The organism is Nitrospirillum guanabarense, assembly GCF_034653355.1.
Classification (GTDB): Bacteria; Pseudomonadota; Alphaproteobacteria; order Azospirillales; family Azospirillaceae; genus Nitrospirillum.
The window spans coordinates 1174065-1289134 of sequence record NZ_JAYEER010000001.1; the positions used below are offsets into that span (position 1 = coordinate 1174065).

At 64.2% G+C, this 115070-nt stretch carries 102 protein-coding genes and 9 pseudogenes (2 of these 111 cut by a window edge); 63 read left to right on the forward strand and 48 right to left on the reverse strand.

Going from position 1 to position 115070, the window contains the following annotated elements; all coding sequences use genetic code 11:
- Positions 1 to 65: the 3' portion of a TetR/AcrR family transcriptional regulator gene (locus UAA55_RS04825; RefSeq protein WP_322951522.1), read on the forward strand. It extends 607 nt beyond the left edge of the window; only the last 65 of its 672 coding nucleotides appear in the window; its start codon lies beyond the left edge, outside the window; it ends in the stop codon at positions 63 to 65.
- A gap of 83 nt (positions 66 to 148) precedes the next feature.
- Here UAA55_RS04825 and UAA55_RS04830 read toward each other — a convergent pair whose 3' ends face one another.
- The gene (locus tag UAA55_RS04830; protein WP_322951523.1) at positions 149 to 2095 is read right to left on the reverse strand and encodes a serine hydrolase domain-containing protein; all 1947 of its coding nucleotides are present in this window, start codon (positions 2093 to 2095) and stop codon (positions 149 to 151) included.
- 482 nt (positions 2096 to 2577) lie between these two features.
- Here UAA55_RS04830 and UAA55_RS04835 point away from each other — a divergent pair, with 482 nt between their 5' ends.
- From UAA55_RS04835 to UAA55_RS04875, 9 genes are all read left to right on the forward strand, one after another.
- The gene (locus tag UAA55_RS04835) at positions 2578 to 3357 is read left to right on the forward strand and encodes a hypothetical protein (protein ID WP_322951524.1); all 780 of its coding nucleotides are present in this window, start codon (positions 2578 to 2580) and stop codon (positions 3355 to 3357) included.
- Positions 3350 to 4522 (forward strand): ATP-grasp domain-containing protein, encoded by a 1173-nt coding sequence (locus UAA55_RS04840; RefSeq protein WP_322951525.1) that lies wholly within the window; start codon positions 3350 to 3352, stop codon positions 4520 to 4522. The genes UAA55_RS04835 and UAA55_RS04840 overlap by 8 nt, the downstream gene beginning before the upstream one ends.
- The gene (locus UAA55_RS04845; protein ID WP_322951526.1) at positions 4519 to 5448 is read left to right on the forward strand and encodes a glycosyltransferase family 2 protein; all 930 of its coding nucleotides are present in this window, start codon (positions 4519 to 4521) and stop codon (positions 5446 to 5448) included. The genes UAA55_RS04840 and UAA55_RS04845 overlap by 4 nt, the downstream gene beginning before the upstream one ends.
- Positions 5445 to 6653 (forward strand): phenylacetate--CoA ligase family protein, encoded by a 1209-nt coding sequence (locus UAA55_RS04850; RefSeq protein WP_322951527.1) that lies wholly within the window; start codon positions 5445 to 5447, stop codon positions 6651 to 6653. The genes UAA55_RS04845 and UAA55_RS04850 overlap by 4 nt, the downstream gene beginning before the upstream one ends.
- 19 nt (positions 6654 to 6672) lie before the next feature.
- Positions 6673 to 7596, forward strand: a complete 924-nt coding sequence (locus UAA55_RS04855; protein ID WP_322951528.1) for an ATP-grasp domain-containing protein — start codon at positions 6673 to 6675, stop codon at positions 7594 to 7596.
- On the forward strand, positions 7596 to 8402 hold the full coding sequence (locus tag UAA55_RS04860) for a glycosyltransferase family 2 protein (protein ID WP_322951529.1): 807 nt from the start codon (positions 7596 to 7598) through the stop codon (positions 8400 to 8402). Before UAA55_RS04855 ends, UAA55_RS04860 begins: the two co-directional genes overlap by 1 nt.
- A gap of 194 nt (positions 8403 to 8596) precedes the next feature.
- A complete protein-coding gene (locus UAA55_RS04865) occupies positions 8597 to 11851 on the forward strand; it encodes an nSTAND1 domain-containing NTPase (RefSeq protein ID WP_322951530.1) in 3255 nt (1084 codons plus the stop codon).
- A 15-nt stretch (positions 11852 to 11866) separates the two neighbouring features.
- Positions 11867 to 12307: a hypothetical protein gene (locus UAA55_RS04870; protein ID WP_322951531.1), complete on the forward strand. Its 441-nt coding sequence runs from the start codon at positions 11867 to 11869 to the stop codon at positions 12305 to 12307.
- A 206-nt stretch (positions 12308 to 12513) separates the two neighbouring features.
- On the forward strand, positions 12514 to 12984 hold the full coding sequence (locus tag UAA55_RS04875; protein ID WP_322951532.1) for a response regulator transcription factor: 471 nt from the start codon (positions 12514 to 12516) through the stop codon (positions 12982 to 12984).
- 99 nt (positions 12985 to 13083) lie between these two features.
- Here UAA55_RS04875 and UAA55_RS04880 read toward each other — a convergent pair whose 3' ends face one another.
- Positions 13084 to 14508 (reverse strand): amidase, encoded by a 1425-nt coding sequence (locus tag UAA55_RS04880; protein WP_322951533.1) that lies wholly within the window; start codon positions 14506 to 14508, stop codon positions 13084 to 13086.
- A 196-nt stretch (positions 14509 to 14704) separates the two neighbouring features.
- Between UAA55_RS04880 and UAA55_RS31170 the strand changes: the two are divergent.
- Positions 14705 to 14881 (forward strand): annotated as a pseudogene (locus UAA55_RS31170) (helix-turn-helix domain-containing protein); the annotation flags it as partial.
- 98 nt (positions 14882 to 14979) lie between these two features.
- Positions 14980 to 15585, forward strand: a complete 606-nt coding sequence (locus UAA55_RS04885; protein WP_322951534.1) for a LysR substrate-binding domain-containing protein — start codon at positions 14980 to 14982, stop codon at positions 15583 to 15585.
- Positions 15586 to 15654: 69 nt separating this feature from the next.
- Here UAA55_RS04885 and aptA read toward each other — a convergent pair whose 3' ends face one another.
- Genes aptA through UAA55_RS04900 form a run of 3 tightly spaced genes read right to left on the reverse strand, consistent with a single transcriptional unit; the run spans position 15655 to position 18711 of the window.
- The gene (gene aptA, locus UAA55_RS04890; protein ID WP_322951536.1) at positions 15655 to 16998 is read right to left on the reverse strand and encodes an omega-aminotransferase AptA; all 1344 of its coding nucleotides are present in this window, start codon (positions 16996 to 16998) and stop codon (positions 15655 to 15657) included.
- A 10-nt stretch (positions 16999 to 17008) separates the two neighbouring features.
- On the reverse strand, positions 17009 to 18457 hold the full coding sequence (locus UAA55_RS04895; RefSeq protein WP_322951538.1) for a sodium:solute symporter family protein: 1449 nt from the start codon (positions 18455 to 18457) through the stop codon (positions 17009 to 17011).
- Entirely contained in the window at positions 18454 to 18711 is a 258-nt protein-coding gene (locus UAA55_RS04900; RefSeq protein ID WP_322951539.1) for a hypothetical protein, read from the reverse strand. The genes UAA55_RS04895 and UAA55_RS04900 overlap by 4 nt, the downstream gene beginning before the upstream one ends.
- Before the next feature lie 345 nt (positions 18712 to 19056).
- Here UAA55_RS04900 and UAA55_RS04905 point away from each other — a divergent pair, with 345 nt between their 5' ends.
- Entirely contained in the window at positions 19057 to 21420 is a 2364-nt protein-coding gene (locus UAA55_RS04905) for a TonB-dependent receptor (RefSeq protein ID WP_322951540.1), read from the forward strand.
- Between the two features lie 61 nt (positions 21421 to 21481).
- Here the strand turns inward: UAA55_RS04905 and UAA55_RS04910 are convergent, their stop codons facing one another.
- Positions 21482 to 22375: a LysR family transcriptional regulator gene (locus UAA55_RS04910; RefSeq protein WP_322951541.1), complete on the reverse strand. Its 894-nt coding sequence runs from the start codon at positions 22373 to 22375 to the stop codon at positions 21482 to 21484.
- A gap of 329 nt (positions 22376 to 22704) precedes the next feature.
- Positions 22705 to 23430: an SDR family oxidoreductase gene (locus tag UAA55_RS04915; RefSeq protein WP_322951542.1), complete on the reverse strand. Its 726-nt coding sequence runs from the start codon at positions 23428 to 23430 to the stop codon at positions 22705 to 22707.
- Positions 23431 to 23493: 63 nt separating this feature from the next.
- On the opposite strand from UAA55_RS04915, the gene UAA55_RS04920 reads away from it, so the two are divergent.
- On the forward strand, positions 23494 to 24009 hold the full coding sequence (locus UAA55_RS04920) for a YkgJ family cysteine cluster protein (protein ID WP_322951543.1): 516 nt from the start codon (positions 23494 to 23496) through the stop codon (positions 24007 to 24009).
- On the opposite strand, the gene UAA55_RS31175 is transcribed toward UAA55_RS04920, so the two are convergent.
- From UAA55_RS31175 to UAA55_RS04945, 6 genes and pseudogenes are all read right to left on the reverse strand, one after another.
- The gene (locus tag UAA55_RS31175; protein ID WP_416235166.1) at positions 24006 to 24377 is read right to left on the reverse strand and encodes an aldehyde dehydrogenase family protein; all 372 of its coding nucleotides are present in this window, start codon (positions 24375 to 24377) and stop codon (positions 24006 to 24008) included. The two genes, UAA55_RS04920 and UAA55_RS31175, sit on opposite strands and share 4 nt — an antisense overlap.
- Before the next feature lie 14 nt (positions 24378 to 24391).
- Positions 24392 to 25420, reverse strand: a pseudogene (locus tag UAA55_RS04925) (aldehyde dehydrogenase family protein); the annotation flags it as partial.
- A complete protein-coding gene (locus UAA55_RS04930; RefSeq protein WP_088875393.1) occupies positions 25417 to 25755 on the reverse strand; it encodes a carboxymuconolactone decarboxylase family protein in 339 nt (112 codons plus the stop codon). The gene UAA55_RS04930 and the pseudogene UAA55_RS04925, both read right to left, overlap by 4 nt.
- Positions 25756 to 25820: 65 nt before the next feature.
- On the reverse strand, positions 25821 to 26681 hold the full coding sequence (locus UAA55_RS04935) for a p-hydroxycinnamoyl CoA hydratase/lyase (RefSeq protein WP_322951544.1): 861 nt from the start codon (positions 26679 to 26681) through the stop codon (positions 25821 to 25823).
- A gap of 32 nt (positions 26682 to 26713) precedes the next feature.
- Positions 26714 to 28816, reverse strand: coding sequence for an acetate--CoA ligase family protein (locus UAA55_RS04940; RefSeq protein ID WP_322951545.1), 2103 nt, complete (start codon positions 28814 to 28816; stop codon positions 26714 to 26716).
- Positions 28817 to 29605, reverse strand: a complete 789-nt coding sequence (locus UAA55_RS04945; protein ID WP_322951546.1) for an HpcH/HpaI aldolase family protein — start codon at positions 29603 to 29605, stop codon at positions 28817 to 28819.
- 361 nt (positions 29606 to 29966) lie between these two features.
- Between UAA55_RS04945 and UAA55_RS04950 the strand changes: the two genes are divergently transcribed.
- The 6 genes from UAA55_RS04950 to UAA55_RS04975 all read left to right on the forward strand — a co-directional run bounded on the left by UAA55_RS04950 (position 29967) and on the right by UAA55_RS04975 (position 38071).
- Positions 29967 to 30818: a hypothetical protein gene (locus UAA55_RS04950; protein ID WP_322951547.1), complete on the forward strand. Its 852-nt coding sequence runs from the start codon at positions 29967 to 29969 to the stop codon at positions 30816 to 30818.
- Between the two features lie 61 nt (positions 30819 to 30879).
- Entirely contained in the window at positions 30880 to 31791 is a 912-nt protein-coding gene (locus UAA55_RS04955; protein ID WP_322951548.1) for a DUF6282 family protein, read from the forward strand.
- A gap of 65 nt (positions 31792 to 31856) precedes the next feature.
- Positions 31857 to 33188: an MFS transporter gene (locus tag UAA55_RS04960; RefSeq protein WP_322951549.1), complete on the forward strand. Its 1332-nt coding sequence runs from the start codon at positions 31857 to 31859 to the stop codon at positions 33186 to 33188.
- A 40-nt stretch (positions 33189 to 33228) separates the two neighbouring features.
- Positions 33229 to 34128 carry an amidohydrolase family protein gene (locus UAA55_RS04965; RefSeq protein ID WP_322951550.1) on the forward strand — a complete coding sequence of 300 codons (900 nt, stop codon included), beginning with the start codon at positions 33229 to 33231 and terminating at the stop codon, positions 34126 to 34128.
- 5 nt (positions 34129 to 34133) lie between these two features.
- Positions 34134 to 34946, forward strand: coding sequence for an amidohydrolase family protein (locus UAA55_RS04970; protein ID WP_322951551.1), 813 nt, complete (start codon positions 34134 to 34136; stop codon positions 34944 to 34946).
- A 227-nt stretch (positions 34947 to 35173) separates the two neighbouring features.
- Positions 35174 to 38071: a TonB-dependent receptor domain-containing protein gene (locus UAA55_RS04975; RefSeq protein WP_322951552.1), complete on the forward strand. Its 2898-nt coding sequence runs from the start codon at positions 35174 to 35176 to the stop codon at positions 38069 to 38071.
- A 126-nt stretch (positions 38072 to 38197) separates the two neighbouring features.
- On the opposite strand, the gene UAA55_RS04980 is transcribed toward UAA55_RS04975, so the two are convergent.
- Positions 38198 to 39802 carry a GMC family oxidoreductase gene (locus UAA55_RS04980; RefSeq protein WP_322951553.1) on the reverse strand — a complete coding sequence of 535 codons (1605 nt, stop codon included), beginning with the start codon at positions 39800 to 39802 and terminating at the stop codon, positions 38198 to 38200.
- A 183-nt stretch (positions 39803 to 39985) separates the two neighbouring features.
- On the opposite strand from UAA55_RS04980, the gene UAA55_RS04985 reads away from it, so the two are divergent.
- Positions 39986 to 41467 (forward strand): aldehyde dehydrogenase family protein, encoded by a 1482-nt coding sequence (locus UAA55_RS04985; protein WP_246138714.1) that lies wholly within the window; start codon positions 39986 to 39988, stop codon positions 41465 to 41467.
- A gap of 95 nt (positions 41468 to 41562) precedes the next feature.
- On the opposite strand, the gene UAA55_RS04990 is transcribed toward UAA55_RS04985, so the two are convergent.
- Complete coding sequence (locus tag UAA55_RS04990) at positions 41563 to 42363, reverse strand: IclR family transcriptional regulator (RefSeq protein WP_088875404.1); 801 nt, start codon at positions 42361 to 42363, stop codon at positions 41563 to 41565.
- 149 nt (positions 42364 to 42512) lie between these two features.
- Here UAA55_RS04990 and UAA55_RS04995 point away from each other — a divergent pair, with 149 nt between their 5' ends.
- Both UAA55_RS04995 and UAA55_RS05000 read left to right on the forward strand, forming a co-directional pair.
- Positions 42513 to 43700: an FAD-dependent monooxygenase gene (locus tag UAA55_RS04995; RefSeq protein WP_322951554.1), complete on the forward strand. Its 1188-nt coding sequence runs from the start codon at positions 42513 to 42515 to the stop codon at positions 43698 to 43700.
- A gap of 32 nt (positions 43701 to 43732) precedes the next feature.
- On the forward strand, positions 43733 to 44914 hold the full coding sequence (locus tag UAA55_RS05000; RefSeq protein ID WP_322951555.1) for a hypothetical protein: 1182 nt from the start codon (positions 43733 to 43735) through the stop codon (positions 44912 to 44914).
- Positions 44915 to 44951: 37 nt separating this feature from the next.
- Here UAA55_RS05000 and UAA55_RS05005 read toward each other — a convergent pair whose 3' ends face one another.
- Positions 44952 to 45482 carry a VOC family protein gene (locus UAA55_RS05005; RefSeq protein ID WP_322951556.1) on the reverse strand — a complete coding sequence of 177 codons (531 nt, stop codon included), beginning with the start codon at positions 45480 to 45482 and terminating at the stop codon, positions 44952 to 44954.
- Between the two features lie 107 nt (positions 45483 to 45589).
- Here UAA55_RS05005 and UAA55_RS05010 point away from each other — a divergent pair, with 107 nt between their 5' ends.
- Positions 45590 to 46369, forward strand: coding sequence for a helix-turn-helix transcriptional regulator (locus UAA55_RS05010; RefSeq protein ID WP_322951558.1), 780 nt, complete (start codon positions 45590 to 45592; stop codon positions 46367 to 46369).
- A gap of 19 nt (positions 46370 to 46388) precedes the next feature.
- Here the strand turns inward: UAA55_RS05010 and UAA55_RS05015 are convergent, their stop codons facing one another.
- The gene (locus UAA55_RS05015; RefSeq protein ID WP_322951559.1) at positions 46389 to 47267 is read right to left on the reverse strand and encodes a LysR family transcriptional regulator; all 879 of its coding nucleotides are present in this window, start codon (positions 47265 to 47267) and stop codon (positions 46389 to 46391) included.
- Positions 47268 to 47453: 186 nt separating this feature from the next.
- On the opposite strand from UAA55_RS05015, the gene UAA55_RS05020 reads away from it, so the two are divergent.
- The 5 genes from UAA55_RS05020 to UAA55_RS05040 all read left to right on the forward strand — a co-directional run bounded on the left by UAA55_RS05020 (position 47454) and on the right by UAA55_RS05040 (position 51276).
- Entirely contained in the window at positions 47454 to 48212 is a 759-nt protein-coding gene (locus UAA55_RS05020; protein ID WP_322951560.1) for an alpha/beta fold hydrolase, read from the forward strand.
- A gap of 12 nt (positions 48213 to 48224) precedes the next feature.
- A complete protein-coding gene (locus UAA55_RS05025) occupies positions 48225 to 49415 on the forward strand; it encodes an LLM class flavin-dependent oxidoreductase (protein WP_322951561.1) in 1191 nt (396 codons plus the stop codon).
- Positions 49416 to 49518: 103 nt separating this feature from the next.
- Positions 49519 to 50367: an alpha/beta hydrolase gene (locus UAA55_RS05030; protein WP_322951562.1), complete on the forward strand. Its 849-nt coding sequence runs from the start codon at positions 49519 to 49521 to the stop codon at positions 50365 to 50367.
- Positions 50364 to 50753 (forward strand): carboxymuconolactone decarboxylase family protein, encoded by a 390-nt coding sequence (locus tag UAA55_RS05035; protein WP_322951563.1) that lies wholly within the window; start codon positions 50364 to 50366, stop codon positions 50751 to 50753. Before UAA55_RS05030 ends, UAA55_RS05035 begins: the two co-directional genes overlap by 4 nt.
- Positions 50743 to 51276: a flavin reductase family protein gene (locus UAA55_RS05040; protein ID WP_322951564.1), complete on the forward strand. Its 534-nt coding sequence runs from the start codon at positions 50743 to 50745 to the stop codon at positions 51274 to 51276. The genes UAA55_RS05035 and UAA55_RS05040 overlap by 11 nt, the downstream gene beginning before the upstream one ends.
- A gap of 665 nt (positions 51277 to 51941) precedes the next feature.
- Here the strand turns inward: UAA55_RS05040 and arsB are convergent.
- From arsB to UAA55_RS05080, 7 genes are all read right to left on the reverse strand, one after another.
- On the reverse strand, positions 51942 to 52967 hold the full coding sequence (gene arsB, locus UAA55_RS05045; protein WP_322951565.1) for an ACR3 family arsenite efflux transporter: 1026 nt from the start codon (positions 52965 to 52967) through the stop codon (positions 51942 to 51944).
- Positions 52968 to 52977: 10 nt separating this feature from the next.
- Positions 52978 to 53808: an arsenate reductase (glutaredoxin) gene (gene arsC, locus UAA55_RS31455; protein WP_463667840.1), complete on the reverse strand. Its 831-nt coding sequence runs from the start codon at positions 53806 to 53808 to the stop codon at positions 52978 to 52980.
- Positions 53805 to 54143: an ArsR/SmtB family transcription factor gene (locus UAA55_RS05060; RefSeq protein ID WP_322951566.1), complete on the reverse strand. Its 339-nt coding sequence runs from the start codon at positions 54141 to 54143 to the stop codon at positions 53805 to 53807. Before UAA55_RS05060 ends, arsC begins: the two co-directional genes overlap by 4 nt.
- Positions 54144 to 54147: 4 nt before the next feature.
- Positions 54148 to 54897: an arsenical resistance protein ArsH gene (gene arsH, locus UAA55_RS05065; RefSeq protein ID WP_322951567.1), complete on the reverse strand. Its 750-nt coding sequence runs from the start codon at positions 54895 to 54897 to the stop codon at positions 54148 to 54150.
- Between the two features lie 402 nt (positions 54898 to 55299).
- The gene (locus UAA55_RS05070; RefSeq protein WP_322951568.1) at positions 55300 to 56256 is read right to left on the reverse strand and encodes a helix-turn-helix transcriptional regulator; all 957 of its coding nucleotides are present in this window, start codon (positions 56254 to 56256) and stop codon (positions 55300 to 55302) included.
- 626 nt (positions 56257 to 56882) lie between these two features.
- Positions 56883 to 58280 (reverse strand): aldehyde dehydrogenase family protein, encoded by a 1398-nt coding sequence (locus UAA55_RS05075; RefSeq protein WP_322951569.1) that lies wholly within the window; start codon positions 58278 to 58280, stop codon positions 56883 to 56885.
- 241 nt (positions 58281 to 58521) lie between these two features.
- Positions 58522 to 60918, reverse strand: a complete 2397-nt coding sequence (locus tag UAA55_RS05080; protein ID WP_322951570.1) for a TonB-dependent receptor — start codon at positions 60916 to 60918, stop codon at positions 58522 to 58524.
- 289 nt (positions 60919 to 61207) lie between these two features.
- Here UAA55_RS05080 and UAA55_RS05085 point away from each other — a divergent pair, with 289 nt between their 5' ends.
- The 11 genes from UAA55_RS05085 to UAA55_RS05135 all read left to right on the forward strand — a co-directional run bounded on the left by UAA55_RS05085 (position 61208) and on the right by UAA55_RS05135 (position 74177).
- Positions 61208 to 62956, forward strand: a complete 1749-nt coding sequence (locus tag UAA55_RS05085) for a thiamine pyrophosphate-binding protein (RefSeq protein ID WP_322951571.1) — start codon at positions 61208 to 61210, stop codon at positions 62954 to 62956.
- A gap of 147 nt (positions 62957 to 63103) precedes the next feature.
- Positions 63104 to 64567, forward strand: coding sequence for a carotenoid oxygenase family protein (locus UAA55_RS05090; protein ID WP_322951572.1), 1464 nt, complete (start codon positions 63104 to 63106; stop codon positions 64565 to 64567).
- A gap of 10 nt (positions 64568 to 64577) precedes the next feature.
- The gene (locus UAA55_RS05095) at positions 64578 to 65981 is read left to right on the forward strand and encodes an aldehyde dehydrogenase (RefSeq protein WP_322951573.1); all 1404 of its coding nucleotides are present in this window, start codon (positions 64578 to 64580) and stop codon (positions 65979 to 65981) included.
- A 16-nt stretch (positions 65982 to 65997) separates the two neighbouring features.
- Positions 65998 to 66267, forward strand: coding sequence for a hypothetical protein (locus UAA55_RS05100; protein WP_322951574.1), 270 nt, complete (start codon positions 65998 to 66000; stop codon positions 66265 to 66267).
- Between the two features lie 215 nt (positions 66268 to 66482).
- The gene (locus UAA55_RS05105) at positions 66483 to 67388 is read left to right on the forward strand and encodes an SDR family oxidoreductase (RefSeq protein ID WP_322951575.1); all 906 of its coding nucleotides are present in this window, start codon (positions 66483 to 66485) and stop codon (positions 67386 to 67388) included.
- Positions 67389 to 67549: 161 nt separating this feature from the next.
- Positions 67550 to 68383 (forward strand): SDR family NAD(P)-dependent oxidoreductase, encoded by an 834-nt coding sequence (locus UAA55_RS05110; protein WP_322951576.1) that lies wholly within the window; start codon positions 67550 to 67552, stop codon positions 68381 to 68383.
- A gap of 198 nt (positions 68384 to 68581) precedes the next feature.
- A complete protein-coding gene (locus tag UAA55_RS05115; RefSeq protein WP_322951577.1) occupies positions 68582 to 69814 on the forward strand; it encodes an MFS transporter in 1233 nt (410 codons plus the stop codon).
- A 243-nt stretch (positions 69815 to 70057) separates the two neighbouring features.
- A complete protein-coding gene (locus UAA55_RS05120; protein WP_322951578.1) occupies positions 70058 to 70543 on the forward strand; it encodes a DODA-type extradiol aromatic ring-opening family dioxygenase in 486 nt (161 codons plus the stop codon).
- The gene (locus UAA55_RS05125) at positions 70524 to 71105 is read left to right on the forward strand and encodes a MarR family winged helix-turn-helix transcriptional regulator (RefSeq protein ID WP_322951579.1); all 582 of its coding nucleotides are present in this window, start codon (positions 70524 to 70526) and stop codon (positions 71103 to 71105) included. The genes UAA55_RS05120 and UAA55_RS05125 overlap by 20 nt, the downstream gene beginning before the upstream one ends.
- Positions 71106 to 71187: 82 nt before the next feature.
- Positions 71188 to 72726 carry a 5-carboxymethyl-2-hydroxymuconate semialdehyde dehydrogenase gene (gene hpaE / locus UAA55_RS05130; protein ID WP_322951580.1) on the forward strand — a complete coding sequence of 513 codons (1539 nt, stop codon included), beginning with the start codon at positions 71188 to 71190 and terminating at the stop codon, positions 72724 to 72726.
- Positions 72723 to 74177: an NAD-dependent succinate-semialdehyde dehydrogenase gene (locus tag UAA55_RS05135; RefSeq protein WP_322951581.1), complete on the forward strand. Its 1455-nt coding sequence runs from the start codon at positions 72723 to 72725 to the stop codon at positions 74175 to 74177. The genes hpaE and UAA55_RS05135 overlap by 4 nt, the downstream gene beginning before the upstream one ends.
- A gap of 26 nt (positions 74178 to 74203) precedes the next feature.
- Here the strand turns inward: UAA55_RS05135 and hpaI are convergent, their stop codons facing one another.
- The 7 genes from hpaI to UAA55_RS05170 are packed head-to-tail and all read right to left on the reverse strand — an operon-like array spanning position 74204 to position 78764.
- Positions 74204 to 74995: a 4-hydroxy-2-oxoheptanedioate aldolase gene (hpaI, locus tag UAA55_RS05140; RefSeq protein ID WP_322951582.1), complete on the reverse strand. Its 792-nt coding sequence runs from the start codon at positions 74993 to 74995 to the stop codon at positions 74204 to 74206.
- Positions 74992 to 75810 (reverse strand): 2-oxo-hept-4-ene-1,7-dioate hydratase, encoded by an 819-nt coding sequence (hpaH, locus tag UAA55_RS05145; RefSeq protein ID WP_322951583.1) that lies wholly within the window; start codon positions 75808 to 75810, stop codon positions 74992 to 74994. Before hpaH ends, hpaI begins: the two co-directional genes overlap by 4 nt.
- Entirely contained in the window at positions 75807 to 76193 is a 387-nt protein-coding gene (locus UAA55_RS05150) for a 5-carboxymethyl-2-hydroxymuconate Delta-isomerase (protein WP_322951584.1), read from the reverse strand. Before UAA55_RS05150 ends, hpaH begins: the two co-directional genes overlap by 4 nt.
- Positions 76194 to 76205: 12 nt before the next feature.
- Entirely contained in the window at positions 76206 to 77024 is an 819-nt protein-coding gene (locus UAA55_RS05155; protein WP_322951585.1) for a DODA-type extradiol aromatic ring-opening family dioxygenase, read from the reverse strand.
- Positions 77021 to 77347 carry a hypothetical protein gene (locus tag UAA55_RS05160; protein WP_322951586.1) on the reverse strand — a complete coding sequence of 109 codons (327 nt, stop codon included), beginning with the start codon at positions 77345 to 77347 and terminating at the stop codon, positions 77021 to 77023. The genes UAA55_RS05155 and UAA55_RS05160 overlap by 4 nt, the downstream gene beginning before the upstream one ends.
- Positions 77344 to 78090, reverse strand: coding sequence for a fumarylacetoacetate hydrolase family protein (locus UAA55_RS05165; RefSeq protein WP_322951587.1), 747 nt, complete (start codon positions 78088 to 78090; stop codon positions 77344 to 77346). The genes UAA55_RS05160 and UAA55_RS05165 overlap by 4 nt, the downstream gene beginning before the upstream one ends.
- The gene (locus tag UAA55_RS05170) at positions 78087 to 78764 is read right to left on the reverse strand and encodes a fumarylacetoacetate hydrolase family protein (protein ID WP_322951588.1); all 678 of its coding nucleotides are present in this window, start codon (positions 78762 to 78764) and stop codon (positions 78087 to 78089) included. The genes UAA55_RS05165 and UAA55_RS05170 overlap by 4 nt, the downstream gene beginning before the upstream one ends.
- Before the next feature lie 87 nt (positions 78765 to 78851).
- Between UAA55_RS05170 and UAA55_RS31180 the strand changes: the two are divergent.
- From UAA55_RS31180 to UAA55_RS05190, 5 genes and pseudogenes are all read left to right on the forward strand, one after another.
- Positions 78852 to 79304, forward strand: a pseudogene (locus UAA55_RS31180) (MFS transporter); the annotation flags it as partial.
- Positions 79303 to 79755: pseudogene (locus UAA55_RS05175) on the forward strand (MFS transporter); the annotation flags it as partial. The pseudogenes UAA55_RS31180 and UAA55_RS05175, both read left to right, overlap by 2 nt.
- Positions 79756 to 79833: 78 nt before the next feature.
- The gene (locus tag UAA55_RS05180; RefSeq protein ID WP_322951589.1) at positions 79834 to 80727 is read left to right on the forward strand and encodes a helix-turn-helix domain-containing protein; all 894 of its coding nucleotides are present in this window, start codon (positions 79834 to 79836) and stop codon (positions 80725 to 80727) included.
- Positions 80728 to 80856: 129 nt separating this feature from the next.
- A complete protein-coding gene (locus tag UAA55_RS05185; RefSeq protein WP_322951590.1) occupies positions 80857 to 82302 on the forward strand; it encodes a 4-hydroxyphenylacetate 3-hydroxylase N-terminal domain-containing protein in 1446 nt (481 codons plus the stop codon).
- Positions 82299 to 82790, forward strand: coding sequence for a flavin reductase family protein (locus UAA55_RS05190; protein ID WP_322951591.1), 492 nt, complete (start codon positions 82299 to 82301; stop codon positions 82788 to 82790). The genes UAA55_RS05185 and UAA55_RS05190 overlap by 4 nt, the downstream gene beginning before the upstream one ends.
- Positions 82791 to 83558: 768 nt before the next feature.
- Here the strand turns inward: UAA55_RS05190 and UAA55_RS05195 are convergent.
- Positions 83559 to 84578 carry a LysR family transcriptional regulator gene (locus tag UAA55_RS05195; RefSeq protein ID WP_322951592.1) on the reverse strand — a complete coding sequence of 340 codons (1020 nt, stop codon included), beginning with the start codon at positions 84576 to 84578 and terminating at the stop codon, positions 83559 to 83561.
- A gap of 179 nt (positions 84579 to 84757) precedes the next feature.
- Between UAA55_RS05195 and UAA55_RS05200 the strand changes: the two genes are divergently transcribed.
- From UAA55_RS05200 to UAA55_RS05225, 6 genes and pseudogenes are all read left to right on the forward strand, one after another.
- The gene (locus tag UAA55_RS05200; RefSeq protein ID WP_322951593.1) at positions 84758 to 86269 is read left to right on the forward strand and encodes an aldehyde dehydrogenase family protein; all 1512 of its coding nucleotides are present in this window, start codon (positions 84758 to 84760) and stop codon (positions 86267 to 86269) included.
- 60 nt (positions 86270 to 86329) lie between these two features.
- Positions 86330 to 87679: an FAD-binding protein gene (locus UAA55_RS05205; RefSeq protein WP_322951594.1), complete on the forward strand. Its 1350-nt coding sequence runs from the start codon at positions 86330 to 86332 to the stop codon at positions 87677 to 87679.
- Positions 87679 to 89070, forward strand: coding sequence for a carotenoid oxygenase family protein (locus UAA55_RS05210; protein ID WP_322951595.1), 1392 nt, complete (start codon positions 87679 to 87681; stop codon positions 89068 to 89070). Before UAA55_RS05205 ends, UAA55_RS05210 begins: the two co-directional genes overlap by 1 nt.
- Before the next feature lie 75 nt (positions 89071 to 89145).
- Positions 89146 to 89490: pseudogene (locus UAA55_RS05215) on the forward strand (nuclear transport factor 2 family protein); the annotation flags it as partial.
- A gap of 62 nt (positions 89491 to 89552) precedes the next feature.
- Positions 89553 to 90314 (forward strand): SDR family oxidoreductase, encoded by a 762-nt coding sequence (locus UAA55_RS05220; RefSeq protein ID WP_322951596.1) that lies wholly within the window; start codon positions 89553 to 89555, stop codon positions 90312 to 90314.
- Positions 90315 to 90614: 300 nt separating this feature from the next.
- On the forward strand, positions 90615 to 91007 hold the full coding sequence (locus tag UAA55_RS05225; protein WP_322951597.1) for a nuclear transport factor 2 family protein: 393 nt from the start codon (positions 90615 to 90617) through the stop codon (positions 91005 to 91007).
- A 73-nt stretch (positions 91008 to 91080) separates the two neighbouring features.
- On the opposite strand, the gene UAA55_RS31185 is transcribed toward UAA55_RS05225, so the two are convergent.
- The 4 genes and pseudogenes from UAA55_RS31185 to UAA55_RS05240 form a co-directional block, all read right to left on the reverse strand.
- The gene (locus UAA55_RS31185; protein WP_416235167.1) at positions 91081 to 91236 is read right to left on the reverse strand and encodes a zinc-binding dehydrogenase; all 156 of its coding nucleotides are present in this window, start codon (positions 91234 to 91236) and stop codon (positions 91081 to 91083) included.
- A 72-nt stretch (positions 91237 to 91308) separates the two neighbouring features.
- Positions 91309 to 91569: pseudogene (locus UAA55_RS05230) on the reverse strand (transposase); the annotation flags it as partial.
- The gene (locus UAA55_RS05235; protein WP_322951598.1) at positions 91560 to 91769 is read right to left on the reverse strand and encodes a hypothetical protein; all 210 of its coding nucleotides are present in this window, start codon (positions 91767 to 91769) and stop codon (positions 91560 to 91562) included. The pseudogene UAA55_RS05230 and the gene UAA55_RS05235, both read right to left, overlap by 10 nt.
- 91 nt (positions 91770 to 91860) lie before the next feature.
- The gene (locus UAA55_RS05240; protein ID WP_322951599.1) at positions 91861 to 92742 is read right to left on the reverse strand and encodes an SDR family oxidoreductase; all 882 of its coding nucleotides are present in this window, start codon (positions 92740 to 92742) and stop codon (positions 91861 to 91863) included.
- A gap of 145 nt (positions 92743 to 92887) precedes the next feature.
- Here UAA55_RS05240 and UAA55_RS05245 point away from each other — a divergent pair, with 145 nt between their 5' ends.
- Positions 92888 to 93298, forward strand: coding sequence for a winged helix-turn-helix transcriptional regulator (locus UAA55_RS05245; protein ID WP_322951600.1), 411 nt, complete (start codon positions 92888 to 92890; stop codon positions 93296 to 93298).
- Positions 93299 to 93717: 419 nt separating this feature from the next.
- Here UAA55_RS05245 and UAA55_RS05250 read toward each other — a convergent pair whose 3' ends face one another.
- Positions 93718 to 94053 carry an IS66 family transposase gene (locus UAA55_RS05250; protein WP_322951933.1) on the reverse strand — a complete coding sequence of 112 codons (336 nt, stop codon included), beginning with the start codon at positions 94051 to 94053 and terminating at the stop codon, positions 93718 to 93720.
- Positions 94019 to 94572, reverse strand: a pseudogene (locus tag UAA55_RS05255) (IS21 family transposase); the annotation flags it as partial. The pseudogene UAA55_RS05255 and the gene UAA55_RS05250, both read right to left, overlap by 35 nt.
- Positions 94573 to 94826: 254 nt before the next feature.
- On the opposite strand from UAA55_RS05255, the gene UAA55_RS05260 reads away from it, so the two are divergent.
- The 3 genes and pseudogenes from UAA55_RS05260 to UAA55_RS05275 all read left to right on the forward strand — a co-directional run.
- On the forward strand, positions 94827 to 95252 hold the full coding sequence (locus UAA55_RS05260) for a hypothetical protein (RefSeq protein WP_322951601.1): 426 nt from the start codon (positions 94827 to 94829) through the stop codon (positions 95250 to 95252).
- A gap of 29 nt (positions 95253 to 95281) precedes the next feature.
- On the forward strand, positions 95282 to 96232 hold the full coding sequence (locus UAA55_RS05265) for a SphA family protein (RefSeq protein WP_322951602.1): 951 nt from the start codon (positions 95282 to 95284) through the stop codon (positions 96230 to 96232).
- Between the two features lie 200 nt (positions 96233 to 96432).
- Positions 96433 to 96513: pseudogene (locus UAA55_RS05275) on the forward strand (transposase); the annotation flags it as partial.
- Between the two features lie 152 nt (positions 96514 to 96665).
- Here UAA55_RS05275 and UAA55_RS05280 read toward each other — a convergent pair.
- The 4 genes from UAA55_RS05280 to UAA55_RS05295 form a co-directional block, all read right to left on the reverse strand.
- Entirely contained in the window at positions 96666 to 98192 is a 1527-nt protein-coding gene (locus UAA55_RS05280; protein WP_322951603.1) for a GMC family oxidoreductase, read from the reverse strand.
- Positions 98193 to 98236: 44 nt separating this feature from the next.
- Positions 98237 to 99181 (reverse strand): alpha/beta hydrolase, encoded by a 945-nt coding sequence (locus UAA55_RS05285; protein WP_322951604.1) that lies wholly within the window; start codon positions 99179 to 99181, stop codon positions 98237 to 98239.
- Between the two features lie 31 nt (positions 99182 to 99212).
- Complete coding sequence (locus tag UAA55_RS05290; protein WP_322951605.1) at positions 99213 to 100091, reverse strand: pirin family protein; 879 nt, start codon at positions 100089 to 100091, stop codon at positions 99213 to 99215.
- 161 nt (positions 100092 to 100252) lie between these two features.
- Positions 100253 to 101164 carry a LysR substrate-binding domain-containing protein gene (locus tag UAA55_RS05295; RefSeq protein ID WP_322951606.1) on the reverse strand — a complete coding sequence of 304 codons (912 nt, stop codon included), beginning with the start codon at positions 101162 to 101164 and terminating at the stop codon, positions 100253 to 100255.
- 137 nt (positions 101165 to 101301) lie between these two features.
- Between UAA55_RS05295 and UAA55_RS05300 the strand changes: the two genes are divergently transcribed.
- Together UAA55_RS05300 and UAA55_RS05305 are read left to right on the forward strand one after the other, a co-directional pair.
- Positions 101302 to 101919: an isochorismatase family protein gene (locus UAA55_RS05300; RefSeq protein WP_322951607.1), complete on the forward strand. Its 618-nt coding sequence runs from the start codon at positions 101302 to 101304 to the stop codon at positions 101917 to 101919.
- 111 nt (positions 101920 to 102030) lie between these two features.
- The gene (locus tag UAA55_RS05305) at positions 102031 to 102771 is read left to right on the forward strand and encodes an SDR family NAD(P)-dependent oxidoreductase (protein WP_322951608.1); all 741 of its coding nucleotides are present in this window, start codon (positions 102031 to 102033) and stop codon (positions 102769 to 102771) included.
- 217 nt (positions 102772 to 102988) lie between these two features.
- Here the strand turns inward: UAA55_RS05305 and UAA55_RS05310 are convergent.
- The 4 genes and pseudogenes from UAA55_RS05310 to UAA55_RS31195 all read right to left on the reverse strand — a co-directional run.
- Positions 102989 to 103147: pseudogene (locus UAA55_RS05310) on the reverse strand (transposase); the annotation flags it as partial.
- A 62-nt stretch (positions 103148 to 103209) separates the two neighbouring features.
- Positions 103210 to 103935: a TetR/AcrR family transcriptional regulator gene (locus tag UAA55_RS05315; RefSeq protein ID WP_322951609.1), complete on the reverse strand. Its 726-nt coding sequence runs from the start codon at positions 103933 to 103935 to the stop codon at positions 103210 to 103212.
- A 99-nt stretch (positions 103936 to 104034) separates the two neighbouring features.
- On the reverse strand, positions 104035 to 104337 hold the full coding sequence (locus tag UAA55_RS31190; RefSeq protein ID WP_416235156.1) for a flavin reductase family protein: 303 nt from the start codon (positions 104335 to 104337) through the stop codon (positions 104035 to 104037).
- A complete protein-coding gene (locus UAA55_RS31195; RefSeq protein ID WP_416235157.1) occupies positions 104315 to 104551 on the reverse strand; it encodes a flavin reductase family protein in 237 nt (78 codons plus the stop codon). Before UAA55_RS31195 ends, UAA55_RS31190 begins: the two co-directional genes overlap by 23 nt.
- Before the next feature lie 178 nt (positions 104552 to 104729).
- Here UAA55_RS31195 and UAA55_RS05325 point away from each other — a divergent pair, with 178 nt between their 5' ends.
- The 6 genes from UAA55_RS05325 (at position 104730) to UAA55_RS05350 (ending at position 113748) form a co-directional block, all read left to right on the forward strand.
- A complete protein-coding gene (locus UAA55_RS05325; protein WP_322951611.1) occupies positions 104730 to 106322 on the forward strand; it encodes a bifunctional 3-(3-hydroxy-phenyl)propionate/3-hydroxycinnamic acid hydroxylase in 1593 nt (530 codons plus the stop codon).
- On the forward strand, positions 106319 to 107179 hold the full coding sequence (locus UAA55_RS05330; RefSeq protein WP_322951612.1) for a fumarylacetoacetate hydrolase family protein: 861 nt from the start codon (positions 106319 to 106321) through the stop codon (positions 107177 to 107179). The genes UAA55_RS05325 and UAA55_RS05330 overlap by 4 nt, the downstream gene beginning before the upstream one ends.
- A gap of 14 nt (positions 107180 to 107193) precedes the next feature.
- Positions 107194 to 108156, forward strand: coding sequence for a VOC family protein (locus UAA55_RS05335; protein WP_322951613.1), 963 nt, complete (start codon positions 107194 to 107196; stop codon positions 108154 to 108156).
- 646 nt (positions 108157 to 108802) lie between these two features.
- On the forward strand, positions 108803 to 111100 hold the full coding sequence (locus tag UAA55_RS05340; protein ID WP_322951614.1) for a TonB-dependent receptor: 2298 nt from the start codon (positions 108803 to 108805) through the stop codon (positions 111098 to 111100).
- A 38-nt stretch (positions 111101 to 111138) separates the two neighbouring features.
- Positions 111139 to 112341, forward strand: coding sequence for an amidohydrolase family protein (locus tag UAA55_RS05345; RefSeq protein ID WP_322951615.1), 1203 nt, complete (start codon positions 111139 to 111141; stop codon positions 112339 to 112341).
- A gap of 207 nt (positions 112342 to 112548) precedes the next feature.
- Positions 112549 to 113748, forward strand: coding sequence for an acyl-CoA dehydrogenase family protein (locus UAA55_RS05350; protein ID WP_322951616.1), 1200 nt, complete (start codon positions 112549 to 112551; stop codon positions 113746 to 113748).
- 409 nt (positions 113749 to 114157) lie between these two features.
- Here the strand turns inward: UAA55_RS05350 and UAA55_RS05355 are convergent, their stop codons facing one another.
- The gene (locus UAA55_RS05355; protein ID WP_322951617.1) at positions 114158 to 114745 is read right to left on the reverse strand and encodes a methylated-DNA--[protein]-cysteine S-methyltransferase; all 588 of its coding nucleotides are present in this window, start codon (positions 114743 to 114745) and stop codon (positions 114158 to 114160) included.
- Between the two features lie 12 nt (positions 114746 to 114757).
- Positions 114758 to 115070 carry the 3' portion of an alpha-ketoglutarate-dependent dioxygenase AlkB gene (locus UAA55_RS05360; RefSeq protein ID WP_322951618.1) on the reverse strand. The gene runs 308 nt beyond the window's last position, so only the last 313 of its 621 coding nucleotides appear in the window; its start codon lies off the right edge, out of view; its stop codon occupies positions 114758 to 114760.

The following is a 115070-nucleotide window of genomic DNA, read 5'->3' on the forward strand; positions in this document are numbered from 1 at the left end:
ACCTGGTCCTGATCAAGGACATGGCATGCGAGCGCCTGGCGCGTTTCCTGGTCTCTGCCGAGTAAGGGGTGCCGAATAAAAAGAGGCCATCGACAGGGATGGTTCTTCCTGCCGATGGCCCTCGGGGCACGCGCTGGAGCGCGCGTGATCAGTAGGCGAGGCTGGGTGTCAGCAGGTGTTGGCCCGCGATGGTGGCAGCCATCACCAGCAGCGACAGGGTGACGAGGCTGAGGCCGGTGCGGGATAGGATCGATCCCTCCCGTCTCCGCCAGGCGATAACGGCACTCCACAGCGTGAACAGCGCGCCAAGGCAGACCAGCGCCGCGAGCACCTGGAAAACCCGCATCGCCGGGTCGAAGCGAACCGACAGGACCGTCAGGTCCAGGCTGGCCAAGGCCTGGACATAGATAGCGACCAGCGCTATCAGCACCAGGGCAACCAGGATGACGCCGTTGACGGCCAGTCGCCGGCGCCGGACGGGCAAGGGCATCGTCTCCCGCAACGGCCGCTTGAGGCGCCAGCGCACCAGGGTGGAAATGGGCCACAACAGTGCCGCCGCCAGCAGCACGGCCACGGCGCCTGCCAGCAGCAGCGCCAGGACATGGCCGTTGAAAGCGCCCTGCCGCTCATATTCCGCGATGCTGTCGACCACCATGACGTCGGGCCGGCCCGACGCGCCCGTGACAAAGGTGACGGTGTGGCCTTCACCGTTGTGCTCCCGGAACATCAGCTTGCCGTCGGACCAGAACGTCCGGGGCGAACCATCGTAGCGGGTCAGACCCGCGACGGAGATCGACCCGTCCGGATGGGCGGTGACGTCCACCGTGCCCAGGGAAGAGAATAGGGTCAGAATCGTCGTCTGCGCCCTACGGGTGGTCAGGTAGGCGCCGGCCACGGCCCTGGCGTCCTGCGCCGCGTTGGCTGCGGGCTCGGGGAGGGGGCCGGCCGGGGGCAGGTAGCGGTCCAGCAAGCTCTGCCAGACGGCGGATCGTATCCGGACCATGTCAGTGCCGGAGGAATTGAAGATCAGGAACACGCCCAGCCGCTCCGATGGCACCAGCCAGAGATAGCTGTGCTGGTAGGACAGGTCGCCACCATGGGCCAGGGCGAAGCGGCCGTTGGCGGCGGATTGGTAGAAGGCCACGGCGATGCCGGGCGCGTCGGGCCGCGCGCGCCATTGGATGGTGTGCATGGTGCGCGCCGTCGCCTCCTCCAGGATGCGGGCATCGCCATAGGCGCCATCCTGAAGGTGGGCGATCATGTACCGGGCCATGTCGTCGGCGGTGGAATACATGCCGCCGGCCGGCCGGCGGGCCAGATATTCAACGGGACGCGGCGGCTCCGACGACAACTTGTATTCCTTGGACATCAGCGGCGCCAGGTCGGCCGGCACGGGGGCGGCGAAGGTCGAGTGCGCCATGCCCAGCGGTTTGAGGATGTGATCCGCGACATAAGCCGCGAACGGCTGGCCGGAGACCCGCTCCACGACGTACCCGGCCAGCGAGTTGCCGAAGTTGGAATAGGCGACGCGGCTGCCGGGCCGGAAGATCTGGGGCAACTGATGGCTGCGCAGGAACTGCCCAAGGTCGGAAATGGTCTCGGGGGCCTCCAGCAGATCCTTGCCGTTCTCCTGCAGGCCGGCAGTATGCGTCAGTAGTTGGCGGAGCGTGACCGGTTCCGGAAAATCCTTGCGCAGCGGGAAGTCCAGGTAGGATTGGACATCCGCGTCCAGGTTCAGCTTGCCTTGCTCCACCAGTTGCATGACGGCCGTGGCCGTGAAGGTCTTGGAGATGGAGGCGACGCCGAACAGCGTCTGATCCGCCCGCACGGGGGTTCGCCGCTCCACATCGGCATAGCCATAGCCCTTTTCGAACAGGACCGCGCCATCCTTGACGACGGCGATGGCGGCCCCGGCGATGCTGTCCCGCTCCAGCCGCTGGCTCATGATGCCGTCGACGAACGGCTCCAGGTCTTCCCGTGTCATGGGGCGGGGCATGGGCCCAGTCGCCGGTTGATCCGGCACTGCGCTGCCCGTCTGCGCCGCCACGGTGGATACCGGCGGAAGTAGCGGCGCCACCGTGGCGGCAAGCGTCATGATGGCCAGACGCCAAAGGGACCGCCTAAGCAAATGATGCATGATCACCGTTCCCATCAATCGCGTCCGGGCTTCAGCCGGCGTGGCATGGCAAGACGCATATATACATTACATAATTAATGTAACTTGCCGTCAATGGCTATATGAAGGCGACGGAAACGAAGGCGTTGCCGGGCTTTCCCTATCGCGGACCCCTTCGCCCCCTCTCCTCTGCGAGTGCTGGGTGCTGCCCGGTAGGGCTGCGATTTTGAAAATTTGAAAGTACGCACTCAGTAGTATTTATAAAATACCGACATAGTTTATTGTTTATCAGGTGAGTATGGCAATTAATTAGCCGGAAGATCTGATAATAAATGCTCTGAAGCAATAATTGCCTTGAATAAACTCTGGAAGTTGATGGGCTTTTTGGCGCAATGACAATCATCATTGGGGATTTTCTCATGGAAAGATTAAACAATCACATTTTGCCCGTGCTGCGAACCATGCCCGACGGACCGTTTCGCGCGCCCCTGCTGAGGGCTTTCGCCAACCACGCGTCGGAGTTCGCCGCCATCGAGAATGGTTTCCGGGACCTGACCTCGCGCCGGCATGACGGCGAAACCCTGCGCCGTTTCTTCGGAAGCTGGAGCCAGACCAACAACAGCGCCATGACCGTGGCCGGCATCAGCAACCGCCTGACCTTGAAGCTGCACCGCGGCGAACCCGTGCTGGACCAGCAATCCCTGCTGCAGGCCCTGGTTTCCCTGCATCGCATCATCGACGAAGACTTGGCGGTGACGCACAAGATCCTGCATTCGAAGATGTTCCACACCATGGCGACCGACATCGTCGGTGACGACGCCTGGCTCCAGACCCGCTACATCGACCGGAGCGCCACCGAGTTCAAGACATGGAAGGACCACATGTCCTTGCGCGAACCCGATATCGCGTTGGGCCTGCTGACCACGCTGGCGCATGAGATCTACACGCATGGCGAGGTGGAGTTCATCCTGCCCCTGTTTCGGCAGTGGCTGATCCAACACTTCCACTACACGGAAGAAGACACCGCCCGTCCCCTGCGCTGGATCGCCGTGCATTGCGGCGGCACGGAGAAGAACCACTTCTTCCATGCGATGAATACCTTGAACCACTACGCGCGGGCGTTCGAGGTCGACTGGGGTGCCTATGATCTGGCCGGAATCGTGGGCCAGTACCTGCAAAAGAAGGCCGCCGTTCTCCAGGCGCTGTTTCCCTGCCCCGAACATGTTTACGAACATGCGTGACGGACCGTGCCCCATCCTGGTTGAAACGGGCGGCGCCAGGGTGGGGGCGTCGCTTCCCATGGTCGGCGGATTGCGCCATGGGGAGGTGTGTTCCGACCGTGCCGTCGCCCTTTCAGCCGCCTACCGCGACCAGATGCAGGGGTTGGCCGGCTTGCTCGACATTGCCTTGCGGGCGGTGGTGCAGCGGTATTTCCTGGATGCCCGTATCCGGGCCATCTATTCCTTGCCGCCGGATCTGGAGGGCATCCTGAGGCTGGCCGCGCCCACACCCTATCGCGTGGGATGGTACAGGCCTGATTTCATCCTGGACGGGGACGGCACGGCGCGGATCTGCGAGATTGGCGCGCGGTATCCACTGAACGGCTGGATGGTCAGCCGCGCCTGGTCGTGCGGGCAGTCGGATTTTTGGGATGATCTGTGCGCGCCCTACAGGCCGGGCCAAACCGTGGCGCTGGTCCATGGCCGGGAACCCAGCGGCGAGATCGACTATCTGTCGGACCATCTGCAGCGGACGGACGTCGGCTTCATCGCCATACGGCCGGGCGATCTCAGCCTGCTGGACGGGCGTCCGCATGCCCAGGGCCGGACGCTGGACCATCTGATCCTGCAGTTGGACCGCAGCGAGTTGCCGGCGCTGGATCCCGGTGTCCTGGCCCACATCGTCGCCCACGGCGCCTACTTCAACGATGTGCGGACCGTGATCCTGGTGCATGACAAGCGCGTACTGGCGGTCTTGTCCGATGCCGCCATCATGCGTGACGCCATGCCTGCGGACCTGTACGCGCGGTTGCGCCCGCACCTCATCACCTCGGTCTGCGCCCGCTCGGCGAGGGAGGCCGAACGGCTGCTGCGCTACGGCGGGGATTGGATCGCCAAGCCCAGCAGCGGCGGGCGCGGCATCGGCACCCTGGTACGCTCGGCCTGTGGCGAGGCGGAGTGGGCCGAGCGGGTGCGGCGTGACTGGCCGCATCTGATGTTCCAGCCCTATCTGGACCAGCTCGACTTCATGGATCCGGATTTCCCCGGCCCCATTCACATGGTCGGCATGCTGCTGTGCCGGGACGCCCATTGCTATGGCAATGGCATGTTCCGCGGGTCGACCGACGCGGTGATCAACCTGCATCAACAGCGGGGCAAGCTCTATCGGTGCGAGGTGGCGCCATGAGCCTGTCGGTCGTCATGCCACTCTATAATCGGGAAGATTACGTAGAGGAGGCCTTGGCCTCCCTGGCAAGCCAAACCCATCTGCCCCGCGAAGTGATCGTGGTGGATGACGCCTCGACCGACGATGGCGCGCGGTTGGCCCAGGCGGGCCTGGACCGTCTGGCCGCGCTTGGGGTCGCGCGGACGGAATTGCTGCGCCTACCGGCCAATGGGGGGCCCAGCGCCGCGCGTAATCGTGGCCTGGAGCGCGCCGGCGGCACGGTCCTGGCGTTCCTGGACGCTGACGACTGCTGGCGCGAGGATTGCTGCAGCGAAATCCTGCGCTGCCTGCAGGGGTACGGCCTGGACCTGCTGGTGCTGGGGTTCGCTGCCTCGAGGCGGGGCGATTATTTCCCGGACCTGGCCGCCCTGCGGGACGAGGCCGTGTCGCTGGAGGGGGCGTTGCATCGTCTGCCCCGCGTGACGGCCAGCGCCAGCCATCCGGACTTCTTCATGGGGCGCGCCAGCAACGTGGCCGTGCGCCGTAGCGTCATCGGGAATGAGCGCTTCGCGGAAGGCTGCCATGTGAATGAGAACATCGATTTCTGGTACCGCGTCGCCAAGGGCGTCGCCAAAGGCGGCGACACCCCGGCCCGGGTGGGGTTGCTGGCGGAGCCGCTGGTCCGTTACCGGATCCTGCCGGACAGCCTGTCCCATCGGCGGTGTCAAGATTGGCGCCAGTTGCAGATCCCGCCCAGCCTTGAGCGCTTCCGACACAGCGACGACGCCGACGACCGCCGGCTGTGCCGCACCTTAGGGCAGCGTTGGCTGACCTTCGCCATGGACAGCCTGCCGGACGATGCCCAGCGCGCCGCGTTCTGCGGCGCCCACGGCGCCCTGCTGAGCCATTTCGATATCGATCTGCCATTGTTATGGAGGGCGGCATGAGCCCGGATGCAGGCTGGATCGGGTCGGTGGGCTGTGAGGGCCGCGCCGTGGACGACATGATGGCGCATGCCTTCCAGAGCGCACGTCGCCATCCCTTTTGGCGCCACCTCTACCGGCGGTGCGGCGGTTGGCGTGACGCGCCCGTATGCCAGAAGGGCGATCTGCTGGCGGCGTTGGACGGCTTTTCCCCCGCAGGGGAAGAGCGGGGGGTGTACCTGGTGCGCTCCGGCGGCAGTGCCGGCGGCGGCCCCCTGATCTTTCCCGTCGACATCGCGGAAAACCATGCCCAACGGCAGGCCTTGGCGGAGCATCTGCTGGCCCGCGGGGTGTTCACGCCCCGTTCGGTGGTGCTGAACCTTTTCGCCTACACCGGCCTCTATCGCACGGCGGCCATCGTGGACGACCTGCTGGAGCGGTGCCACGCCACCACCGTGCCGATGAGCGCGCAGTCCCCTTATGGCGACATGCGGGCGGCGGCGGAGCTGTTCCAGCCGACCCATATCGCGGGCACACCGTCCGTCCTGACGTTGTTCGCCAACTGGTGCGAGGAGTCTGGCCAGCCTTTGCCCCGTATTCCGCAACTGCTGTATGCGGGCGAGCTGATGCGTGACAGTGTGCGCGAGCGTCTATGCCGCACTTTCGACATCCGCCGGATCTGGTCCCTGTACGGCGCGGCGGAAACCGGCATCTGGGCGGTCTGCGACGCTACCGCCACCCCCGGGCTGTTCAGCATCCTGCCACGCATCGTGGTGGAGATCGCCTCGCCGGATACGAACGGGTTCGGCGAGATCGTGGTGACCAACACCTGGCGCGAGCGGTTCCCGCTGTTCCGCTACAGCCAGGGCGATGTCGGCCGCGTCGTGACCCGCGATGGGGAACGCATGCTGGAGGTTCGGGGCCGGCGGCCGCGCACCTTCCGATTTTACGAGATAAGCTACGACGATAGCGGTTTCGCCGCCGTGGCCGAGGGCTGCGCCGCCTGGCAGGCGGTCCTGGATCTGGGGGCCGGAGGCTGCGACCGGCTGGGCCTGCATGTCGTCTGCGACGACCCGGCGATCCTGCCCGTCGTTGCCGAGCGCCTGCGCCGGCACATGAAACAGGATGAGGGCGGCGACACGACCTACGTGCGTGCGGTCACCTTTGCCGATCTTCATATCGACCCCACGACCGCCAAGACGGCGACGCTTGTCGACCGGCGCCGGTGAACATCCCGGGATGCGCCCCATGGAAAAGCTGAACAATCTTTTGGTGTATGAGTGGACCTCGTGGCGGGGGTATCTGATCAGCTACCTCGCCGGGGCTCATTGCGCGGCGGAATGGGATGATGACTGGGAGGTGCTGGACGCGGCGTGCGGCCCGGACATTCGCGCGGTCCTGTTCCATCACCGCCTGTCGAACGCCGCCTTGTTTCCGCGCCAGCGCCCGGCGTTTGAGCGGAAACTGGCGCGGCGGGGGATCAAGGTGCTCAACGCCGGCCGGGCGGACATGCGCAAGCGCACCCTGCATACCATGTTGGAGAATGCCGGCCTGAGAAGCGCCCGCGCCGCGCGGGAGGGGCCCGTCGATCAGTTCCTGTTCGTGAAGACCGACCTGAACTATGGCGGCGAGGCGGAACGGGCCTTGCCCGCCGACCTGCAGCCGTTGTTCTCCGCGCCGGCCGACTGCCCCATCCGCGGCTGGGACGACTATCGGCTCCTGCGCCGCGATGAGGTCAACCCCGCCTGGTGGGACAACCCTCATCTGGTCATCGAGAACTTCATCGCCCACGACGACACGATCTATCGCATTTACGGCTGCGGAGATGCGTTGGTCTGCATCCGCGCGCACAGTCCCGACCTGATCAAGAAGGAGATGGAGCGGCCGGGCGACCGCTGGGTCTGCATCGATCGCCGCGGCCTCGCGGCGGTGGCCGATGACCACGAGGGATTTCCCAGGGACATGTGGCGGCAGTTGGCCGGCTTCGTCGCGCGATACTCGTTCGATTACTTCTGCCTGGACATCATCCATGACGGCGCCCGGCACACCATCATCGATCTGAACCTGACGCCCTTTTACGCCACGCACCCACCGGCGGCGGACTGGTTCACCTTCCTCCGACGTGGCCTTCAGCAGGTGGTTGCCAACCCGACCTTGGCGGAGACCGTCTGATGAAGACGATATCCGTGCTGATCGCGGCCTTTCGCGCGCGCCAGTGGTTGGGGGACTGCCTGGATGCCGTGTTCGCCCAGTCCTTACCCGCTGGTTGGCGCCTTCAGGTGCTGGTGGGCGTCGATGGGTGCGACGATACGCTGGACTACATCGGCACGGCGCCCTATCCCGCCCTGGAGGTCGTGTACCTGCCGCACAATCGGGGAACCTACGTCGCCTTCAACACCCTGATGCGCCATGCCCAAGGCGACCTGATCGCCCGCTTCGATGCCGACGACGTGATGCGGGACGGTTATTTGCGCCGCCATATCGAGGCGCAGGAGGAAGGCGCGGACCTCACCCTGGCCTGGAGCGTGTACACGGACGAGAACCTTCGGCCGACGTCCATCGTGCCCGCCTTACCGGACTATCGCCCCGAGAATGGTTGCCGGCGCAAGGGAACCGACGGCCAGTTCGTCGCCAAGCGGCACATATGGGAATGGCTTGGCGGGTTCCGCGCCTGGCCGTGCGGGGCCGATACGGAGTTCCTGATCCGCGCCGAGGCGGCCGGCTTCAGCACGGTGGTGCTGGAAGAGTTCCTCTACTTGCGCCGCACGCACGGCAATTCACTGACCACCCATCCAAAGACGAATTATGAGTCCAACACCCGGATGCGGTTGCAGGAGCTGACCATCCAGTACCGGGAGGAATACCGGGCGGGGACGCGACCGGTCATGGTCGAGAGTGAGGTGGAGCCGTCGGCCGTCCTGCTGCGGCCCGCGGCGGCGCCCGTCCATACGGGCCCTTACGTCTGTGCCGTGCCGTGAGCGCGGCTCCACGAAAAACGTGTGTGAGTACGCCTCTATCGCCAAAAGGCCGCAGATGGCGAATCGATGGTCGCAAAGGTTGTAGAATGAGGTTATACTTACGACGGTTTCATCGGTGGCGCGATATCAACCGAGTACAGAAAGTTGTTTCTGGCGACGATGAGGCCATTTTTCATGAAGAAAAAGGCCAACTCGTGAGGGTTAAGCGCTTTCAATTCGGCGACTGGCAAGTGGATGCGCAAGCCTGCGTGCTGTGGCGCGAGGATGAGGGGACGCAAGTCCAGGTCGAGCCACGCGCCCTGGATGTCCTGGTGGCCTTATGCCTGAATGCCGGCAAGATCCTGAGCGCGGAGGACTTGCTGCACCTGTGCTGGGACGGTGTCGCCGTCGGTGAGAACCAGGCGCAAAAGGCTGTCGCCCAACTGCGGCGGGCCCTGGGCGACAGCGCCAACGCCCCGCGCTATATCGAAAACCTGCGCAAGCGGGGCTACCGCACCATCGCCCCGGTCATTTTCGCGCCGCACCGCGAGTCCGATGCGCTGGCGGAAACCTGGGCCCGGGAATCCCCTTATGTCGGCCTGGCGCCCTTCGGCGCGGGCCACGCCTCGGTGTTTTTCGGACGCGACGCGGCCGTCGTCCGGCTGCGAGACGTGCTCGCCAGCCAGTTGCCAGGCGGCAGGGTCTTCGTGCTTATCCTCGGGGCCAGCGGCAGCGGCAAGACTTCATTGGTCCAGGCCGGCTTGCTGCCGGCCCTGATGCGCGCGGGGGCGGCGCTCCACGTTGCGGATGCCACCGTCCTAGACCTGGGCGCCATCGGCGCGGTGCCGCTGCTGACGGCATTGGGCGGCGTCTTGCTGGACCTGGACGGCGATGGGGGGCCGCTGTTCGCGGGCTGCGGCGCCGAGCAACTGGGCCAGAGCCTGGTTGAGGACGGGCAGGGCGCCAACGATGGGACCGCGCCCGCCGATGGCCGTTTCGTTCTTTTCGTCGACCGGCTGGAGGCCTTGTTCAGCAGCGCCTTCGCCAGCGGCTTGCAGCGGCAGCAGTTCCTGGCCGCGCTTGATCGGCTGGCCCGGGGCGGCCAAATCATGGTCATCGCCGCGTGCCGCAACGATTTCTATCCCGACGTGGTGGGCGAACCGCTGTTGATGGAGGCCAAGGCGGCGGGCGGACATTTCGACCTGATGCCGCCCAGCCGGGCGGAAATCGGCCAGATGATCCGTCTGCCGGCGGAAATCGCCGGCCTCAGCTTCGGCGGGGACGCGGATGGCCGCGAGCGCCTGGACGACTTGCTGTGCGAGGCGGCGGCCCACAGCCCCGACGCCCTGCCGCTGCTGCAATACACCCTGCAGCAACTCTACTTGTTGCGCAGCCCGACGCGCGAACTGACCCTGGCCGCGTATCGCGACTTGGGCGGCATCGAGGGGGCCATCGGGCGGCGGGCGGAGACGACGCTGGAGGGTCTGTCGCCAGGCGCCCAGGCGGCGTTGCCCCGCATCTTCTCCCTCATCGTCGCTCTCAGCGCCATTGACGATGCCGTGCGCGGCGTGTTGGCCCGCTGGTCGGACCTGAGGTCCGATGACGAGCGCGCCCTGGTGCAGGCCCTGGTGGACGAGCGCTTGTTCGTCAGCCGGGTGTCGGGCGGTGAGGCCGTCTTCGGCGTCGCCCATGAGGCGCTGCTGCGGCAGTGGCCCCGCGCCGTGTCATGGATTGCTGAGCACCGTCAGGCCCTGCGCGTCCGCAGCCAACTGGAAGGGCTGGCCCGGCAATGGGCGGCGGAAGGCCGGCGGCCCGACCGCCTGTTGCGGCGGGGCAAGCCGTTGGAGGAGGCGCGCGACCTGCTGGGCGAGGGCATCGTGCCTGTGGGCCCCGACGTGAACGCCCTGGTCACCGCCTCCGCCCGCCACGTCAAGCGGGCCGAGCGTCTGCGCCTGGGCGCCCTGGCCGCCTTCGCCGCCATCGCCCTGGTCGCCGCCTTCCTGGGCCTGCGCGCCGGCCGGGCGGAAAAGGTGGCGGCGCTGCGCCTGCAGGAGTCCGAGGATCTGGCCGACTACATGCTGGACGAACTGGCCGACAAGCTGCGGCCGCTGGGCCGGCTGGACCTGCTGGATGGCGTGGCGCAGAAGGCGCTGGGCTACCTCACCACCGACGACCCCGACCGCATCCCCAGCGCCGCCCGCCTGCGCCAGGCCAAGGCGCTGCAAACCCTGGCGGACGTGGACCGCTCACGCGGCAACGTCGATGCGGCGCTGAAGGCCTTGGGCCAGGCGGAGAGCTTGCTGCAGGCCAACTTGCGGGAGGGGGCGGTCGATGCGGAAACGTTGAAGATCTGGGGGACGGCAGCGTTTTGGTTCGGCCAGATCGCCATGGACCAGGGGCGCCTGGATGAAGCGCTGCGCCGCGTAACCCAATACCGGGACTTCGCCCAGCGTCGGATGAACCTCCAGCCCAACGAAGCAGATGCCTGGATAGAGCTCTCTTATGCGCTGAGCAGTCTTGGCACTGTGCAATTGCGTCAAGGCAGCGGGGATACGGCCGCGGACAATCTCGACGCGTCGATCGCTCTAAAACGCCGGGCCTTGGCGATCCGTGCGGACAACGTATCCTTGTTGGCGGATTTAGCGAATACCCTTTCCCTCCTTGCCAATGCGCAGGCCGAGCGGGGCCTGCTGGGGGCGGCGACCGACCTTTATGATCAGCAGCGCGTGGTTCTTGAGGATGTACGGCGCCGGCAACCGGATGCCCTGGTGTGGTCGTTCCGCCTGTCGGTAGCCAATCGGTTGAAAAGCGCTCTCCTCGAAGCTCAAGGCAAGACGGAGCTGGCGCTCGCCAGTCTGGATCGGGCGGGGGAGGAGATTGAGGAAAGCCTACGCAAGGAGCCGGAAAATCAGCGTTGGCAGACTGTCCGGATAGACATCCATCTGCAAAAAGCTCGCATACACCAGACGCTAAGCATAGCCGTCGACAGCCTGTCGGATGTTCTGGACATCGAAGCCACGATAGGTCAGGCGCTCCGCACCAATCCGACGGATACCAAACTTCAGAATCAGAAAACCCAAGCACTGCTCATCCATGGCACCGCCTTGATGATGGGAAACAGCCTGGACGCCGCGAAGCGGAAAATCGACGAAGCCACGGCGATTGCCCGGACCTCGATAGACCATGACCGGCAGGACAAGCTTCGATCCATCCTTCTCGCCAACACATTGCTAGCCGGTGCTGAAATCGACTTGAAGCGTGGTGCGGACGTCGCGTCAAGACAGGCTTGCCATGATGCGGTCGGCGTTTTGCAAGCCATAGCACCGTCGAGCAAGGATTTCCGCATCCTCGATCCGTGGGTTCGCGCCAATCGGTGCAGCGGAAACCAGGCGGTGGCTGATGCCAGCGCCCAAATTTTAAATCAAATGGGATATCGCGAAGTTAGATATCTCCAGTCCCTCGCCAAATAGAAGGAGCAATGAGAAATGGCGCCAAAGTATTGTCCATCTGGAAAGATTGATATTTTTGTGAGGATTGAAGAAAATATAAAAACAAAACAACTCGTATGGTATTATAATAACCTGTCGTCGGATAATTTTAGACTAGGAGTTCAGATAAATGTTGGCCATATAATATTTCGTTTTGATGAAAATACTGCAAAAAGATTTGTCTTTTTGGATCCAACAATCACCTTCAAAAAAGGTGCGAGAGTTTATCAGGACCTGACGGAGTATGAGCCCATTGTTGGGAAGGACTATGTCATCATCTTGGATACTCAGAAGAACGGTGGATACGCCGAAGTAGGCTCTATTACTCTCTACGCCCAGGAAATCGGGTTGGGGGGCGAGATGATAGGGGAGCCGCTGTCCTCCGATCCGGAAATCATCAACACCGGCTACGAAACATGTACTGCCCCGAACAAGTGATCCGATAAAGCACGCGATGGCGGCCCGGGCTTCCCCCAAGCCCGGGCCGTTTCCCTTCCGGGCAAGGGCATCGTTCGTCAGAAACATTCCTATTATTATTCAACGCGTTATCATCGGAAAGATAACAGAAGGAAGAATTCTTCCGGTCGCTGGCAGGGTGTGTTGGCCGTTGGCGCGGGGGGCGTCATGGCGATGACAACCCACCCGTGAGCCAGCACATCATGAACCGCTATACTGCCCGAGAGCGCCAAGTCCTGGACCTGACCGGACAAGGCCTGACCAGTTCGCAGATCGCCGCCACGCTGGGCGCCTCGGAACTGACCATCCGCAAACACCGCTCCAACATCATGCGCAAGGCGGGGCTGACATCGACCGCGCAACTGATCGCCTACGCCCGGGGTACCACCGCTCCGCAGGTGCCGCCGCCACCGCTGGCCTGGGACGTCCTGGCGCCGCGCGAGGCGGAGGTGGTTCGCTATGTCGCGGCCGGCCTGACCAGCAAAGAGATTGCCCGCCTCATCGACATCAGTCCGCGCACCGTCCAGAAGCATCGGGAACGGGCGCGCGAAAAGCTGGGGGTGCACACGCTTCAGGAAATTATTATCCGGGGGCGGTCACATGCCGATTTGCGATGCGCCAATCAACCCGGGCTGCCTCAGGAATGCAGTTCAATTTGAGTTGTGACGGTGAAGTATGTCGAAATAGCCCGCGCCGAGATGTAGTCGGTGCGATCAAGTGACCCCGCGGATTTCAATAGAATTAGATGGCCGCCGTCCTTACGACCCGCGCCCCTGCGAAGAACCTTCCAATAATTCCGACAATTCGCTCCAGGGGCGCTGGGGCCCTCGTGCGTCCTCGAACCAGCGGGAGACGCGCAGCACGCCCATGTCGTCGAAGCGCCGCCCCACGATCTGCAGGCCGATGGGCAGACCCGCCGACGTGTAGCCGCAGTTGATCGAGCTGGCGGGTTGCTCGGTCATGTTGAAGGGCATGGTGAAGCCGATGTGGTCGAAGGGCCGCGCGGGGTCGTTGTTGGGGCTGGGCAGCTCGGCCGCGAAGGCCGGCATGGGCGCCACGGGTGACAGGATGTAGTCATAGGCTTGGCTGGCCCGTACGCCCTGTTCCCGGATGGCCATCAGGCCGCTGAAGCCGCTGTAGACGGTCATCGCGTCATAGGCCGCGGCCGGTTCCACCCAGGCCCGGATATAGGGCAGGATCTTCCGGTAGCGGTCCTGGGGCAGATCCTTGGTTTCGGCCCAGAAGCGCATGCGGAAGAAATGGTCGAAGCCGTCGAACATCTCCGGTGTGACGAAGGGCGCCATCGGCTCCACCACCGCCCCGGCCTGCTCGAACAGGCGGGCCGCCGCCGTCACGGCTTCGGCCACTTCCGGCTCGGTGGGGGAACCGCATCCCGCGTCCAGCATGAGGCCGAAGCGCAGGCCCCGGACGTCGCCCGCCAGGTTTCGCCATGGCAGGTCGGCGGGCGGCAGGCTCATGAAGTCGCGCGCGTCGGGGCGGGAGATCACCGTCATCAGCAGTGCCGCGTCGTCCACTGTGCGCGTCATGGGGCCGGCGGAACGGCCCATATAGGGCGGGTCGATGGGAATGCGCCCGTTGTTGGGCTTGAACCCGAAGACGCCGCACCAGCCCGCCGGCAGCCGCACCGAGCCGCCGATGTCCGTGCCGACATGCAGGGGGCCGTAACCCGCCGCCGCCGCGGCACCCGCCCCGGCGCTGGACCCGCCGGGGTTGCGCGACAGGTCCCATGGGTTGCGCGTCAGCGGATGAAAGCTGGAAAGCCCGGAGGAAAGCATGCCGTAATCGGGCACGGTGGTCTTGGTGAAGGCGATCGCCCCGGCCTCACGCAGGCGGGCCGTGATGGGCGCGTCCTCCGGTTGGGGGGTGAGCTCCACAGCGGCCGTCCCCATGGGCTTGGGCACGCCGCGCGTGGCGATCAGCTCCTTGAGCGTCACCGGCAGCCCGTCCAGCGGACCCAGCGCCGCCCCCTTCCGCCACCGCTCCTCCGAAAGCCGCGCGGCCGCCAGCGCGCCGTCGCCGTCCAGCGCGTAGGTCGCGTGCAGCAGCGGCTCCAGCCTGTCCACCCGGTCGAGAACGGCCTCCATCACCTCCACCGGGGAAAGCGCGCCCGCGGCGAAGGCATCGGACAGGGCGGTCGCGGTCAGGTCGGCGAGGTTGGTCATCAGGCTGTCTCTTTCAGTTGGCCGGGAGAAGGTGAGGAACGGGAGGGGGCCTCAACATAGGGTGGGGATGACGAAACTCGGGTCGATCACCGCCCCGCCTGAGGGCCAGCGGCGGCTTTCGACTTGAGGATAGGATAAAGACCGGGCATATGTGGAAAAATGCGCATTATCGAGAAACTGTTGGGCGAATATGCCTATGCCGGACTGGGACGACGTGCACTTATTCCTGGCCGTGGCCCGCAGCGGGCGCTTGGTCGCGGCCGGCAAGGCGGTCGGCGTGGATCATACGACCATCGCCCGCCGGCTCGGCGCGCTGGAGGCGGCGCTGGACGTGCGGCTGTTCGACCGTTCGCCGCGCGGCGTGACATTGACGGAGGCGGGGCGCCTGCTGCTGCCCCATGCCGAGCGTATGGAAAGCGAGATGGAGGCGGCGGTGGCGCGTCTGGGGCCCCGGGGGCGGCACCGTCGGGCGTGGTGCGCATCGCCACCCCGGAGGCCTTCGGCATGGCCATCGTGGCCCCGCACGTCGCGGAGTTCCACCGGCGCTATCCGGATCTGCGGCTGGACCTCGCGCCCGAGCCGCGGCAGGTCAGCCTGGCCAATCATGAGGCCGACATCGCCATCGTGCTCAACCGCCCGCCCAAGGGGCGCGTTTTTGCGCGGCGGCTGGTGGATTTCCGCCTGTGTCTCTATTCGTCGGCGGACTACCTGGCGGAGCACGGCCCCGTCGCCAGCCGGGCGGAGCTGCGCCGGCATCCCTTCGTCTGGTACATGGACGAGAAGATCGACGATCCCGAGCTGCTCTACCTCAACGAGGTGATCCCCGATGCCCGGCCGGTGTTCCGGTCCACGTCCATTTCCGCGCAGCAGGGGGCGGTGGCCGCGGGGCTGGGGCTGGGGCTGCTGCACGCCTTCGCGGCCGAGGCCGATGCGCGCCTGGTGCGGGTGCTGCCGGAGGTGGAGGTGAAGCGCAGCTACTGGCTGGTGTTCCACGTCGACCACCAGCACCAGCCGCGGGTGCGTGCGGTGGTGGAGTTCCTGGACGAGCTAATCGAACGCTATCGCCCTCAGTTCTGAATTGCCCGCAGTTCCGAATCGTTGGCCCCGGCGGTGGTCTGCCGCCGGGGCCATTGGTACTCTGCAGTGTCAGGCGACGTCGGCCAGGACCTTGCCGATCTGCTCGAAGATGCGGGCGATCTGCGCCGGCGTGACGATCAGCGGCGGCGACAGCGCGATGATGTCGCCCGTCACACGCACCAGGACACCCTCATCGAAGCAGCGGTGGAACACCTCCATCGCCCGCGCGCCGGGGGCGCCGGGGCGGGGGGCCAACTCAATGCCCGCCATGAGGCCGAAATTGCGCACGTCGATCACATGGGGCGCCCCCCGCAGGGAATGGGCGGCCGTTTCCCAATGGTCTTCCAGCGCGCGGGCGTGGGCGAACAGACCGTCACGCTCATAGATCTCCAGCGTGGCCAGCGCCGCGGCCGTGGCCACGGGATGGGCCGAGTAGGTATAGCCGTGGAAAAGCTCGATGCCCGGCTCGGCACTGTTCACGATGGTGTCGTGGACGTCGCGCGAGACGGCGACCGCGCCCATCGGCACGGTGCCGTTGGTGATGCCCTTGGCCATGTTGAGCAGGTCCGGCGTGACCCCGAACCGTTCGGACGCCGTGGCTGCCCCCACCCGGCCGAAGCCGGTGATGACCTCGTCGAAGATCAGCAGGATGCCGTGGGCGCGCGTGATCTCGCGCAGGCGTTCCAGATAGCCGACTGGCGGCACCAGCACGCCGGTGGAACCGGCCACCGGCTCCACGATGACCGCCGCGATGGTGTGCGCCCCGTGCAGGGCGATCAGCGCCTCCAGCTCATCGGCCATCGCGGCGCCGCCGGCCGGCTGGCCACGGGTGAAGGCGTCCGCTGGCCGATACGTGTGGGAAAGATGGTCCACCCCCGGCAGCTGCGTCTGGAACCCCTTGCGGTTGCCACCGATGCCGCCCACCGCCATGCCGCCGAAATTGGTGCCGTGGTACCCGCGCGCGCGGCCGATGAGCCGGTTCCGGCCGCCTTGGCCCCGGGCCAGGTGATAGGCCAGTGCGATCTTGAGCGAGGTGTCGGCGGACTCCGAACCGGAATTGGTGAAGAAGATACGGTCCAGCCCGGCCGGCATGATGGCCGACAGCCGGCTGGCCAGCTCGAAGGCCTGCGGGTGGGCCAGCTGGAACGTGGGGGCGAAATCGAGCGTGGCGGCCTGCCGGGCGATGGCGTCCACGATCTCCGCCCGGGCGTGGCCGGCGTTGACGCACCACAGGCCCGCCGTGCCGTCCAGGATCTCCGCCCCATCGGGCGTGCGATAGGTCATGCCGCTGGCGCTGGCCAGAAGGCGCGGGTTCTTCTTGAAAAAGCGGTTGTTGGTGAACGGCATCCAGAAGGAGGACAGGTCGGCCTCGTTGCTCCGCAGCGGCGGGCCGCCGGCGACATCTTCAAGCATTCTCAGAATCCTAGTCATGTGAAGGAAGGGAAGGGGCCGCGCGCAGGCGCGTCAGCAGGGTGGCAGCCTGCCGGCGCGGATGCAGGGCCGCGGCGGTGAGCATGACGGCGGTATTGAGCACCAGCCCCACCAGCCCGGCGTTGAGGCCGCCCACGTCGACGGCGGCCAGGTAAATCCAGAAGGCGGTGGCGTACCCCGCCGCCATGCCCAGGATCACCGCACTGGCCCTGACGCGCGGCAGGAACAGCGCGGCGAAGAAGGCGGGCAGCGACTGGGCGATGCCGAAATAGAAGATGTTGTTGAGGGTTACGATAAATTTGCCCGACACCTCGGTGCCGATGATGGACAGCAGGATGTAGAGCGCGGTGACGACCTTGGCCCAGCGCCGCTGCCCGGCCTCGTTCAGGCCCGAGACGATGTTGCGGGTAACCAGGGGGCTGATGGCCAGGCACACGCTGCTGAGCAGCACCAGGCCCGAAAGGGTGATCGTGGCCAGTACCACGCCCACCACCCATTCCGGCAGTAGCGCCTGGGCGGTGGTGATGAACACGAAGTCCGGCTGCGGCGGTTGCAGGCCATGGAACCGGGCGAAGAAGGCCACGCACATCAGCAGGGGGAAAAGCAGCAGGTACAGCGGCGAAACCACCTGCGCCCTGCGGATGGCGCCGGGGTCGCGGGCGGAGAACAGGAAGGCCCAGGTCTGCGGGATCATGGCGAAGCCCGCCGCCTGCAGCACCATGGTCGACAGGGCGAAGACGAGGCCCTTATGGTCGCCGCCGGCCGGGACGGATGCTGCCAATGCCGCCGCGCCACCGACCTGCCCACCGTCGGCCTGCCCGCCGTCGATGTGCCAGTGGGCGATGGCCGCGCCGCTGACCAGCAGGATCGCCGACAGCATCAGCACGTCCTTCAGGATGGCGACGAAGGCGGAGGCGCGCAGCCCGGCGATGACCACGTAGAGGAAGGCCATGCCCCCCGCCAGCGCCAGCAGCACCACCGGCGCCACCGGCAGGCCCAGGGAGGCCAGCACGATCTTCAGCCCCATGAACTGCGTGGTTCCCACCGGCACCAGCAGCAGGATGGCGGAGCCGGCCATCACCAGTTCCAGGGCGCGGCTGTCGAAATGGCTGCGGAAGAAATCGGGGATCGTGGCGGCGCCGTAGAGGACGCCGGCCCGCCAGATGACCGGTCCCACGCAATACAGCACCGGGGCCGCCAGCAGGATGTAGCCGAAGAACCAGGTGATGAAGTCGCCGCCCTTGGCATAGACCCCGCCAGGAAAGCCCAGCATGCTGGTCACGCTGTACGTTTCCCCCACCGACAAGAAAAAGAACAGGACGGCGCCGAACTGGCCGGAGGCGGTGAAGAACTCCTTCGCACCCTGATGGGCATGCCCGCGCTTGGAAAACAGCGCCAGCAGCAGGGAGGCGGCGATGATCGTGACGAAGGCCGGGATCATGGCGTTCCCTTCCCCTGGCCCTTCCCCTGGGTGCCGAAAAGACGGTTGCAGGCCAGAAGGCACAGGCTGGTCGCCGGCGCGCAGGCGAACAGGCACCAGATCGAACCCCGGATGCCCAGGAACGTGACCGAGGCGAAGGGCGCCCACAGCGTCAACCCGAAGAGCAGGGTGACCGGCAGGCCCAGCGCCAACAACGCCAAACCCGACCGCGGCATGTCCCTGCCCAGCCCGTCCTCTGTCCGTTTTTCCGCCATGCGGGGCTCCTTCCGGTTTGGTTTGGGGGCGACCTCCACGCGGGCACCCGCGAAGGGACACCGGCCCATGTTCGAAGGATGCCGTGCCCGCCCGCCGCCGCCTAGCACCTCCTGCGGGACAGGGTGTCGCGCAAATCGGCCGGCATTGCAGGGGGTTACCGCCGGAGGACGTGCCCCGGAAAATGCGACAGGGTGACCGCCTTAAAGTGCTTTCGCCGGATTGTGCGTTGCAGCAGCATGAATGCGAACAGGTCGGTACGGCGCATAAACCGCAAGAAAACAGCGGAGCGCCCTGGTTGCGAGAGGGGGAGCCCCCCTATGACCATTCATGTTTGGGGATGACAGATGAACAGCCTTGTCCTTGATAAGGGCGCCCATCCCGGGCGCGATGACTTCCGCGGCGGCGCGCCGGGCAAAGGAAGAAGCGGAGGATTGAACCGGGCGGCGCTGCGCACCGGCACGGCGCTGACGCTGCTGCTGGCCCTGGCGGGCAATGCCGCCCGGGCGGCCGACCAGGCGCCGGCGGCGGAGCAGGCCGCCGACAAGGGGGCCGGGTTGGAGGAAATCGACGTCCAGACCATCCTGGTGACGGCCAACCGCCGTCTGGAGAACGCCCAGCGGGTAGGCACCTCGATCGACGTCATGACGGGCGGCGACCTGGTCGACCGCAACGTCCAAAACGTTTACGACCTGCAATACCTGACGCCGTCGCTGCAGGTGACGCCCCAGTTCGGCAGCGGCCAGCCCGCCTACCAGATCCGCGGCGTGGGCTTCAACGACTATGCCAGCAACAATGCGCCGGCGGTGGGCATCTATGTCGACGAGGTGGCCTACCCCGTCCCCTTCGCCAGCAGCGGCGCCATGTTCGACGTGTCGCGCGTCGAGGTGCTGCGGGGGCCCCAGGGCACGCTCTACGGCCGCAACACCACGGGCGGCGCCATCAACTACATCATGAACAAGCCGACCAAGGAGATGACGGCCGGCGTCGCGGTCCAGTACGGCAGCTTCGACGCTGTCACGTCGGATGCCTTCGTCTCCGGCCCGTTGAACAACAAGCTCGCCTTCCGCGTGGCGGGACAGGTGCAGGAAGGGGGCGCCTGGCAGCATAACCGCGACACCGGCGAGGCGCTGGGCGACGCGGACAGGCAGGCGTTGCGCGCGTTGCTGGATTACGACAGCGGTTCCAACCTGCGTGTGGGCCTGAATTTCCACTGGAGCCGCGATCGCTCCGACGCGGCGGGCACCTATCTCCTCAGCCCGCTGACGGCGCTCAACGCCAAATATCCCAGCCAGTATCCAGTTTACCCGGCCGATACCGCGCGGGACGCCACGGGATGGGGCACGACGCCGCAGTTCGCCTCGGAAATCGGCATATCGCCCACCACCAAGCCCTTCTCCCACATCGACACGGTCGGCACCAGCGTGCGGGCCGACTGGGACTTCGAGTCCGCCACCCTGACCGACCTGGCCAGCTTCGACCACGCCACGCGGCAGGAATACGACAATTTCGACGGTTCGCCCCGCAGCACGGGCGACGTCTATTTCGATACCCGCGCCAATGTGGTCGCCAATGAGCTGCGCCTCACCTCGACCGGGGACCAGGACTGGCACTGGGTGACGGGCCTGTATTACGCCAACCAGGTCCTGCACGACCGCTACGCCACCGGCTATTACGAACTAAACGGCTTCGACCGCAACGTCACCTACGGGCAGACGGTGAACACGGGCAGCGCCTTCGGCCAGGTGACCTACGACCTGACCGACAAGCTCAGCCTGACCGGCGGCCTGCGCCTGGAATACGAGAAGCGCGAACTGCGCGACTTCGGCGCCTTTTACGTCAACAACGGCGTCGTCACCAACCCCGGCAACGTCGTGCCCTATCGCGACACCGATTTCCTGGAACCGTCGGGCAAGGCGGAACTCCAGTACCGCTTCACCGACGACGACATGGCCTACGTCTCGTTCAGCCGGGGCATCAAATCGGGCGGCTTCACCGCCTACAACTCGAACGTCGCCCAGACCTCCACCACGCCCTTCAAGCCGGAAACGATCTTTGCCTATGAGATTGGCAACAAGCTAGCGGTGCCGGAATATCACCTGCGCTTCAATATTTCGGCCTTCTATTATGATTATCGCGACCAGCAGGTGCAGTCGGCGGTGGTCAACCCGCTGACGGGCCTGGTCGGCTCCATCATCAACGCGCCGAAGTCCCACCTGTACGGTGGCGAGGCCGACTTCATCTGGGAGCCGATCAAGAACCTGCGCATCAATGAATTGCTGGCCCTGGCCAAGGGCTCGTTCGACGAGTTCTCCACCATCGGCACCGCGGTGAAGGTGGGCGGGATCTATGTCGGCGTGCCGACCAACCGGGTCGGCGAGACCGAGTTCGCCCCCAAGTTCACCTCGAACGGGTCGGTTTCCTATCTCTGGAACCTGGGTGATTACGGGCTGACGACGGACATGTCCTATTCAAGCCGCAGCACCTACAATTCCATCTTCGGTTCGCTCTACAACGTGGCCGGCTACACGCTGGTCGACGCCAGCGTGACCCTGGCGCCCAAGGACGACCGCTGGAGCCTGAAGCTTTTCGGGAAGAACATCTTCGACAAGCGTTACGACGTGACCCGCAACTTCTTCGTCGCGGGCAATAACATCGCGCTGGCCGGCAAGCCCGCCACCTGGGGCGTGCGCTTCTCGGTCACCTACTGACCGGGGCCGGGGCGGGGGCCGGCGCGTCCGGCCCCCTTCCTTCGTCTCCGGCAAGCCCGCGTCAGGCGCCCTCCAGCGCGTGGCCGATGGCGGCGGACAGCTTGCGCGCGGCGAAGGACAGGCGCCGGCCGCGGGCACAGCAAAGGTCCACCGTGGTGATCATCGCGTCGCGCTCCTCAAAGGGCAGCGCGATCAGCTGTCCCGTCTCAATCTCGCGCTGGCAGCACATCACGGGCAGCACCAGGGCCGCCACCTTGCGTAAGGCCAGTTCCTTGTGGACCTCGACGGAACTGCTCTCGAAGACCGGTTCCAGCGTCACGTGGGCTTCGCGCGCCAGCTGGTTCAGCCGCATGCGCGACCCGTGGCTGGTCCCCGCCAGCACCAGCGGCACGCTGGCCAACTGGCGCAGCGACACCCGTTCCTCCCCGGCCAGCGGGTGGCCGGGCGCCACGATGATCTTGTGCTCGACATAGCTGCTCAGGCGGATTTCGACCTTGCTGGTCTCGGGCGAGAACATGGTCAGGCCCAGGTCGGCCTTGCCGCTTTCCACCGCGTCGAACACGTTGCTGGCGCTCGCCGTCTCGATGTGGAAAAGCAGGCCCGGGTACTGGACGTGCAGATCCGCCACCACGCGCGCCAGGATGCCGGCCGCCGGGGCGCCGGCGGCATAGATGGTCACGTTGCCGCGCTCCAGCCCCCGCAGTTCGTCCGTCGCCGCGCGCGCCTCGCGCACGTTGGCCAGGATGGTGCGCGCATACCCCAGCAGCAGCCGGCCGGACTCGGTCAGCATGATCCCTTCGGCGTTGCGGTCGAAAAGCTCCGTGCGGAAATGGTATTCCAGCGCCTCGATCTGGCGGCTGATGGCGCTGGCCTTCACCCCGTGCGCGCGGGCCAACTGGCGGAAAGATTCCGCCTCGCCCAACTCGACAAAAACCTCCAGCGCCTTCAAACGCATGTCGCCGTCCAACCTGCCGCACGTGCCTTCACCAGGGCGCCCGCGCGTTCAACCGGGAACACACGTGGCCCCTGTTCCCTGCTTTTCCCTGCGGATTCTGGCGCCAAGCCGGGCTTCGGCCTGCCTTGCCCCACTGGTGTTAACCCTGACGATGTCGGCTTCGGCCCAGCGAAGTCAAGCGGCTTCGGGCGGCATGACTTCGGTGCCGGCGGCCAAGTCCAGCCGCGTCCGGCCCGTGGCCCGGTGTTGTGATGCGCGGCGAGGCTTCTTCCGGCAGTGATACGTTGCCTATTCGGGTGCCGTTGTTTCGCCAGGGGGCTCGCGGCGCCTTAGCCCCGCCCCAGGAAGGGCTGTCCTATCGGCAGGATCACGGATTCCAGGACGTTGATCTCCGCCGGCATCGCCGCGACGCAGTGGATGAGGTCGGCCACATGTGCCGGCTGCATGGTCTGTTCCGGGCTGAGCCGGTCCAGCCCGGGAACCAGGTTCGTCATGGCCGAGCCCGGGCGGATGACGCCGGCGGTGATGCCGTGGCCGCGGCCGTCCAAGGCGATGGCGCGCGTCAGCCCGTCCAGCGCGAATTTCGACGCGGTGTAGGCGGCGGTGTCCTCGCGCGGGGTCAAGGCGGAGATGCTGCCGACCATCAGGATGCGCCCCCGCCGACGGGGTTTCATCAGCCTGACGGCCGCGCGGCTGCACAGGAACGCCGACGTCAGGTTGATGTCCAGCACCTCCCGCCACCGGGCCAGGGTCAATTCCTCCAGCGGGGTCTTGTCGGCGATGCCGGCATTGTTCACCAGCAGGTCGGGGGAGCCGAGGTCATGGCCGATGGCGGCGAACACGTTCTCCACTTGATCTTCCCGCGTCACGTCGGCGGCGTAGGCCTGGGCGCTGCCACCGGCGGCCCGCGCCTCGGCCGCGACCGCCTCCAGCCGGTCCAGGCTGCGGGCGACCAAGGCAACCTTCATGCCCGCCGCCGCCAGCCTGCGACCCACGGCCGCCCCGATGCCGGAACTGGCGCCCGTCACGATCGCCACTTGACCGGAAAGGTCCATTCTCAAAATCCTCTGTTCACGCCTGGCCGATCATGCTTCTAATATGACATGAACGAACATGATATGATATCGGCAAACGACCTAAGTTCACCGGCATCGCTGGACCAGAACGTCATCCCCTGCGACGGCTGCGTCCTGTGCTGCAAGAGCGACCAGGTGATCCTGCACCCCGAGGCCGGCGACAACCTGCTGTCCTATGTCTGGGATCTGGTTGCTTCCCCGCTCTATCCGGGGCAGGTCGTGCCCGCCCTGAAGCGCGATCCCGCCACCGGCCATTGCGTCTATCTGGCTGGGAACGGCTGCTCGATCCACGACCGGCGGCCGGCGGTCTGCCGCCGCTTCCATTGCGCGCGCACGGCCCTGGCGCTGGAACGCCTGCCGCGCGCCACCGTCAAGGCCCTGGCGCGGCGGGGGGATGTGTTCGACGAGGCGCTGCTGGCGCGTGGTCGCGACCGCCTGCAACACGCCCGCGAGAGGGGGCTGGAGCCGGTGCTGGACACCGACCAGCAGGTGGCGGCGTTCGAACGCATCGCGGCCATGCCCGTGCGGGCGCCCCAACGGCGGCCAAGGCGGCGCTAGGTCCCGGCACCGTGGACCACCCGGATTTCGGCGTAGGAGCGCAAGCCGGCCACGCCCATGCCCCGCCCGATGCCAGATTCCTTGAAGCCGCCGAAGGGCAGGTCGGGTGTGGCACCGCCGTGGCCGTTGATCCAGACGGTGCCGGCTTCCAACTGCCGGGCGACGGCCTCGGCGCGGGCCTGGTCGCCACTCCAGACCGAGGCGCCCAGGCCGAAGCGCGTGGCGTTGGCCCGCGCCACCGCTTCTTCCTCGATGTCGAAGCCCAGGATGGGCAGCACCGGCCCGAACTGTTCCTCATCCACCAGGCGCGCGCCCTCGGCGAGGCCGGTGACGATGGTGGGGGCGATGAAATAGCCCGGCCGGTCCAGGGCGCCCCCCCGGCCAGGATGCGCCCGCCCCGCGCCCGCGCGTCCTGGAGGATGGCTAGCACCTTGTCGAACTGCGGCCGGTTCTGCACCGGGCCCAGGTCGACGTCCGGCTCGAACCCGTTGCCCAGGCGCACCCGCCGCGCCTCCGCCGCCAGGGCTTCGGCCAGCGCGTCGGCGATGGCGGCCTGGGCGTAGACGCGTTTCACCGCCATGCAGATCTGGCCGCTGTTGGCGAAGGCGCTGGCGAACAGACGGGGGGCGACCGTCGCCACGTCCACGTCGTCCAGGACGATGGCGGCGTCGTTGCCGCCCAGTTCCAGCGACACCCGCTTCAGGGTCGCGGCGGCGGATGCCATCACCTTCTTGCCGGTGGCGGTCGAGCCGATGAAGGCGATCTTATCGATGCCGGGGTGGGTGGTCATCCACCGTCCCAGGGCGTCGCCACCCGACAGGGTGTTGACCAGCCCGGCCGGCAGGATGCGGGCGGCGATTTCCCCCAGGCGCAGCGTGGCCAGCGGCGTGAAGGGCGAGGGCTTCACCACCACCGCGTTGCCGGCGGCCAGGGCCTGGGCCACCATCTGCATGGCCAGGATCAGCGGCGCGTTCCAGGGCGCGATCACCCCCACCACGCCCATGGGGACGTAATCCAGGCGCACCGGCCCTTGCGGCCCCTCCCGCAGATAGCCGCCGCCGATGTCCAGCGCCGCCGTCCCCTCGATCCGGTCGGCGGCCACCGCTACCTCGCGCCGCGCGGCGGCCAGGGGCTTGCCCTGCTCCCGCGTCAGCAGGGCGGCCAGCGCCTCCGTCTCCGCGCGGATAGCGTCGGCGAAGGCGCGCATGGCCGTGCGGCGGGCAGTCGCATCCACCTGCCGCCAGGAGAGGAAGGCCGCCCGCGCGGCGGCGACCGCCAGGTCCAGGTGCGCCTCGCTGGCGTCCGGCGCCGTCGCGAAGGGCTCACCAGTGGCGGGATCGATGACGGGAAACGCACCATCGGCGGCCATGCCTTCGCCGCCGATGGTGAGAAGGAAGGGCGCCGACGTCATGACTTGCCTTCAGCCTGTCGCTGCTGGACCACCTCCAGGAACTTGCGGCTGGCGGAGATGGCGGACGGCCAGGACGCGTAAAAGGCCAGGTGGTTGATGGCCTCGCCGATCTCTTCCACCGTCAGGCCGTTGTCCAGTGCCAGGCCCAGATGGGCCGGCAGCTGCTCCGGCCGGTACATTGAGATCAGGGCGGCGATGGTGACCAGGCTGCGGTCGCGCTTGGACAGGCCCGGCCGCTCCCACACCTCGTTGTACAGAATGCGGTCGGTGTATTCGACCAAGGCTGGCACAACCGCCGCCAATTCATTTCCCTTGCCGCTGCTTGGCCTTTGCATGCGTGGCTCCCTTCCATGCCGGGGGTCTCTGATCGCGCCGGACCAAAGCCCCCTTATCGTGCGGGTTATTCGGCGCGGACGTAGTTGCCCAGGCCGGGGCGGAAGGACTTCTCGTCCAGGAACTGCTTCAGGCCCTGCTCCTTGCCGCGCTCCGGATCCACGAAATTGGTCTGGTCGACCTTGGCGGTCAGGTATTCCGACGCCTGCTCCCAGGTCATTTCGCGCGCATACTTGTAGGCCATCCGGGCCTGGCGCAGCACGGTGGGGTTCTTGCCCAGCAGCGTCCGGGCGATTTCCGCCGTCCGGGCCCGCAGCTGTTCCTTGGGCACCGCCTCGTTGGCCAGACCCAGCGCCACGGCCTTGACGCCGTCGAACTTCTCGCCCGACATGACATAGTACAGCGCCTGGCGGTCGCCCATCACGGTGCTGATGGCCTTGGAGACGACGCCGCCGGGGATGACGCCCCAGTTGATTTCCGACAGCCCGAACACCGCCTTTTCATCGGTGACGGCCAGGTCGCAACAGATCAGCGGCGTGAACGCGCCGCCGAAGCACCAGCCGTTGACCATGGCGATGGTCGGCTTGGCGTAGTGCATCAGGGTGCGCCATTGCCAGGCTCGCGTGGAGCGATAGGCGCGGTGGCGCTCGATATCGGATAGCCCGTCCGTGGCCCGGAAGAAGTCCTTTAGGTCCATACCGGCGGAGAAGGCCTCGCCCACCCCGGTCAGGACGACGACGCCGCAGCGGTCGTCGGTTTCCAGCGCGTCCAGCACCTCGTTCATCTCATGGGCCAGCCCGACGCTCATGGCGTTGCGCTTGGCCGGCCGGTTGAGCTGTACCCAGGCGATGCCCTCCTCGAACTCGACCAGCACTTCCTTGCCGCCCGGGACGGGCTTTTCGGCAACGGGCGTCTCAATTTTCGTCATATCGGATGCCATGGCTTCCACGGGGATGCTCCTCAGTCGGCGATGAACAATGCATCGAGCGCCATGACCCCCTCGCCCTCCGCGAAGACGGTCAGGGGGTTGACGTCCACTTCTTTGATTTCGGGATGGGCTCGCAGCAGGGTGCCCAGCGCCATGACGGCGTCGGCCACAGCTTCCACGTCTCGCGGCGCTTGGCCGCGGAAGGCGCCCAGCAACTTGGCGCCGCGCATCCGTCGCAGACGCTCCAGGATCTGATCACGGCCGGCGTGGGCCGGCAGCATCTCGATGGCGTCCAGAGCCTCTACCCACACGCCGCCCAGGCCCAGCACCACAAAGGCGCCCCAGTCCGGGTCGTTGCGGCCGCCAATCACCAGTTCCAGGCCCGGCCGCGCCATTTCCTCGATCAGGATGCCGTCGATAGCTCCACCAGCCCTGGCCCGATCCGCGCTGTCCGTCAGGCGCTGCCAGCCGGCGCGCAGCGCCGCCTCGTCCTTGATGCCGACGATGACGCCGCCGACTTCGCTCTTATGGGTCAGCCAGGTCGCCTGCAGCTTCATGACCAGGGGGTAGGTGATGCGCGAGGCTACCGCGACGGCGGCCTCGACGTCCTGGACCAGCGCACCTTCGGGCACTGGGATACCTATGGCCGAAAGCAGGGCCTTGCTCTCATATTCCGGCAGGGGGCCATGCCGCGACAGCGCCGGCGCCGGGGGCGGCGGCGCTGTGCGTTCCATGGCCCGCGCATACGCCACGGCCCGGCCGTTGACGGCGCGGAAGGCTCGCAGCGCCCGCTCCGGTGAACGGAACAGCGGCGTGCCGGTTTCGCGCAAGGGCGCGACACAGCCGGGATCCAGCGGCAATTCATCGCCCAGGATGGCGACGGTGACCGGCTTGGACGCCGTCAGGGCGACGGGGGCGATGGCCTCCGCCTTCGCGCGCTGCTGCCAGGGGCCGCCGCCGGCCAGGGCCAGCAGGACGGATCCGACGGCGGGGTCGGCCAGCATGGCGCTGGTGGTTTTGCCGAAGACGGACGCGTCGGAGAAGCCGGCGGTGCCGACATCCAGAGGATTGCTGATCTCGCATTGCGGCGGCAGCAGCTGGCGCAAGGTGTCCGCCGTGTCCCTACCCAGGGCCGCCACCTCCAGGCTGATCTTCTCACAGAAATCGAGGCCGAGGCCCCGCACCGCGCCGGAATTGGTGATGACGCCGACCCTGCCTTGTGTCGGCTCGGGAAACCGATAGAGGATGGCGGCGGCGTCGAACAGTTCGTCCATGGTTTCGACCAGGACGACGCCCTCATCTTCCACCGCCGTCTTCATGGCAGCGTAGTCGCTGACCATGGCGCCGGTATGTGACAGCGCCGCCGCCCGGCCTGACGCGCTGGCGCCGGGATGGACCATCAGGATGGGCCGGCCGGCCTCCCGCGCCACCCGCGCCGCCGCCAGGAAGGCGGCCGGGTCGCGGATCTGCTCGACATAGGCGGCGATCAGGCCCACGCCTTCGTCCACCAGATGGCGGATGACATGGTCGATGCGGACGACCGCCTCATTGCCGGTGGTGACCACGTGCGAAATCCGCGCGCCGCGCGCCAGCAGGGCGGAGCGGATGTTGGACGCCATGGCGCCGCTCTGCGCCACCACGGCGGCGTGCGGTGGACCCGCCACCGGCCGAAAGTCCAGCGATTCAAAGCTCAACGCCGCGCCGCTGGCGTAGTTGACGAAGCCCAGGCAGTTGGGGCCCAGCAGCGCCAGGCCAGCGGCCCGGCACATCGCCGCGATCTCCTCCTGCTCGCGCCGGCCTTCCTCTCCCGCTTCGCCGAAGCCGGCGGCGAAAACGACGGCGCCGCCCACGCCTCGTTCGATGCAGGCCCCGATCGCCTCGCGCACCGCCTTGTGTGGCACGTTCAGAACCGCGACATCGACGCCGTGGGGCAGGTCGTTCAGCGATTTCAAGCAGGGAACGCCATTGATCTCGGTGCGCGTCGGGCTGACCAGGTACAGCGGCCCGGTGAAGCCGGACCCCGCGATGTTGCGCAAAACGGCGCCGCCCAGCGACGCGGGCTCGGGCGAGGCGCCCGCCACGGCGACCGAGCGTGGCTGCAGCAGGCGTGTCAAATCCAGTTGGGGGGTCCGCATTCAGACCTCCTCCCGGCCGACGCGGAACGGGGCGACCTTGTCCATCGCCGCCTTCAGCGCGTTCTTGTACATGACCATGTCGGACTGCCAGGCGATGTAGCGGGCGCCGCGCCCGACCCAGGCCTTCAGGCCGTCGGGGCTGCTGGCCACCACGCCGTAGTGCTTGCCGGCGCGGGCGCAGGCTGCGACGACCTCATCCACCACCTTGGCCACGTCGGGATGGTCCGGCTCGCCCGGATGGCCCAGGGACTGGCTGAGATCGCCGGTGCCGATGAAGGCGACGTCCAGTTGGTCCAGGGCGCACAGCGCGTCGATGTCGGCGGCCATGCGCGCGTTCTCGACATGGACGGCGATCAGCGTGTCGCGATTGGCTTGCTCGATGTAGGTCTTGGCCGGGGTGTAGGCGTAGTCGCCCGCCCGGCAGCCGGGGGCCCAGCCGCGCTCGCCCAACGGGTGGTATTTGGCGCGGCGGATGACCGTGGCGGCCTCGGCGGCCGAGCTCAGCGATGGCACCTGCACGCCGCTGGCCCCACTGTCCAGGGCGTGCAGGATGGTGGCCTCGCCGGCATCGCTGGTGCGGACGATGGCGCTCATCCCCACCAGCTGCGCCGCGCGGATCAGGTCCTCGACCTCGCCATGCGTGAAGTTCGCGTGTTCGGTATCGATGATGATGAAGTCAAAGCCGGCGAGGCCGATCATCTCCACCAAATTCGCGGACGCGAACTTGACGAACGTGCCGATGACGACCTCGCCCTTTTCCAGGCGCCGTTTGGCTAGGCTATTGATCACAAAGCACCTCCCGCCTGCGACGTCTCTTGGGACCGGACGTCTGCCGCCCGGTCATCCAATGCAAACGTGGATGGGGAATCAAATGCTGATTGATGCCTTGTCCGATAACGGCCCGGTATCGGAGGGCGCTGCCTACGGACCGATGCCGTGGCGGTATCGGAGCGCTGGCCAAAAAGAATTAGACGGCTAACGATGTAGCGGTCCTACTGTTCTCATAAACTATTGCCGGGAATTTCAAGAAAGCTCCGCCAGGCCCCCATGTCGCTTGGACGTGTAGCATCTTGAAGAGCGTGTGGGAGGCGGCGTGTACGGAAAGAACGACTTGCGGGCTTCATTGGCGCCGTCGGCGGAAAAGGTGGCCATGACCCCTTTCAAGCCGGCCTCTTACGGCCGCTTCTATGAAGAGACGCCGGTGGAGGAGAGCGAATTGGCTTCCACCTGGCTGACGCGTGGCCAGAACCTGATCGTGGCCTACAGTGCCGTGCGTTCCGGCGCGGTGCTGGCGCGCTCAGGCCAGATCGATGAATACGCCGTCGTCCTTCCCGACGCGGGTTTGAGTGTTGAGATCACGGCCGGCGGCCAGACGGAGACGGCGCACGGGCCGTGCGTGGCCTTCATCCCGCCCGGCGACAGCAGCATCCGCGCGCTGGGCGACGGCGGCCTCTATCGGCTGATCACCACCCGGTCGGCGGATCTGGCGGCCCGTTGCGCCAACGCCGGCGACTTCGCCACGCCCGACCTGAACGTTCCGGAGTTCACGCCCTGGCCCGATCCGGTCGGCGGCTGGCGCATTCGGGTCTATTCCGGCGACGTGCCGTCGCAGCCGGGCCGCTTCGGCAGAATCTACCGCTGCACCACCATCATGGTGAACCTGACCAGCGGCCGCGCGGGTCCCCGCGACCCGGCCGACTTGTCACCCCACCACCATGATGATTTCGAGCAGTATTCCATCGCCACGGCGGGCGAATTCATCCACCACCTGCGCTGGCCCTGGACGGGGAACAGCGCGCACTGGCTGGAGGACCAACATGCCTACTGCGCGGCGCCGTCGGTCGCGGTGATACCACCGCCGGCGACCCATACCTCGCAGGGGATGAGCACCGGCCTCAACCGCCTGGCGGACGTTTTCTGCCCGCCGCGCCGCGATTTCTCCGCCCGCGAGGGCTGGGTGCTGAACGCGGCCGACTATCCGGCGCCGGACCCGGCGCCATAAACAGGAACTCCAAATACGAACCGCGGCCAGCGCGGCGCATCTGAAAACGGGAGGATAGAGTATGACGGATCGCAGGATTGACGATCTGCTGGTCGGTGCCGTGGATCTGCATTGCCACAGCGGCCCTTCGGTCATGCCGCGCCGGTTGAACCATGTCGAGGCCATCAAGGACGCCGAGGCCGCCGGCCTGCGGGCCATCCTGTTCAAGGATCACTACTATTCGGTGACGCCCGTGGCCGAGCTGCTGAAGGAGACGATGAATCCCAAGATTCAACTCCTGACCGGCGTTCCACTGAATAACACCACGGGCGGCCTGAACCCCTACGCGGTGGAGCATGGCTTCAAGCTAGGCGCCCGCTTGGTGTGGATGCCCACCTTCTCCGCCGCCAACCACATCCGCCATTCGCATCGGCGCCAGTTCCTGCCCACGAAGGACCAGATGCTGCCGCCGCGCGCCCTGACCGTGGTGGATGATCGCGGCGCGCTGCTGGACGAGGTCAAGGTCATCCTGGACCAGATCGCGCAGTATGACGCCATCCTCTCCGCCGGCCACCTGCACATCAGCGAAATCTGGCCGCTGTTCGCCGAGGCGAAGACGCGGGGCGTCAAGCGCCTTCTGGTCAACCATCCCACCTTCCTCATCGGCTGCGGCCCGGCCGACATGAAGGAACTGGCCGGTATGGGCGCCTATCTGGAGCATTCGTGCTGCATGTGGGCCGGCGTCCAGGGCAAGAACTACACCGCCGACAGCTTGAACCAGGTGATCAAGGCCGGCGGCGTGGACAGCACCATCATCGGCTCCGACCTGGGCCAGGTGGGCAACCCCACGCCGGTGGAAGGGTTCCGCCATGTCATCGGCATGTGCATCGAGTTGGGCTATTCCGACGACGACATCCGCAAGATGATCAGCCTGAACGCCAGCCGGCTGGTCGGGTTGGACGAACCGGCGCGTGAGCAATCCGCCGCGGAGTGATCCTGGCCGGCGGCGGGGAACGCCGCCGCGCCACAAAAAAAATCCAGACCAGGGAGGTACCGAGCATGCCGGCCAATCCGCTTGACGCCATCGCCGTCACGCCGATGCGTTTGCGGCAGTACGTCATCGTTGCGCTGTGCTGCTTGATCAATGTCACCGAGGGTTACGACATGATGTCGGCGGCCTACACGGCGCCGTTGTTCTCCGCCGAATGGGCCGTGCCCAAGGCGACCCTGGGCCTGCTGTTCAGCATGGGGTCGCTGGGCTTGGCGCTTGGCGCGTTCGTGGCGGCCCCCCTGGGGGAACGGCTGGGGCGGCGCGGCGTGACGCTGATCGCCCTGGTCGCCATCACCGTCGCGCACGGCCTGTCGTCGATCGCCGCTTCCATTGAGGTGCTGATGGCCCTGCGCTTCCTGATGGGGGCGGGGTTGGGCATCCTGGTGGTCAGCCTAAACGTGTTGGTGTCGGAGTTCGCCAACAACCAGCGGCGCAACCTCATGCTGTCGATGCTGCACACCGGCTTCACCATCGGCATGATGATCGGCGGGGCGGTCGCCGGCTTCCTGCTGGTGCCTTACGGCTGGCGGTCGGTCTACGTCTTCGGCATGGGCATGAACGCCGTGCTGCTGCTGGCGTTGGCCCTGTTCATGTGGGAATCACCCACTTATCTGGTGTCGGCGCAGCCCCGGGGCGCCCTGGCCCGCATCAACCGGATCCTGGCCGGCCTCGGCCTCGATCCGCTGGTTGAACTGCCGCCGCGGCCCGAACGGGCGCGGAAGGAGAATGGCGCGGTCGCCCTGCTGGCCAAGGATGCCTGGCGGCTGTCCGTCCTGATGTGGCTGGCCTCCTTCATCTATGCCCTGGTCGGCTATTTCCTGCTGAACTGGAAGCCGACGGTGCTGGTGGAGGCCGGGCTGACGCCGACGCAGGCCAGCTTCTCCGGTGTGCTGCAGGGCATCGTCGGTGCCACCGGCCACCTCACCGTGGGCGCGTTTTCCCGCCGCGTGGGGGAGGCGCGCATGACCGCCATCTTCTTCATCCTGATGGGTGCGATGCTGGTCCTGTTCGGCAGCGTGCATGCCGGGGTGCCGGTGATGATCGCAATGGCCTGCGTGCTGACCTACTTCACTGTCGGCGCCTATACCGGCGTGTTCCTGACCGCCATCGCGCTCTATCCCCAGCGGCTGCGCAATTTCGGCGTGGGCTTCGTCGTTGGGTTCGGACGCGCCGGCGCCGTCGTCGGTCCGTTGATCGGCGGCCTGCTGCTGGGGGCGGATGTGGGGCGGGCGGCGACCTTCGCCTTCTTCGCCGCCATGAGCGCGATACCGGCGGTCGCGATGCTGCCCCTGAGCCGCAAGCCCGGCCAGCCGGCCCCGCTGACCACCGCGCCGACCTGACCATACGGCACGATACGATAATCGGGGAGACGAAGGGGCTATGAGCCAGCAAGCGGGCAGGGAACCGATCTACGACGCGCACGCGCACGTCTTCACCAATGATGCGGCGCGCTATCCCATGGACACGCGCAACGCGCGGGAGGGCGAGGACAATCTGCGCCGGCGCATCGCCGCCGAGCCCATCACGGCGGAGCGACTGTGGCAGTGGTGGGAAGCCAGCGGCGTCGTCGCCGGTGCGGCCGTGCAGTACAACACCATTTACAAGACCGACAACCGCTACCTGCTGGACGCCACGTACGCGCATCCGGACAAGCTGTCGGCCGTGGTGATTCTGGACGCCCAGGATCCGGAGACGCCGGCGCAACTGACCCGCATGGTGATCGAGCGGGGGATCGTGGGCCTGCGCCTGTTCGGTTATCCCGACGCCACCGGCGCCTATCCCTGGCTGGATTCCGAGGCGGCGCTCCGCACCTGGGCGGTCGCCGACCGCTTTGGCCTGACCATGGTGGTGATGTACGCCCCGGGCGTGGCCTCGCCCGCCCCGCTGGCCCGCGTCGGCAGCCTGGCCCGCCGATTTCCGCGCCTGCGTATCGCGCTGGACCATTTCGGTTGGCCGGGCGGTGGCGACCCTCAGCAGCTGGGCCTGGTGCCGGTGCTGGAGGCCATGCGGAAGCATCGCAACGTCTACTACAAGCTGACGACCATCAATTTCCGCATGTTCGACCAGGCCGGCGTGGATCATGCGGCCTTCGTCCGCCGCGCGGTGGACGTCATGGGGGCAGACCACGTCATGTGGGGCTCCGACGTCGGCAACACCCAAGAAAGTTACGAGAGCATGGCCGCGCAGGCGCGCGCGTCGGCGGCGCTCCTCGATGAGACGGAGCGGCGGCTGTTCCTGTGCGACACGGCGCGCAGCCTGTTCCAGCGCGGCGACAGGTAAGCGCCATGACGGTTGAGCGTCCCTTTGCCGAACCACCCATCGTCGACGCGCATGCCCACATCCTGACACGGCGCATGCCATTGCGGGACGATGCCTGGATCCGACCGGACTATGATTACACGGCTGAGGACTTCCTGGCGGACCTGGACCGGCACGGCATCGCCTTCGGGATCGTCACCGCTGCCAGCCTCTACGGCGATTACAACGACTACACCCTGGCGGCGCTGGGGCGGTACCGGCGCCTGCGCGCGACGGTGATGCTGCAGCCCGACACCGACCTGGCGACCCTGCGCCACCTGCGGGACCAGGGCGTCGTGGGCGTGCGCATGCAGTGGAAGGTAGACCAGGCGCCGCCCGACCTGCGCAGCTATCCCTACCTGAAATTCCTCAACCGCCTGGCCGACTGCGGCATGCATGTCGAGCTGAATGCCAGCGCCGTCCAATTGGCCGTCGTGCTGCCGGCGTTGGAAGCGCACGGCGTCAACGTCGTGGTCGATCACTTCGGCCTGCTGCGCGCACCGGAGGGTATGGAGGGCGCTGGCTTCCAGGCCATGCTGCGGGCGGTCGCGGCGGGGCGGACCTGGGTCAAGATCTCCGCGGGCTTCCGCCTGGACCCGGCGATCCGCCAGGCCTGCGCGGCGCGCCTGCTGGTGGAGGCGGGTGGGGAGCGCCTGCTGTGGGGCAGCGACGCGCCCTTTGTGGGGAAGGAAGGCGCCGTGACGTACGCGGACGCCCTTGCGCACTTCCACGCGTTGGCGCCGGACCCGGCGGTGCGCCGCCAGATTTCCGACGCGGCGTTGCGTCTGTGCTTCTTCTGACGCGGGCGACCGCATCAAATCAGGGATCTCTTTTCCGAGTATGGGGTGGGCTCCACCGCGTGAGCGCCCTTGCCCCTTAAGGGCTTGGCTTGGGCGATTTTTGATGCCGAAACGGTATCGGTTCTGCCGATTGCGGCATTGGATTTTCGTCATCGTATAAATGAATATGAAAATAACAAACAATGAGCATCCCGAATGACCTTCATTCCGGAGCGGGGAGGGAACAGATGAGCGATAGGCTGCCTAACGATTCCAGCCAACTGTTCTTGGGCACAGGCGGTCGCCGGCCGCTGAAATATGGGGCCGTCAGCCTGCTGGCCATCAGTGCCGCGCTGGCGATGACCGCGCCGCACCAGGCCGCTGCGCAGAGCGTCCCGGCGGAAGCCAGCGCGCCTGCGGGGGACCTTGAGGAAATCATCGTGACGGGCACGCGCATTTCCGGCTTCACGGCGCCCACGCCGATGACGTCGCTGAGCGCGGTGCAACTGCAGGACAAGGCGGTTAGCACCGTCGCGGACATGCTGCTCGAAGTGCCGCAGTTGCGGATCAACCAGAACATCGGCAAGTCCAGCGAACCGATCGGCGCCTCCAACGCCGACCTCCGCGGCTTGGGCACCCAGCGCACCCTGGTGCTGATGAACGGCAACCGTGTCGGCATCACCGATCCGGCCGGGACCATCGACACCAACATCATTCCCGTGGCGTTGATCAAGAACGTCGACATCGTCACCGGGGGCGCCTCCGCCGCCTACGGTTCCGACGCCGTCGCCGGTGTGGTCAACTTCGTCCTGGACAAGGATTTCGAGGGGGCGAAGGCCGACATCTCCTACGGATCGACGGAGCATGACGATTTCCGCCGTCCGGATGTCAATTTCGCCCTGGGCCATGGCTTCGCCGACAACAAGGTGCACATCGAGGTCGCGGGCGACTTCATGCACAATTCGGGTGAGAGCAGCCAGGCGTCGCGCTCCTGGGGCGCCAACGGCACCGTGCAGTTGACCAACCCGGCCTATACCAAGACCAACGGCCAGCCGCGCCTGCTGATCGTCGATCACGGCACCTACTCGCAGATGACGGCCGGCGGTGTTGTCGGCCTGTCGGGCGGCACCAACACACTGGCGCTCAGCCTGGCCAACAAGCTGGGCTTCGCCCCGGGCACGGGCGTGCAGTTCGGGTCCGACGGCAAGCCCATCCCGTTCCAGTATGGCACCAACATCGGCGCCACCTTCATGCAGGGCGGCGGCGGCGGCTCCGCCATCAACGACGGCAACCTGCTGCCGGAGATCGACCGCAAGAGCGGTTACGGCCGGATCAGCTATCAACTGGCCGACAATATCACCCTGTTCGCGGACATGCTGTATTCGCAGGTCCACGCCAATTCGGACCTGGCGCCCAATCCCGACGTCGGCACCATCACCATCCGCAACGACAACGCCTTTCTGGATCCCAGCGTCAAGGCGGCGATGGCGTCGCTGAAACTGGCCAGCATTCCCTTCGGTCGCCTCAACTACGAGGATGGGAATTCCGAATTCCGGACCGTGACCAAGACCCGCCGCTGGACCTTCGGCGCCGAGGGTTCCTTCGGGCGGAACTGGAACTGGAGCGTCACCGGCCAGCTGGGCCGCAACACCTATGATGAGTTCGCGGACAACAACCGCATCTCGCAGCGGTGGACTTATGGCCTGGACTCGGTGATCAACCCGGCCACGGGCCAGGCCATCTGCCGGGTGAAGCTGGCCAACCCGAACCCTACGGCGGCCCAGGACCCGTATGGCGACATCCGCAGCTGCGTGCCCATCAATCCCTTCGGTGCAGGCTCCATCAGCCAGCAGGCGCTGGGCTACTACCTCGGCACCTCGACCATCACCGCGGACATGCATCAGGACGTCTACGCAGCCAACATATCGGGCTCGCCCTTCTCCACTTGGGCAGGGCCGCTGTCGGTCGCGGCTGGCGCGGAATACCGCATCGAGAAGACGGTCCAGACCTCGGACGCGAACTCCGTGCTCAGCCGCTGGCGGTCCATCAACGGGCAGCCATTCTCCGGCGAATACAATGTGAAGGAAGCATACAGCGAGGTCGTGGTGCCGCTGGCCGAGGACATGACGCTGGCCCACAAGCTGGAACTCAACGCCTCGGGCCGCTATACTGAGTATTCGACCAGCGGCGGCGTCTGGGCCTGGAAGTTCGGCGGCAACTACGAACCGATCGAGGACGTACGTTTCCGTGGCACGGTGTCCCGCGACATTCGCGCGCCGAACAACTATGAGTTGTTCTCGCAAGGCAACCAGGTGATCAACGCCATCATCGACCCCCGCACCAACGTGGCGCGGCAGACGACGCAGATCACGGGTGGCAATCCCAACCTGCTGCCCGAGGAGGCGGACACCTATTCGGTGGGCGTCGTCTTCAAACCGAGATGGCTGGACGGGTTCCATGCCTCTCTCGACTACTACAACATCGAGATCAAGAACGCGATTTCCACGGTGGCGGCGCAGGACATCGTGAATTTCTGCTTCAATGGGCAGTCTGTGTTTTGCTCTGGTGTCATCCAGACGGGGGGTATCATCACCCGTGTCAACATCATCCCCTTCAACGCCAACTCCCAGCGGGCGGCGGGCGAGGACTTCGAGGCTGAGTATTCTTTCCCCCTCACCCTGCTGAACAACGATGGGGATGTGCAACTGCGGGTCCTGGCCAACCATGCCGATACGCTGACCACAACGGCGAACGGCGTGTCCAACGACTATGTCGGCCTCGCCGGCATCTCACCGCCCCCGGCGGGCGTGCCGGAATGGCGCGTGAACGTCGACGCCAACTACAGCTTCGACAAGTGGAGGCTCGGGGTGGGCTACCGCTATATCTCTGGCGGCAAGTTCGACACACGCTTCAACCTGACCACCTTGGACATCGCCAACAACGACATCTCCGGCATCGGGTATTGGGACGCCAACGTCTCCTACCGGCTGAACGAGAACCTGACGATTTACGGCTCTGTCGAGAATTTGACCGATGAGGCCCCGCCGATCACGCCCAACGGCATCGTGCAGCCTACCATCGCCAACTCCCCCTTCTTCGACAATCGCGGCCGCTTTTGGGTACTGGGCGTGCGTGCACGGATGTGATCCTCCCTTGAATTCCCGTGCGCAGGGCGTCGGGGCGTTACCGCCCCGGCGCCCTTTTTTTAACGCGCAATGAAAACGGCGGCATGGGATCTCGCCCATGCCGCGGGGCGGGTGTGTCTGACGTGCTTAATCCTGCTGGCGGATCAGGTCGGCGGCCTTTTCCGCCACCATGATCACGGGGGCGTTGGTGTTGCCGCCCGGGACCGTCGGCATGATGGAGGCGTCGACGACGCGCAGATTCTCCACCCCGATGACGTGCAGGCTGGGATCCACCACCGCGCCGTCGCCTCGGCCCATGCGGCAGGTGCCGACGGGATGCTGGGTGATGCGCAGGTTGGCGCGGATGTAGGCGTCCAGCTCGGCGTCGCTCTGCCGCTCCGCACCTGGCCTAGCCTCCCGCAGGACGCGGGTGGCCAGGGGGCCGGCGCCGAACAGCGTGCGCACGGCGCGGATGCCCCGTCGCAGTTCGGCGAAGTCGCGCTCATGCGACAGCAGGTTCAGCTCTATGCGCGGCGTGTCCGCCACGTCCGCGGAACGCAAGGTCAGCCGCCCCCGGCTTTCCGGGTGCAGCTGGATCACCATGATCGAGAACATGTCCTGCAGCCGCTTGCCAAGGCCGGGCGTCCAGATCTTGGCGTCCAGCCGCACCGGCATGACCATCAGCTGGATGTCCGGCCGCTCAAGCTCTGGGAGCGTCCGCAGCAGGGCGGCGCAGCTGGTTATCTGGGAGGCGAACGGTCCCGTGCCCAGCAACGCCCAGCGCAGGACGGACAGGGCCGCCCGGTCCAGCCGCAATTGCTTCAGGAAGGTGTCGCCGCTGGTGGCGAAGTCCATGTAGACGATGGGGTGTTCGGACAGGTTGGCGCCCACGCCTGGGCTGTCCACCACCACCCCGATCCCGTGTTCGCGCAGCTGCGCGCCGGGGCCGACGCCGGACAGCATCAGCAGGTGGGGGGAATTATAGGTGCCACCCGCCAGGATGACGTCGCGTCGTGCCCGCGCCTGATGAGTCGCCCCCTCGCCACGGTATTCCACGCCCACGGCGCGGCGGCCCTGGAACAGGACGCGGGTGACCTGGGCGCCTGATATCAGCCGCAGGTTCGGACGTTTCAGCGCCGGGCGCAGATAGGCCCGCGCGGCGCTGGATCGGCGGCCGCGACGGTCGACCGTCACCTCGCTCAGAGAGAAGCCCTCCTGCCGCTCACCGCTCAGGTCGTCGCTGTGCGGGAATCCGGCGGCGGCGGCCGAGGCCAGGATCTGCTCCGTCAGCAGCGCGCGGTGGCGCACGGGTGTCACCTGGATGGGGCCGTCGCCCCCGTGCCAAGGGCCTGCGCCACGCCAGCTGGTCTCCATCTTGCGGAAATAGGGCAGCACGTCGTCATAGCCCCACCCGGGGCAGCCCAGGTCGCGCCACTCGTCATAATCGCGCGCGTGGCCGCGCATGTAGATCATGCCGTTGGTGGTGGAACAGCCGCCCAGCACCCGCCCGCGCGGCAGCGGCAGGTGGCGCCCATCCAGGTTGGGCTCCGGCTCCGACATATAGCCCCAGTCCTTGGCCGGGTCGGCCATGGCCGCCATGAAGCCCAGCGGCATGGCGTGAAACGGGCTGGAATCCGGGCCGCCGGCCTCGATCAGCAGGACGCTGCGGCGCCCATCCTCACTAAGGCGGTTGGCCAGCACGCATCCCGCTGATCCGGCGCCGACGATGATATGGTCGAAGTCCTGAGTCACCGCTCCCTCACGCCTCCTTGGCCCCGTTTCTTGGAACGAGTTGTTGCATAATAACGGAATGTGTTCAACAATAGCAAACGACAGCGATGCCCATGACGCCTGAACGGGCGCTTCCTGAACGGCCTGCGCCGTGAGGTAAGCTGTCCCCTCATCATACCCAGACGGTGGAAAATGCCGGATATCGTGGCGGATCAGAATGCCCTGGAGAACGCACGGCGTTTCGCGGGCAAGGAACATGGGCTGTTCATCGATGGCGTCTGGCGGGAGCCACGGTCGGGTTCCGCCTTTGAGATGCGCAATCCCGGCGACGGCACGCTGCTGGGCCAAGCCGCCAAGGGCGAGGCGGCGGACGTCGACCTGGCGGTGCGCGCGGCGCGGACGGCGCTGGAGGGTGTTTGGGCGGACACCAAGCCGGCGGAACGTGCCCGCCTGCTGTGGCGCCTAGCCGACGCGATCGAGGCTCACGCCGACGATTTCGCACTGCTGGAAACGCTGAACAACGGCAAGCCGCTCCGCGACGCGCGCCTGTTCGATGTGCCGCACGCCATAGAGACGCTGCGCTACAATTCCGGTTGGGCGACCAAGCTGGGCGGCGACACCATCAATCTCTCCGGTCCCGGGACCTGGCACGCCTTCACGGTGCGGGAACCGATCGGCGTCGTGGCGGCCATCGTGCCGTGGAACGCGCCCTTCGCCATGTCGGTGGCCAAGATGGCGCCGGCACTGGCCGCCGGCTGTACCCTCATCCTGAAGCCGGCGGAGCAGACGCCCCTGACGGCGCTACGGCTGGCCCACCTGGTGGAGGAGGTCGGCTTCCCCAAGGGCGTGTTCAACCTCGTGACCGGCTTTGGTGAAACGGCGGGGGCCGCCCTTGTGGAACATCCCGGCGTCGACAAGGTGACGTTCACTGGCTCCACCGAGGTCGGCCGCCACATCGTCCGCGCGGCGGCGGGCAACTTCAAGCGCGTGACGCTGGAACTGGGCGGCAAGACCCCGGTCATCGTCATGCCCGACGCCGACATCAAGCGCGCGATCGAGGGCGCCGCCCGCTCCATCTTCACCAACGCCGGCCAGGTTTGCAACGCGGGTTCCCGCCTGTTCGCGCATGAGAGCGTGTTCGACGCCCTGGTGGAGGGCGTGGCCGAGCATGCCGGAAAGCTGCGCGTCGGCCCGGGCCTGGATCCCGCAACCCAGATGGGGCCGGTGGTGTCCCAGGAACAGAAGGACCGCGTCCTGGGCTATATCGAAGCGGGGGTGAGGGAGGGCGCCCGCATCAGCGGGCAGGGGACCGCGGCATCGGGCCCCGGATACTTCGTGCCGCCGACGGTGCTGACGGGGACCCTGCCGACCATGTCCGTGGTGCGGGAGGAAATCTTCGGGCCGGTCCTATGCGCCATGTCGTTCAGCGACGGCGACCTGGACGCCATCGCGGCCCGCGCCAACGATACCGACTATGGCCTGGGCGCCATCGTCTGGACACAGAACCTCAGTGCCGCGCACCGGCTGTCGCGCAAGCTGAAGGCCGGCACGGTGCGGGTCAATGGCGGCGGGCTGGATCCGGCACTGCCATTCGGTGGGTTCAAGCAATCCGGCTGGGGCCGAGAGAACGGCCGCGACGGCATCGAAGCCTACACGGAGCTGAAATCCATCGCCATCGCGCTTTGATATCAATGGCTCCCTCAGGCGCCGGGCGGATGCAGTCGCATCCTACGGCGGCATGAGGACGCCCTCATGCCGCCAGCATAAGAACCAGCCTCATTTCAGGAACGGGCAGGGATACGGCCGCCGATCTTCGTGGAGATGCGGGCGGCCGCGTCCAGCACGTGGTCGATGCAAGGCTGCAGCCGTTCCCCCGCCAGGTACTTGTCCGGCCCCAGCAGGGTAAGGGCGGCGGCCATGGCGTCGCTGTAGTCGAAGATGGGGGCGGAGATGGCGGCGAAGTTGGCGTTGATAAGCCCGCTTGTCGTCGCATAGCCCTTCTGGCGCACCGTGGCCAGGTCGTCGCGGGTGGGGGGCTTCACCGCATCGGCGGCCTCGATCGCGTGCTGGCGGCTGGCCCGCGCCGGCTGCCGGGTCTGCGGTTCCGGCAGGAAGGCCAGGAACACCAGCCCAGTGGCCGAGGTCGTCATCGGCAGCACGTGGCCCAGGCGCACGGTGAAGGCGCCCTGGCGGCTGCCGTCCACCTTCGACACGATGGCCGGCCCGAATTCGGTGAGAACGGACAGGTAGGTGGCGCAGCCGGTGTGCGCCGTCAACTCCGCCATCTCCGCGTTCGCCGCCTCCACCACCGACAATTGGCGGATGGCGGACAGGCCCAGCTCGGTCGCGTAGGGCCCCAGCGCGTAGCGGGCGGTCTGGGGGTTCTGCGCCACCAGCCCCTCACGCATGAAGCTGGTGAGGTACAGGTGGGCCTTGCTGGGCGGCATGTCCGCCGCCTGGGCGATGTCACGCAACGCCATGGGCTCATGCGCCGTCTGCAGCACGCGGATGACACGGAATCCAACCTCGATCGATTGGACGCGGCGCTTCTGGCTGAGGGTGTCTTCGGGCGTTTTCAGCATCTATGTCTCATTGGCTTTACACCCATGCCTATCAGAGTACGGGGGTCCCGTCGACCGCGCAATACGAGGGTGGCCTGGGTGCCGGGCTTGTGATATTGACGAACTATGTTAGATATTATCAAACTCTGGCGGTTGCGGCGAGGAACGACATGCGAATTGCGATTGTGGGTGCCGGGATCGGCGGTCTGACGGCTGGACTGGCACTGCTGAGGCGCGGGTTCGACGTCACGATCTATGAGCAGGCCGAGGAACTGCGGGAGGTGGGGGCGGGCCTGCAGATCAGCGCCAACGGCACGCGTGTGTTCGAGGCGCTGGGCATCCTGGATCGGGTGATGGCGTTGTCGTTCTGCCCGGTGGGCAAGGAGATCCGGCTTTGGAACACCGGCCAGACCTGGAAGCTGTTCGACCTGGGGCCGGAATCGGTGGCGCTGTATGGCGCGCCTTATGTCACCATCCATCGCAACGATCTGCATTCCACCCTGGCCGCAGCGGCTCGCGCCCTGAACCCCGATGCCATCCAGCTGGGATCGCGTTGCGTGGGGGTGGAGCAGGGGCAGGGTGGCGTGGTGCTGGACTTCGCCGGCAAGCCACCGCAACGGCACGACCTGGTGATCGGCGCCGACGGCGTGCATTCCATCATCCGGCAGCGGCTGTTCGGTGAGCTGCCCGCGACCTTCACCGGCATCGTCGCCTGGCGGGGCGTCATCCCCATGGAACGCCTGCCCGGCCATCTGGTACGGGACGTGGGCACCAACTGGATCGGCCCGGGCGGCCACATCGTCCACTACCCCATCCGGCGGGGCGAACTGATGAACTTCTCCAGCGTGGTGGAGAACCAGGACTGGAAGACGGAGTCCTGGTCCAGCCCGTCGACGGTGGAGGCCTACCTGGCCGACTATCCCGGCTGGCATGAAGACGTCCACACCTACATCCGGGCGATCCCCCAGCCATTCCGCTGGGCGCTGCTGTCCCGCAAGCCGCTGGACAACTGGACGGTCGGACGGGTCACCCTGCTGGGCGACGCCGCCCATCCCATGCTGCCCTTCCTGGCGTCGGGCGCGGCCATGGCGATCGAGGACGCCTACATGCTGGCCCGGGCGCTGGAGGCTTATCGTGACGACCATGCCAGGGCGCTGAAGGTCTATCAGGACGCGCGCATCCCCCGCACGACGCGTGTGGTCCAAGGTGCCGCCGGCAACGCCGAGCGCTTCCACAATCCCGCCCTTGCCAGCCCGGCCGGCGCGCAGGCCTACGTGGACCGGGAGTGGGAGCCGGAGCGGGTGGCGGAGCGCTATGAGTGGTTGTTCCGCTACGACGTCACCACCGCCCCGCTGTGACGCGCAAGAATGAAAGACAGGGAGAAGATGACATGGCAGAGGGTAGGGCCTGGGTCCGGCACCCCTTGGTGGTGACGTTCCCGAACTCCCCCGGGTTCAGCGAAACATACGGGTTCGCGGGCAATTCGGGGAAGGTCAATCTGGAAGGGCAACTGCTGCGCCGGCCGGACCGCCGCGCCGACACGGTCTATGTGTTCATGCACCCCACCTCCACCCTACAGCTGTTGCCCATGCCACTGGCGCTGGCCGACGCGGGGCTGGACGTGCTGTGCGCGGCCAGCCGCTACGCCCGCAACGACAGCGCCCTGATCATGGAGAAGGTGGCGATCGACCTGGGGCAGTGGATCGCACATGCGCGGGGAACGTTGGGCTACGACCGCGTGGTGCTGGTCGGCTGGTCGGGCGGCGGTTCGCTGTCGCTGTTCTACCAGGCGCAGGCGGAACGGCCGTCCATCACGCACACCCCGGCGGGGGACGAGGTCGACCTGACGATTGCCGGCCTGACGATGGCGGACGGCGTGATCTTCATCGCCGCCCACCTGTCACGCGCCGAGACGCTGACTGAATGGCTGGACCCGTCCGTTATCGACGAGGCGGATCCCGACCGGCGCGACCGGGCCTTCGACATCTATGCCGAGGCGTGCCCCAACCAGGCGCCTTATGATGCCGGCTTCGTGGAACAGTTTCGCGCGCGCCAGGTGGACCGCAACCGCCGCATCACCTACTGGTGCCAGGAACAACTGGAGCGGCTGCGCAAACAGCGCGGGGCGGAGCAGGAGCGCGCCTTCGTCGTGCACCGCACGATGTGCGACGTCCGTTGGCTGGACCCGGCGGTCGACCCCAATGAACGCAAGCCCGGCTGGTGCTATATGGGCGACCCTCGGGCGGTGAACGTGGGGCCCGTCGGTTTGGCCCGCTTCACCACCCTGCGCTCATGGCTCAGCCAGTGGAGCTATGATTTATCAAACGCGAAGGGGCCGATGAACGCCGCCAAGATCCACCGGACGCCGGTGCTGCAGATCGAGAACACGGCGGATGAGGCGGTGCCCGCGACCCACAACCCGGCGATCAACGCCGCCCTGGCGACGCCGGATAAGGAATACCACCGCATCATCGGCGCCACCCATTACTACATCGGCCAGCCGGACCATCTGGCCACCTGTATCGGCCTGATCACGGACTGGAGCCGCCGGAAGGGCTTCCTGGACGCGTGAGCCTGTGAGGGGGCGGCCGTCGCCGCCCCCGTTCACGTCAGCCGGCAGCCTTGGCCTGCCGGCGGGCGGCCTTTTCCCGGCTCCACTTGTCCAGTTCCGCGTGGGCGGAACGGGCGGCGTCGGCCAGGTAGGTCGGCGATTCCGTACGGGCGGTGACCTCCAGGCGCAGGCCGTTGGGATCGAAGAAGTAGATCGACTTCACGAAATGATGATCGACCAGGCCCAGCACCTCGACGCCATGATCGATCAGCCGCTGGCGCATCGCCAGCACCGCGTCCACCGACCCGGTTTCCATGGCGAAATGCTGGACCCAGGCGGGGGTGTTGGGCGACGGCGCCGGCATCTCATCATCGCCCAGATCGAAGAAGGCGATGTAGGATCCGTCGGTCATGGCGAAGAACATGTGGGCGTAGGGCTTCTCCTCGCCCGTGCTGGGAACGTGGTCGGCCAGCATGCAATTGACGAGCGGAAGACCCAGTATGTCTTCGTAGAAGTGCCGGGTCTCCTCCCCATCGCGGCAGGGATAGGCGAAATGATACAGGCCCCTAATGGCGGGTGGTGTGGGCATGGCGCAGGCTCCGGGGAATGGTCTGGCCGAGTCCCAGGACGCGGCCGCACCGCCCATCATACCGCCGGACGCCCAAGCCCTCGTCCCCCCGGCGGGAGGACAGGATCATGAAGGCGCCGGACGACATCACGACATTGGCGGGTGTGGTGGGGGCGGTGGGAACGCCAGACTTCTCCACCCAATTCCTGGCGGCGCTGGGCATGCTCTGCGGCGCGCGCTTGTCCTCCGCCTTTTCCTTTGGCGGGCAGGAGCCGCCTCGCGCCCTGTTCGCGGCGGGGGATTGCCGGGGCGGCCCCGACTTCGCCCGCGCCGCTTCACTGGCCTACGCCCGCCATCATTGGCGCCAAGACCGCGCCGCGCGCCTGGTCGTGGCCGCGCCGCGGGACAGCGTCGTTGTGATCCGGACCAGGGCCGCTGGCATCGCCGACCCCGTTTACCGCAACGCCTGCTATGAGCGCGGCGGCATCGCCGAGCGGCTGAGCATCCTGTCCGCCGGCCCATGCCCCCTCATGGCCAACGGCTATCGAACGGTGTCCGACGGCGCGTGGCGGCCAGGGGATGTCGCGCGCGTGGAGCGGTACGCGCCGGTGCTGATGGCGGCGCTGACCCGCCATGTCGACCTGTCGGCCCGCCCCCCCGGCGATGGCACGCCGTCGGACACGGCGGCCATCCTGATGGCCGCCGATGTCCGCCTCAGCGCACGCGAAGCGGAGGTGGCGGCCGGCCTGATCCTGGGCCGGACGCAGGAAGAGATCAGCGTCCAGTCCGGATTATCGCTGGGTAGTGTCATCACCTACCGCCGCCGCGCCTATTGCAAGCTGGGGGTGATGGATAAGCGGGAATTGGTCGCCGCGTATCGGCAGCTTTCAGCACTGCGGCTTATATAGGATCAGCCACGCCTAAACCTCACTTCATCGCGCTGATGAAGCGCAGCACGGCGGGCGAGGGATCGGACTTCCGCCACACCAGGTGCAAACGGAACGAGACGTCCAGATCCTCCACCTCGCGCAACAGTACACCCTGGCGGGGCACCTGCCGCGTCTGCTGGGTGAAGCCCACGCCCATGCCCACGGCCACCAGGCTCAGCAGGATGGAATCCGTCGCGGTTTCCTGGACGATGTTGGGGGAGAAGCCGTTGGCCAGGCAGGCCTGCATCAGCCGGTCGAAATAGCGCGGCTGGGGCTTGCGGGCCGGAAACAGGAAGCGCTCTTCCGCCAGGTCGCGCATCCGGATGGGACGCTGGGCCAGGGGATGGTCTTCGTTGAGGGCGATAACGATGTCGCTGACGCCCAGCTCGCAATGCTCCAGCGCGCCCAGATCCTCTTCGGAGAAGTGAATGTCGTAGACGATGGCCGCATCCACCGTGCCGTTGCGCAGGCCATCGATCTGGCTGCGCGAGCTCATGGGCAGGAGGTTCAATTCCACCTTGGGCTCATCCAGCCGGAAGCGCAGCAGCTTGGCCGGGATCTCGGGATGGCGCGAGGCGATCTCGCTAAAGCCGATCTGCACCGTGCCGACATGGCCGGTGGCGTAGCTTTTGGCCCGGGCGACGCTGCGCTGCAGCTTTTCCAGCAGGGCGTTGGTGTCTTCCAGGAAGGCCCGTCCGGCAGGGGAAAGGCGGACGCCACGTGGCAGCCGCTCGAACAGCTGGACGCCCAGTTCATCCTCCAGGTCCCGCACCTGGCGCGTCAGCGCCGGCTGGGCCACGCGGATGGTTTGCGCGGCGCGACCGAAGTGCTCCTCGCGGGCAACTGCTTGAAAATACCGCAGATGTCTTAGTTCCATGGCCAATTGATACCGTGACGGCATCAATTCCGCAAGCACAAAGAATTGGACGATTCTGCCCCCATAAGCAGAAGTAAAGCATCATCAATTACGCGCAAATGCGTTCAAGAAAGGTCGTGGCGGATGAATAGCGAAGCGACGAACGCTAACTCTCTGTCCGGGCCACATTTCCTGCAAGTGGGCGATGTGCGTCTGGAACTCTTGGTCAAGGGCGAAGGCCGGCCGCTTTTGCTGCTGCACGGTATGGATGGTATCGAGGCTATGGCGCCGCTGGTCGATCTGCTTGCCGCGACGCACAAAGTTTACGCCCCGTCGCATCCCGGCTTCGGCGGGTCGGACCTGCCGCGGTCCTTCTCGACAGTCGACGACATCGCCTATTTCTACCTGGACCTGCTGGACCAGTTGGACCTGCGCGACGTGCTGGTCGCCGGCTTTTCCTTCGGGGGCTGGATCGCCGCCGAGATGCTGGTGAAAAACAGCGGGCGCCTGGCTCTGGCGGTGCTGGGGGCGCCGTTCGGCATCGAGACGGCCCACCGCAAGGACCGTCGGGTCGTAGACATCTTCATGTGCGACGGCGGCACCGTGGAGCGCAAGTCGCAGGTGACGCCGGCGCAGAAGCTGGACCTGGCCGCCCTGCCGGAAGACGTGCTGGAGCGCAGGGTGCGCAATGCCGAGGCGACGATGCTGTACGGCTGGTCCCCCTACATGTGCAATCCGAAGCTGCGCCACCGGCTGCACCGCGTCGCCACCCCCACGCTGTTGCTGTGGGGGGAGGATGACGCCATCGCCCCCCTGGATTACGGGCGCGACTACGCCGCCCTGATCCCCCAGGCGGTGTTCGAGGCGATCCCGAACTGTGGTCACCGCATCTATGTCGACAGCGCCGAGGCGGCCGCCCGCAGCATCAACACTTTCGCCCAGCGCGCCGTCGCGGCGGCGGCCTGAGGAGGCCTATCCATGAAAGTTTGGCAATTCAGCGAGCAAGCTTACCACCCGGCCTTCGACGTTCCGGGGCCCATGCGGGTCACCCTGCCGCAGCATCATTGCCACCCGTCCGAGGCGGGGCGGCTGATCAATCGCTACCTGGATGAGTACGTCCTGGCGGATGAGCTGGGCTACAACATCATGATCAACGAGCATCACGCGGCGGCGACCTGCATGTCGACCTCGTGCATGACGACGCTGGCCATCCTGGCGCGCCAGACCAAGCGCGCCCGGCTGCTGGCCCTGGGCATTCCCATCGGCAACCGCGCCAACCCTGTGCGCGTGGCGGAAGAGATCGCCATGGCGGACGTGATTTCCAATGGCCGCCTGGAAGTGGGCCTGGTCAAGGGCGCGGCCTACGAGGTGTTCATGTCGAACCGGCAGCCCGTGCGCTTCATGGACCGATATTGGGAGGCGCATGACCTGATCCTGGAGGCCCTATCCAATACCGGCGACAACTTCTCCTGGGATGGTGAATTCTTCAATTACCGCGCCGTCAGCCTGTGGCCTCGTCCCATCCAGCAGCCGACGCCGCCCATCTGGATGACGGCGTCCAGCGCCGGCAGCGCGGCGCAGCAGGCGAAGCTGGGCTATGTCTGCGCCACCTTCCTGTCGGGGGCCGTGGCCCGGTCGGTGTTCGCCAGCTATCGCAAGACCTATCAGGAGACGCACGGCCGGCCGGCATCGGACGATCGCCTGGGCTATCTGGGCCTGGTGTCCGTGGCCACGGACCGCGAGACCGCCTTCCAGCGGGCGGAGCAGATGAAGGCCTATTTCACCACCGCCGCCCGACTGGATCCGCAGTTCCGCAACCCGGCGGGCTTCGCCTCGGTGAAGGACAACGTCCGCCTTCTGAAGGCGGGTCCGAATGCCGTGCGCCCGCGCTTGCGCGACGGCAGCCCGCTGCCCTCCAACCCCACGATCGAGCAGTACATCGATGCGGGTCTGATGTTCGTGGGCACGCCCGATGAGGTCTTCGAGCAGATCGGCCGCTTTCATGCCGAGGTCGGCGGGTTCGGGAACCTGCTGATGATGGGGCAGGCCGGCACGCTGGGCCATGCCGAGACGGTGGAGAACCTGACCCTGTTCTCGCGGGAGGTCATGCCCCGCCTGGCCGAGATGTCGGTGGATACGCCCGATGTCCGCTATGAGGCCTTCGCGTGACCTCGGACACGCCTCTCGCGGACGGCATGGACGCCTATGTGGCGGCCTTCCGCGCGGGGCGGGCGGCGGGGGGACGCTGGCCGGTGCCCGGCTGGCCGCGGACATGAACGCTGCGGCATTCAGCCGGCCCTGGCCGGCCGGCCTCCGGCGGCATGTCAGCTTCATCGTGGCGCGCGGGCGCGAAATCGCGGTAGCGATCCTTGACCCCGGCGGTGAGGGCCCGAGGCCCGGCATCTGCTATTTCCACGGCGGGGGCTTTGCTTTCGGCAGCATCGAAAGCTTCGATGGGGTGGCGCAAGGGCTGGCGGAGGAGACAGGGGCCGTCGTCGTCAGCGTGCAGTACCGGCGCCTGCCGGAGAATTCCTACCGGGCGGCACAGGAGGATTGCTTCGCCGCCTATGAGTGGTTCGTCGCGCACGCCGCCCAGCTGGGCGTCGACGGGCGGCGCATCGCCGTCGCCGGCGACAGTGTCGGCGCCCTGCTGGCCACCATGACGGCCGTCATGGCGCGCGATGCCGGTGGGCCTGGGCAACCCGTCTGCCAGTTGCTGATGTACGGCGCTTATGCCCTGACACCGGGGCGGCCGTCCTACGGGCGGGGGCGCGATCCTCTTCTCAGTGTGCAGCGGGTGGAGGATTTCGTGCGGCTCTACCGTTTGTCGCAGGAGGCCGAGCCGTTTCATGCCCCGCCCCTATCGGTTCCGGATTTGAGCCGTCTGCCGCCGGCGGTGCTGATCGCCGCCGAGTACGACCCGCTGCGCGGGGAGGGGGCCGAGTATGCAGACCGCCTGGCGGCCGCCGGTGTCGAGGTGCGGGTTCTGACGGCCCGCCACATGATCCATGGATTTTTGCGCGCGCTGGGCATGTCGCCGGCCGCGGCGCGCGAAATGGCCGCCGCGGCTCAGGCGGTGCGGCCCTACCTTTGGCCGGCTGACAGGGAGCAGACGCCATGAGCTCATCATGGGATACCGACGCGGCGCAGCGCGGCCGCGACCTGCGCGAACAGATATTCGGCGCTGAGGGGATGAAAAGCCTGGTCGAGGCGGATGATTTCACCCTGCCCCTGCAGGATATGGTCACCCGGATCTGCTTTGGCGAGGTGTGGAGCCGCCCCGGTCTGCCGCTGAAAATCCGCAGTATGCTGACCATCGCCATCCTGGTGGGGCAGAGCCGGCCGGCCCAGCTGCGCAACCACGTGAAGGGCGCCATCGCCAACGGCGTCACCAAGGAGGAAATCCGCGAGATCCTCCTGCACGCCACGCTCTATGCAGGCCTGCCTGCCGGGGCGGACAGCTGGCGCGAGGCGGCGGCCGCGTTGAGGGAAATCGATGCCTACTGACGTCACCGCGGCGGATGCCGCCACCATCGCCCTGGCCCTGCGCAAGGGCCTGCGCAGCTTGGCCAAGGCCGTCGTCGTCATCACCTGCCGCCATGGCGGCCAACGCCACGCCATGACGGCGACAGCGGTCAGCGAGCTCAGCATGGACCCGCCTTCCATGCTGATCTGCGTGAACAAGTCCGCCAGCCTATTCGCGCCGCTGTCCCAGGGTGCCGACTTCTGCATCAATATCCTGACGGCACGGCAGGCGGAGATCTCCGCCCTATGCGCCGGCAAGGAGAAGGGGGAGGCGCGCTTCTCCGTGGGGGATTGGCGGCAGTCCCCGCTGGGCCACGCCTATCTGGCGGACGCCCAGGCCAGCATCTTCTGTCGCAGCGTGGCGAACACGATGTTCGGGACCCACGGCCTGTTCATCGGTGAGGTGCAGGAGGTGATCGACCTCGCCCCCATCGACCCGCTGGTCTACATGGACGGCCGCTATGGCTGCTTCGTGGCGGGCTTGGGGGCAGCCGAGCGGCGGTAGGCGGGGCGGCGGCCCAGAAGGCGCGCTGTATGCAGGTGCAGTAGTTCGCACTGTGTGAACCGGCACCGAAGTGGGCCCCCTGGGGAAATCGAGGCAACACCCTGAACTGAATGAAAAGGGGGTAAAAGGATTGGGAGTCTGGCTGGCGCCGGCCGGGTCAGTAAGCCTGGGGTTCCACTTCGGTGCCGGTTCACAAAAATAGCCGCGAAGATGGCCCACCAGCTTCACGATGGTGTCGCGGGACATGGTGTTTCGGCCCGCCCGGTTTATGAGGTGGTCGCTCAGGGGGTCGGAGAACGCCTTGACGTCGGCCTTGGTGACATAACCTAGCCAAGTGGAGGTCGCCGACCGTCAGGTCCTCGACCGACTTCCCAAGCAGCGCCGCAACCATGGTCCGCCTGATCTCGCCCCAAAGGTGGTGTGCCCCGACCGCGCTAGCAGCTGGACCGCCGCCAGGAGGGAGCCCACGGCCATGATCGTCCGGCCGTGGCCGCGGTCGATGGCGACGCCGACCGGATAAGTGGCCAGCCCGGCCGTCCCCAGGGTCAGCGACGCCAGCAGGTAGGTTTCCGTTTTCGACCAGCCGAATTCCGCCCTGGGTCCTGCGAGCGGGGGAAGGCGTAGATCAGCGTGCCCCAGGAGACGATCTCCGGCCGGCGCATTCATCAGACGGCGCCGCGCTCGTACCAAGGCCGGCTGGCCTTCACCAGGCGCACCACCGACAGCATCACCGGCACCTCCACCAGCACACCCACCACGGTGGCCAGGGCGGCGCCGGAGTTCAGGCCGAACAGGCTGATGGTGGTGGCCACGGCCAGCTCGAAGAAGTTGCTGGCGCCGATCAGGGTCGCCGGTGCCGCCACGCACCAGGCCACGCCGAACTGGCGGTTCAGCAGGTAGGCCAAGCCGGCATTCAGGTAGACCTGGATCAGGATGGGCACCGCCAGCAGGGCGATCAACAGGGGCTGGGCCAGGATCCGCTCCCCTTGGAAGCCGAACAGCAGCACCAGGGTAGTCAGCAGCGCCACCAGGGACAGGGGCTGCAGCACGGACAGGACCCGCTTCAGCCGCGCCTCGCCACCCATCAGCAGGGCCTTGCGCCAGGCCTGCGCCACCACCACCGGTACGACGATGTAGAGCGCGACGGACAGCGCCAGGGTGGCCCAGGGCACCGTGATGGAGGCCACGCCCAGCAGCAGGCCCACCAGCGGCGCGAAGGCGAACACCATGATCAGGTCGTTCAACGCCACCTGGCTGAGGGTGAAGTGGGGCTCGCCCTCGCAGAGGTTGGACCAGACGAATACCATGGCCGTGCAGGGCGCCGCCGCCAGCAGAATCAGGCCGGCGATGTAGGATGGGCCCTGGCCTGCCGGCAGCAGGTCGGCGAACAGGGTCCCGATGAACAGTGTGCCCAGCAGCGCCATGGAGAAGGGCTTGACCGCCCAGTTGATGAACAGGGTGACCATCACCCCGCGCCAATGCTCCTTCACCTGCGACAGGGCGCCGAAGTCGATCTTCAGCAGCATGGGGATGATCATCAGCCAGATCAGCGCCGCCACCGGCAGGTTGACCTTGGCCACCTCTGCCGCCGCCACGGTACGGAACAAGCCCGGCAGCAGGTGGCCCAGGGCGATGCCGGCGACGATGCACAGCGCTACCCACAGGCTGAGGTAGCGTTCGAAGCGGGACATGATGGTGGCCTCAGACGGTGATGGCGCGCGACAGCAGTGTCGCGGTGGACGGGCACAGGCCCTGGGCCTGGGGCGTGGCCAGGACGGCGGCCGGCGCCTGGTCGCGGGCCACGGGCTTGAATCCGGCCTTTTCGAAGAAACCGCCGGCGGAGGTGGTCAACAGCCAGGCCCGCTGGTGGCCTTCCTCCCAGGCACGGCGCAGCAGCAGGGCCACCAGGTTGCGCCCCACACCCTTGCCCTGCACGGTTGCCGGTACAGTCACGGAGCGGACCAGGATGTCCGACCCCAGCGGCAGGTACCCGCCATAACCCGCCGGCGTGCCGCCCAGGGTCCGGTAGGCGAAGAAGCGGCCCTCGCCGTTGGCTAGGTCCTCCACTGGCAGGCCGGCGGCCGTCAGTGCCGCCACCAGGTCGGGGTCGCCCGCCGCGATAGGCTGGTCCTTCAGGAAGGGCACGCCTTCCTCCTTGTCAATGTCGGCCATGGGCGTGTCGGGCAATAGGTCCAGGATCACATCGGACGGCCGGCATAGCGTGACACCCGCCGGTGTCACCACGATTGGCCGGTTGATCAGGATGGGGCGCGCCACCATCAGATCCAGCAGGTCCGCGTCGGTCCACTTCGGGTCGTCCAGGCCAAGCTCCGCATAAGGCGTGCCCTTGCGGCGCGCAACCTGGCGCACCGTCAGCCCCATGCGTTGGATGAGGTCGGCCAGCACCGCGCGGCTGGGCGGGTCCTTCAGGTATTCCACCACCTCAGGCTCCGCACCGGCCCGCCTCAGCAGGGCCAGGACGTTGCGCGACGTGCCGCAGGCGGGGTTGTGGTAGATCGTGATGCCGCTCATGGCACCGGCTCCGGACAGCAGGCGGTGAGGCCGGTGCCGCACAGTTCGGGGCGGCCCTGGCAGCAATCCTCCATCAGGAAGGCCAGCAGGCGGCGGGTGCCCTCGTAGTCGGTGGCGTAGAAGATCTGCCGCTGCACCCGCCAGGAGCGGAGCAGGCCCGCCCGCTCCAGGATGCCCAGGTGGTGCGACAGGGTGGAGGCCGGCACGCCGGTGCTGGCGGCCACGTCGCCGGCGGTCAGCCCGTTGGGGCCGGTCTGGACCAGCAGGCGGAAGACGCCCAGGCGGGTTTCCTGCGCCAGGGCGGCGAAGGCATCGATGGCGGCTTTCGGTTCCATGGGATCACACCGTCCCGGTGGCTGGTGCCGGCTTCTCATGGCTCATGGCCACGGCGCCCAGGTCGGGCGTCGGTTCCTTGGCCGCCGCTTCCTTCCGCTCGCTGTAGCGGTCGACCATGTAGTCGGCGCGGTCGCGCACCAGCAGGGTGAACTTCACCAGTTCCTCCATCACGTCGACCACGCGGTCGTAATAGGGAGACGGCTTCATCCGGCCGGCGTCGTCGAACTCCTGGTAGGCCTTCGCCACCGACGACTGGTTGGGAATGGTCACCATCCGCATCCAGCGGCCCAGCACCCGCATGGCGTTCACGGCGTTGAAGGACTGGCTGCCGCCCGACACCTGCATCACCGCCAGGGTGCGGCCTTGGGTGGGGCGGACGCTGCCCGTCTCCAGCGGCAGCCAGTCGATCTGGCTCTTGAAGACGCCGGTGAGGGTACCGTGCCGTTCGGGTGAGCACCACACCTGGCCCTCGGACCAAATGGACAGATCCCGTAGTTCGGCCACCTTGGGGTGGGTGGGCGGCACGCTGTCGGGTAGCGGCAGGCCGGCGGGGTCGAAAACGCGGGTCTCGCATCCGAACCGCTCCAGCAGGCGGGCGGCCTCCTGCGTCAGGAAGCGGCTGTAGGACCGCTCCCGTAGGGAGCCGTAGAGCAGCAGGATGCGCGGCGGATGGGTGGAAATCCGCGGCGGGGTTAGCTTCTCCAGGTCGGGGACGTCGAACCGAAGAGCGTCGATGTTCGGTAGGTCAATCATGGTGATACCATATTTCGACAAGTATGGAAGAATCAATGCCTTTGCGGGATAGGATGGTTGATGCGCGCCTTGATCAACATGGTCCAGGCGTTGCCAACGCCCGGCAGCTGCAACTTCTGGGGAGTATTCATCCGCCACGGACATATCGGGCTTCAGGTGCGGTGCATGTGCGGCGGTGGTGTGAATCGGCGAGATCAAATGACCCCGCCGATTTCAAAGGAATCAGATGGTTGTCGTGCCGATCGGCGTCCAAGTCGCGTGCTGATTTACGGCCTGACTCTTCGTGGCGTCGGGTCAACCGCTCGCGAGGTGCATTACAAGCCGATTATATGTCAGCATATGGCTTCGAGCCAAACTCATAATAAAACTTCTTAAATTGATCAACGGGGAGAATTTCAGTTCTCAATGGGCAGTCTGCAGGGCTGGCGATTGAAGAAGCTGAGCGGCTTTATTATTTATCTTCGCAAGCAACTGGGTACGGCTATTCACGAAAGTCTTGGCGTAAAGCGACCTAAGATGATTCTCGACTGTCCTGACACTTATACTGAGTGAATAGGCCATTGATAGATTGCTGTGCCCATTTTGAAGCAAAGCAACAATGTCACGCTCCCGGTCGGTAATCCCGAATTGCCTGCAAGCTGCCGCGACGCATTCGTCCGGCATCAGACCCCGGTTGGGGGCAATAGGCGATTTATCGTCGTTCCGTGCATTGGCGACGTCGCCAATGCAATGCTCCCAATTCGCACCATCATCGGAACAACGTGGGAAATTCAGCACAGAATTTTCTTGACGGCGATGCCGCTTCCAAAGCCATTCAGCCTCGTGTCTCAATGCTATATTCGAAAGGGCCAACCGCAGCAAAGTCCCGACCCGACCAAGCGTCTGCCTGTCCTCATAAGAAAAATTCTCTCCGCCAACGCTTCTTCCAAATGATAGAGACACAATCTTGTCAGAAAATACGCCCTTAACTTTAAAATATATGCCCATACAATCTTGGATATCTTGGGCCCTCAAGAAGTCATCATGATAGATCTTCAGGCGATCCGCTTCTTCCTTATGCCGCCTCACGTAGCGCATGAGCGTTTCAGGGACTGCCGGGCAGCCTCGGTAAAGAGGATCTTCATGGAACATTCCGTTCCTGTAGGTGGGAGTGAGTGCCTCAAAGGCCCCCCGCGCGATGGATAGGTCGCCATCGACCAAGCGATCTTGCCAGATCGTAATGAGTGTAAAACCGGCTCCGCACGCGTTCAGTCGAGTCTGGAGTGGCTGCAAAATCGCGTTGGAGACGTGATCGATGTCATGGCAGTCGGCAATCGATTCCTCGATGGCATATTGCCGGTGCGCCGCTGAAAGGCCCATGCGTTAACCTCCCCAAATCTTTGGCGGCGGAGCAACGCTTGCCGCGCTTTATTTGATCAGACTTACCATATTCCTGCTAGTGATACCAAGGCTCAGAGATCGTGACTCGGGGGGCTCGCCAGTCGGGGCTTGTACCGATTTAAGACGGCATTCGGATTCGTGTTTGCCATGTCGTTCGCGCTTCGCACCGATTTTGACACTGCCTCGGTGAGGAAGGGCCGCGCCAATCCAGAGATGGCACCCAACCCCGGCGCTCGCTTGCGGTAGCGGCGATCTACAATGGGGCAAGCCGGACGGGCACCGCGCAGCTCGGCGGGATCGCGTTGCAGACGGTCCGGGACTGGGTGCTGAAATTCAACGTGCTGGCCAAGGCGGACTGTTCTACCGAAAGGCGCCAGGGCAGCCGTCGATCCTCAGTGCAACCCGCCACGCAGGGTTGGTCGCAACATCAGGCGGAGCCCTATACCAGTCGTCCATGGCGTTGTCTGCTGGCGGATCGCCGTTTTGGCGTGGATGCCGAAGGATAACTTCGCGCTGTCGGTATCTTGGCCAACCTTAAGCTGCGAATTGCGTGCGATCGGTTACCGCATTCTCTCGGCATGTCCCGAAGGCCATGCCGACGATACTTAAAGCGCCATGTTGATAATCTTACCCTGGGTATATTCGATGTAGCCCTCCACTCCATATTCGACGCCGATGCCAGACTGTTTCGCGCCGCGTAAAGGCAGGTCAAATTCGAGGCCATGCCTGTTTACCCAGACCGTTCCGCTCTCGATCTTGAGCGCCGCTTCGAGGCCTCGCTCTGGGTCGGCCGTCCAAATCGTTCCGCCCAGGCCGAATTCACTGTCGTTGGCACGCAGAATCGCGTCATCGAGCGTTTCATATGACAGGATCGGCAACACGGGCCCGAATTGCTCTTCGCGGACCAGGGGGGCGGTGTCCGGAATGTCACGGACAATCGTCGGTGCGATGAAGTAGCCGGGCCGATCCAGGGGTTCACCACCGGCGATTACGGTCCCGCTTTCCTTCGCATCGTCGAGATAGAACTTCATCTTCTCGTACTGCTGCTTATTCTGTACCGGTCCAATCTGGGTACCCTGCTTCAGGCCATCATCGACGATGGCTTCCTTGGCAAGGCGTGCAAGTTCATCGCACATCTCATCATAGAGCGCGGCCGGAACGTAGACGCGCTTCGTTGCAAGGCAGACCTGACCGGCATTCAGCATCGCTGTGCCGAAGACGTGCGGAGCGACCTCTTTGACATCGACGTCGTCCAGGACGATCGCCGCGTCATTTCCACCCAATTCAAGCGTCAGGCGCTTCAACGTGCTCGATACGCTCTCCATCACCCGCTTCCCCGTCGCCGTGGAGCCAGTGAAAGACACTTTGGCAACGTCTGGATGGCTCGTCAGTTCGGCCCCAAGATCATTGTCATCGACGATGACGTTGAACACGCCTGCGGGCACATGTTCGGCCACGATTTCGGCGAAGAGCAAAGCGGTGAGCGGCGTCGTGGGCGCGGGCTTGGATACGACCGTGTTGCCTGCCATGAGCGCCGGCGCGACCTTGCCCACGAGCAGCATCAACGGGAAATTCCACGGGGTGATTGTCGCGACGACGCCGAGCGGCAGTCGCTGTTCGAGGACACGTTGCCGGTCATCCTCACGTCGCACGACAAGCGGCGTATCCATTTCGGCGAAGATCCGTAGAATTGCGACGCCGCCGCCGATTTCGAACTGCGCCTCGGCCAGCGGCTTGCCTTGTTCTTGCGTCAGCAGACGCGCGAACTCACCCGCGCGAGCCTCCATGGCGTCTGCGATCCTGGTCAGGCTGGACTTGCGAGCGGATATATCGGTGGCTGCCCAACCCGGAAATGCCCTTTTGGCCGCCGCTACCGCCTGCTCAAGCTGCCGCTTGTCCGCCCGAGTGCAGGTTGCCAGCACCTGTCCGGTGGCCGGGTTGATGACATCCAAGCTCAGAGCGCCCGGGACGAGAGACCCGTCGATCAACAAGTTCAGGTTCACGCTTACCTCCTACGGATGGCCGCGCCGTTGCCGCGTCGAATGCGGTCGGATTGGGTGATCGCCGGCCCAAAAACTTTAAGGATCGACGCCTCGCGTCATATGACGAAATCTACTCATGCCGCCTCGTTGCCCCCGGCGGCGAGTCCGGACGACTTCGTGGCATTCCGTGTCATCCGGCACATCCGCTGCACGTCAGAGGGTTCTTGCATCGGTTCCAGGTAGGGGCGGAGCACCGACTTGGTTAGCGTGCGTCGTACCGCCACCTTAGCGTGAGACCGTAGGTTGTCGGCATGCCGGTGAACCGACTGGAGTAGTCACTCCCGCGGACGGTGTTGACGAGATAAAACTTGTTCATGACGTTCCGCCCCCAGGCTTCGAGGCGAAGATGCTCGCGGTCGAGCTCGATACCGGCGCGCAGGTCCAGCAAGGCGTACCCTGGGATGTCATACTGCCGTTCGAACTGTGAGATCGCCGGGGTTGCGTTGGTATACAGCACGCCCTTCGTTCCCGTACGGCCATTCACGGTGGCGCCGAGAAACACGCTGGCATTTGCGCTCGTGTGGAACCGATACTCGGCATCGACCACGCCCTGCCACGTCGATGTGTAGGGGAAGGTCTCGCCGACAAATGTTCCGACGTTGCCGAACGGTTCGGTCGGATTCACGGGGTCTTGCAGGATCTTCGTGTTGAGATAGGTACCGCCGACGGTAATGCGGAATCCCTGGACCGGATTAAGGGTTAAATTCGCTTCCGCACCCGCGATGCGCGATTTGGCAATGCTGACGAGCGCTGGCAGATTGCCGAACGGGGGCGCGCTTACAAGGCCTTGAAGCTGCTTGTCTCGATAATCGTAGTAGAAGCCGGCGAACTCCAGGTCGACCGCACGGTCGAGCAGGGATAGTTTGCCGCCCGCTTCGTACGCCAGCACCAATTCCTGGGGCACCGGGTTCAACTGGTTGTCAAAGGCCGTCGGAAGGGTCGGGTAACTGCCGGCTTTGTAACCCTTCGTGATATTCGCGTAGAGCGTCGTTGCGCTGCTCGGCTTCCAGCTGATGCCGGCGCGCCACGGCACATTGTCCTCGTTCAAGTTGCTCTTGCTGCCGCCTGGCAAAGGCATTCCTGTCGTCGACGAGACCAGGACGCAACTGCCCGGCGGAAACGCATTGAGATCACGGAAGAAGCCGAGGCTGAATGCAGAGGTGAACTCGCCTGTACCGAGCAGGTCGGCCGAGCAGCCCTGGAAGCGCCTCTTCTGATCCGAATAACGGGCGGACGCCTGAAGCGAGATCGTGTCGGTGAGCTCGTAGTCCAGGCTGCCGAAGCCCCCCTTCGTCTTGATCTTCTGGTCGTTCAGCAAGCCGAACGAGTCGAACGTGAAGGGACCCACATGCGTGGAGGAGTCGATGTCCGGAGCGAACAATACCCTCTCGTTGATCTTGTCGTCCTGGTAACTGCCGCCGATCATCCACTTAACGCGATCGCCAAGATCGCCCGACAAGCGCAGCTCTTGACTGAAGTTCCTGATGGTTCCGCCGATGGTGACAGCGATATAGTCTTCCACAAGGCTATCAATGTCCTGCAACCCGTGCGCGTCGTAGTGACCATATGAAGTTATCGACGAAAGCCGTACTGTGTCGCTAATGTCGATCTGTCCGCTTAGCGCGAACTGATGTAGTCTGTTGTTCTGACGATAGTCTTTCCCAGGCGTCCAGCCGGCAATGCGTGCATTGTCGGGGGATGTGGAGTAGGTGAGCACCTGGGGGTCGACAGGGCGCGCCAATGGACTGGTATCTTTCGGCTCGTAGCCGACAAACTGCGGCTGCTGCGAGTTGGATCGGTCTTTCCACGCGCTGGCCTGCAGACTGAACGTCGCGCGCTCACTCGGGCGCCAATCGACGATGAGCCTTCCGTTGATGAAATCCTTCGCTCCGCTTTCGTCTCCGTTGAAGCGGTTGCGCTGCCAGTCACCCTGATACTCGTGCCGAACGGCGATGCGGGCGGACAGAGTGTCCGTGATCGGCCCGCTAACAAATGCCTCGGCGTCCACCTGGCTGAAGCGGCCGACGGTCAACGTGGTGCCGGCTGCCAGATAATCCGTCGGCTTTGCCGCGATATAGTTGATGGCGCCGCCGGTGGAGTTCTGGCCAAACAGCGTGCCCTGGGGCCCCTTGAGAACTTCGACGCGTTCGATGTCAAGTACGGCACCTCTGGCCATCGGGAGGTATGGGAGCGGCACCTGATCGGTATAAACCGTTACCGCCGGACTAGCCGTCAGCGCGGTGTCGGAAAAGCCGACGCCGCGCAGGAAGAAGACCGGAAGGCCGAACTGCGTCTTCTGGAACGAGAACCCGGGAACAAGTTTGCCCAGATCCTCGGAGCTGTTGATGCCGCGCGACGCCAAGGTTTCTGCGGTGGCTGCAGTGACCGACATCGGCACGTCCCGCAGGCGTTCACTGCGCTTTTGGGCAGTCACGATGATTTCGACAATCTCGGCGGAGGCGGCATCGTTCGTGTCTGTATTGCTGACGATCGCGCCACCTGGTTGACCGTCTTGCGCCGCAGCTGGCGATGTCATCGCGCAGTTCGCCAATGCGATAGCCGATGCGCTGAAAAGCAGAAGATATCGTGAGCCGCCCATGCAAAGCCTCCCCTTTATTGAGGCAGCCGCCATCCTTGAGACAGTCAGCCGCACTTCGTTCGCACGTTACCTAACAAGGGTGAGCGAGAAACGAGATAGCGAAAAATACCTACGGTTCCCGAGGTCTGGCGATGGGATCCACGCATTGATCCATAGATCAAATCCGCATTGGGCCGATCACTATTCTGGTTTCGTCACAGCATTAGGTGATTTTCGCTATGGATCGTGCATCCAGTCTCCTTAACGTTGGTGGAGTAACTCCTTCCCTTATTTTTAGGGTTCAGCACACATGGCAAATAAGATTACGACCACCGTGAGCGGCCTCATCATTGCATTGCTCAAGAAATATGAGGTGAAGCGAGTTTTCGGCCTGCCGTCTGCCCAGCTTGGCATCTTCATGGACGGCGTGAGCAAGGATCCGTACTTCACGTACGTGACCTCACGCCATGAGGAGTGCGCCGGGCATATGGCGCATGGAGCGACAATCCCCAACAACGAGATGGCCGTGTGCTTCGGAACGGTTGGACCAGGCGCTACCAACCTGCTGCCCGGTGTAGCGGCGGCATGGGCAGACAACATACCCATGCTGGTGCTCACCCCTGACAATCCTTTGTGGATGCTCGACCCCTATGTCGACATGCTCCAGTGCGTGGACCAGATTGCGCTGTTCAAGCCGGTCACGAAATGGAGCGCGATGATCAGGGAGCCGTCTCGCGCGGGCGAACTGATCGAACGCGCCATCAGGATGGCGCGCCAGGGCCGCCCCGGCCCCGTCCATCTCGATCTTCCTGTCGATGTGTCTGCCATGGAGGTCACCTATGATCTCGATGCCATCCCCGCAGCCCTGCCGCCCCGCCCGGTGCCATCGAAAGGCGAATTAGACGAAGTGGTGAAGTTGCTGCGGGGGGCAAAACGACCACTGCTTGTCGCGGGAGGCGGCGTGGTGCGTTCGGGTGGAACGCAAGCCTTTCGAATGCTCGCGGATCGAACCGGCTTCCCGGCAATCAGCACGGTGCAAGGCTGGGGCGTCATCGATCCCAACAGTGCCGGCTACATCGGAAGCCCTGGCTGGCACGCCGGCCATGCTGTCATCGAGGCTGGACGGAACGCCGATGTCATCCTTGCAGTCGGCTGCAAGTTCGGGAGTTGGACGCCGGTCGCCAAGCCGCCCGCAGTCATTGGTGTCGACGGACAGAAAATCATCCAGGTCGACATCGATTACGAGATGATCGGCAAGAACGCCCCCGTCGCCCTCGGCCTGTTGGGCGACGCGCGGGAGACGCTCGTTGCCATCAACGCGTTGCTCGGAAGCGATTCCTTATCGATCAATTCGTCTTGGCTGCCAAGCCTGAGTGACGTACGTAAAACCTATCTCGATAGCGTCAACAGTCTAGCCGATGCACGACCCGATGATGGGTCGCCGATCGCGACGCCCGCCTTCATGCGCGAACTGGCACGCATTCTCCCCAAGGACGCCATCGCCTGTCTCGACGGGGGGCAGACCTCATCCTGGGCAATGACGTTCATTGATGCGGATCAGCCCGGCCGCGCCAAGTTCGAGAGCGGCATGGGCCATATGGGCGCAGGCCTGCCCATGGCGATCGGCGCGAAAGTTGCCGCCGGCCCCGATCAGCTCGTCGTCGTCATCAGCGCCGATGGTTCGGCGGGACTGACGGGCCAGGAGATGGAGACTGCGGCGCGACTGGGGATCAAGGTGATCATGTTCGTGTTCAACGATAGTTGCTGGGGCTGCTACAAGCCCCTTCAGGACTTCGTGTTCCGAAACCCCAACTGGGGGACGACTGTCTCGAACGTCGATTTTTCCGTGGTCGCCAAATCCTATGGCTGCGACGGCGAACGCATCACCAAGCCCGAAGAGATCAGCGAAGCCTTCAAGCGTGGTCTCGCTTCGCAAAAGCCCTACGTCATCGATGTCCAGACCAGCTACGCCTTCCACCCACTGGACCCCGTATTTTTCGGCCAGGTCGTCACCGGCAACATCCAGTTGAAGCCGCATGCACTGGCGACCGCCGCATGAGCATCTAAACCCCGACATCAACCGGGACCGGTCGCTTGTAAATCAGGATTGAAAAGAATCCCGCCACGCCGCTGCAGTCGAGAACATGGAAACGGCGCGGTGTTGATCATGAAAGCGCGGACCACAGCGCGTTGAGGAAAAGAGAAGATGGCTGATTTCTCGCTAACCCATAAGCTGACAGGTTTCTTCGCACCGACCCGTTTCGAGGCGGACGTGTTCGACTGCATCGTCACCGGCACGATCCCGGTTGAACTCGAAGGTGCCTTCTATCGCATGCACGGCGACTGGATCTATGCGCCGAAGTTCAAGGACGAAGCCAGCCTGTCGGCCGATGGCTATATCAGCATGTTGCGCTTCCGGGCCGGGTCGGTCGACTATCGCGGCCGCTATGTGAAGACCGATCGCTATCTGAACCAGATCGCGGCGCGCGCGCAACTCTACGGCTATTATCGCAATCCGTACACGGATGATCCCGAGGTTCGCGATCCCGAGAACCCGCACCTGCGGACGAGCGCCAACACGACACCAGTGGTGCTGGGCGGCAGGCTCTACGCCACCAAGGAAGAGGGCCTCCCCTACGAGATCGATCCCAACAGCCTGGAGACTTTAGGGTCGACCGATTTTGGCGGCAGTTGGCAGAGCCAAACCTTCACCGCGCACCCCAAATATGATCCAGCGACCGGCGAGACGATTTCCTACGGCTACGAGGCGACCGGCCTCGCCAGTACCGACGTCCATGTCGCCTCGTTCGACCGCGACGGCAAGATCACCTGGCAGCTCGACTTTCAGGTGCCCTACTCGACGATGCTGCACGACATGGCGTTGACCAAGGATTATATCGTCATCCCCGGCGGCGGATGCGTCACTAGCGCAGAGCGGCTCGAGGCGGGACGGCCGCACTGGGCGTGGGATGCCAAGCAACCGTCCTATTACGCGATCATCCCGCGTGGCGGTACGGCCGCGGAGATTCGCTGGTTCCACGGGCCCGAGCGCTCGATCGTCCATACGGCGAATGCCTGGAACGATGGCGAGCGCGTCTACATGGACGCGCCGATCGCCGATGGGAACACATGGCCGTGGTTCGAGGATGTCGATGGTGGCGCCTTCACCATGAACAGCTTCACGATCCGCCGGGTCACGTTCGACCTGCTCGGCAACAGCACGGAGGCCAAGGAAGAAGTGCTGTTCGATCGCGACGTAACGAGCTTCACCCGCATCGACGACCGCTTCATTGCGCAGCAGCACCGCTACATCTGGGTTCAGTATGCCGATCCCGAGCGTCCGTTTCACGCCGCCCTCCCGGACGATCCGCGGCTCAGTCCGGTGAACTGCTACGGGCGGTTCGACGTCATCGAGGGAACAATCCTGCCCTACTTCGTCGGGCCGGGCCATGTGCTCCAGGAGCCCGTGTTCGTGCCGCGCAGCGCTGATGCGGCGGAGGGTGACGGCTTCCTGCTTGGAACCGCGCACAATTTGATCGAACTGCGCACCGAGATCGTGATCCTGAACGCGGCGGCGATGACGGAACTGGCCCGCGTCATTCTGCCGTTCCGCAATGCCTACCAGGTGCACGGCGTTTGGGCGACGCCGCACGACCTGCCCCTTGCCTGAAAGTGAGACGATGAGCACGTTTACCCGCATCAACCCTGTGACCGGCGACGTCGCCACGACCATGCATGCAGCGACCGTGGACGACGCGAACGCGGCTGTCGCAGCCGCGGCGGAAGCGTTCCCGGCATGGTCCGCACTCGGCCCGAACGCGCGTCGTGCCGCCCTCGACGACGCAGCGGTCGCGCTGGAATTGCGCGCCGGCCAGTTCGTCGAGGCGATGATGAGCGAGATCGGCGCGACCGAAGGCTGGGCACGCTTCAACCTGATGCTCGCCGCCGGCACGATCCGCGAGGCGGCATCCCTGACGACCCAGATCGGGGGCGAGGTTATCCCGTCGGACAAGCCGGGCTGCATCGCCATGGCGTTGCGCGAACCGGTGGGGGTGTTGTTGGGCATCGCCCCCTGGAACGCACCGATCATCCTGGGCGTGCGTGCCGTCGCAACTCCGCTCGCGTGCGGCAACACAGTGGTGCTGAAGGCATCCGAACAGTGTCCGCGCACGCACAGCCTGATCGCCGAGGCGTTCGACGAGGCGCTGCCGAAGGGCGCGGTGTCGATCGTCACGAATGCGCCGTCCGATGCCGCTGAGATCGTCGGCGCGCTGATCGACCATCCGGAAATCAGGCGCATCAATTTCACCGGGTCCACGCACGTTGGCAAGATCATCGCCAAGCGCGCCGCCGAGCATCTGAAGCCCTGCCTGCTGGAGCTGGGCGGCAAAGCCCCCTTGCTGGTGCTGGAAGACGCCGATCTGGACGAAGCCGTGAAGGCTGCCGCGTTCGGCGCGTTCATGAACCAGGGCCAGATCTGTATGTCGACCGAGCGGATCATCGTCGTCGACGCTGTCGCCGACGCGTTCGCCGCCAAATTCCGGGAGAAGGTGTCTGGCTTGACGGCTGGGGACCCGCGCCAGGGCACCTCGCCGCTGGGCGCCGTGGTCGATCGCAAGACGATCGACTGGGTCGGCGAACTCATCGACGACGCGGTCGGCAAGGGCGCTTCGCTTCTAGCGGGTGAGACGGCGCCGTGCGATGGCGTGCTGATGCACGCGGCGGTCGTCGACAACGTCACCAGGGACATGAAGCTGTATAGCCACGAGAGTTTCGGCCCGGTGACTGCGATGATCCGGGCGCGCGACGAGGAGCATGCGATCGCGATCGCCAACGACAGCGACTATGGTTTGTCGGCGGCGGTCTTCACTCGCGACACAGCTCGAGGCTTGAAGGTCGCGCGGCGGATCAAATCGGGCATTTGCCACATCAATGGTCCGACGGTGCACGACGAAGCGCAGATGCCGTTTGGCGGCATCGGTGCGAGCGGCTACGGCCGCTTCGGCGGCAAGGCCGGGATCGACGCCTTCACCGAGCTTCGCTGGATTACCATCGAGACCCAGGCCGGTCATTTTCCTATCTGATGGGCTCTGAGAGCAAATGCGTACCATCGAACATTTCATCTCGGGATTTGGCGCGACTGCGTCGACCCGCTTCGCCGATGTCTGCAACCCGAACACCGGCGAGGTGCAGGCGCGCGTCGGGCTGGGTGGACAAGACGAACTGACCGCTGCCCGGCAGGCGCAACCAGCGTGGGCAAAGGTCAATCCGCAGCGACGCGCCCAACTCGAACAAGCTGCCCCTCGTCGGCGCCAATGGCACGGATTTGAGGTTGTAGCTCAAGAAGGCTGCGCATCGACGTGGGGATAAAGAAACGAAGATAACATCCAGTTCTCCCTTAAAGAATCTCCGGTGAAGGCCCTGCCGATAAGGTTGTGGAGGACATCCTGCGCCAGTTCTGGCTTGAGGAAGGCGCCGGTCGAACCCGTAATGGCTGAAGACAGTGTTCCGATTGCTGCAGGGAATGCCGTTTATCCCGCCTATCCGGAGCATCATGCGCGACAAGAACTTCTAGGATTTGAACTATGCGTGATCTAGCGAACAAGACTGCATTTGTCACCGGCGGCGCCAGCGGGATCGGCTTTGGGATGGCGCGAGCCTTTCTCGACGCCGGGATGAACGTCGCCATTGCCGACATGCGAATAGACAAGCTGACCGACGCCGGTGATCGCCTCGGTGCAGCAGACCGGTTGTTGGCCATCCCGGTCGACGTCAGTGACCGGGCCGCGATGCTGGCGGCGGCGAAGGACGTGACTAGGCGTTTCGGCAACGTCCACCTGCTGTGCAACAACGCTGGCGTCATCGGCCAGACCTCGATCGACGAGGTCGGTCCCGAGGAATGGGACTGGCTGGTTTCGGTGAACCTGACAGGCGTGATGAACGGGATCTTCGCCTTTCTCCCCGGCATGAAGGCTCATGGCGATGGCGGACACATCGTCAACACCTCGTCGATGGCCGGGATCCTGCCGCTGCCATCGCCGGGCGGCACCTACACCACGCTCAAATTTGCGGTGCGGGGCCTGTCGGATTCGTTGCGGCTGGCGTTGGCCGCGCATGGCATCGGCGTGTCCATGTTCTGCCCCGGACTGGTCCGCAGCGACCTCCATCTCTCCGCCGAAACGCTGATCCCCGAAGCAGTGCGGGGCACTACCGGCCTGCCCGAAACCAGCCGAATGCAGGGCGGAGTCAATCCTGGCGATGCCGGTATGGACCCCCTTGAAGCCGGCCGTTGCGCGCTCGAGGGCATCCGCGCGAACAAGCCGTGGATCTTTTCGCATGGCGAGTTCGTTGACGAGGTGCGCGCTGAGTTCGACGCAATTCTAGCCGCCTTCCCACGGGACCAGGCTCCCGACGAGGGCCGTCTGTTCTTCGAGGAGCGCCGCCGAGAGGCGATCGTCGCAGCGAGGCATCTGGCGGACCGCCTGGCATGACCTCGAACCGCCTGCGACGGCGTGGCGCGCTAGATCGGCTATTCCGTCCGCAACGGCGTCTCGATCACGCCCACCTTCGGTAAGGCCTAGGTCAACGATGCCGGACCGGCAGATCTCCCGCTCTATCTTGGTCGAACCAGCACACTCGAGAGATTAGAATCTTGAACAGCAGCGACATTTTTGACGTCCGCGGACTCGGCGTCATCGTAACCGGCGGGGCTAGCGGGCTGGGCCTGGGCTTTGCCGAGGCGCTTGCCGCCAATGGCGCGCGCGTGACCCTGATGGATATGAATGAGACGACCCTTGCCGCGCAGGTCGAGCGGCTTTCCGGCCTGGGTTACGATGTGCGCGGCGTCCGGCTCGACGTGACCGACCGGCCCGCGCTGCATCAGGCCTTCGACGAGACGACGGCGCTCTATGGCCGGCTCGACGTAGTCTTCGCCAATGCCGGGATTGATCCCGGGCCGGGCTTCGTCACCGGCACGATCGGGAGCAACGATCGCACCCGGCCCGAGGAATTCGCGCTGGAGAACTATGCCGACGCCCGGTGGGACAGGGTCATCGAGGTCAATCTCAACTCGGTGTTCAGCACGCTCAAGGCCGCTGCCCGCAACATGAAGCCACAGCGGCGCGGGCGGATCATCGTCACCACCTCGATCGCCGCGTTCGCCAACGAGGCGGCCATCGGCGCGGCCTACATGGCCACCAAGGCTGGCGCTGCACACCTCATGCGCAATGCGGCGCTGGAACTGGCCAAGCACAACATTCGCGTCAATGCGATCGCGCCGGGACCTTTCCTCACCAACATTGGCGATGGCTACATACAGGACCCCAAGATCCAGGAGGTTTTCGCCCGCGCGGTGCCACTCGGCCGCATCGGCAAGCCGGCAGACATGACCGGCCTCGCCCTGTTCCTCGCTTCCGAGGCATCCAGCTTCGTCACCGGCGAACAGATCGTTATCGATGGCGGCGCCCACATGGGCATGCCGGACTGATCGCTACCACGGCGCCCTAACTGAGCTAAGCCGCCGAGCCTGCCGCATCCGAGCGATATCCCAAAATGGGGACCCAACGATGCTTATCGCTGGCCGCGTGATTGGCGAAAGGCGCCGGCGAAAATCTCAAGTGTCGACACCCTCCCACCCATCCGCCCCATTCTGGGCGAGTTGCTACCCGCGGCAGGAGACTGAGCGATGAGCACGTTAACACCAGCCACCGGGCAAGGTCATTCAACTCGTTATGAGAACATCCTTCTCGCCGTGCTTTGCACAAGTTTCGGGATGGTGTTCTGGAACCGGCTTGCCCTGAACTACGCTCTCCCCTTCGTGGTGGCTGACCTGCGGCTCAACAATGCTGAGGCTGGACTTCTGGTATCAGCCCTGGCGTTGAGTTGGGCGATTTCCGGCTATGTAATCGGTGGGCTGGCTGACAGGACAGGCCGGCGTCGAGCCTTGCTGGTCGGACTGACCCTGGTGTTCACATTCGCAGGTCTTGCATCGGGTCTTGCCTCCTCGTTCGGCGCGCTGATGGGGATGCGCCTGCTGATGGGCGCGGCGCAGGGCCCGATCCTGCCGATCGCCCAAGCCATGATGGCCAGCGAATCCACGCCTGCTCGGCGGGGCCTGAACATGGGATTGCTGCAGAACCTTGGCAGCGGCCTGCTGGCCTATATCGTAGCGCCGGTGGGCGTGGTCGCGATGGCGGTCGCCTGGGGCTGGCGCAACGCGCTGATGGCGTCTGCATTGCCGGGGCTGGTTCTTGCGGCGATGATCGTCTTACTGGTCAGGCGCGATCCGCCCCAAGCGGCGGCACGGGCCGGCTTGGCGCCCGCTCTGCGTTATATCGGGGAACGGAACATCCAGCTTTGCCTGGCGGCAACGGTGCTGATGGTGATGTGGCTGATGGTGCAGATGACATTCCTGCCAGGCTACATGATGTCGCAACTGGGATTCAGCCCCGGCGAAATGGCCTTGCAACTGAGCTTGCGCGGCATGTCGGGCCTGATTGGCGGCATCGCGCTTCCAGCCTTGTCCGATCGGTTCGGGCGCCGCCGCGTCATCATCACCGGCGCGGTGCTTGCCGCCGTATCACCGCTTTGTGCAGCACTGCCCGGCCAGACCTTTACCACCTTGGCGCTCAGTGGCCTCATTATGGGTGCCGGCGCCGGGTGCCTGCCGTTGGTCATGGCAATCGTCCCGTCGGAGACGGCCCCGCCCGCAGCCGCGGCTGCGGCTATGGGGTTAATCATGGGGTTCGGCGAGCTGGCGGGCGGCTTCGTAGCCCCGGTGGCTGTGGGCCTCGTCGCCGATCGTCTCGGGCCGCAGGCGCCATTCGTTATGGCCGGGATTGCCGCGCTGCTCGGCGCCGGGCTGGCCTACTGGCTGCGTGACGCGACGACCGTCCGGATTCACCAGCCGGCGGCCTGACCGATGACGCTTCGGGCGGTCGCCCCATTAGACGCGGTGTGTGCAGGCGCCAACTTTCATCGGGTCCGATGATTTCGAGGACTATAAATCGGCATGCGGTTTGGACGCTGATCGGCACAGCAACGGATTGATTTTATTGGACTCAGCGGGGTCATTTGATCGCGCCGATTTACATGTGGCCGACTTGATCGCCGAAGAAGCGAGAAGGTCGGGCTCGAGGTGATGGGGCACCGAGTTGAGTCCTTGCCACTGGAATATGGCACAATCGTCCCGATGCATTACATGAATGCAGGAAGCTGGGCCAAGGTGCTACCGGTAGCGGTACCGCTCTTCGCCACCATCGAGGAGAACCGCAAATTCGGCGCCGTCTTGCGCCGCGTTATCGAAACGTCGCTTTATCGCGTTGCAGTACTGGCCAGCGGCTCGCTGTCTCACAAGCTGGTGCCCAATTCACAGGTCGGCGACGACCAATGGGATTGCGACCCGCCGGAATTCAGCCGACAGATGGATCTGCGCGTGGTCGAATTGTGGCGCACCGGCCGCTTCCGAGAATTCGTGCGGCTGCTGCCGGACTATACCACCAAATGCAACGACGGGGCGCTGATGGCCGATACCCAAATGCTGTTTGGCCTCCTGGGCCGGGATAACTATCAGGGCAGGGCCGAGATCCTTTGCGACTATTTCCCGTCCAGCGGCAGCGGGCAGATCAATGTCGAGTTTCATCTGTGACGGAATTCGCTTAACATGGCAACAATTCTTTCTTCAGTCCTTGGATTATCTGCATGACCGATCATATTGTCGCGCCTCCGCGCGGACGTTTGCGCCCGTTCTCCAAATCTTTGCCCATGGCTTTGCTGCGGGCGAGGGAGGCTGTCATGCGGCATTTCCGGCCGGCGTTGCGGCATTTCGGGATAACCGAGCAGCAATGGCGGGTGCTGCGTGCTCTGCAGAATGCCGAGCTGGAAGTCACCGCGCTGGCTGGGGCGACCCATCTGCTGGCATCGAGTTCTCGCGCATCCTGCAGGATCTCGAGCGGCGCGGTCTCGTGAAAAGGCGCACCTCGGCCGAAGACATGCGGCAATTCCTGGTCTCGGTAACCCCTGAGGGAGCCGAACTGCTGGCCGATGTCGGTGGCTATTCCGAGGCGATCTACGGCCAGTTGACCGCCCGTTTGGGGGCGGAGCGGCTGCAGACCCTGCTGCAATTGCTCAAGGATCTCGAAGGCGACCTCAATGAAGGTCCGTCCATTTCCGACCAATTCGATTTCGACGAGTCATCCAAGCGCGAATAGGACAGTGAATCCTTGACAGATCGCCGCTCGGGAAATTACTTATCATGTTAAATATATTTGAGAAGCAATCTGGAGACAAGCCATGAGCAGCGCGCCGACCGATGCCGCTCGCAACCGCGAGTTGGCCGAAACCTATCTCGAACGGTTCCGCAAAGGGCCCGCCCTGCATCTGATCGCGGGTGAGGCGCAGGGCTCCAAGGCGACCTTCGACAATCTTCGCCCGACCGACAATTCGGTGCTGGGCCAGATCGCCCGAGGTGGCGCTCAGGAGATCGACCAAGCGGCGCGTGCCGCCGAGGCCGCTTTCAAAGTGTGGTCGCGTGTTCCCGGTGCACGGCGCCGTGAATTGCTGCATGAGATCGCCGATCGCATCGAGGCGCGGGCCGAGGAGATCGCGCTGGTCGAATCATCCGACACCGGCCAGCCGATCCGCTACATGGCCAAGGCCGCGCTACGCGGCGCCGAGAATTTCCGCTTTTTCGCCGATCGCGCACCGGGCGCCTCGGACGGCCAATCGCTGCCAGACCAGGACCATATCAACTACACCATCCGCCAGCCCATCGGCCCCATTGGCGTGATCACACCGTGGAACACGCCCTTCATGCTGTCGACCTGGAAGATCGCGCCGGCTTTGGCTGCCGGCTGCACCATCGTGCACAAGCCGGCCGAATGGAGCCCGCTCTCGGCGGTGCTGCTGGCTGAGATCATGAATGGCGTCTTCGTCGAGGCGGGCCTGCCGGGCGGCATCGTCAATCTGGTGCATGGACTTGGTGAGGAAGCCGGCAAGACCCTGACCGAGCACGAGGCGATCAAGGCGGTTGCCTTCGTTGGCGAGACCACTACCGGATCACACATCATGCGCCAGGGCGCCGCGACGTTGAAGCGGGTCCATTTCGAGCTGGGCGGCAAGAATCCGGTGATCGTGTTCGACGACGCCGATCTCGACCGTGCGCTCGACGCCGTGCTGTTCATGATCTACAGCCTCAATGGCGAGCGCTGCACCTCATCGAGCCGAGCGCTGATACAGGCTTCGATCTATGACAGCTTCACCGACAGGCTGGCCGAGCGCGTCAAAAAGATCACCGTCGGAGACCCGCTCGATCCCGCCACCGAGATGGGGCCACTGATCCATCCGCGCCACGCCGAAAAGGTGTTGTCCTATGTCGGCCATGCTAAAGCCGATGGCGCCGCCGTCGCCGCCGGCGGCGAGCGTGCCATGGATGGAGCGGGCAACTACGTGCAGCCGACCTTGTACACTCAGGCCAGGAACAGCTACCGCGTCGCTCAGGAAGAGATCTTCGGGCCGGTGCTGACCGCCATGCCCTTCGAGGACGAGGCCGAGGCCGTCTCCATCGCCAATGACGTTCGCTACGGCTTGACCGGCTATATCTGGACCCGCGATGTGGGCCGTGCTCACCGGGTCGCTCGTGATCTCGAAGCCGGCATGGTGTGGGTGAATTCCGAGAATGTCCGCCATCTGCCCACCCCGTTCGGCGGCGTCAAGAATAGCGGCATCGGCCGCGACGGCGGGGATTATTCCTTCGAGTTCTATATGGAGACCAAGAACATCGCGGTCGCCTTCGACAGTCACAAGGTGCCGAAGATCGGGAATAAGCCATGATCGCCCTGAAGGACCCATCGCTGCTCCGCCAGGCGGCCCTGGTAGGCGGACGCTGGGTCGAAGCAGACCCGGCCCGCGCCATTATGGTCAAGAACCCCTCGACCGGCGCGGCGATCGGCCTGGTGCCGAAGCTGGGCGCCGTCGAGACCGAGGAAGCCATCGCCGCGGCCACCCGCGCGCAACGCCCGTGGGCGGCGCGGCCGGCTAAGGAGCGCGGTCAGATCCTGCGCCGCTGGTTCGAGTTGATGATGGCCAACCAGGACGATCTGGGGCGTATCCTCACCGCCGAACAGGGTAAGCCGCTGACGGAAGCCAAGGGCGAGGTCGCTTATGGCGCCAGCTTCGTCGAATGGTTCGCCGAGGAGGCCCGCCGTATCAATGGCGACGTCATCCCCGCCCCGACCGGCGATCGCCGGCTGATGGTGCTTAAACAGCCGATCGGGGTGGTGGGGGCCATCACGCCCTGGAACTTCCCTAATGCGATGATCACCCGCAAGGCCGGTTCGGCTTTCGCCGCCGGTTGCGCCATGGTGTTGAAGCCGGCCGCGCAGACCCCCTTTTCGGCGATCGCCCTGGCTGTCCTGGCCGAGCGCGCCGGCCTGCCCGCCGGTCTGTTCAGCGTCGTCACCGGCTCGGCCAGCGAGATCGGCGGCGAACTGACCGCCAGCCCGGCGGTGCGCAAGATCACTTTCACCGGCTCTACCGAAATCGGCGCCCTGCTGATGAAGCAAAGTGCGCCGACGATCAAAAAGATGGGGCTGGAACTGGGCGGCAATGCCCCCTTCATCGTCTTCGATGACGCTGACCTCGACGAGGCGGTCAATGGAGTCCTGATCGCCAAGTTCCGCAATAACGGTCAGACATGCGTCTGCGCCAACCGGCTCTATGTGCAGGACAAGGTCTACGACACCTTCGCCGCCAAGCTGACGGCCGCTGTCGCCAAGCTTAAGGTCGGTGACGGTTTCGCCGACGGTACCGATCTCGGCCCGCTGATCGACGAGGCCGCGGTGGCCAAGGTCGAGGAGCATGTCGCCGACGCGGTAGGCAAAGGGGCCAAGGTGACCTTTGGCGGCAAGAAGCACGAGCTGGGCGGCCGCTTCTTCGAGCCGACAGTGCTGACCGAGGTGACTCGTGGCATGGCCGTGGCGCGCGAGGAGACTTTCGGCCCGGTGGCGCCCCTGTTCCGCTTCACCGACGAGGCCGACGTCATAGCCCAGGCCAACGACACGGAATTTGGCTTGGCCTCCTATTTCTACGCGCGTGATCTGGGGCGTGTCTGGCGGGTCGCCGAAGCGCTGGAATATGGCATGGTCGGGGTCAACACGGGCCTGATTTCCACCGCCGAGGCGCCGTTCGGCGGCATCAAGCAATCAGGCCTTGGTCGCGAGGGTTCAGCCTATGGTATCGAGGAATTCCTTGAAATCAAATATGTCTGCTTAGGGGGCCTATAGCCTCTGCGCATTCGGCGCGACGATTATTAGTAAGTCGCGCCGGGCTTCTGCACTGGCGCCGGCGCCAGGTCGGGTTTGAACTTGCGCGCCAACGCCATGGCGGCATTGGACAGCATCAGCGTATCCACACCGACGGCACAGAAAGTGACGCCTTTGTCGATATAGGCTTGGGCCAGCGCATTGTCTGCGGTCAGGATCCCGGCGGCTTTGCCGGCCGCCCGGACCACGGTGATGGCGGTCTCGATGGCGGCAATCACGTCCGGATGCCCCGGATTGCCGAGATGACCGAGCGATGCCGCCAAGTCGGATGGACCGATAAAGACACCGTCTATTTCCTCGACTCTCAGGATTGCGGCGAGATTGTCGAGGCCCTTTCGTGTCTCGACCTGAACCAGCAGGCAGACCTCGTCACCGGCGTTGGCAAGATAATCCTTTACCTTGCCCCAGCGCGAGGCGCGTCCCGTAGCGACGCCGCGGAATCCCTGTGGAGGATAACGGGTGGCCGCGACCAGCATCGCCGCCTGCTCCGCACTTTCCACCACGGGTACAAGCAGCGTATGGGCACCGATATCGAGATATTGCTTGATCAGCACGGGATCGCCAATCGGCAGGCGCACGACGGGCTGCGCCTGCGTGCCGGCCATGGCCTGCAATTGGGCCAGAACCGTGCGCAGATCGTTGGGGGCATGTTCGCAATCGATCGCCAGCCAATCGAAGCCTGCATTGGCGGCGATCTCGGTCGGATACGGATCGGCGAAGCTGGCCCACAGGCCGATCTGCACCTTCCCCTCCTTCAACGCCTGTTTGAACAGGTTCACTTGCCGGTCTCCGTGAAGCGGACGCTGATCGAACCGAGGGGGCCGTAATCGATATGGAAGGAGTTCCCCGGACGGGCCGGTACCGGCGCGGTGAATGAGCCACCGAGAATGATTTCTCCCGGTTCCAGGGTCACGTCATAGGGATGGAGCTTGTTGGCCAGCCAAGCCGGGCCGTTGACCGGGTTGTTGAGCACCGCGGCGGCGACACCCAATTCTTCGACCACGCCGTTGCGATAGAGGATCGCCGAAACCCAACGCAAATCGACGCTGTCGATGCGAACCGGCCGGCCGCCTAGGACGATGCCGGCGTTGGCAGCGTTGTCCGAGATGGTATCGAACACTTTGCGGGTGACCTTGGTCTCGGGGTCGATTTGCTGGATGCGGGCATCGATGATCTCGATGGCGGGCATCACATAGTCGGTGGCGTTCAGCACATCGAAGATGGTGCAATTCGGGCCGGAAAGCCGGTCCTTTAGGATGAAGGCCAGCTCGACTTCGACGCGCGGCACGATGAAGCGTTCGAAGGGAATATCGAAGCCGTCCTTGAACAGCATATCGTCCAGCAGTAGGCCGTAATCCGGCTCGGTGATGTTCGACGAGCGCTGCATCGCGCGCGAGGTCAGGCCGATCTTGTGGCCGATCGGCTTGCGGCCCTCGGCGATCTTCATCTTCACCCATTCATCTTGAATTGCATAGGCGTCCTCGATCGTCATGGCCGGATGATCGAGAGAGAATTGGCGGATTTGCCGGCGGTTCTTTTCGGACTGGTCGAGCCTATGCGCGAGTTGACGGATGGTGTCCTTGTCGAGGCTCATTTCTTGAACCGTAGGTGAAGGTTGTTCTGCTTGAAGGAGCCGTTTTCGTCGGCCTCCTCGACATAGAGGGTCAGCGCCAGATAGCGCTTGGCGTAGAGCTGGGCGAAATGCGCCTTGATGATCTCGAACATCTCGCCGAAGAAGCGCTTCTTGAACTCCGGCTCGCGGCCGGCGCCCATCTTCACCGTGGCGTTGACGAAGGCGTCGTCTTCCCGTCCGTCGGCGATGACATACTCGGTCAGACGGAGGGCGCGGACGCGGATGCCGCCGATCGGAAAGACCCCATCCGAATCACGGAATTTCGCGGCGATCTTGTGCAAAAGGCCGGGAATATCGGCCTCTACCCCCAGATTGTCGGTATATTCGACGATACAGTGAGCCAAGACGTCCCCCCCTCAGACGATCGACATGACGCCGACGGTGCAGCCGACGGCGAAGATCGGGATCGGCGCGTAGAACTGCACCTCGCCTTTTCCGCGGGCGGCGGCGGCCACGCTGAGGAAGGTGCGAATCTCGAAGCCGCCTTGGCCACCATCGCGATAGGTTTCCTCATTGGTATAGGAGGTCATCGCCGCCCGATCATTGCGGCTCCAGCGATCTAGGAAGTCGCTGTCCCACGCTTCGTTGATCCGTCCCGAATCCGGCGTAGCCGGCCAGTGCGAGATACCGCCGGTGCCGATCAGGGCGATGCGTTCGGGCAGGGCGTCGGCCGCCCTGCGGATCGCTTCGCCGAACGCCCACGCGCGGTGCAGCGGGGTCAGCGGCGGTCCCTGGCAATTGATATTGGCCGGGATGATGGCGAGGTCATAGCGTGGGGTGAGGAAATGCAGCGGCACCGAGATGCCGTGGTCGAATTTCCATTCCTCGGCATAGGCGACGTCCACCGTGTCGAGCAAGCCCGTGATCAGGCGGCGAGACAGTTCGGCATTGCCGGGAATCCGCCGGTGTTCGATCTTCAGCCAGTGCGGGTCCTCGATCGGGCCTTCGTAGTAATCGGCCATGCCGACGGCGAAAGCAGGCATGTTGTTCATGAAGAAATTGCCGAAATGCTCGGCCGCCACCACCATCAGCGCGTCGGGGTGAGCGGCTTCCAATTGCTCGCGCATGCCCTCCAGACTGCGATAGAAGGGATCGCGAACTTTGGGGTCGGCCATTTCCGCGCGAGCGGTGATACCGGGGGCGTGGCTGCAGACGCCGGCGAAGACCAAACTCATATTCCCGCCACCTTTTCGTCCAATCCGGTGGTCATGGTGTAGACCCCGGCGCGCACCGGCCCGTACAGGCGGATGCCGTCGCGCATCATTTGCAGATAATCGGCCCAAGCGATGCCGCAGAAGGCGGCGAAATGCATGAGGATCTGGCCATTGACCCCTAGCACATAGAGCTTGCCGATATCGTGGGAGCGTAGCGCCGCCGCCTCTTCGGCATCGAGATCGAACTCGGCCAGAAACGCGTCTTGTTCCTTGCGGAAGCGTGTCTGTGCCTTGGGATCGCGGTTCAGCGTATAGAGCAGCTTTTGCAGATAATAGAGGCTCATGCCCGGATGATCCTGTTCGAGAGGCTGCCAATGCCGTCAATCTCGGTGATCACCTCGTCGCCGGGCACCAGATAGCGCACCCCCTGCGGCGTTCCGGTCAGGATCATATCGCCGGACGAGATGGTCATGAAATCGGAGATGTAGGCGATTAGAGTGGGGATGTCGAAAACCATGTCCTTGGTGTTGCCGCTCTGCGCCACCTCGCCATTCACCAGCGAGCGCAGGTTGAGGTTCATCGGATCGGGCACATCGTCGCGCTCGACCAGCCAAGGCCCGAGCGGCGTGCAGAAGTCGCGGTTCTTCACCCGGAGATTGGGCCGGTAGTAATTCTCCAGGTATTCCCGCAGCGCGTAATCATTGGCGACAGTATAGCCGGCGACATGGTCATAGGCCTGTTCGGGGCGGATCTTCTTGCCTTGCCGGCCGATAACCACCACCAGTTCGCATTCGAAGTGCATCTGCTTTACGTCTGCGGGGCAGCGACTGAACCCTTTATGGCCGACGAAGGTGTTAGGTCCCTTCAAGAAGATGAGCGGCTTGTCCGGCGCCTTGAACGCCAGTTCGGCGGCATGATCGGCGTAGTTCAAGCCGAGTGCGAAACTGGTACGTGGCTCGACAGGCGGCAGCCAGACGACTTCGGCTTCCGGAACGTTTCGGCCATCTGCCAGGGTGAAGCTGGCCAGATCGTCATTGACCGTGGCGGCGTGAATGGCTCCGTGCCAAGCGATCCGGGCACGTTTCATACCGATTTCTCCAGGGCGATGGTGCAATCGAGCCGACCGAGACCGGTCGCCACAGCGGAGATGCTGGAGCCGACCCGGGCGCGCGCACCGGGCGGGGTGAGGCCGGTCAACAGCACGTCGCCGCGCCGGAAGGTCATGAAGTCGCTGATGTCGGCGATCAGCCGCCACACAGGGCGGGCCAGATCCCGCAGACAAAGATCTCCCATTGCGACGCTGTCGACCTCGAGGCTGACCGACAACGAGAGTGGATCGCCAATATCGCCAGCCGGCACCAGCCATGGCCCTATCGGCAGGAAGCCATCGCGGCATTTCTCGACAATCGGGGGGCGGTAATAACTGTCCGTGGGCCGGGACAAATCCAGCGCCAGCGTGTAGCCCGCGACGTGCGACATCGCGTCGGCCTCGCTTACCCGGCTGGTATCCCGGTCGAAGATGATGGCTATGGCGGCCGCCGGTTCGATCTCGGGGATTTCGGCCGGTATCGACACCACGCCGCCATGGGCGAGATGGGTATTGAGAGGTTTGACGTAGAGCACAGGCGCCTGCGGCGGTTCCTTATAGGGCGCGGCGGCGAATGACGTGGCTAGGCAAGCGATTTCGTTGCGGTTGTTGAGCGCTACCCCATAGACCGTGCCATCAATCCTGAGCGGTGGGTAAGCGGGTTTTTCGGCCATGACGGCAGCATCCCCTCGTGGTGACAAATAATACTTAACATGATAAGTAAATGCTGTCGAGCCGGGGATTCGACTATCTTGGGAAAAATGAGCGGGAGGGGCCGTTGCACAGGGTGGTTTCCAGGGAACGGTCCAACCGCTGGGTGGTCGGGCTCTGCCTGTTCGCCGCGATGTTCGAGGGCGTCGATCTGCAGTCGGCCGGCGTCGCCGCTCCCCGGCTTATGCGGTCGCTCGGTATCGCGCCAGGGCAACTCGGGCGGGTTCTTTTACGCCAGCACTTTCGGGCTGATGCTGGGCGCGGTGATTGGCGGACGGTTGTCAGACCGGCACGGGCGCAAGACCAGCCTCCTCCGCTCGATCGCGATGCTCGGGTCGTTCTCGCTGCTGGCCGGCTTTTCCAACGACATCATGGAACTCGTGACCGCGCGCTTCCTGACCGGCGTCGGCCTGGGCGGCGCGTTGCCCAACCTGCCCGCGCTGGTAGCCGAGAACACGCCGCGGATTCGCCGAGGCGCGATGATATCGCTGGCTCGCCTTCTTTCTGGCGCTGGTCACCGTGTATGTGTTGCTGAGCTGGCTGCCCTCCCTGTTGGTGGGGCGTGGCCTGAGCCGTCCCTACGCGGCTCTGGTCCAGATCGCCTTCAATCTGTGGGGGGCCGCCGGAAGTGCCTTGACCGGACGCATGATGGATAGTGGCCGGAGGCGCTGGCTGGTGGTGGTGTCGGCCTATGCGGTGACCCTGGCGTCGGTGTGCCTCGTTGCCTCGGTGCCGCCGGTCCTTGCGGTTTGCCTCGTCAGCGGCGGCGCTCTCGGCGCCTCGGTCGCCGACACCCAGGCCATCCTTTACGCCCTTGCCCCCAGCGCTTATCCCATGCGTCTACGCGGCACCGATGTCGGCGTTGCCGTCGCCTTCGGACGCACCGGCTCGGCGGTCGGCCCATTCATTGCCGCGCTTTGCTCGGTGCGGGCATGCTCCCCTCGCAGATGCTGATCACCCTGCTGCCGATCCCGGCCGGTGCTGGTGCGGCATCCGCCGTGCTGGTGCGGCGAAACCCGGTTGAGGAATGAGATGACCATCCCGGACATCGACATGTCACAGGTTGAGTTGGGGCCGCAGGCGGCAGGACGGCTGCAATATGGCACGCTGAACCGTCTGGCTGGGATCTTCGGCCGCGATCCGGCGCCGCACCGCCATGATCGCGGCTTCCAGATCCATCTGATCGAAACGGGAAGTCTCGACCTTCGCCTGGATGGCGTCGCCTATCGCGCCGAGGCGCCCGTGCTGTTTTTCACGCCGCCCTCGGTGCCGCACGCTTTCCATATCGATGATGAGTTGCAGGGCCATGTGGTGACGATCGACCGGTCGCTGGTGCTCGAGGCGCTGGATCGGGATGAGACGATCGGCCAGGGCGAGGCTATGCAGCCGCGTTTCCTGCCACTTGGCGAGAATGGGGCGTGGCGGCGCGGGCGCGAGGTGCAGCGGCTGTTCCGAGCCTTGCGGGGCGAGATCCAGGCGCCCGGCCCGTGCATGATCGCGGTTACCGAGGCACTGGCCACGCTGATCGTGGTCGCGGTCCTACGGCTGGAAAGCGGCACAGGACCATCTGCCGACAATAGCCAGCACCGCCATGACCAGCTGCTGTTTCGCCGGTTCGGCGATCTGGTCGAGGCCCATTTCGCCGAGCAGCGTCCGCTTGCCTGGTATGCCGATGAACTGGCCCTAACCGAGAGCCGGCTGAGCAAATTGTGCCGGCGCGCTGGCGGAGTCTCCCCCAAGGGGATGCTGCTCGATCGCTCGATGCGCGAGGCGCGCCGCCTTCTTGCCTTCACCAGCCATTCGGTGATCGAGATATCCGCCCTCCTCGGCTATGAGGATGCCAGCTATTTCTCCCGTTTGTTCCGCCTGCGCCATGGAACGACGCCGCTGCAATTCCGCCGCGAGGTTGGCAACGAGCCTTCCTGAGGTGGCTGTCCTCAGTCCGCCGAAAAGTCCTGTTTATTGCGGCAAAACTCCATTTCCACCCACCCCCGAACGGCGCAGAATTTACTCTAGAACGCAACTAAACATCGTTTGCAGAAAAAGGGGAGAGAAATGGCCGTTCGCACGGGATCTCAATATAAGGCCGGGTTGGCCGACGACCGCAATGTCTGGGTCGGCAATCGGAAAGTCGATGTCGCCACCGACCCGGCTTTCAGAGGTTCTGTGGAGGGCGTGGCCGGCTATTTCGATTGGCAGAACCGCTTCGCCGAAGAGTGCTTGGTGCCGGACCCGGAGACCGGCAAGCTGATGAATGCCAGCCTGATCGTGCCGCGGAACGCCGACGATCTGGCCCGGCGGCATCGCTGTTTCGAGCGTCTGTCGCAATATTCCTACGGCATGCTGGGCCGTACCCCCGATTATGTGAATGTGACGCTGGCCGGCTTCGTCGGTCGCTCCGACGTATTTACCAAGGGCCGCGACGCCACCGCGGCCGACCGCCTGCGCAAATTCTACCGCGAAGTGGTCGAGGGCGACCTGGCTATGACCCACACTATCATTCAGCCGGCCATCGATCGCGGCGTGGGTGAAACTTCGGGCCTCAATGCCGAGTTGGCGGCTCGCGTCGTCAAGCGGACATCGAACGGGGTGGTCGTCAGTGGCGCCAAGGTCTTGGCCACCCTGGGGCCGTTCGCCGACGAGCTGTTCGTCTACCCGGCCGGCCCGCTTCCGCCCGGCACGTCGCCGGAATACGCCATCTGCTTTTCGATCCCGATGAACACAAAGGGGCTGGTCACCATATGCCGTGACCATTGCGGCGCGGAAGGCTCGCGCCGGGACCGGCCCTTCTCCAGCCGTTTCGACGAGCAGGACGCCTACATGATCTTCGACGAAGTCGAAGTGCCGTATGAGCGCCTGTTCATCGATTGCGACATCGACATGTATAACGGGCTGCGCCGCGCCGGCTGGGCCGCCAATGTGTTCCAGCAGACGGCCATCCGCGCGGCGGTGAAGCTGGAATTCGCCTATGACATGTGCGTGCGCATGGCCAAGGTGATGAACGCCGATACACGGCCTGAAGTTGCCATCGTGCTGGGCGAAATCTGGTCCTATGCCCAACTGACCAGGGCGGCCATTTCGGCCGCCGAGGCCGGCGCGCACGATAACGGCAATGGCGCCTTCTTCCTCGACGACCGGCCGGTGCGCGCGATCCGCGCCCTGATGCCGAACTGGATGATCCGGGTCAATGAGATCATCAAGGGGCTGGGGTCGCACAATTTGCTGGCCACCGCCAGCGTCGAAGCATTTGACGATCCCGCCATCGGCCCGCTGCTCGAGCGTTATATGCCGGGCGCCAAGGGTATCTCGGGGCGCGAGCGTGCCGAAGTGTTTCGCGCGGCCTGGGATTTTGCCGGATCCGCGCTTGGCAGCCGGGTCGAGCTTTATGAGCGCTTCTATCTCGGCAGCCAGGCGAAGAACTTCACCCGCGAGCATATGCAGACCCTTCAGGAGGGCGGCTTTGGACGGTTCGATGATTTCCTGAAGGAGAATGGCCTGTGAGCGCGGAAGAGCTTTCCGCAGATTTCAAACAGGCCATGCGGCGGCTGGCGGCGAGCGTTCATATTGTCGCCACCCGCAGCGAGGGCCGGCGGTTCGGCATGACCGCCACCGCCGTCACCTCCTTGTCGATGGCGCCCCCCTCGGTGCTGGTCTGCGTCAATCAGCGGGCGGCGACCCATCCGGCACTGGCGCGCCATGGGCAGATCTTCTCGGTCAATCTGCTCGCTCCCGGCCATCAGGACGTCGCCAACCGTTTCGGCACCCCGGCAGAGGATGGCGATGCACGGTTCAATGTGGGCGGCTGGGACGAAACGGAGGAGGGCGTTCCGATCCTGGCCGGCGCGGCTTCCTCGCTGCTCTGCGCCGTCGAGGGTCTCTATCCGCATGCCACTCATACGATCGTGGTCGGACGCGTGCTGCGGGTCGCACTGGGGGAGGCGAGGTGTGCATTGCTATATGGCGACGGCCGATATAGCGGGTTGAGCTGAGTGTGGCTTCAATTTCTACGACTTAGGGCCTAGTTCCACTTTCGATAGGGCGGGTAACATAGCGCGATAACAATCCGCACACTGAAAGTGGATTATGTAACTTATTTCTAAAGAATTCGAACAGGCTCTGGGAGAGCAGCGTACGGACAAAGACGTGGTTCATGATCTTCTGAAATCGCCGGTCGATAGGATCGAAGAAAAAGAAGGCCGAGCGGCTGGGTATGAACGTCCCGATCGCTCAGAGGGGTTTTCTTGGGTCTACCCTGGTCGGCGCTGGGGCGGTCTTGCTGGGGCTTCCGCTCCCCTCTTTCTCGTCCAGCGCAGGCTCAGGTCACACCGGGTCTGAACATGGCCGGGTTGGGGGCCGGGTTGGACAGGGCCAGGTGGAATTGGCGACTACGCGCTGTCGAACGGCAATACGGCCGAAGCCGTCAACGCCGCCCACACCGGTATCCGGGCTCAAGAGTTTGACAAGACGCTGGCTCGGGCTTCCGACACCAACGAGACATACGATCTTGTCATCGTCGGCTGTGGGATCGCCGGCATCACCACGGCCTGTGAACGTATGGCCCGCCCCGTCCACAGGTGGTTTGACGATCCAGCCTTGATCAGTCTGCTTCTCAGTCTGCTTCAACGTATCCGGCCTAACGCATCGTCGGCCGCGTCGCCGCTTCCGCGATTGGAATGCGCCCCTTGGGGTGGACACAGCGGGTATAAAAGAAAAATTGTTAGCGCGATGCTCCACTCGATTTGGCAAAATTGCGAGGCTCAAGCTAGTGCCTGCTGCGCCCGCTGTGCCGCGCGCATCACTAGTGAGCGGAGCCACCGATGGCCGCGCTGGCTCTCCAGTTCGGGGCTCCAGACTACGTCGAGACCAAATTTGCGTGGCTCTCCGTCGATTTCTATGATCCGCAACGGTGCATGGCGGCCAAGCCATTTGGCAAGCATTTCCGGTACTACGGCGATACGCTCTGACTCCGCGACGGCTATGCCGAGGACTGCATAGTGTTCGAATGCCCATGCGGCATCGTTCTCGAGGTCGGCTGCGGCCGTTAGCAAATGATGGGTATTGCTGGGGAAGTGGACGTCCATCGAAAATTTGAACTGCGGCAACGAGCGGATGCGGTCGGCACCGAGAGTCTCGGGCAAAGAGCTGCCGGCGCGCGCGATGCAGACAAAGCGGTCGTCGAGCAACTCGAGCGAACCATGCGTCTTGCCCAGGTGGCGCGAAAGCGCCCGCGGCAGGATAACGAGGTCCATCTGTGACAGGTCATGCATGCGCTTGATGTCCACGCCGACGAATTCAATACGGTGAGGGGCGTGCAACGCGTCGCAAATCTCTATCATCCACGGGGTCAGGATAGCGCTGACATAGTCCGCGGTCACGATCCGCGCCGTCATAGATTCCACCATAGGGTCGAAAGGTCTGGCACTTGACAACAGTTCATCCAGATCCGCCAAAAGCGATTTTACAGGGCCGATCAGTTCCGCGCTTCTTTCGGTGAGCATCGGGACGCGTCCCGCCATAACGATCAGCTCATCGCCAAATATTGTCCTTAGCTGCCGGATCGCCTGACTCACGGCCGGCTGGGTGAGGTTCAGCTCCCGCGCCGCCTGTCCAATTCTTCTCGTTTCCAGTACGGCGGCCAGGATCGGGAGGAGGTTGAGGTTCGTTCGCCGCAGCCGCATGAGCAATTCGCGGTTGGACAGCGACAGTGAGTTCGACAAGTCGTTCCGATCTCGGTCCGCGTCGATGTGCCCGCCAGGGCGATCCCTCGTCGCCATCATGCTTCCTCCCTCCCTACATCGTTTTCGACGTCAGTATTCGTTGTTCCCTCTTTCGTGCGCCGAGGCAAGCCGGGCCATGCACATAAGTCTTGCTTATGGTTTGCATCACGCATCCGCGGCTTTTGCCACACCGCGCCGTATGGGAAATCCTAGCCGACAAGAATGCTGGGAGGGGCCCGATGCGACCCGTTGAACTTCAGGGCTGGACACAGCCTGCTTATTCGCCCGCCGTGAACCGCCTGCTAGGCCGCAGGCCAGCGCATTTCATTGGTAATGAGTGGGTGGAGTCCACCGGCAATGCGCAGATCGAGGTGATCGATCCGTCCACTTCGAAGATCATCGGGCACATTGCCGATGCGACCGCCGAAGACATTGACCGGGCCGTTCGTGCGGCCCGTGCCGCATTCGACGATGGCCGATGGTCAGGTTTGCCGCCGATCCGGCGCGAGGCGGCGATCAATCGGCTGGCCGATCTGATCGAGGCGAACGCGGGCGAGTTCGCCGAACTTGAAGCCATCGACAACGGCAAGCCGCGCGCGATGGCGGCGGCCGTCGATGTTCCCGGTACGGTGGCGCAATTGCGGTATATGGCAGGCTGGGCGACGAAGATCTCCGGTGAGGTGGTCGACCCTCTCTCTGCCCCAACGGGGGCCTTTCACGGTTATGTTCGGCGGGAACCGATTGGGGTGGCCGGGCAAATCATTCCTTGGAATTTTCCACTGCTGATGGCGGCGTTAAAGATCGCACCGGCATTGGCAGCCGGTTGCACGCTGGTCCTGAAGCCCGCCGAGCAGACATCCCTGACGGCGCTGCGCCTGGCTGACATGGTGCTGGAGGCCGGCTTCCCCGCTGGTGTGGTCAACGTGGTCACAGGCGATGGCCGGATAGCAGGGGACGCGCTGGTCCGTCATCCGCTGGTGGACAAGATCGCCTTCACCGGATCGACCGAGGTCGGCAAGATCATCAACCGCACGGCTACGGACACGCTCAAGCGGGTCACGCTGGAACTCGGCGGCAAATCACCCGTCATCGTGATGCCCGATGTAGAGCTGGGCAGCGCTGCTGCCGGGGCCGCCGGGGCAATTTTCTTCAATGCCGGTCAGGTTTGCGTCGCGGGTTCGCGTCTGTTTGCCCATCGGGATATCTACGATCGGTTCCTTGATGGTGTGGTTGACGCAAGCAGGGACTGGACTCCGCGGCCTTCACTCGATCCGACCGCCAGAATGGGTCCCGTTGTCTCGCGTGAGCAGCATGAGCGGGTGCTGCGCTATATCGATGAAGGCCGTCGGGCCGGGGCTACCGTGATGACCGGGGGCGATGCACCCGCAGCCGAAGGTTATTATCTGAATCCGACCGTACTGGCCGACGTGAACCCGCAGATGAGTGTGGTTCGTGAGGAGATTTTCGGTCCTGTCGTCGTGGTGCAGCGGTTTGACGATCTCCACGAGGTTGCCGCCGCGGCCAATGACACTGCTTTCGGCCTCGGCGCGAGCATCTGGACGCGCGATCTCTCAGTCATGCATCGGCTTGCGGCGAAGATCCGGGCGGGCACCGTTTGGGGCAATTGTCACGGCGTGCTCGATGCCGCGTTGCCGTTCGGCGGTTACAAGCAGTCGGGCGTTGGACGCGAACAGGCTCGCCAAGGGCTTGAAGCCTATACCGAACTCAAGTCGGTCATCATCCAGCTCTGACTTGCCGCGGCTTATCGGACCCGCTGCGACGCAGCTGCCACAAGTACAGGAAACACAACCGTGAGCCAGCAACCTGCCTTGCGAGGTGGAGACCTCGCGCGCGATTTCGGCGGTATGCGTCGGGCCGAACCGGCAATCGTGCGGAGCGTATCGAGCGCCGAGATGGCCTGTGCCGCCATAGCCGAGGCGCAGGTCGCCGGGCTTCAGGTGGCGGTCCGAGGATTGGGCCACTCCTGCAATGGTCAGACCCTCGCTGAGGAGGGGTTTCTCCTCGACTTGTCCGGGCTTGTCGGTGTGGATCATGTGGGCGAGGGCTATTGTGACGTGCTGGCGGGCACCACCTGGGGCGAAGTGATCCGCGGCACCTTGCCGACGGGGCAGGTTCCCGCGGTGCTACCCGACTATATGGGTCTGACCGTGGGGGGCACCGTTTCCATCGGGGGCTTGGGCGGAACAAGCTTTCGCGAAGGCATGATCTGCGAGCAGATGCTGTGGGCAGATGTGATAAAGCCCGACGGTGCGATGGTTCGCTGCTCGTCCGACGAAAACGCCGAGTTGTTCGCGCTGGTGAAGGGCGGGGCAGGGCAGTTCGGGGTTATTGCCCGGCTGCGCCTGAAGCTGGTTGATGCTCCGGCGGAGGTGGACTGCTACCGCCTGTTCTATCGTGATGCAGAAGCGATGGTCGCCGATCAGTTGGCCCTGCTTGATGTGGCGGGTCTATGGCATCTTGGCGGATGGATCCTGCCGCTGCCTTATGGCTGGACGCCGTGTATCGAGGCAGTGGTTCCCGCGGGCTCGAAGGCCATCGGCAAGGCATTACCTGCGCTTTTGGCGTTGCCGACAACAAAGGTGGACCGGCTGTCGCTGGGGCAGTTCTTGCACCGGCTCGAGCTAAATCCCGCCTTCCCTTGTGATCGCGGCAACGACGCCCATGTTCATCCCTGGGCTACCGCTTTCATCCCCGCTGCCAATGCCGCCCGCTATGCAGCTGAACTGATGAGCAGCTTTCCAGCCGATCAGATGGGGCCGGCGGGGGTAATCGAACTGTATCCGGTCCCGGTGTCTCGCCTAGGCCAGATGGGCCAGCGTTGGGGTGGGCAGGGGGTTACCTACATTGCTTCGGCGTTCCCGTGCCAGACCGACACCAGTACCGCGGCTCTAGCCGCAAGCGAAGCCCGCAACCGGCGCCTGTTTGACCTCGCGCTGGAGCTCGACGGGCTCGGCGACCCGCAGGTTGGTGCCCTGCGGCTCAGTGCTGACGACTGGCGTCGTCAGCTCGGTCCCGCCATTGGCTCCCTGCAGGCCGCGCGCCATCACCACGACCCCGAAAACCGCTTCAAACCGCTCCATGGCCTCGGCGGCATCACTGGAGCAGGTCGCGATGCAAACGCCCCAAAGGAGAATGCGTAATGAACCCCCGGATTGTGCCGGAAGGCAATCGCTATCTGATGAATGGCTACGAGCCGGTTGAAGGGGAGATCGAAGCGTTCGATCTAGCCGTTACGGGCTCGATTCCGGCTGATTTGGATGGCCGTTTCCTGCGTAACGGCCCCAACCCAATCACCGCGCAGGGTAGCCGCCATCACCTGTTTCAGGGCGAGGCCATGGTGCACGGTGTGCGGATCCGGGGCGGCCGGGCCGAATGGTACCGCAACCGTTGGGTACGGCAGGCCGCCGTCACCCGCCAGTTGCATGAACCGCCGCGCAAGGCCACGGTCTATGGCGGCATGGACGTTCCGGTGAACACGCATGTGGTTGGCCATGCTGGGCGCACGCTCGCGCTGGTCGAGATCGGGACGCTGCCCTACGAATTGGACGGCGATCTGGGCACGGTGGGCACCTGGGATTTCGAGGGCACGCTTCCGGGCGGCTTCACCGCGCACCCCCACTGGGATCCGGACACGGGCGACATGCACGGCGTGGCCTACTTCCCCGGAATGCCGATGGTGCAGCATATCGTGGTCTCGGCCGCAGGGCGGGTGACAAGGGTGGAGCATGTCCACGTCCCGCACTGCCCGATGATCCATGATTTCGCGCTGACCCGAAACTACGTCCTGATCTACGATCTCCAAGTCGGGTTCGACCCGTCTGTGGCGGCATCGGGCGCGTTGATCCCCTATCGTTGGGACCCCGAATATCAACCTCGCATCGGCTTGTTGCCGATCAACGGCGCAGCTAGCGAAATCCGCTGGTTCGACGTGCCATCGCTGTGGATCTTCCACACCGCGAATGCCTTCGAAGTCGGCAATACTGTCGTGCTCTACGCAGTGACACATCCGCGAATGTGCGCCACGTACCCTGGGTCGGTCGAATACAATGGCGCGCCGCGCTTCGAAAAGCTTGTATTCGATCTCGACAGCGGCACCGTTACCCGCGAGGTGGTCGACGTCCGCCACCAGGAGTTCCCGCGCATCAACGATGTCTTCACCGGGCGGCCCAACCGCTATGTCTATATGATGTCGAACGAGGATCTCGCAGACTCGTTCATCGCGCGCGACGAAACGGTGGCACCGGATGCGCGCAGCAATCGGCTGATCAAGTACGATCTCGACCAGGGCACATCGACTGAGCGGCTCTACCGGGAGCGCGCTATCATCGGCGAGCCAATTTTCGCTCCGACAAGCCCGGCGAAGGGGGAGGACGATGGCTACATCCTGCTCTCAGCCTCCGATCCGGACCGCGGCGCGACCGACCTGCAGGTCCTTGACGCGCGCGACATCACCGCGCCGCCGCTCGCCACCATTCACCTGCCCGCCCGAATGCCAATCGGCTTCCATGGCAGCTGGATACCGTCCTCATAAAGATATAAAAAAACATAAGGGAGAAACAATGAGCCGTACAGAGCAGGAGCAGAAGAATTCGACCTCTGCGTCGAATTCTACGAGAAGGTGATCTGCGAGAAAAATCCGCGCATTATCAAGAATTATATCGCCGATCGCTATATCCAGCACAGCAGCATCCCCATGGCTGATGATTACGAGGGCGTCTTCAATTTCATCAGCTATCTCGAGCAAAACCAGAAGAACGCCAAGGTACTGATCCGCGACGTGTTCGTGGATGGTGACAATGTAATCTTCTTCGTTCGTGTGGAGGAAGAGAACAACCCGACGCCGCGCCTGTATGTGGATCGCTTCCGCGTCGAGAATGGCCGCATCGCCGAGCATTGGGACATCGGTCAGGATCTCCCTGCTGACCTGCCGCACGGCAACGGCGTGTGGTGAGCGTCGCTGGCGCGCTGCTCGGCGCGCCAGAACGTTCCGCAGCATTCAGAAGGGGAGTAGAGATGCATCCCAGGTTTGGCGGCAAGAACGTTGTCGTAACGGGTGGCAACAGTGGCATTGGCCTCGCCACCGCCAAGGCTTTCGCGGCAGAAGGCGCGCACGTCGCGATCGTAGGGCGTAATGCGAAGACCTTGGAAGAAGCCAGGACCGAGATTGGCGGAGACACCGTTGCGATCCAGTATGACATGGCCGACATCGCGGGCCTCGCAGGGCTGGTGGATCAGTTGGTAGGCGCCTTGGGCCGGATCGACGTGCTCTACGCGAACGCCGGCATCGCTTCGGTCGCTCCATTCGAGACCGTGGACGAAGCGCTGTGGGACAGCCTGTTCGCCATCAACCTCAAGAGCAACTTCTTCCTGGTGCAGAAGATCGCGCCTCATATGCCTCGCGGTAGCGCAATTGTCCTGTGCGCCTCGCTGGCCGGGGTTCGGATTAATCCCGCACTCAGCGTCTATGGCATTACCAAGGCCGCTCTGCGGCATCTTGGACGCACGCTGGCAGCAGTGCTGTTACCCCGAGGCATTCGCGTCAACACGGTTACCCCCGGACTGATCGCCACTCCGCTGACGTCCCGCACGCCGGGCGGTGGGGAGGACTTCGGCGGGGACGAGATTCTGAAGTCGCTGACCGAGTTGACGCCGATGAAGCGCGCCGGGTCGGTGGAAGAGGCGGCCCAGGCGGTGCTTTATCTCGCATCCGACGAGGCAGGCTACATGCTCGGCCAGGAGATCGTCATCGATGGCGGCGTTGCCAGCCTCGGCTGAGACGTCCATACCCCGGGAACCATTCATGCGCGCGATTGAGTTGCGACCGGGGGACCTGAGGAACGGAAGCTGCTCGAACAGCCTGTTCCGGTACCTAGGGAAGGGGAACTACATGGATCATGGCGGCCGCAGCGACGACCGTTGGACGGTGCGGCTCTCGGTCCCAATCTGCTGGACACCAACTACTGGACCGCCTCGCCGTCCGCCGCCTTCAAATACTGACCCATTTTAAAAATTCCCGTTTTCGGGCGTTGGCGGCGCGCTGCGCGCCCGGACCGGGAACAACTGTCGGAGACTTTCATGAAATACGAAGATTACCTCGCGGCCTACAACCTGGGCGACGACGCCCGCCTGATCGACACCTTCTTCCACCCCGATGCGGTGATCGATGGGCCGGACCAAAGCTTCGCCACCTCAGCGGACTTCCTGCGGATGCTGCAGTTCGTTCATCATGGAGTTGACGAAACGCTGACTCCGCTCGCCGTGCTTGAGAGCCGGGACCTGATCATAGCTGAGCTCGATGCAACCTTCACCGCGCGGATCGAGAGACCAGACTTTCCCTTTGCCTCGCTCGGTCCTGGCGACAACCTGACCATGCGCTTCTTCGCTAGGTACCACCTGCGAGCGGGCAAAGTGGCGCGCATGTCACTGGCGTGCTGGCTCCCCGCAATGCGGGGCCTTCCGGCAGCCTGACCCTTAGCTCGCGTGGTCAAAAAAAGCCCGGCGCGATCGTGCCGGGCTTCTCGTAACGTGATCGCATGCGCGCTCAGGTAATCAGAACGATCTTGCCCACCGTTCCCCGCCCTCCCAGCAGGCGATGCGCCTGGCCCGCTTGGTCGAGCGGCGGCACTTTCGCAACGGACAGGCGAAGCCGTCCCTGCGCTAACCACTCCGCCAATTCAGCGAAACGGCGCGTTATCAGTTCGGGGGCGGCAAGAAAGCCGCCAAGGTAGAAGTGATCTGCCCATCACCAAGTTTGCGCAGAGCCTAAACGCACCCGGCAGCGCTGCCGGGTGGCGCAGAACACCTTGGCGACGGCGGCCTTGATGCCCTCATCGGCGTCAGAGATCACCAGCTTGACGCCCTTCAGCCCCCGGCGTTTGGGCTTGCGCAGGAAGTCGGTCCAGAAGGTTTCCGCCTCCGAGGGGCCGATGTCCATGCCCAGCACTTCACGGCGACCGTCGCTGTTGACCGCCATGGCGATGGTGACGGCGACCGAGACGGTGCGCTTGTCTTGGCGGACCTTCACATAGGTGGTAACCGGGGGCTCCAGTAGCGATCGACCGCGGAAGCGTCGCGGTCGATGAACACTGCCTTGACCGCCGCGAGAACCAGCGCCTTGTTGCTGGCTGTTTCGTCGGCGCGGGCGAGTGCGGCGAGATTAGCTCCGGCGATGATCATCGCGGCCAGGGAGGCCTTCACAAGGCTACGCATTGCGGTTCTTTGGCGCAGCATCACGTCTGCCTCCTTTCTCCAGGCTTCGTTGCACGGCAGGCCTTTGAGCTGGCCTCCCGCCCTGTCGGGTGTGGGAGGCCAGCTCGGCGCCTTAGCCGACGAGCGCCGGTTTGACGGCCTCAAGGAAAGCCCGCAGCGGCCGTGGCCGCAGACCTGTCAGGCGCTCGACGGTATCGGTCGGCGGGGTCAGGCCGCCGTTGCGCGTGTTGGCGTCGAACGAGACCAGCAGCGGAACCAGAAAGTCGGGGACGCCGGCCTGTTTCATACCGCCGGCAAGCTGTTCATCGGTCACCTGCATGACCTGGATGGGCTTGCCGACAACGTCGGAGACGAGCGCCGCGATCTGTTCCGTCGTCAGCGCCTCAGGTCCGGTGACGTCGAGCGTCAGGCTTTCATCTGAGCCGGACGCCAGTGCCGCCGCCGCTACGCGGGCGGCGTCTTCGCGCGCCACATGGGCGACCTTTCCCGCGCCGGCCGAGGTGAACCACAGGCCAGAGCCGAGTACGCTGGGCAGGGACATCATGAGGTTTTCCTGATACCAGCTGTTACGCAGGATGGTGTAGCCGAGCCCGCTTTCTTTGATCGCCGTCTCGGTGCCGAAATGGTCTGGTGCAAAGATGACCGCAGAACCCGGCTCCGGTTTCGGCATCGATGTATAGACGAGGTGCTTGACGCCCGCGGCCTTGGCCGCGGCGACCGCTGACAGGTGCTGCTCCAGCCGTCGTCCCGGCCGATCCAGGGCGTCCGTTGAGATGATCAGCACCCGCCCTGCGCCGGCGAAGGCGGTGGGCAGCGAGGCGGCATCATCGAAATCGGCCCGGCGCACCTCGACCCCCTTTGCGGCAAGGTCGGCGAGTTTGGAAGGATCGCGTGTCGTCGCGATGATGTGGCCGGCGCCCGACGCGAGAAGGTTATCCACGACGGAGCGGCCGAGCTGGCCGCCGGCGCCGGTCACGAGAAGTGGTTGGGGCATTGGATACTCCTGTCTGGGTGCATTCGAATTGGTCGTTGAATGCAGACCGGTTGCTGGTCTACAATCGTAACTAATATTCCGTTTGACTATGCTAACTGTAAAGGCGGCACTTTTTTCGCCCATAGTTACATAGAGGGAACCATCCATGCCCCGACACACGAAAGCCCCGCCCGATCCGTTCTTGAAATCACTTGACGACATCCGCGCCGAAGGCTTTTCGCCGGACAACTGCCCGATCCGAGACGTCATGTCCCATATCAATGACAAATGGTCGGTGCTCATCCTCATTGCCCTGCAGGATCGTCCGCATCGGTTTGGTGAATTGCGCCGTGCGCTTGCCGATATCTCGCAGCGCATGCTTACCCAAACCCTTAAGGGGTTGCAGCGCGAAGGGTTGCTAAGCCGCACGGTCTTTCCGACCACACCGCCGGCCGTCGAGTACGCCCTGACACCTCTTGGTCTGTCGCTGCTGCCCGCGCTTGGCGCTGTCATTCGTTGGGCCGAAGCCAACCAAGCCACGATCCATGCCGCGCGAGCGGCATTCGACGAGGCATGAAGTGCGCTTACGGAAATTTCCCAACACAATCTCTACGATATTCTTGCCTTCCTGCGGCTTGGCCAAAACGTGTGAACCGTAGGGACTGCTTGACCCGTTGGCGGTATCGCGCTGTCTTCGCGTTCGCCATCGCTGGTCACGGGGATGGGGACTGCTTACCGGCGATGGCACGCTCCGCGAACTGGCCCTTGCCGAGCAGATCGATATGCACGGCGCTCTCTGGCTGTTCGACCAGTTAGCAGATGGCCACCATGTCAGCTTTGATCGGTTACACATTGGCCTCAGCAATATTCCGCACACCACAGGTGCCGATTGCCTGCAACGAGGTGCGACGGCGGCTGACACGCTTCTCCCGCGGCTGAAGCCGCTTTTTAATGCCATGAGGAGTAGGAGGAGGAAAAGCCCAGGCGGTCTGCCGATCAGGCTTGTCTGGCGACAAGGGTGGGCAGGCTTGGGATGCCGACCGTTTCAGGGACGTCGAGCCTGTGGCCGAGATAATCCCGGAAGGAGATGCGGAGTTTTGCGCATGTCTTGGCCAGGCCGAGGAAGGCGTCGCGGTATTGCCGGCCTGTGTCGCTGCGGGTGGCGCCGCTGATCTTGCGCTTGGTGACCTGGCAGCGGATGTCGTTTTCCGAGCCGTTGGTGTGAAGCGGGATATCGGGCCGGTCGAGGGCCATCAGCAATTCCGGCTCGTTGGCGTGGAGGCGGGCGAGCAGCCAGCAGCTCCTCCGCCAAGGCGACGTAGCGCTCGCCACCCAGGATGACTGGGCATGCTCGAAGCCGGACCAGGGCAGGCGGAAGTGGTGGAGCTGATGATCGAGCGCGCAACCAGCGACACGCACGCCGAGGTCGCCCATCTCCGTGAAGTCGGAGAAGCCCAGCCGGCCGGGCTCATGCGTCTGGCGGAAGATCACCTCCCGTTCCGCACCATGAACCGCCCGCCAGGCGCGGATCCGCCGCTCCAGGGTCCGTCGCACCCCAGGGCTGAGGTCGGGGTGGCGGCGCATCAGCTCCTCGAACACGCCGATCGGCCGCGGGCCGGGCGCCGCCTTCAGCAGCGGCACGACCTCGTTGTCGAAAATATCCGCCAGGGGGTCGGGGCGCCGACGGCCACGCTCCTCCGGCCGCACCGAGGGGAGCACCGGATCGTGCAGGATCCGATACCCGGTCGCCGCGCTGAAGCCCGCCTTGGCCGCCGCCGCGGTCACTGGCATCGTTTGCCGCAACTTCATGAATAGCCTCATCTGATGGTCGTTGACGTGGCGGCCGGGCAATCACGGGGCATCCTCTGGAAATCCGAGATGCTCCCTCTTTACCCGGCCGACCTCGACCATCCGCAGCACCCAAAAGGCCACACCAGCAGCTGCCCCGGCTACGGGCTCTCATCCTGTTTGTCGCACGGCAGAGTGGCTTTCTTCCTGCATCGAGTGTCGTCCTTATAGCTGCCATAAGTATTTTTGCCGTATCGACGGCGTTGGTTCAGATGCATGTTGTTCCGACAACAAAATGTTAAGGGAGAAGACCTTGGATGCGATTGCTATTGCAATTGCGGATGCTAAGGTTCGAACAAGTTAAATATTCCTCGGCTGTTAAGAAGACGCTTTTGCGTCGCCCCGCGCTCTTTATCAACAATGAGTGGATGGCGTCGACGCATGACGTGACTTTGTCGGTCATCTATCCTTCTTCTGGTGGGGAAATTTCCCAGATTGCCGATGCATCCGACGCCGATTTCGACAGGGCAGTCGGTTGCGCGCCGGGCTTTCGACGATGGCCGCTGGGCCGGCCTACCATCGGCCGCACGCGGGCGTTCGGGCGCGGCTCCCGGTCCATTCCGGGGCGGGGCCGTCGCCGAGCGATGACCAACTACTATTTAACAACTCTACCACACCCGGCTGCCGAATTGCATAGCCTGTCAAGACGGCCAAGTAGAGGCGGCGGCTGGGATCTCGCCTAAGTCCACTACAAACAAGAAAATGGGGAGGAATGGTGTTAAAATATTGGGCCGCGTCGCTCTTTTGTATTTCTTCCGTCCTGGCCATGCAACAAGCTAAGGCTGCGGACGAGCCAAACTCGAACATGGGTAACACAAGCTTCTACGATGGTCTGCCGGTTCCTGGGGCTGGGGATTGGCACTACATCGGCTATCAGATCACCTATTCCGCCGATAAAATCACTGACGCCAATGGTAAATATCTAAAACTACCTAATCAGGACACCAGAATCAACAGCCTGATCAATCAGCTTATGTATACTCCAGAATGGGGTCGCTTCAGCGATGGTCATTTCGTCTTCGATTTTTTGCTTCCTATCTTTGAAACAGCAGATATTGATGATGGGTTGCAGAATAAAATTTTGAAAGCTCAGGCAGGTATTGGCGATGTGATGCTTGGCGGTGGCTACCAGTTCGAGCCGATCATGGGAGAGGACGGACCTGTTTTCTCGCAGAGGATCGAGCTGGATTTCTTCTTTCCCCTAGGCTCCTATAGTCCCAAATACGCCTTCAATCCGGGAAGCAATGCCGTCACGTTCAATCCGCACTACGCGTTTACCGCATTTGTCACGCCCAGCCTCTCCATCTCGGCGCGGCTTAGCTATCTTTGGAATGCCCAGAACAACCGACCCTGGGTTGGATATCAGGATGCTAAGTCATCCCAGGCTGGCCAAGCCTACAACATCAACTTGGCCATCGGATACACCCTGACCCCGACAGTGACCGTCGGTTTCAACGGGTATTTCTTCAAGCAGTTCACCGATCTCAAGGTGGATCATGCTCGCCTGCCGGGACAAAAAGAGCAAGTTCTGGGCATCGGGCCGGGCATGATGGTGAGTCTTAACAAGAACAATTTCTTCTGGATAAATTATTACCAAGAAACCTTGGTCGAGAATCGTTCAAAAGGCAGCAAAGTGGTAATTCGTTTCGACCACGAGTTCTGAAGCGCGCCGGGATTATCGGAGGCTGATTGTTGTGCGTCATGCCGCCAAGGTTTGGTTGTCGGCGGCAGCATAGTGGCGCGTTCGGCTTCAGCTGGCGGGATAGTCTCGATCGGCGCCGGCAAACGGCGGTGATTGAACCAGTCGCCCCACTTCACTGGAGAAAATCACCTCGCTGTTCACAGGAGGGGCCGATCAAGGCGTGGATCATCGACGACACGAGCTTTCCGAAGAAGGGTCGGTATTCGGTCGGCGTGACGCGTCAGTATTGCGGACAGCTCGGCATCGCGCCAGGGGCCTATCCGCTCTGCGACCGCGTGGAACAGCATCGACCCGATAATAAGGGGCTCGGGCGCGAGCGAGGGCAGCAGGGTGCCGGCCACAAGCTGCATCACCCACTCGACGCCCTTGTCCCGTAGATCGCCTTCCCCGGCGATCATGACAGCAGCTTCCGGCTGATCGCCTCAGCCATCATGATCGTGGTGACGTTGGTCGGTGCCGATACGATGTCGGGCATGATCGACGCGTCGATGACGTGGAGGCCTTCCACCCCACGCACCCTACCCAGGCTATCGACCACGGCCGCCGGATCGCCTTCGGCACCCATGGGCACGGTCGAGGTCGGATGGGAATAGCCATCGATCTGCGCGATGATCGCCCGCTCCAGGGCGAGGTCGTCCTGGACATCGTCCCCTGGCGCCATCTCGAACGCGATCGTGTCGCTGAACGGAGCGGCGCGCCCGATCTTGCGCGACAGCCGGACGGCCTCCTTCATGCGCCTGAGGTCGCTGGGGTCATCGAAGAAATTGAAGCGGATGAGCGGCATCGCCCTCGGGTCACGGCTGGCGAGCCGGATCGAGCCGTTCGACTTGGGCAACGTCACGGCGCAGGCCAGCACGATTGCGCCGCCTGTCGGGCTCAGCGCGGGATCGAAGATGTGCGTGCCCGAGACATGCAGGTCGAGTTCGTCCGGCCCCGCTTCGGACGAGTTGGTCCAGATGATCGCGCCAGCGACGGGCGTCATGGAGGAGACCTCCGGCTTCAGCGCGTAGACGTTGTAATAGAATGGGTGCTCCTTCAGCCGTTCACCGACTGGCGCGTCGACCAGCACCGGGATGCTCAGTTCCCGAAGATGAACGGTGGGTCCGATCCCGGAGCGCATCAGGATGGCGGGGCTGCCGTAGGTGCCTGCCGAGAGGATCACCTGTCCGGCACCGATCTCCTCACCGCCGACCAGACGGATGCCGGTGGCCCGCTTGCCTTCGAACAAGACCGTGTCGATCTCCGCTCCGCCACGGATGGTGAGGTTCGGGCGCGCGCGGACCTCGTTGGTGAGATAGGCGATGCCGGTGTTGATGCGGTGCTCGTCGACGACGTTCAGCGGATAGGGCGAGACCCCGTTCTGCTCGGCGCCGTTGAAGTCCTGAATGCGCGCCAGGCCGACCGCCTCCGAGGCTTGCACGAAGGCGCGCATGGAGGGCGTGATCTCCTCCATGGTCCGCTGCCGGATCGGAAACGGCCCGGTTCGCCCGTGCCAGGCATCGTCGCCGGTCGGCGTGTTCTCCAGCGCCTTGAAGATCGGGAAAACATCATCCCAGGTCCATCCCTTGACGCCCATCGCCGTCCAGCGCGCGAAATCGGAGGGGCGGCTGCGCATCGCGACGGCGGCGTTCACGCCCGAGCTGCCGCCTAGCACTTTCCCACGGATCGCGTTCACGTCATGCCCGAACGTGGCGCCATCCTGCGTGTGGTAGCCCCAGCCGTGCGCGGCGTCGCCGCCGACCCGGTTCGCATTGGCGATCACGTCGGGATAGGCCGAGGGCGCATAAGCGGCGCCGGCCTCCAGAAGCAGCACGCGCCGGCTTATATCCTCACTCAGGCGACGTGCGAGGACGGCGCCGGCCGAGCCGCCGCCAACGATCACGACATCATGGTGGGTGTCCGATGAAAGCTGGGTTGCCATGGGATCTCCATCAGATCTCGACCGGCCATCGGGCGGCGGGTCGCTCAGGGGGTGAAGGCGCGGATGAGGAAGCGGCTGGCGCGGTCAAGCGCGTCGCGGCTGCTTTCGAGATGGGCGACATCGAGCTGGAAGACGTGATGCATCCCCTCCCAGACCTCGAGCTCGACCGCGACGCCGGCCGCGGCGGCCTTGGCCGCGAATTGGCGAGAGTTGTCGAGAAGACGCTCGGCGGTGCCGACCTGGATCAACAGCGGCGGCAGGCCGGCCAGGTCGCCGTGCAACGGCGAGGCGAGCGGGTCCGTGGCGGCATAGGCGCCGAGATATTTGGTCGCGCAGTCCCGCAGGTAGTCGTAGCCGATCAGCGGGTCGACCAGTCCTGAATCCGTCATCGACCCGCCGGTGAAGGCGAGATCGGCCCAGGGCGAGAAGACCACCCCCGCGATCGGCTTGGCGATGTCCGACCGCCTGGCGAGTTGCGCCATGGTGACCAAGGACAGGCCGCCCCCGGCGGAGTCACCCACGATCGCGATCTGGGAGTAACCGTGGCCGATCAGGTATTCATACGCGGCCAAGGCGGCGTTCGGGGCCGCCGGCAGGGTCGCCTCCGGCGCCAGGGGATAGTCGATCGTCAGCGCGGGGATGCCGGTCCGGCTGACGATCTGGCTGACGAAGCCGCGATAGGCCTGGGCCGTACCCAGGACATAGCCGCCGCCGTGAATGAAAAGGATCGCCCGTCCGGCGGCGGGCGTGCGCGCTGGGCGCACCCACCAGCCATGCACCTCGGCGGTGGTGACTTCCTCGACAGTGGCGCCGGCCGCCAAGGGGCTGGCCGCGATGAAGGTGTCGTAGATCGCGCGCGGCGCGCCGGTGGCGGTGCCCCAGAAGTGGGCGAAGTGGGCCAGCAGCGCCGCTTCGCGCCCGCGCTCCGCCGCCGATATCCAGGGCACGTTCGTCTCGGTGGGCCGATCGGCCTTTCTGAGGTCGGTCATCTTTCGATCTCCTATGGATGGGTTGATGGGATCAGGTGGGAACGCGGCCGAACTTGCCTCGCGCGAAATCGGCGAGCGTGCGGCGGACGTCGTCGGCCGTCGACATGACCAGCGGCCCCTGCTTCACGAACGTCTCGTGGATCGGCTTGCCGGCCATCAGCACGAAGTGGGCGGGAGCCTTGGCCGTCATGGCCACCTCGATGGCCAAGCCCGCCTCGACCGTTGTGGCCGTGCCGGCGGGCAGGACCCGCTCCTCCGCGTCGGTGGCGACCGTCACCGTACCCGACACGGCATAAATCCATGCCTGCCGCCCTTCCGGCAGCGCGTGGCTGAACCGGCCGTCGGCGGCGAGGAAGCCGTCGAGCATCGTCATCTCTTCGGGCGTCCCGGTCTCACCCTTGACGCCGCCGCTCGCGCCCAGAACGACGCGGACGCGGTGGCCGCCGCCTTCGATCATGGGCACGTCGCCGGCATCGACCCGCAGCGAACGGGCCGGGCATTTCTTAAGACGCTCGGGCAGGTTCACGAAAACCTGCAAGGCATGGACGCGCGAATTTTTCGCGGGCTTTTCCTCGTGGGCCGCACCGCTCGCGGCCGTCAGCCAGTAAAGGTCGCCGGCCTTCAATTCGATATTGTGTCCCAAGGTGTCCCGGTTGAGGAACACGCCTTCGCTGTCCTCGAACATGGCGGTCACCGCCGAAATTCCGGCGTGAAGGTGCGGCTCGAAGGTCGGCGCGGTCATGACGAAGTGATCCACCATCAGCAGCGGATCCATCGCCCCGGCGAACATTTCCTCCGAGAAATGCCGGGCCGAAAAGCCCGAGCCAATATTGTGCGGGACGCCCAAGACGATTTGTCCAAGCCGCTGGGCGGTTCCCCCGGTCTTTTCGATGTTTGCGATGCCATCCATGGCGGTCACTCCAACAACCTGTCTGATGCCGCGATTATGAACGGGACAGACCGGCCGGGAAGTCGCCAAGTTTGGAACTTAACGTCCAAATGGTTGCACGCTGGACGTGGGCGTAATGGCGGGCGCGGGGCCAGAGGTCGCCCTTGTCCAACCCGCCAGCCCTACATGAGCACGCGCTTGGGAAATTCCGCCGACAGATGGTCAAGAAACGCCCGTACGGAGGGTAGCAGACCCTGACGGTATGGGATGAGCGCGGTCAGCGTGGAATCGCCGGCAAGCCAATCCGGCAGGATGCGCTCCATGGCGCCCGAATGGACCTCCGCCCGGCAGATGTAGCCGGGAAGCGCGACCACGCCCAAGCCCTTGATCGCGGCCTGCTTCAGCCCAACCATGTCATCCCCGAGCAGGCGCGGGGTAAGTGGCACCACGATCTCGTCGCGCTTTTGGCGTGCGTGACGCAGCCGCCACACGGGCTCCACGCCCGTCCGCATCATGAACAACGAGGGATGCTGCTGCAGATCCTGCGGAGTCTTCGGCGCGCCGTGTTTCTTCACATAGTCGGAACCCGCGAACAGGAACCAGGGCGCGGGCGCGAGGGTCCGCTGAACCAGGTTGGAGTCCGGCAACGGGTCGGAGTGCGCCCGGACGGCCAGGTCGTAATTCTCGCCCACGATGTCGACGGTGCGATCGGCGGCATGCGCGACGACATTGACTTTCGGGTGTTGGACCAAGAAGTCGGCGATGATGTCCGCAAGCGCGAACTGCATCGTCGCCGTGCCCGCCGTGCACCGGACCGTGCCCCTTGGCTCCGTCAGGCGCCCACGGATCGTGGTCTCGGCCAATTCCGCCTCCCGCAGCATGGCGACGGCGTGCCGATAAAAGTCCTCACCGGAATCGGTCATGCCGAAGCGCCGCGATGTGCGATTGAGCAGGCGCACGCCAAGCTCGTTCTCAAGCTGCTGAATGCGGTGGCTCAGCGTCGATTTCGGAACGCGCAGCGTCCGACCGGCCGCCGTGAAGCCGCCCCGATCAACGATTTGGACGAAGTAGAAGAAGTCGTTCAGGTCCAGCATCACCACCCCCTTCGTCCATTGCCATGGACGTTAAGTTGCGATTTAGACGTCTTCTAGGCCGCTCGTCCACCCCCTACCTTCCAGCCATCACGAACCATGATCGTGAGCCGGACCCAATCATTGGCTGGAGAGTGGAAATGACGAACCGTATCTATGAGCCGCTGACCAAGGACAACGCCGCCGTGATCCTCGTCGATCACCAAGTCAATCTGATGACCGGCGTGCGTGACTATGAGACGGGCGAGCTTAAGCACAACGTCGTGGCGCTTGCCCGCGCGGCCAAGGCGCTCAGCCTGCCCATCGTCGCCACCAGCACCGCGCGCGATACCCTGTGGGGCCCGACTTTCCCCGAGCTTGTGGAGGCGCTGGACGGCATCGAGATCGTCGACCGCTCCACGGTGAACGCCTATGACGATCCCCGCGTGGCCGCCGCGATCGAGGCGACCGGCCGCAAGAAGCTGATCTTCGCGGGCATTTCGCTGGAGGTCTGCGCGGGCTTCCCGGCGATGACGGCCGTGGCCAAGGGCTATGACGCCTACATCGCCGTCGACGCGTCGGGCACCTTCAACCGCACCAAGCACGACGTGAACCTGTTCCGCCTGCAGCAGGCCGGCGTGATCCTCTCCGACTACGCGACCTTCATGGTCGAGATCCTGAAAGACAATGCCGCGCCGGAATCGGCCGCCGTGTACGACGCCCTGGACATGCCCTGGGCCAAGCTGGTCGGCCAGATCGTCGCGACCTACGCCAAATAAGTGGCGCCAAACAAGACGGCGCCGTTCCAGCAAACCGCCCCCACAAAACCCAACCGGTGTCCATGGGCCGCCGAAGGCGCGGCCCGCTCCGGGGATTCAATGGAGATCGCAATGTCATCCCTTCAAGGAAAACGCGCTTTCATCACGGGTGCCAGCCGTGGGATCGGCGCCGCCATCGCCCGCCGCTTCGCCGCCGAGGGGGCCGCAGTCGCGATTGGGTACGAGCGGTCAGCCGATGCCGCTAACGCCATTGCGCGGGAGATCGAGGCGGCGGGCGGCCGCGCCTTCGCGGTTCAAATGAACGCGGCGGAGCCCGCGTCGATCAAACAGGCCGTCGATCACGCCGCCTCCGAACTCGGCGGCCTGGACATCCTCGTCAACAATGCCGGCATCATCAGTTACGGCACTGTCGAGGAAGTCACGCTCGAACAGATCGACGTCATGCTGGCGGTGAACGTCCGGGGCGTGATCCTCGCGACCCAAGCGGCCCTGCCGTACATGTCCGAGGGCGGCCGCATCATCTCGACCGGCAGCAATCTCGCGGACCGCGTGCCCGACGCCGGCAAGGCGCTCTATTCCGCCAGCAAGGCCGCGCTGATCGCCTGGACCAAAGGCGCGGCGCGTGACCTGGGGCCGCGTGGGATCACCGTCAACCTCGTGCATCCGGGGTCGACCAACACCGACATGAACCCCGCCGTTGGCCCGCATGCCGAAGCCCAGCGCCAGCGGATGGCGATCAAGGAATATGGCAAGCCCGAGGACGTCGCCGCGCTATACGCGTTCATCGCCAGTGATGAGGCCCGTTCGGTGAACGGCACGGGCTTCACCGTCGATGGTGGGGCGAACGCGTAACCTCCGCCGGCCACCGCCCCGTAGGCGCTGAGCAAGGCCCTGTGGCTGATGGCCCCGACGACGATGATCGTCGTCGGGGCGGAGTTCATCATGGTCGGGCTCGTCCCACTCATCATTATCCCGTTCGTGGACACTTCTCACCCTCACAGGCCAAATCTCCCGCCATCTTCAGCCAGCGGTATCACGGCTGAAAGGCGGCCCTCGGCGGAGGGGTATCCACCCGCAGGCTTTCCTGGATCAGCGCCGCCCGGCGTTCCTCGCCCAGGCGCTGGCGCCAGCGGGACGTCGACGACCAGTCGAAAGGCAGGTCGTGGCGGAAGACCTCCTCGCCGCAGAAGAACTGGAAATAGGGGTTCTCCGTCCAGCGGGCGGCCAGCACATCGTCAGTGCCTCGGCAATCATTCACAGACGACCCATGAGGGAAGTGAATTTCGATAATTATCCGAATCTGCCGCTGCTCCCGACAGCAGCAGGACCTGGTGATGACCAAGGATCGCGCCACCAGGATAGCCGATCGGGAGCTGCGCCACGGATGAATATCGTGGCATCGACGACCAGCGATTGGGCCGCTTCCCGTGTCAGGCCCAGGCCAATGAGGATCATGGTCGTGACTTCATCGACCAAGCCTCTTCTCGGGCTGCTTGAGGTGGCAATGGATCGGATCGTCTCACGCATGGCACCAATCGCGACAATCCTGGCCGCTTCCGCGTCGACGAAGGTCACCGCTTGATCGGCAAGGGAGTCGGCCAAATGAATGGTCAGGCCTTTGATCAGAACTCCATCCGCACGGAGCAAATCGCTTCGGGCTATGAACGCAGCCCAGGTCGGATCAAGCACGCTTCGCAGCAGGAAGAGATGGACCGATACGGTAAACAACAGAATGGGCCTCATCTGCGCGGCAACCAGACCCTTGAGGCTATCGATCATCTCATCGACAAGCTCACTGGCGCGCGCCTCGATCGCCTCATCGACCGAGTTGAAGTACTTATAGAAGGTCGCGCGTGACACATCGGCGCGGGCAATCACCTCCTCGACAGTAGGGGGGCCGCTAAGAACATGACCAGCATAGCACTCCATCACGGCTTGTAGCAGCCGAGCCACCATGCGCTCGCGCCGCACTTTCGCTACACGCACACGATGATTTCCGTTATCAGATCCCGACACGTTTATGATCCCGGCAAAGTCTGGTCGCGACCATAAGCGATGAGTTGTCGAATGTAACGGCACAATCGGCAAGTTGCAGTGTCGGGTTCTGCCCTTTGGCTAGGCGGCCGTCGCCAGCCGGCTGAGCTGACCATACGCGCCTTTGTGAAAGAGCAGGGGCTGGGCGGCATGTTCCGTTGCCAACGAAACAACCAGCCCGACAGCGATAAAATGGTCGCCGGCGTCATGGACGGTGTGGAGTTGGCAGTCGATCCAGGCAACGACACCGTCGAGTATCGGCAGGCCCAGTCCAGAGGCTCGGTATTGTATGCCGGTAAACTTGTCATCAGCCGGCGCCGCGAATTGCCGGCATATGCTTTCCTGATGTTCGCCCAGCACGTTAACGCAGAAACGGTTCCGCATTACGGATTCTTTGCCAAGTTGACGATCGCCGGTCCGGAAAGAATGCGACCAGGGGCGGGTCGAGGGATACGGACGTGAAGGAACCCACCGACATACCGACCGGCCGGCCGTCCGGCTCCGTGGACGTGATCACGCACACCCCGGTCGGATAGTGACCGAGCACGGTCCTGAAGGTCGCGCTATCAATCATGGAACACCTCCCATTCGACATCATAATATACACTTAGTATGGTATATTGGCCTTCGGGATCATGCAACCCCGCACCTGTTTTCGGAGATCATAATACCGGCTTGCTAAAAATAGTCATAACGTCTATTTTGTGAATCACCAAGCGCCTCTCCTCGGCACGCGATCGAGCAACGAATTGGCGCGAACCTGGCCAGGGGGGAATATGAGGTCGCCTGACTACGACGTAATCCAAGTCGGCTATGGGCCGGTAAGCGAGGCGCTGGCATTGATGCTGGGTCGCCAGGGGAGGCGCGTCGCCGTTTGTGAGCGGTGGCGGGAGCGCTATCCGCTGCCAAGGGCGGTTTGTGTTGATCATGAACTCTACCGCGTGCTGATGGCCAATGGCCTAGGTATGGTGCTGCCAAAGGTGGCGCAGCCAGGCCCGCTTTATCAGTGGTTCAACGCCGACTGGAAGGAACTGCTGACGATCGACTGGTCGAAACCATCGGTTTCGGGCGGTGTGGAGGTCAACTTCGTCCATCAGCCAACGCTGGAGCAGGCGTTGGATGAAGCGGTACGCGCGCAATCGACGGTCGATCTTCACCTCGGATGTGAGGTTATAGCCGTCACTCAGGATCCGGCTGATGCAGCCGTGACGATACGTGACGGGCAGGGCGAGGAGCGCACTCTCACGGCGCGCTATGTCATCGGCTGTGATGGTGCCAATTCGCTGGTCCGCACGGTGATCGATGGCCAGCAGGAGGATCGCGGTTTTGAGGCCGACTGGCTGGTGGTTGATGTCCGCCTGAGAACGGGCGTCACCGTGGAGCAGCTAGGCATCCCCGCGGCTGGACAATACTGCGACCCCCGGCGCCCGACCACCATCGTGCCGGCCGGCATCAGCGGGGACCAAATCTTCCGCCGTTGGGAGTTTATGCGCATGCCGGGCGAGACAATCGCCGAACTGGAGGGCGAGGCACGGGTATGGGAGCTGCTGGCGCCCTGGGTCACCCCCGATCAAGTCGAGCTTGTCCGGCATAAGGTATATAATTTCCGCTCGCTGCTCGCGGCCCGTTGGCGCGATCGGCGGTTGTTGATTGCAGGTGACGCCGCGCACGTGATGCCCCCTTTCATGGGGCAAGGCATGTGCTCAGGCCTGCGTGACGCCTGGAACCTCGCCTGGAAGCTCGCGCTCGTGCTCGACGGGCGGGCGAATGATCGCTTACTTGACAGCTATGAAGTTGAACGCCGGCCTCATGTCGGCCAGTTGACCGATCTTTCGATATATCTGGGCAAGATGATCTGCGTTCCCGACCCGGAGGCGGCCGCGGTGCGCGACCGGGCCTTCTTTGAGCATACCGCGCCGCCGCCGCCCACGTTTCCGCACCTGACTGACGGTTTGTTATACCGCCCCGGCGGCCACGCGCCTCAGCAGGGTGCGGGACTGCTCTCGCCGCATGTTGCGCTCGAGCAAAACGGACGGACCATCCCCCTTGACGAGTTGGACGGCGGGGGCGGGTTCCTGCTGGTCACCCGCGGACAGGATCCGGCGGCGATTATTCAAAGGCTGGCCGGGCTCCCCCTCCGTGTCGTCGCCCTCGGCCCGGATGTCGGCCAGATGCGCGACAAGGATGGTCGGCTCGATGCTTTCCTCGATACCCAGGGTTGGTCGGCGATGATGGTTCGCCCCGATTTTTATGTCTATGGCGGTGCCGCGAATGATGTGGCGCTGGATCGGTTGGCACGGGCGTTGGCTGACGATCTGGCGCGTGTCGGCGTTCGGTTGGCCGCCTCTACTTCGATGGAGATACCATGAAGCTCGCGCGCTTCGATAAAGGCGATGGACCCCGGCTGGGCTTGGTCGATGGCGAGAAGATCATCGACCTCACATCGGGCGGACTGCCGTTCGGGACCATGACCGCCCTTATCGCCGCTGGTGACGATGGTCTCAAGGCGGTGGGGGCGGTGGCTCAGGCGGCTCCTGCTGTCCAACTGGGCGAGGTGCGCCTGCTCGCGCCCATTGAGCGGCCGGGCAAATATCTCGCGATTGGCATGAACTACGCCAAGCACCTGGAGGAGGCGGACCGGTTGGGTGTCGCACGGGCCAGGCACCAGACCTGGTTCAACAAACAGACCACCTGTATCGCCGGCCCCTATGATGACATCGATCCCGGCGTGACGGAAAAACTCGACTACGAAGTTGAACTGGCCGCTGTGATCGGCCGGCCGGCAAAGCAGGTGAGTGAGAGGGACGCTGCGGGACATGTGTTCGGCTACTTGGTCGCCAACGATGTGTCGGCGCGGGATTGGCAGTTCCACACGCCAACCTTCACGATGGGCAAGTCTTTCGATACGCACGGTCCCATCGGCCCGTGGATCGTCACTGCCGATGAGATCGGCGACCCTCACGACCTTCGTTTGAGGACTTGGGTCAATGGTGAACTGCGGCAGGACAACACCACTGCCAACATGATTCACAATCTTTGGGCACAGATCGCATACCTCTCAACGGCGTTCACGTTGGAGACGGGTGACTTGATCGCGACGGGCACACCCGAGGGTGTCGGCGTCGGCAGAGAGCCGCCTGTATTCCTGCAGCCGGGCGATGTCGTCCGTTGCGAGATCGAGGGCATCGGCACGATCGAGAACCGTGTCGTCCGTGCCGCTGACTGAAAGGGGAGTTGGCCATGGCCGTGCTTGGCATGCTTTCTGTCGCCCTGGAGGTCCCTGACCTTGACGTGGGCGTTCGCTTTTACCGGGATGCCGGCCTTGTGGCCGATGTCCGCGGCGACCTGGTGAACTTGCACTGCCCTGGCCAGGATCGGCCTTCGATCGTGCTGGTGCCCGGCAAACCGCGCAAGCGGCTGCACCATATTTCGTTGCGCGCTGAGAACCTCGGCAGCATTGCCGTGGCAGTGGAGACACATGGCGGCCGGGTTGTGCCCGCTCCCGCCGGCTTTGAGGACATCGGGCTTTGGGTCGAGGACCCGCACGGCATGCTGATCCAGCTCGTCGAGCAACCGCCCGATATGCCGCTGATTGCCGTTGGCGAGGCATTTGCGATCAACGCGCCGGGGCGGATTGTCCGCCGCCATGGCTCGGCCGTGCGTGCCAAATCAACTTATGCGGCGGTAAAGCCGCTGCGTCTGGGGCACGTGCTGGTATTCAGTCCCGATGTTCCGCGCAGCGTCGCGTTCGTGACGGATGCGTTGGGGATGGGATTGGCGGACAGGGCGCAGGATATCATCGCCTTCACCTGCGCGCGCAGGAACAGTGACCACCACGTCATCGCCTTTGCCAAGTCGACCGGCGTCGGCTTCCATCACGCCAGCTTCGAGGTGAACGATCCGGATGAGGTCGGCCGTGGTGGCGAAGCACTCCTGGCCAAAACAGGGCTGGGGGACTGGGGCTTTGGCCGGCATACGATAGGCTCCAATTTTTTCCATTATATCCAGGACCCTTGGGGATCATGGTTTGAATATTATTCGGACATGGACCACATCGAGGACTACGCGTTGTGGACTCCAACGAATTACGACATGGAGGACAGTTTGGCGAGTTGGGGGCCCAGTGTACCCCATGACTTCGTGCGTAATTACGAAGTGGAAGGTGTCGTATTCACCGCGCCATTGGCAGTGAAATCCATTTAGACACAGTTCGTGACCCTGTATTCAAGGCTTGATCTGGAAAAAACCGGATCAGATTGACTCAGTTTTTCTTCGCTTTCGGCAAACACGATCGGTCGCGAAAAAAAATCCGCTAGACCGGGGTGGCAAAACGTTTTATAATATACACTATGTCTATTTTGGTGCATGGCGCCTCAAAATAGCCGGGCCGAGTATTCGCGTTCCGGCGGATTGGGAGAGGGACATGGCCTTCATTCAAAACTGCTGGTGCGTTACGGCTTGGAGTTCCGAGGTCGGAGAAACCTCCGTCGCGCAGAAGATCGTCGGCGAGCATGCGGTCGGCACCCGGGCGGCCGGGACTTCGGGGGCAGTCGTGGGTCCCCGCTAACGTGAATGGCAATTGCCGGCATGGGACGCGACGCGGCGCGCCCGGTCGTCGGCCTACACTAGGCCGCGCGGACCTGCGCGGGCGGAGTTCCCGGTTGCACCGGGGCAATAAATTTGACTGCGCCAATAACGTAGGAAAGTCGGACCAACTATAAGGTCCGACAACTCAAGATGGACTTATCGTCCACTTCAAAATCGCCAAGCAGCAAGAAAAGGTCGGCCCGTTCAGCCGGCCAGGGGGACCGTACGCATCACGTCGGAACCCGCAGGGAGGGGATGAGCAATGGAAAAGATGTCTCGACTTCTAGTCAGTGTTCCCATGCTGGCGACCTGTTTCGCTGGCGCTAAAGTCTATGCGCAGGATGCAGCCATGCCCGTCATAGAAGAGATCATCGTCACCGCGCAAAAGCGGTCGGAGCGGATCAACGATGTGCCGTTGTCGATCAACGTCGCGACAGGCGAGGACCTCGCCAAAGGGGGGGTTACGGATACCTCGCAACTCGTCAAGATCGTGCCAGGCTTTACCTATCAACTCAGTCCATATGGCACGCCCGTTTACGGCCTGCGCGGGATCAGCTTCTTCGATACCTCCGGGTTAGCGCAGCCCGCGGTGAGCGTCTACGTCGACCAGGTTCCTCTGCCGCTGTCGATCCTGGCGCGCGGCGCTTCCCTCGACGTGGAGCGGGTCGAGGTGCTCAAGGGGCCGCAGGGCACGCTGTTTGGTGAGAATGCGACGGGAGGTGCCATCAACTACATCGCCGCGAAGCCGACCAATAGCTTTTCTGCGGGCGCCGATGTCGTCTATGGACGCTTCAACCAAGGCGAAGCGGGCGGCTATATCTCCGGGCCGCTCAGCAACACCCTGTCCGTGCGCTTGGCGGGTCGCACCGAGCAGCGGGGTGATTGGCAATACAGCACAACGCGTCAGGACGGGGCGGGCCAGCGCGGTTTCAACGAGGGGCGCGTTCTGCTCGACTGGAAACCCGATGCCGACTTCCAGTTCGAGCTGAACGTCAACGGATGGAAGGACCAATCGGATACGCAGGTGGCCCAGTTCCGCCGATTTGCCCCGGGGGTGCCGAATGGCTATGCGCCGGCCATCGCCGCGCTCAGTGCCTATCAGGCGGCGCCGGACAATGCGCGCGCTGCCGATTGGGATTCGGGCTTCAGTCTGCGCCGTGATGACCGGTTTTTTCAAACCTCCCTGAGAGGGGATTGGGACGTCACGGAGCAATTGGCCTTGACGTCGCTCACGTCCTACATCTGGTTTCGCGGCGAGACGCCGGTTGACCCCGACGGCACCAATTACCTTGACCTGACCAACACGCAACGTGACGCCATCGATGTCACAAGTCAGGAACTGCGGGCGTCGTTGACCACCGGTCCGCTGAAGTGGCTGGCTGGCGGCTATTACCAGCATCAGAGGCTGCGCGAGGATGCGGACGCAAGACTGGCTGGCACGAACTCCCTCATCGCCGGCGTGGCCAATTCGGGCGGGGTGTATCTCAATCATCAGAAAGTCGATACCTATGCCGGCTTCGCGGGTGTCGATGCCGACCTCGGCGGCGGCGTCACGCTGCAGGGTTCGGTCCGCTATACCAAGCAGGACCGGGACTTCAGCGGATGCGCCCGGGATAACGGTGACGGCACCTTCGCGATGTCTTTCAGCCGGCTCTCCACTCTACTCAGCGGCTCCCCCACCGTGCTGCCGCCGGGCGCCTGTGTCACGCTCAGTTCCACGACCGGCAAACCAGCGGGGCTGATCAGTCAGTCGCTCGACCAGGACAATGTATTGTGGCGGACGAGCCTGAATTGGAAACCGGACGAGCACACATTGTTGTATGTCAACGCCACCAAAGGCTTCAAGGCCGGCGGCTTCTCGACACTGCCTTATGCGATCGACAAGCAGATCAACCCCGTTACGCAGGAGTCGGTTCAAGCATATGAGGTCGGCGCCAAGCTGACCCTCGCGGCTGGACGCCTGCAGCTTAACGGGGCCGCTTTCCATTATGATTACACAAACAAGCAAATACAGGGCTATCTGCTGATCCAACCCTTCGGCAACCTGCCAGCCCTCATCAACATCCCCAAGTCGGAGGTTGATGGTGGTGAGCTCAGCCTCACTTGGCAGGCTCTGTCGGCGCTGCGCATCTCGGCGTCCGCGACCTATGTTGACGCACGCGTCGCGCAAGATTTCGCCACGCTTGATCCTTTCGCGGTACCGATCAACGTCAAGGGGCAGCAGTTGCCTGGGACGCCACGATGGCAGGGCAATATTGATGCCGAGTATCGTTTCAATCTCAGTGGCCGCTGGCAGCCCTATGCGGGCGCGGCGCTGGCTTACCAGTCGCGCAGCTACTCTGCGTTCGGACAAAATGCGGAGTTCGTGTTGCCCGGCCATACCCTGCTCGACCTGCGTGCCGGTATCGAGCGTGACGACGGGCGTTGGCGGATCGAGGCGTTCGGCCACAACGTGACTGACCGGTATTACTGGCTCAGCGTATCCCATCAGATCGACGCGGTCACCCGCTTGGCGGCGCAGCCGGCGACCTATGGCGCGCGCGCGACCTTCCGATACTGATCGAGCGCGCCAAGGCGCGGCGCGACCATGATGCGCCCATGTCGATTATCGAACAGAAGGTGAAAGGTGCGATGAAAACACGCAGGGAGGCCGTTTTGTCGGGCGCCGCGGTTCTGGGGCTGGGTCTGGTGTCACGCGCCGTGGGTGCGACGCGGGACGGCGCGGCTGCCGATGAGGTGAGCTTTACATCCGGAGTGTCAAGAATGCGTATTATCTGCCTGGAAGAACATGTTCATGATCCGGTGATCGCTTCTGCGGTGAAGGACGCCTTCATCGCGGAGGTCCCCTATGTAATGGATATCGGCCGTCGTTACCAAGACGATCCTGATCGCGAGCCGGCAGACCGTCCCCGGCTGACGTTCCTTCCGAAGACAATGAAGACGGCGGCGGAACCATTGTCCAACCGCATTCCGGAGATGGACAAGGCCGCCATCGATTATCAGGTGGTCTCGCTCAGTAACGAGCCGCAGCTCGCCGCGGGAGGCGATGCTGTCGACCTCGTCCGGGGGGCCAACGACCGGTTGGCACAGGCCGTCGCTCAATATCCGGATCGCTTTTCCGCCTTCTTTACCTTGCCTTGGCAGGATACCGATGCCGCGGTGCGCGAGGCGGAGCGCTGTGTGCGTGACCTGAAGCTGCCGGCGACGATGCTGATCGGGCGGCCGGGCGGCGAGGCCTTCATCGACGACCCACGTTTCGAGCCGGTGCTGGCTAAACTCGCGGAACTGGACGCACCTCTTTATATCCACCCGGGCCCGCCCCTCCATGCGGTCCAGCAGCCCTACTACGGCGGTTTCAACCCCGATTTGACGGCGCGGCTGTCCCTGTTTGGCTGGGGTTGGCACCATGAAGCCGGAATACAGGTCATACGGCTGATCCTTTCCGGGGCACTTGACCGCCACCGCCGCCTCAAGATCATCAGTGGCCATTGGGGTGAGATGGTGCCGTTCTATCTGCAGCGCATGGACGATACGATGCCGCCGGCTGTGACCGGCCTCTCGCGGACGATTGGTGATACTTACCGGGAACAGGTTTGGGTGGGGCCAAGCGGCATGCTCAACACGCCGCATTTCCTGTTCGTTCGCGAGGTGCTTGGGATTGAGCGCATCGTGTTTTCAATAGATTACCCATACCTGACCATGACCGGCGCGCGGGCCTGGCTCGAAAATTTGCCAATTCCGCAAGGTGAAAAAGAAGCCATCGCATTCAGGAACGCGCAGGCATTGCTGCGGCTGTCATAGGGTCAATATTCGATCATTGGAATGCACGAACAGCGCATTTTTAATTCTCCGTATTTTACCTGCGCGGACGCGATTAGTGGTGAATTCTGTAATTATCGCCCAAAACATTATAACTCAAGTCGAAACGACCGCTTAAATGCCTTGACCTCGGACCGCGAGTTGGCCTAACTTCAAAGAAGACATATAGTCTATTATGGGGACGATGTAATGGCGACAATCGCACAGCTTTCCACCGAAACCCTGCCGCATGACGTTGTTTCGGCGGTCAAGGCGCTTTTGCCGGAACTCAGGGCGGCTCAGTCGGAATCGGACCGGCTCGCGCGGCCTCCCACCCACATTGTGGAGCGGCTCCGTGAAGCGGGAGCATACAGGCTGACCATCCCGAAAGAATACGGCGGCCTTCAAGCAGACATGAAGACTTGGATGGATACAATTACGGAAATCGGCCGTGGCGACGCCGGCGTGGCCTGGGCTGTGACATTGGTGGCGTCGTGCAATTGGGCATTCTCCAGTTTTTTCCCGAAGCACTTGGTTGATGAGGTGTTTTCGGAGCCCAATGCGGCGCTGGCCGGCATATTTACCGGAAGGGTGGTGAATATACGGCCCGTCAAAGGCGGGATCTTCATCGACAAGGGGACTTGGTTCTTCAACTCCGGTGTTTATGAGGCGACCTGGGATCTGCTTGGGGTGCCGATGTTTGACGAGGCGGGTGAACCGGCCGGCCCCGGTATCGCGCTTGTGCCGATGAGTGACGTCAAACTTCTCAACGACTGGAATACGAGCGGCATTCGCGGCAGTGGCAGCACGAACGTCGGCGTGGAAAACCTATTTATTCCAAATGACCGTATCGTACCCCTGGCGCCCATCGCGGAGGGGACTCAGCCACGTGCCTACGCAGGATCCCTTCCGCGCGTCGCCTTTATGCCGCTTATGGCCAGCATTCTTACCTATCCAATACTCGGTGCAAGCCTCCATATGATCGAAACATTTATGGAAACTTTGCCCCGACGGGACATCAAGCTGACCCCCTACACCAAGGCGGCAGAAGCGCCTGTGACGCATCTCCAGATCGGCGAGGCGACAGCAAAAATCGAAGCGGCGCGACTGCTGATCGAGGATGGCGTGCGCGAGATGGATCGGTGGTCACAGGGGGCCGACTATATGCCCATGCCCCTTCGCGCCAGGATTTGCCGGGACACCGCCTTTGCGGAACGTTTGATGTGGGAGGGCGTTGACCTTCTCGCGTCGGCGAGCGGCGGATCTTTCTCGTGGCTCAGCAACATCTCCAACCGTTTGTGGCAGGACGTCAAGGTCGGCACAATGCATCCACTGGTGTCGGCTCCCAGTAATTATGAACTGTACGGCCGCATGCTCGCAGGCATTGAGCCGCCCTTAATGCTGATCTGAGGGCCCGGGATAAGTCACCAGCACAGAACCTCTCGCGCGTGTGAAGGGGGGCCGAAAGTGGGATCCGGAGCGAAGTCGGATCAAGTCGTCTATGAAGAATGGCCCTGACCGGCTCAATTAGAGCTGATCAGGGCCGTTTTGTCTCTGGGCTGGGGCGCGCTGATCAGGGCGGGCCAGAGGGCTTTGAGCCACCCGACTGTAAACCGGCGCGACCCAGTGACCCCACCGATATCAATAGAATCAAACGGGTACCGCGCCGATCGGGCGTTCGAGCCGCGCGCCTCTTACACCACGCCCGGGGACATGATCGGGCATCGCCCCGAAGTCGGACACATCGAAGCAGACTGATCAAGGCTGGATCGTCAAGCCACTTGCAGGCGGGCCATACGTTTACAGACTGCAGCAGATTCTAGAATTCAAACGTGCCTTGGGTTGAGGAAGGTGCGCTGGGTGCTTTGGGAGTAGGCATCTGTGCGTTCTCCAGATGCAGCATCTTTAGCTTGGTCATGGCGCCACCCGGCGCCGTGAAGCCGCCGATCTTGCCACCAGCGGCCAGTACGCGATGGCAGGGAATGACCAGTGGTACGGGATTCGTGGCCATGGCCACGCCCACCTCCCGTGCGGCTTCGGGACCGGCACCCAAGGTTGCCGCCAGGGCGCCATAGGTCGTGGTCCGACCATACGCCACGGTGCGCAGCATCGTGTAGATGCGGGCGAAGAAGTCCGATTGCCCGCGGAGGTCGACCACCACGCCGCTGAAATCGACGGGTTCGCCGCGGAAATAGCGAACGGCGGCGTCCATCACCATCGACACCTCCGATGGCGGCTCGTCCCGTACCGCGCCGGGCACGCGGCGGTGATGCCATCGCCGAATGTCGCCATCGCTTTCCGCAGGAAGCTGGAGGCTGGCGATTCCGGTGGCATTCCAAGCAATGGCACAGCGGCCCAGCGCTGTTTCGAACGTCGTGAACTTCTCGGCAATCAAGCTGGACATCATGATCCTCTTGCTTCAGGGCAGCGTGTCAACGTGGGCCGCGCTCCGACGGCGGCCGCTTTCCGAAAGCCCTCGAAAGGTTATCGACCATCGGTCCGCGGTTCCCGGCGCGATGCTGTGTTCCCATGCGTGCCGCACCTCACCATCCAGGTGGTAGACCGACCGGGGCGGCAGCAGGATCGTGGCGCGGTCGAAGCGGCTGCCCACCCGGCGGCGAAACCGCATGGTGGCGGCCGACCCCAACGACACGCCGATGACCGCATCCAGTTCGGGGCGGTCCTTGTGCCAGCCAATCCCCGCGCCGGGGGCATAGTGAATCAAGGACACC

Coding starts and splice junctions, on each gene's coding strand:
- UAA55_RS04830 (WP_322951523.1), bottom strand. CDS start 2,095: ATGACGCTTGCCGCCACGGTGGCGCCGCTACTTCCGCCGGTATCCACC.
- UAA55_RS04835 (WP_322951524.1), top strand. CDS start 2,578: ATGCCCGACGGACCGTTTCGCGCGCCCCTGCTGAGGGCTTTCGCCAAC.
- UAA55_RS04840 (WP_322951525.1), top strand. CDS start 3,350: ATGCGTGACGGACCGTGCCCCATCCTGGTTGAAACGGGCGGCGCCAGG.
- UAA55_RS04845 (WP_322951526.1), top strand. CDS start 4,519: ATGAGCCTGTCGGTCGTCATGCCACTCTATAATCGGGAAGATTACGTA.
- UAA55_RS04850 (WP_322951527.1), top strand. CDS start 5,445: ATGAGCCCGGATGCAGGCTGGATCGGGTCGGTGGGCTGTGAGGGCCGC.
- UAA55_RS04855 (WP_322951528.1), top strand. CDS start 6,673: ATGGAAAAGCTGAACAATCTTTTGGTGTATGAGTGGACCTCGTGGCGG.
- UAA55_RS04860 (WP_322951529.1), top strand. CDS start 7,596: ATGAAGACGATATCCGTGCTGATCGCGGCCTTTCGCGCGCGCCAGTGG.
- UAA55_RS04870 (WP_322951531.1), top strand. CDS start 11,867: ATGGCGCCAAAGTATTGTCCATCTGGAAAGATTGATATTTTTGTGAGG.
- UAA55_RS04880 (WP_322951533.1), bottom strand. CDS start 14,508: ATGACCAACCTCGCCGACCTGACCGCGACCGCCCTGTCCGATGCCTTC.
- aptA (WP_322951536.1), bottom strand. CDS start 16,998: ATGCTTGAAGATGTCGCCGGCGGCCCGCCGCTGCGGAGCAACGAGGCC.
- UAA55_RS04895 (WP_322951538.1), bottom strand. CDS start 18,457: ATGATCCCGGCCTTCGTCACGATCATCGCCGCCTCCCTGCTGCTGGCG.
- UAA55_RS04900 (WP_322951539.1), bottom strand. CDS start 18,711: ATGGCGGAAAAACGGACAGAGGACGGGCTGGGCAGGGACATGCCGCGG.
- UAA55_RS04905 (WP_322951540.1), top strand. CDS start 19,057: ATGAACAGCCTTGTCCTTGATAAGGGCGCCCATCCCGGGCGCGATGAC.
- UAA55_RS04910 (WP_322951541.1), bottom strand. CDS start 22,375: ATGCGTTTGAAGGCGCTGGAGGTTTTTGTCGAGTTGGGCGAGGCGGAA.
- UAA55_RS04915 (WP_322951542.1), bottom strand. CDS start 23,430: ATGGACCTTTCCGGTCAAGTGGCGATCGTGACGGGCGCCAGTTCCGGC.
- UAA55_RS04920 (WP_322951543.1), top strand. CDS start 23,494: ATGATATCGGCAAACGACCTAAGTTCACCGGCATCGCTGGACCAGAAC.
- UAA55_RS04930 (WP_088875393.1), bottom strand. CDS start 25,755: ATGCAAAGGCCAAGCAGCGGCAAGGGAAATGAATTGGCGGCGGTTGTG.
- UAA55_RS04935 (WP_322951544.1), bottom strand. CDS start 26,681: ATGACGAAAATTGAGACGCCCGTTGCCGAAAAGCCCGTCCCGGGCGGC.
- UAA55_RS04940 (WP_322951545.1), bottom strand. CDS start 28,816: ATGCGGACCCCCCAACTGGATTTGACACGCCTGCTGCAGCCACGCTCG.
- UAA55_RS04950 (WP_322951547.1), top strand. CDS start 29,967: ATGACCCCTTTCAAGCCGGCCTCTTACGGCCGCTTCTATGAAGAGACG.
- UAA55_RS04955 (WP_322951548.1), top strand. CDS start 30,880: ATGACGGATCGCAGGATTGACGATCTGCTGGTCGGTGCCGTGGATCTG.
- UAA55_RS04960 (WP_322951549.1), top strand. CDS start 31,857: ATGCCGGCCAATCCGCTTGACGCCATCGCCGTCACGCCGATGCGTTTG.
- UAA55_RS04965 (WP_322951550.1), top strand. CDS start 33,229: ATGAGCCAGCAAGCGGGCAGGGAACCGATCTACGACGCGCACGCGCAC.
- UAA55_RS04970 (WP_322951551.1), top strand. CDS start 34,134: ATGACGGTTGAGCGTCCCTTTGCCGAACCACCCATCGTCGACGCGCAT.
- UAA55_RS04975 (WP_322951552.1), top strand. CDS start 35,174: ATGAGCGATAGGCTGCCTAACGATTCCAGCCAACTGTTCTTGGGCACA.
- UAA55_RS04990 (WP_088875404.1), bottom strand. CDS start 42,363: ATGCTGAAAACGCCCGAAGACACCCTCAGCCAGAAGCGCCGCGTCCAA.
- UAA55_RS04995 (WP_322951554.1), top strand. CDS start 42,513: ATGCGAATTGCGATTGTGGGTGCCGGGATCGGCGGTCTGACGGCTGGA.
- UAA55_RS05000 (WP_322951555.1), top strand. CDS start 43,733: ATGGCAGAGGGTAGGGCCTGGGTCCGGCACCCCTTGGTGGTGACGTTC.
- UAA55_RS05005 (WP_322951556.1), bottom strand. CDS start 45,482: ATGCCCACACCACCCGCCATTAGGGGCCTGTATCATTTCGCCTATCCC.
- UAA55_RS05010 (WP_322951558.1), top strand. CDS start 45,590: ATGAAGGCGCCGGACGACATCACGACATTGGCGGGTGTGGTGGGGGCG.
- UAA55_RS05015 (WP_322951559.1), bottom strand. CDS start 47,267: ATGGAACTAAGACATCTGCGGTATTTTCAAGCAGTTGCCCGCGAGGAG.
- UAA55_RS05025 (WP_322951561.1), top strand. CDS start 48,225: ATGAAAGTTTGGCAATTCAGCGAGCAAGCTTACCACCCGGCCTTCGAC.
- UAA55_RS05030 (WP_322951562.1), top strand. CDS start 49,519: ATGAACGCTGCGGCATTCAGCCGGCCCTGGCCGGCCGGCCTCCGGCGG.
- UAA55_RS05035 (WP_322951563.1), top strand. CDS start 50,364: ATGAGCTCATCATGGGATACCGACGCGGCGCAGCGCGGCCGCGACCTG.
- UAA55_RS05040 (WP_322951564.1), top strand. CDS start 50,743: ATGCCTACTGACGTCACCGCGGCGGATGCCGCCACCATCGCCCTGGCC.
- arsB (WP_322951565.1), bottom strand. CDS start 52,967: ATGTCCCGCTTCGAACGCTACCTCAGCCTGTGGGTAGCGCTGTGCATC.
- arsC (WP_463667840.1), bottom strand. CDS start 53,808: ATGAGCGGCATCACGATCTACCACAACCCCGCCTGCGGCACGTCGCGC.
- UAA55_RS05060 (WP_322951566.1), bottom strand. CDS start 54,143: ATGGAACCGAAAGCCGCCATCGATGCCTTCGCCGCCCTGGCGCAGGAA.
- arsH (WP_322951567.1), bottom strand. CDS start 54,897: ATGATTGACCTACCGAACATCGACGCTCTTCGGTTCGACGTCCCCGAC.
- UAA55_RS05070 (WP_322951568.1), bottom strand. CDS start 56,256: ATGGGCCTTTCAGCGGCGCACCGGCAATATGCCATCGAGGAATCGATT.
- UAA55_RS05080 (WP_322951570.1), bottom strand. CDS start 60,918: ATGGGCGGCTCACGATATCTTCTGCTTTTCAGCGCATCGGCTATCGCA.
- UAA55_RS05085 (WP_322951571.1), top strand. CDS start 61,208: ATGGCAAATAAGATTACGACCACCGTGAGCGGCCTCATCATTGCATTG.
- UAA55_RS05090 (WP_322951572.1), top strand. CDS start 63,104: ATGGCTGATTTCTCGCTAACCCATAAGCTGACAGGTTTCTTCGCACCG.
- UAA55_RS05095 (WP_322951573.1), top strand. CDS start 64,578: ATGAGCACGTTTACCCGCATCAACCCTGTGACCGGCGACGTCGCCACG.
- UAA55_RS05100 (WP_322951574.1), top strand. CDS start 65,998: ATGCGTACCATCGAACATTTCATCTCGGGATTTGGCGCGACTGCGTCG.
- UAA55_RS05105 (WP_322951575.1), top strand. CDS start 66,483: ATGCGTGATCTAGCGAACAAGACTGCATTTGTCACCGGCGGCGCCAGC.
- UAA55_RS05115 (WP_322951577.1), top strand. CDS start 68,582: ATGAGCACGTTAACACCAGCCACCGGGCAAGGTCATTCAACTCGTTAT.
- UAA55_RS05125 (WP_322951579.1), top strand. CDS start 70,524: ATGTCGAGTTTCATCTGTGACGGAATTCGCTTAACATGGCAACAATTC.
- hpaE (WP_322951580.1), top strand. CDS start 71,188: ATGAGCAGCGCGCCGACCGATGCCGCTCGCAACCGCGAGTTGGCCGAA.
- UAA55_RS05135 (WP_322951581.1), top strand. CDS start 72,723: ATGATCGCCCTGAAGGACCCATCGCTGCTCCGCCAGGCGGCCCTGGTA.
- hpaH (WP_322951583.1), bottom strand. CDS start 75,810: ATGAGCCTCGACAAGGACACCATCCGTCAACTCGCGCATAGGCTCGAC.
- UAA55_RS05155 (WP_322951585.1), bottom strand. CDS start 77,024: ATGAGTTTGGTCTTCGCCGGCGTCTGCAGCCACGCCCCCGGTATCACC.
- UAA55_RS05160 (WP_322951586.1), bottom strand. CDS start 77,347: ATGAGCCTCTATTATCTGCAAAAGCTGCTCTATACGCTGAACCGCGAT.
- UAA55_RS05165 (WP_322951587.1), bottom strand. CDS start 78,090: ATGAAACGTGCCCGGATCGCTTGGCACGGAGCCATTCACGCCGCCACG.
- UAA55_RS05170 (WP_322951588.1), bottom strand. CDS start 78,764: ATGGCCGAAAAACCCGCTTACCCACCGCTCAGGATTGATGGCACGGTC.
- UAA55_RS05180 (WP_322951589.1), top strand. CDS start 79,834: ATGACCATCCCGGACATCGACATGTCACAGGTTGAGTTGGGGCCGCAG.
- UAA55_RS05185 (WP_322951590.1), top strand. CDS start 80,857: ATGGCCGTTCGCACGGGATCTCAATATAAGGCCGGGTTGGCCGACGAC.
- UAA55_RS05195 (WP_322951592.1), bottom strand. CDS start 84,578: ATGATGGCGACGAGGGATCGCCCTGGCGGGCACATCGACGCGGACCGA.
- UAA55_RS05200 (WP_322951593.1), top strand. CDS start 84,758: ATGCGACCCGTTGAACTTCAGGGCTGGACACAGCCTGCTTATTCGCCC.
- UAA55_RS05210 (WP_322951595.1), top strand. CDS start 87,679: ATGAACCCCCGGATTGTGCCGGAAGGCAATCGCTATCTGATGAATGGC.
- UAA55_RS05220 (WP_322951596.1), top strand. CDS start 89,553: ATGCATCCCAGGTTTGGCGGCAAGAACGTTGTCGTAACGGGTGGCAAC.
- UAA55_RS05225 (WP_322951597.1), top strand. CDS start 90,615: ATGAAATACGAAGATTACCTCGCGGCCTACAACCTGGGCGACGACGCC.
- UAA55_RS05235 (WP_322951598.1), bottom strand. CDS start 91,769: ATGCTGCGCCAAAGAACCGCAATGCGTAGCCTTGTGAAGGCCTCCCTG.
- UAA55_RS05240 (WP_322951599.1), bottom strand. CDS start 92,742: ATGCCCCAACCACTTCTCGTGACCGGCGCCGGCGGCCAGCTCGGCCGC.
- UAA55_RS05245 (WP_322951600.1), top strand. CDS start 92,888: ATGCCCCGACACACGAAAGCCCCGCCCGATCCGTTCTTGAAATCACTT.
- UAA55_RS05260 (WP_322951601.1), top strand. CDS start 94,827: ATGCGATTGCTATTGCAATTGCGGATGCTAAGGTTCGAACAAGTTAAA.
- UAA55_RS05265 (WP_322951602.1), top strand. CDS start 95,282: ATGGTGTTAAAATATTGGGCCGCGTCGCTCTTTTGTATTTCTTCCGTC.
- UAA55_RS05280 (WP_322951603.1), bottom strand. CDS start 98,192: ATGGCAACCCAGCTTTCATCGGACACCCACCATGATGTCGTGATCGTT.
- UAA55_RS05285 (WP_322951604.1), bottom strand. CDS start 99,181: ATGACCGACCTCAGAAAGGCCGATCGGCCCACCGAGACGAACGTGCCC.
- UAA55_RS05290 (WP_322951605.1), bottom strand. CDS start 100,091: ATGGATGGCATCGCAAACATCGAAAAGACCGGGGGAACCGCCCAGCGG.
- UAA55_RS05295 (WP_322951606.1), bottom strand. CDS start 101,164: ATGCTGGACCTGAACGACTTCTTCTACTTCGTCCAAATCGTTGATCGG.
- UAA55_RS05300 (WP_322951607.1), top strand. CDS start 101,302: ATGACGAACCGTATCTATGAGCCGCTGACCAAGGACAACGCCGCCGTG.
- UAA55_RS05305 (WP_322951608.1), top strand. CDS start 102,031: ATGTCATCCCTTCAAGGAAAACGCGCTTTCATCACGGGTGCCAGCCGT.
- UAA55_RS31190 (WP_416235156.1), bottom strand. CDS start 104,337: ATGCGGAACCGTTTCTGCGTTAACGTGCTGGGCGAACATCAGGAAAGC.
- UAA55_RS31195 (WP_416235157.1), bottom strand. CDS start 104,551: ATGATGTCGAATGGGAGGTGTTCCATGATTGATAGCGCGACCTTCAGG.
- UAA55_RS05325 (WP_322951611.1), top strand. CDS start 104,730: ATGAGGTCGCCTGACTACGACGTAATCCAAGTCGGCTATGGGCCGGTA.
- UAA55_RS05330 (WP_322951612.1), top strand. CDS start 106,319: ATGAAGCTCGCGCGCTTCGATAAAGGCGATGGACCCCGGCTGGGCTTG.
- UAA55_RS05335 (WP_322951613.1), top strand. CDS start 107,194: ATGGCCGTGCTTGGCATGCTTTCTGTCGCCCTGGAGGTCCCTGACCTT.
- UAA55_RS05340 (WP_322951614.1), top strand. CDS start 108,803: ATGGAAAAGATGTCTCGACTTCTAGTCAGTGTTCCCATGCTGGCGACC.
- UAA55_RS05345 (WP_322951615.1), top strand. CDS start 111,139: ATGTCGATTATCGAACAGAAGGTGAAAGGTGCGATGAAAACACGCAGG.
- UAA55_RS05350 (WP_322951616.1), top strand. CDS start 112,549: ATGGCGACAATCGCACAGCTTTCCACCGAAACCCTGCCGCATGACGTT.
- UAA55_RS05355 (WP_322951617.1), bottom strand. CDS start 114,745: ATGATGTCCAGCTTGATTGCCGAGAAGTTCACGACGTTCGAAACAGCG.